Origin of the sequence: Nannocystis punicea (genome assembly GCF_026965555.1) — a bacterium.
GTDB classification, from domain to species: Bacteria; Myxococcota_A; Polyangia; order Nannocystales; family Nannocystaceae; genus Nannocystis; species Nannocystis punicea.
Window position 1 is genome coordinate 3,737,626 of the sequence record NZ_CP114040.1, and the last position, 115,343, is coordinate 3,852,968.

At 72.1% G+C, this 115,343-nt stretch carries 84 protein-coding genes (2 of these 84 only partly in view); 45 read left to right on the forward strand and 39 right to left on the reverse strand.

Annotated elements, in window-relative coordinates; translation table 11 throughout:
• The 3 genes from O0S08_RS14385 to O0S08_RS14395 form a co-directional block, all read left to right on the forward strand.
• Positions 1 to 710, forward strand: the 3' portion of a protein-coding gene (locus O0S08_RS14385; RefSeq protein WP_269039696.1) for a sigma-70 family RNA polymerase sigma factor. The gene continues 577 nt to the left of window position 1, outside the view; only the last 710 of its 1,287 coding nucleotides appear in the window; its start codon lies off the left edge, out of view; it ends in the stop codon at positions 708 to 710.
• A 166-nt stretch (positions 711 to 876) separates the two neighbouring features.
• Positions 877 to 2,988: a protein kinase domain-containing protein gene (locus tag O0S08_RS14390; protein WP_269039697.1), complete on the forward strand. Its 2,112-nt coding sequence runs from the start codon at positions 877 to 879 to the stop codon at positions 2,986 to 2,988.
• 453 nt (positions 2,989 to 3,441) lie between these two features.
• On the forward strand, positions 3,442 to 3,918 hold the full coding sequence (locus O0S08_RS14395) for a Spy/CpxP family protein refolding chaperone (RefSeq protein ID WP_269039698.1): 477 nt from the start codon (positions 3,442 to 3,444) through the stop codon (positions 3,916 to 3,918).
• A 749-nt stretch (positions 3,919 to 4,667) separates the two neighbouring features.
• Here the strand turns inward: O0S08_RS14395 and O0S08_RS14400 are convergent.
• From O0S08_RS14400 to O0S08_RS14415, 4 genes are read right to left on the reverse strand one after another with little or no spacing between them, the layout of a single operon-like run.
• Entirely contained in the window at positions 4,668 to 5,213 is a 546-nt protein-coding gene (locus O0S08_RS14400) for a hypothetical protein (RefSeq protein ID WP_269039699.1), read from the reverse strand.
• Positions 5,214 to 5,228: 15 nt separating this feature from the next.
• The gene (pyrE, locus tag O0S08_RS14405; RefSeq protein WP_269039700.1) at positions 5,229 to 5,876 is read right to left on the reverse strand and encodes an orotate phosphoribosyltransferase; all 648 of its coding nucleotides are present in this window, start codon (positions 5,874 to 5,876) and stop codon (positions 5,229 to 5,231) included.
• Between the two features lie 7 nt (positions 5,877 to 5,883).
• A complete protein-coding gene (locus tag O0S08_RS14410) occupies positions 5,884 to 7,314 on the reverse strand; it encodes a sensor histidine kinase (RefSeq protein ID WP_269039701.1) in 1,431 nt (476 codons plus the stop codon).
• Positions 7,311 to 8,042 carry a response regulator transcription factor gene (locus O0S08_RS14415; protein WP_269039702.1) on the reverse strand — a complete coding sequence of 244 codons (732 nt, stop codon included), beginning with the start codon at positions 8,040 to 8,042 and terminating at the stop codon, positions 7,311 to 7,313. The genes O0S08_RS14410 and O0S08_RS14415 overlap by 4 nt, the downstream gene beginning before the upstream one ends.
• Before the next feature lie 145 nt (positions 8,043 to 8,187).
• Between O0S08_RS14415 and O0S08_RS14420 the strand changes: the two genes are divergently transcribed.
• From O0S08_RS14420 to O0S08_RS14435, 4 genes are read left to right on the forward strand one after another with little or no spacing between them, the layout of a single operon-like run.
• A complete protein-coding gene (locus O0S08_RS14420) occupies positions 8,188 to 8,415 on the forward strand; it encodes a hypothetical protein (protein WP_269039703.1) in 228 nt (75 codons plus the stop codon).
• 53 nt (positions 8,416 to 8,468) lie between these two features.
• Complete coding sequence (locus tag O0S08_RS14425) at positions 8,469 to 10,901, forward strand: zinc-ribbon domain-containing protein (protein WP_269039704.1); 2,433 nt, start codon at positions 8,469 to 8,471, stop codon at positions 10,899 to 10,901.
• Between the two features lie 43 nt (positions 10,902 to 10,944).
• Complete coding sequence (locus O0S08_RS14430) at positions 10,945 to 11,244, forward strand: TFIIB-type zinc ribbon-containing protein (protein ID WP_269039705.1); 300 nt, start codon at positions 10,945 to 10,947, stop codon at positions 11,242 to 11,244.
• Between the two features lie 13 nt (positions 11,245 to 11,257).
• Complete coding sequence (locus O0S08_RS14435; RefSeq protein WP_269041961.1) at positions 11,258 to 12,109, forward strand: LysR family transcriptional regulator; 852 nt, start codon at positions 11,258 to 11,260, stop codon at positions 12,107 to 12,109.
• A 127-nt stretch (positions 12,110 to 12,236) separates the two neighbouring features.
• On the opposite strand, the gene O0S08_RS14440 is transcribed toward O0S08_RS14435, so the two are convergent.
• Positions 12,237 to 13,208, reverse strand: a complete 972-nt coding sequence (locus tag O0S08_RS14440; RefSeq protein WP_269039706.1) for an isopenicillin N synthase family dioxygenase — start codon at positions 13,206 to 13,208, stop codon at positions 12,237 to 12,239.
• 46 nt (positions 13,209 to 13,254) lie between these two features.
• Positions 13,255 to 14,481: a NupC/NupG family nucleoside CNT transporter gene (locus O0S08_RS14445; protein ID WP_269039708.1), complete on the reverse strand. Its 1,227-nt coding sequence runs from the start codon at positions 14,479 to 14,481 to the stop codon at positions 13,255 to 13,257.
• Between the two features lie 128 nt (positions 14,482 to 14,609).
• On the opposite strand from O0S08_RS14445, the gene O0S08_RS14450 reads away from it, so the two are divergent.
• From O0S08_RS14450 to O0S08_RS14480, 7 genes are all read left to right on the forward strand, one after another.
• Entirely contained in the window at positions 14,610 to 15,203 is a 594-nt protein-coding gene (locus O0S08_RS14450) for a thymidine kinase (protein WP_269039709.1), read from the forward strand.
• A 682-nt stretch (positions 15,204 to 15,885) separates the two neighbouring features.
• Positions 15,886 to 16,530, forward strand: a complete 645-nt coding sequence (locus O0S08_RS14455; RefSeq protein WP_269039711.1) for a lamin tail domain-containing protein — start codon at positions 15,886 to 15,888, stop codon at positions 16,528 to 16,530.
• Complete coding sequence (locus O0S08_RS14460) at positions 16,521 to 17,777, forward strand: thermonuclease family protein (RefSeq protein ID WP_269039712.1); 1,257 nt, start codon at positions 16,521 to 16,523, stop codon at positions 17,775 to 17,777. The genes O0S08_RS14455 and O0S08_RS14460 overlap by 10 nt, the downstream gene beginning before the upstream one ends.
• Before the next feature lie 30 nt (positions 17,778 to 17,807).
• A complete protein-coding gene (locus O0S08_RS14465; RefSeq protein ID WP_269039713.1) occupies positions 17,808 to 20,684 on the forward strand; it encodes a lamin tail domain-containing protein in 2,877 nt (958 codons plus the stop codon).
• 26 nt (positions 20,685 to 20,710) lie between these two features.
• Positions 20,711 to 21,208 carry a thermonuclease family protein gene (locus O0S08_RS14470; RefSeq protein ID WP_269039714.1) on the forward strand — a complete coding sequence of 166 codons (498 nt, stop codon included), beginning with the start codon at positions 20,711 to 20,713 and terminating at the stop codon, positions 21,206 to 21,208.
• Positions 21,209 to 21,247: 39 nt separating this feature from the next.
• Entirely contained in the window at positions 21,248 to 23,602 is a 2,355-nt protein-coding gene (locus O0S08_RS14475; protein WP_269039715.1) for a helix-hairpin-helix domain-containing protein, read from the forward strand.
• A 333-nt stretch (positions 23,603 to 23,935) separates the two neighbouring features.
• Positions 23,936 to 25,228, forward strand: coding sequence for a Kelch repeat-containing protein (locus tag O0S08_RS14480; protein ID WP_269039716.1), 1,293 nt, complete (start codon positions 23,936 to 23,938; stop codon positions 25,226 to 25,228).
• A gap of 109 nt (positions 25,229 to 25,337) precedes the next feature.
• Here O0S08_RS14480 and O0S08_RS14485 read toward each other — a convergent pair whose 3' ends face one another.
• The gene (locus tag O0S08_RS14485) at positions 25,338 to 26,741 is read right to left on the reverse strand and encodes a hypothetical protein (RefSeq protein ID WP_269039717.1); all 1,404 of its coding nucleotides are present in this window, start codon (positions 26,739 to 26,741) and stop codon (positions 25,338 to 25,340) included.
• A gap of 240 nt (positions 26,742 to 26,981) precedes the next feature.
• Here O0S08_RS14485 and O0S08_RS14490 point away from each other — a divergent pair, with 240 nt between their 5' ends.
• Positions 26,982 to 27,905 carry a peptidoglycan DD-metalloendopeptidase family protein gene (locus O0S08_RS14490; protein WP_269039718.1) on the forward strand — a complete coding sequence of 308 codons (924 nt, stop codon included), beginning with the start codon at positions 26,982 to 26,984 and terminating at the stop codon, positions 27,903 to 27,905.
• 84 nt (positions 27,906 to 27,989) lie between these two features.
• On the opposite strand, the gene O0S08_RS14495 is transcribed toward O0S08_RS14490, so the two are convergent.
• The 5 genes from O0S08_RS14495 to O0S08_RS14515 form a co-directional block, all read right to left on the reverse strand.
• Entirely contained in the window at positions 27,990 to 29,927 is a 1,938-nt protein-coding gene (locus O0S08_RS14495) for a serine hydrolase domain-containing protein (protein ID WP_269039719.1), read from the reverse strand.
• Between the two features lie 175 nt (positions 29,928 to 30,102).
• A complete protein-coding gene (locus O0S08_RS14500) occupies positions 30,103 to 31,272 on the reverse strand; it encodes an AAA family ATPase (protein WP_269039720.1) in 1,170 nt (389 codons plus the stop codon).
• A 129-nt stretch (positions 31,273 to 31,401) separates the two neighbouring features.
• Complete coding sequence (gene gcvP / locus O0S08_RS14505; protein ID WP_269039722.1) at positions 31,402 to 34,308, reverse strand: aminomethyl-transferring glycine dehydrogenase; 2,907 nt, start codon at positions 34,306 to 34,308, stop codon at positions 31,402 to 31,404.
• 65 nt (positions 34,309 to 34,373) lie between these two features.
• Complete coding sequence (murG, locus tag O0S08_RS14510) at positions 34,374 to 35,603, reverse strand: undecaprenyldiphospho-muramoylpentapeptide beta-N-acetylglucosaminyltransferase (RefSeq protein WP_269039723.1); 1,230 nt, start codon at positions 35,601 to 35,603, stop codon at positions 34,374 to 34,376.
• A 20-nt stretch (positions 35,604 to 35,623) separates the two neighbouring features.
• Positions 35,624 to 36,103 (reverse strand): Rrf2 family transcriptional regulator, encoded by a 480-nt coding sequence (locus O0S08_RS14515; RefSeq protein ID WP_269039724.1) that lies wholly within the window; start codon positions 36,101 to 36,103, stop codon positions 35,624 to 35,626.
• Between the two features lie 82 nt (positions 36,104 to 36,185).
• Here O0S08_RS14515 and O0S08_RS14520 point away from each other — a divergent pair, with 82 nt between their 5' ends.
• Together O0S08_RS14520 and O0S08_RS14525 are read left to right on the forward strand one after the other, a co-directional pair.
• Complete coding sequence (locus O0S08_RS14520; RefSeq protein ID WP_269039725.1) at positions 36,186 to 36,563, forward strand: group I truncated hemoglobin; 378 nt, start codon at positions 36,186 to 36,188, stop codon at positions 36,561 to 36,563.
• A 3-nt stretch (positions 36,564 to 36,566) separates the two neighbouring features.
• Positions 36,567 to 37,559 (forward strand): FAD-binding oxidoreductase, encoded by a 993-nt coding sequence (locus tag O0S08_RS14525; RefSeq protein ID WP_269039726.1) that lies wholly within the window; start codon positions 36,567 to 36,569, stop codon positions 37,557 to 37,559.
• A gap of 9 nt (positions 37,560 to 37,568) precedes the next feature.
• Here O0S08_RS14525 and O0S08_RS14530 read toward each other — a convergent pair whose 3' ends face one another.
• Positions 37,569 to 38,279, reverse strand: coding sequence for a DUF4215 domain-containing protein (locus tag O0S08_RS14530; RefSeq protein ID WP_269039727.1), 711 nt, complete (start codon positions 38,277 to 38,279; stop codon positions 37,569 to 37,571).
• Here O0S08_RS14530 and O0S08_RS14535 point away from each other — a divergent pair.
• The 4 genes from O0S08_RS14535 to O0S08_RS14550 all read left to right on the forward strand — a co-directional run bounded on the left by O0S08_RS14535 (position 38,254) and on the right by O0S08_RS14550 (position 42,028).
• Positions 38,254 to 38,610 (forward strand): hypothetical protein, encoded by a 357-nt coding sequence (locus O0S08_RS14535; RefSeq protein ID WP_269039728.1) that lies wholly within the window; start codon positions 38,254 to 38,256, stop codon positions 38,608 to 38,610. The two genes, O0S08_RS14530 and O0S08_RS14535, sit on opposite strands and share 26 nt — an antisense overlap.
• Positions 38,611 to 38,824: 214 nt before the next feature.
• On the forward strand, positions 38,825 to 39,823 hold the full coding sequence (locus O0S08_RS14540) for a DUF2169 family type VI secretion system accessory protein (RefSeq protein WP_269039729.1): 999 nt from the start codon (positions 38,825 to 38,827) through the stop codon (positions 39,821 to 39,823).
• Entirely contained in the window at positions 39,820 to 40,854 is a 1,035-nt protein-coding gene (locus O0S08_RS14545) for a 3-oxoacyl-ACP synthase (protein ID WP_269039730.1), read from the forward strand. The genes O0S08_RS14540 and O0S08_RS14545 overlap by 4 nt, the downstream gene beginning before the upstream one ends.
• Entirely contained in the window at positions 40,847 to 42,028 is a 1,182-nt protein-coding gene (locus tag O0S08_RS14550; protein WP_269039731.1) for a DUF4150 domain-containing protein, read from the forward strand. Before O0S08_RS14545 ends, O0S08_RS14550 begins: the two co-directional genes overlap by 8 nt.
• On the opposite strand, the gene O0S08_RS14555 is transcribed toward O0S08_RS14550, so the two are convergent.
• A complete protein-coding gene (locus O0S08_RS14555) occupies positions 42,003 to 42,761 on the reverse strand; it encodes a hypothetical protein (protein WP_269039732.1) in 759 nt (252 codons plus the stop codon). The genes O0S08_RS14550 and O0S08_RS14555 overlap by 26 nt on opposite strands.
• A 150-nt stretch (positions 42,762 to 42,911) precedes the next feature.
• A complete protein-coding gene (locus tag O0S08_RS14560) occupies positions 42,912 to 44,165 on the reverse strand; it encodes a hypothetical protein (RefSeq protein ID WP_269039733.1) in 1,254 nt (417 codons plus the stop codon).
• A 610-nt stretch (positions 44,166 to 44,775) separates the two neighbouring features.
• Here O0S08_RS14560 and O0S08_RS14565 point away from each other — a divergent pair.
• The 3 genes from O0S08_RS14565 to O0S08_RS14575 all read left to right on the forward strand — a co-directional run bounded on the left by O0S08_RS14565 (position 44,776) and on the right by O0S08_RS14575 (position 50,612).
• Entirely contained in the window at positions 44,776 to 46,212 is a 1,437-nt protein-coding gene (locus tag O0S08_RS14565) for a DUF4215 domain-containing protein (protein ID WP_269039734.1), read from the forward strand.
• Positions 46,213 to 46,644: 432 nt separating this feature from the next.
• The gene (locus tag O0S08_RS14570) at positions 46,645 to 49,515 is read left to right on the forward strand and encodes a LodA/GoxA family CTQ-dependent oxidase (RefSeq protein ID WP_269039735.1); all 2,871 of its coding nucleotides are present in this window, start codon (positions 46,645 to 46,647) and stop codon (positions 49,513 to 49,515) included.
• Positions 49,512 to 50,612, forward strand: a complete 1,101-nt coding sequence (locus O0S08_RS14575) for a tryptophan 7-halogenase (protein WP_269039736.1) — start codon at positions 49,512 to 49,514, stop codon at positions 50,610 to 50,612. Before O0S08_RS14570 ends, O0S08_RS14575 begins: the two co-directional genes overlap by 4 nt.
• Positions 50,613 to 50,764: 152 nt before the next feature.
• Here O0S08_RS14575 and O0S08_RS14580 read toward each other — a convergent pair whose 3' ends face one another.
• The gene (locus O0S08_RS14580) at positions 50,765 to 51,508 is read right to left on the reverse strand and encodes a hypothetical protein (RefSeq protein WP_269039737.1); all 744 of its coding nucleotides are present in this window, start codon (positions 51,506 to 51,508) and stop codon (positions 50,765 to 50,767) included.
• A gap of 154 nt (positions 51,509 to 51,662) precedes the next feature.
• The gene (locus O0S08_RS14585) at positions 51,663 to 52,214 is read right to left on the reverse strand and encodes an NADPH-dependent FMN reductase (RefSeq protein ID WP_269039738.1); all 552 of its coding nucleotides are present in this window, start codon (positions 52,212 to 52,214) and stop codon (positions 51,663 to 51,665) included.
• Between the two features lie 352 nt (positions 52,215 to 52,566).
• Here O0S08_RS14585 and O0S08_RS14590 point away from each other — a divergent pair, with 352 nt between their 5' ends.
• On the forward strand, positions 52,567 to 53,712 hold the full coding sequence (locus tag O0S08_RS14590; protein WP_269039739.1) for an STAS domain-containing protein: 1,146 nt from the start codon (positions 52,567 to 52,569) through the stop codon (positions 53,710 to 53,712).
• Here the strand turns inward: O0S08_RS14590 and O0S08_RS14595 are convergent.
• Complete coding sequence (locus O0S08_RS14595) at positions 53,684 to 54,256, reverse strand: class I SAM-dependent methyltransferase (protein ID WP_269039740.1); 573 nt, start codon at positions 54,254 to 54,256, stop codon at positions 53,684 to 53,686. The genes O0S08_RS14590 and O0S08_RS14595 overlap by 29 nt on opposite strands.
• A gap of 54 nt (positions 54,257 to 54,310) precedes the next feature.
• Between O0S08_RS14595 and O0S08_RS14600 the strand changes: the two genes are divergently transcribed.
• The 4 genes from O0S08_RS14600 (at position 54,311) to O0S08_RS14615 (ending at position 58,115) form a co-directional block, all read left to right on the forward strand.
• Positions 54,311 to 55,078, forward strand: a complete 768-nt coding sequence (locus O0S08_RS14600) for an AraC family transcriptional regulator (protein ID WP_269039741.1) — start codon at positions 54,311 to 54,313, stop codon at positions 55,076 to 55,078.
• A gap of 411 nt (positions 55,079 to 55,489) precedes the next feature.
• Complete coding sequence (locus tag O0S08_RS14605; protein WP_269039742.1) at positions 55,490 to 56,806, forward strand: hypothetical protein; 1,317 nt, start codon at positions 55,490 to 55,492, stop codon at positions 56,804 to 56,806.
• Between the two features lie 285 nt (positions 56,807 to 57,091).
• Complete coding sequence (locus O0S08_RS14610; protein ID WP_269039743.1) at positions 57,092 to 57,568, forward strand: hemerythrin domain-containing protein; 477 nt, start codon at positions 57,092 to 57,094, stop codon at positions 57,566 to 57,568.
• Between the two features lie 58 nt (positions 57,569 to 57,626).
• Positions 57,627 to 58,115 (forward strand): low affinity iron permease family protein, encoded by a 489-nt coding sequence (locus O0S08_RS14615; protein WP_269039744.1) that lies wholly within the window; start codon positions 57,627 to 57,629, stop codon positions 58,113 to 58,115.
• A 34-nt stretch (positions 58,116 to 58,149) separates the two neighbouring features.
• Here O0S08_RS14615 and O0S08_RS14620 read toward each other — a convergent pair whose 3' ends face one another.
• Positions 58,150 to 59,652: an ATP-binding cassette domain-containing protein gene (locus O0S08_RS14620; RefSeq protein ID WP_269039745.1), complete on the reverse strand. Its 1,503-nt coding sequence runs from the start codon at positions 59,650 to 59,652 to the stop codon at positions 58,150 to 58,152.
• Positions 59,653 to 60,069: 417 nt separating this feature from the next.
• Between O0S08_RS14620 and O0S08_RS14625 the strand changes: the two genes are divergently transcribed.
• Positions 60,070 to 60,690 (forward strand): hypothetical protein, encoded by a 621-nt coding sequence (locus tag O0S08_RS14625; protein WP_269039746.1) that lies wholly within the window; start codon positions 60,070 to 60,072, stop codon positions 60,688 to 60,690.
• A gap of 49 nt (positions 60,691 to 60,739) precedes the next feature.
• On the opposite strand, the gene O0S08_RS14630 is transcribed toward O0S08_RS14625, so the two are convergent.
• The gene (locus O0S08_RS14630; protein ID WP_269039747.1) at positions 60,740 to 61,300 is read right to left on the reverse strand and encodes a GNAT family N-acetyltransferase; all 561 of its coding nucleotides are present in this window, start codon (positions 61,298 to 61,300) and stop codon (positions 60,740 to 60,742) included.
• A 370-nt stretch (positions 61,301 to 61,670) separates the two neighbouring features.
• On the opposite strand from O0S08_RS14630, the gene O0S08_RS14635 reads away from it, so the two are divergent.
• The 3 genes from O0S08_RS14635 (at position 61,671) to O0S08_RS14645 (ending at position 64,999) form a co-directional block, all read left to right on the forward strand.
• The gene (locus O0S08_RS14635; RefSeq protein WP_269039748.1) at positions 61,671 to 63,389 is read left to right on the forward strand and encodes a DUF4215 domain-containing protein; all 1,719 of its coding nucleotides are present in this window, start codon (positions 61,671 to 61,673) and stop codon (positions 63,387 to 63,389) included.
• 182 nt (positions 63,390 to 63,571) lie between these two features.
• The gene (locus O0S08_RS14640) at positions 63,572 to 64,684 is read left to right on the forward strand and encodes a TPR end-of-group domain-containing protein (protein WP_269039749.1); all 1,113 of its coding nucleotides are present in this window, start codon (positions 63,572 to 63,574) and stop codon (positions 64,682 to 64,684) included.
• Between the two features lie 9 nt (positions 64,685 to 64,693).
• Positions 64,694 to 64,999 carry a hypothetical protein gene (locus O0S08_RS14645; RefSeq protein ID WP_269039750.1) on the forward strand — a complete coding sequence of 102 codons (306 nt, stop codon included), beginning with the start codon at positions 64,694 to 64,696 and terminating at the stop codon, positions 64,997 to 64,999.
• A gap of 9 nt (positions 65,000 to 65,008) precedes the next feature.
• Here O0S08_RS14645 and O0S08_RS14650 read toward each other — a convergent pair whose 3' ends face one another.
• Positions 65,009 to 66,943 (reverse strand): acetyl-CoA hydrolase/transferase C-terminal domain-containing protein, encoded by a 1,935-nt coding sequence (locus O0S08_RS14650; RefSeq protein WP_269039751.1) that lies wholly within the window; start codon positions 66,941 to 66,943, stop codon positions 65,009 to 65,011.
• A 117-nt stretch (positions 66,944 to 67,060) separates the two neighbouring features.
• On the opposite strand from O0S08_RS14650, the gene O0S08_RS14655 reads away from it, so the two are divergent.
• From O0S08_RS14655 to O0S08_RS14675, 5 genes are all read left to right on the forward strand, one after another.
• Positions 67,061 to 67,645 carry a hypothetical protein gene (locus tag O0S08_RS14655; RefSeq protein ID WP_269039752.1) on the forward strand — a complete coding sequence of 195 codons (585 nt, stop codon included), beginning with the start codon at positions 67,061 to 67,063 and terminating at the stop codon, positions 67,643 to 67,645.
• A gap of 337 nt (positions 67,646 to 67,982) precedes the next feature.
• Positions 67,983 to 68,486, forward strand: a complete 504-nt coding sequence (locus O0S08_RS14660) for a VOC family protein (protein WP_269039753.1) — start codon at positions 67,983 to 67,985, stop codon at positions 68,484 to 68,486.
• 126 nt (positions 68,487 to 68,612) lie between these two features.
• Positions 68,613 to 70,595 (forward strand): HEAT repeat domain-containing protein, encoded by a 1,983-nt coding sequence (locus tag O0S08_RS14665; protein ID WP_269039754.1) that lies wholly within the window; start codon positions 68,613 to 68,615, stop codon positions 70,593 to 70,595.
• A gap of 542 nt (positions 70,596 to 71,137) precedes the next feature.
• Positions 71,138 to 73,996 (forward strand): esterase, encoded by a 2,859-nt coding sequence (locus O0S08_RS14670; RefSeq protein ID WP_269039755.1) that lies wholly within the window; start codon positions 71,138 to 71,140, stop codon positions 73,994 to 73,996.
• A 590-nt stretch (positions 73,997 to 74,586) separates the two neighbouring features.
• Complete coding sequence (locus tag O0S08_RS14675; RefSeq protein WP_269039756.1) at positions 74,587 to 77,502, forward strand: serine/threonine-protein kinase; 2,916 nt, start codon at positions 74,587 to 74,589, stop codon at positions 77,500 to 77,502.
• On the opposite strand, the gene O0S08_RS14680 is transcribed toward O0S08_RS14675, so the two are convergent.
• Positions 77,489 to 77,914 carry a hypothetical protein gene (locus tag O0S08_RS14680; protein WP_269039757.1) on the reverse strand — a complete coding sequence of 142 codons (426 nt, stop codon included), beginning with the start codon at positions 77,912 to 77,914 and terminating at the stop codon, positions 77,489 to 77,491. The genes O0S08_RS14675 and O0S08_RS14680 overlap by 14 nt on opposite strands.
• 718 nt (positions 77,915 to 78,632) lie before the next feature.
• On the opposite strand from O0S08_RS14680, the gene O0S08_RS14685 reads away from it, so the two are divergent.
• The 4 genes from O0S08_RS14685 (at position 78,633) to O0S08_RS14700 (ending at position 86,642) form a co-directional block, all read left to right on the forward strand.
• Positions 78,633 to 80,585 carry a TIGR02996 domain-containing protein gene (locus tag O0S08_RS14685; RefSeq protein WP_269039758.1) on the forward strand — a complete coding sequence of 651 codons (1,953 nt, stop codon included), beginning with the start codon at positions 78,633 to 78,635 and terminating at the stop codon, positions 80,583 to 80,585.
• A gap of 131 nt (positions 80,586 to 80,716) precedes the next feature.
• Entirely contained in the window at positions 80,717 to 82,624 is a 1,908-nt protein-coding gene (locus tag O0S08_RS14690; protein WP_269039759.1) for a TIGR02996 domain-containing protein, read from the forward strand.
• A 134-nt stretch (positions 82,625 to 82,758) separates the two neighbouring features.
• Positions 82,759 to 84,663: a hypothetical protein gene (locus O0S08_RS14695; RefSeq protein WP_269039760.1), complete on the forward strand. Its 1,905-nt coding sequence runs from the start codon at positions 82,759 to 82,761 to the stop codon at positions 84,661 to 84,663.
• Between the two features lie 338 nt (positions 84,664 to 85,001).
• A complete protein-coding gene (locus tag O0S08_RS14700) occupies positions 85,002 to 86,642 on the forward strand; it encodes an NAD(P)/FAD-dependent oxidoreductase (RefSeq protein ID WP_269039762.1) in 1,641 nt (546 codons plus the stop codon).
• Positions 86,643 to 86,723: 81 nt separating this feature from the next.
• On the opposite strand, the gene O0S08_RS14705 is transcribed toward O0S08_RS14700, so the two are convergent.
• From O0S08_RS14705 to O0S08_RS14735, 7 genes are all read right to left on the reverse strand, one after another.
• Complete coding sequence (locus O0S08_RS14705; protein ID WP_269039763.1) at positions 86,724 to 88,097, reverse strand: sigma-54-dependent transcriptional regulator; 1,374 nt, start codon at positions 88,095 to 88,097, stop codon at positions 86,724 to 86,726.
• Complete coding sequence (locus O0S08_RS14710; protein ID WP_269039764.1) at positions 88,098 to 89,909, reverse strand: sensor histidine kinase; 1,812 nt, start codon at positions 89,907 to 89,909, stop codon at positions 88,098 to 88,100. It lies immediately after the preceding gene.
• Positions 89,910 to 91,064: 1,155 nt separating this feature from the next.
• Complete coding sequence (locus O0S08_RS14715; RefSeq protein WP_269039765.1) at positions 91,065 to 93,821, reverse strand: serine/threonine-protein kinase; 2,757 nt, start codon at positions 93,819 to 93,821, stop codon at positions 91,065 to 91,067.
• A gap of 15 nt (positions 93,822 to 93,836) precedes the next feature.
• Positions 93,837 to 94,775 (reverse strand): ADYC domain-containing protein, encoded by a 939-nt coding sequence (locus O0S08_RS14720; RefSeq protein ID WP_269039766.1) that lies wholly within the window; start codon positions 94,773 to 94,775, stop codon positions 93,837 to 93,839.
• A gap of 524 nt (positions 94,776 to 95,299) precedes the next feature.
• Complete coding sequence (locus tag O0S08_RS14725; RefSeq protein WP_269039767.1) at positions 95,300 to 96,094, reverse strand: hypothetical protein; 795 nt, start codon at positions 96,092 to 96,094, stop codon at positions 95,300 to 95,302.
• Positions 96,095 to 96,142: 48 nt separating this feature from the next.
• The gene (locus O0S08_RS14730; protein WP_269039768.1) at positions 96,143 to 97,312 is read right to left on the reverse strand and encodes a hypothetical protein; all 1,170 of its coding nucleotides are present in this window, start codon (positions 97,310 to 97,312) and stop codon (positions 96,143 to 96,145) included.
• Positions 97,313 to 97,780: 468 nt separating this feature from the next.
• Positions 97,781 to 98,134, reverse strand: coding sequence for a hypothetical protein (locus tag O0S08_RS14735; protein WP_269039770.1), 354 nt, complete (start codon positions 98,132 to 98,134; stop codon positions 97,781 to 97,783).
• 985 nt (positions 98,135 to 99,119) lie between these two features.
• Here O0S08_RS14735 and O0S08_RS14740 point away from each other — a divergent pair.
• The gene (locus O0S08_RS14740; protein WP_269039771.1) at positions 99,120 to 99,791 is read left to right on the forward strand and encodes a PAS domain-containing protein; all 672 of its coding nucleotides are present in this window, start codon (positions 99,120 to 99,122) and stop codon (positions 99,789 to 99,791) included.
• Here the strand turns inward: O0S08_RS14740 and O0S08_RS14745 are convergent.
• The 3 genes from O0S08_RS14745 to O0S08_RS14755 form a co-directional block, all read right to left on the reverse strand.
• Entirely contained in the window at positions 99,715 to 102,984 is a 3,270-nt protein-coding gene (locus O0S08_RS14745) for a hypothetical protein (protein WP_269039772.1), read from the reverse strand. The two genes, O0S08_RS14740 and O0S08_RS14745, sit on opposite strands and share 77 nt — an antisense overlap.
• A 10-nt stretch (positions 102,985 to 102,994) precedes the next feature.
• Entirely contained in the window at positions 102,995 to 103,624 is a 630-nt protein-coding gene (locus O0S08_RS14750) for a peptidoglycan-binding domain-containing protein (protein ID WP_269039773.1), read from the reverse strand.
• Between the two features lie 150 nt (positions 103,625 to 103,774).
• Positions 103,775 to 105,439 carry a glycoside hydrolase 5 family protein gene (locus O0S08_RS14755; protein WP_269039774.1) on the reverse strand — a complete coding sequence of 555 codons (1,665 nt, stop codon included), beginning with the start codon at positions 105,437 to 105,439 and terminating at the stop codon, positions 103,775 to 103,777.
• Between the two features lie 343 nt (positions 105,440 to 105,782).
• Between O0S08_RS14755 and O0S08_RS14760 the strand changes: the two genes are divergently transcribed.
• Complete coding sequence (locus tag O0S08_RS14760; RefSeq protein WP_269039775.1) at positions 105,783 to 106,184, forward strand: hypothetical protein; 402 nt, start codon at positions 105,783 to 105,785, stop codon at positions 106,182 to 106,184.
• Between the two features lie 233 nt (positions 106,185 to 106,417).
• Here O0S08_RS14760 and O0S08_RS14765 read toward each other — a convergent pair whose 3' ends face one another.
• The 5 genes from O0S08_RS14765 to O0S08_RS14785 all read right to left on the reverse strand — a co-directional run bounded on the left by O0S08_RS14765 (position 106,418) and on the right by O0S08_RS14785 (position 111,982).
• On the reverse strand, positions 106,418 to 106,729 hold the full coding sequence (locus tag O0S08_RS14765; RefSeq protein WP_269039776.1) for a hypothetical protein: 312 nt from the start codon (positions 106,727 to 106,729) through the stop codon (positions 106,418 to 106,420).
• Positions 106,730 to 106,983: 254 nt separating this feature from the next.
• Complete coding sequence (locus tag O0S08_RS14770; protein WP_269039777.1) at positions 106,984 to 107,811, reverse strand: hypothetical protein; 828 nt, start codon at positions 107,809 to 107,811, stop codon at positions 106,984 to 106,986.
• Between the two features lie 65 nt (positions 107,812 to 107,876).
• Positions 107,877 to 108,935 (reverse strand): NusA N-terminal domain-containing protein, encoded by a 1,059-nt coding sequence (locus tag O0S08_RS14775; protein WP_269039778.1) that lies wholly within the window; start codon positions 108,933 to 108,935, stop codon positions 107,877 to 107,879.
• 204 nt (positions 108,936 to 109,139) lie between these two features.
• On the reverse strand, positions 109,140 to 110,549 hold the full coding sequence (locus tag O0S08_RS14780) for an STAS domain-containing protein (RefSeq protein WP_269039779.1): 1,410 nt from the start codon (positions 110,547 to 110,549) through the stop codon (positions 109,140 to 109,142).
• A gap of 86 nt (positions 110,550 to 110,635) precedes the next feature.
• Positions 110,636 to 111,982, reverse strand: coding sequence for an STAS domain-containing protein (locus O0S08_RS14785; RefSeq protein ID WP_269039780.1), 1,347 nt, complete (start codon positions 111,980 to 111,982; stop codon positions 110,636 to 110,638).
• A gap of 124 nt (positions 111,983 to 112,106) precedes the next feature.
• Between O0S08_RS14785 and O0S08_RS14790 the strand changes: the two genes are divergently transcribed.
• Positions 112,107 to 113,294, forward strand: coding sequence for a trans-sulfuration enzyme family protein (locus O0S08_RS14790; protein ID WP_269039781.1), 1,188 nt, complete (start codon positions 112,107 to 112,109; stop codon positions 113,292 to 113,294).
• A 76-nt stretch (positions 113,295 to 113,370) separates the two neighbouring features.
• Here O0S08_RS14790 and O0S08_RS14795 read toward each other — a convergent pair whose 3' ends face one another.
• A complete protein-coding gene (locus O0S08_RS14795) occupies positions 113,371 to 114,915 on the reverse strand; it encodes a response regulator (protein WP_269039782.1) in 1,545 nt (514 codons plus the stop codon).
• Positions 114,912 to 115,343: the 3' end of a response regulator gene (locus tag O0S08_RS14800; protein ID WP_269039783.1), read on the reverse strand. 1,563 nt of this gene lie beyond the right edge of the window; the window shows 432 of its 1,995 coding nt (coding positions 1,564–1,995); its start codon lies off the right edge, out of view; its stop codon occupies positions 114,912 to 114,914. The genes O0S08_RS14795 and O0S08_RS14800 overlap by 4 nt, the downstream gene beginning before the upstream one ends.

Sequence of the window (115,343 nt, forward strand, 5' to 3'; positions counted from 1 at the left end):
TGGCCAAGAACGCGTTCGTGCGCGCCAACCTGCGCCTCGTGGTGACGATCGCGCGCCGCTACAACCACGGCAAGATGCCGCTGCAGGACCTCATCCAGGAGGGCAACATCGGTCTGATGAAGGCGGTCGACCGCTTCGACCACCGCAAGGGCTTCCGCTTCTCGACCTACGGGTCGTGGTGGATCCGCCACGCCATCAGCCGCTCGATCGCAGACAAGGCGCGCAGCGTGCGGCTGCCGGTCCACATGATCGACGCCTACAACAAGGTCAGCCGCGCGCGGCGCGAGTTCGAGGCGCTGCACGCCCGCCGCCCGACCGACAGCGAGCTGGCCGCGCTCACCGGCGTCAGCACGGAGCGGATCGCGCGCATGCGCTGGTCGCTCGTGGAAGCGCCCATCAGCCTCGACCAGCCGCTGTCGGATGACTCCGGCCTGTCGCTGCTCGACGCGGTCGAGGACCCGAGCCACGTCGCCCCGGCCGAGCAGATCGACGCCGCGCTGCTGCTGTCGCAGCTGCAAGAGGTGTTCGGCCAGCTCAGCCCGATCGAGGCCGACATCCTGCGCAAGCGGATGGGTATCGGCGAGGAGCCGGAGCTGACGCTGAAGGAGATCGGCGAGCGCTACTCGCTCTCGCGTGAACGGATCCGTCAGCTCCAAGAGCAGGCGCTCACCAAGCTGCGCGGGGAGTTCCGCCGGCGAAACCTGTTGTAGCCGGGGCGGCGGGCGGCCTGTCGGGCGCGGCGGACGGCCCCGGCCCGCGGGCAGGGCGTTGACCGCGGGCGCCAACCGTTGCACGCTTTCGCCACCCCCGCTCATGGTTGTACCGGCAAGTCCCTCCGACACCAGGCCCAAGCCGCGTCGGCCACGCAGCTGGACAATGCACTCGATCCCGCTCGACGAGGATCCGCTGCCGGAGACCCTCGGCGGGCCGATCGGCCCCGGCGGCAAGCCGTCCGAGGTCGAGGTGCTCGGCGACCTGCGCGGTCACGTGCTGGCCGGTCGCTACGTGCTGACCGAGCTGCTCGGATCCGGCGACCTCGGTTGCGTCTACTCCGGCCGCGACCAGGCGAGCAACCAGCAGGTCGTGGTCAAGGTGCTCGCCGCGCCCGAGCAGCGCGAGGTGGTGGCGCGGATCGCCGAGCGGGCCCGCCGTCGCCTGGGAGTGCGTCACCCGTGCGTCGCCGCGGTGCTCGCCGAGGGCACCATGGGCGGCCTGTGGTACGCGGTGATGGAGCACGCGGAGGGCAAGAACCTCTACCACGCCGAGGGCGACCCGCGCTTCGAGGGCGCCGGCCTGCTCAAGCTGGCGGCCGAGCTGGCCGAGGGCCTGGCCACGCTGCACGCGCTCGGGGCCCCGCACGGGGCGATTTCGCCGGGCAACCTGGTGTGGAGCCAGGCCGGGGTGAAGCTGGTCGACCTCGACGTGCAGGCGCCGGGGCACCTGTCCGGAGGGGCAGAGCCGGCCGCGTCGACCGATGTGTCGATGCTGGCGTCGGTGCTGCTCGAGGTGGCCGGCGTGCGCGAGGCCGAGGCGCCGTGGATCGCCCCGATCGCGCGGGTGGTCCGCGGCGAGGCGCGGCCGAGCGCGGCCGAGTGGGCGCAGCAGCTGCGCAACGCCGAGATCGACGCGTTGAAGCCGGGGGTCGCCGACGCGGCCCGCCACGCCGAGGGCGCCATCGACTCGGCCTGGGACCAGGTGTTCGAGAGCGCGGACCTGCCGTTCCGGCCGTCGAAGGGGAAGGTCACCATCGACACCGGCCTGCACCGCATCGAGCCGCCGCCGAGCCTGGCGGTGCTGTCCTTCGAGGTCGAGGCCGAGACCTTCGTGCTGCCCGACCCGGGGGAAGACGAGCCCGAGTCGGAGGGGCTGTCGGCGACGTCGCTCACTTCGCTGACGGCGCTGGTCGAGGAGCTCGAGCCCGAGGTCGCCGCCAGGTCGCTCAAGCCGAGCAAGTCGGCGAGCGACGAGCAAGAGAGCAAGCCGGCGAGCAAGCCCGAGAGCAAGGCGGAGGCCAAGGCCGCGAGCAAGGAGAGCAAGGCGGAGGCCAAGGCCGCGAGCAAGGAGAGCAAGCCGGCCAAGGACCCGAACCGGCCGGCGACCAGGCCGCCCACGCGGCCGCCGACGTCGCCGCCGCTGGCCGCGTCGCCGCTGGCCACGCCGCCGCTGGCCGCGTCGCCGCTGGCCGCGTCGCCGCCCCAGCCGGTGGCCGCGAGCGAGCCGCAGGCGGCGGCGAGCGACCCGCGAGCGTTCGTCGTCCCCGCGAGCGAGGTGCCGTCGCAGTCGCTGTCCGCGTCGACGACCGCTGCGTCGGCCCCGGTCACCGCGTCGATCACCACCCCGGCCGCGCGGGTCGAGCGCCCGTGGCCAGGTCTGACGACGCCGGCCAACCGCCACACCACCCAAATGGCCCTCGGGCTGCTGGTGATCGCGGGCCTGTGCGCGCTGATCGCCTGGCGCCTGCAATCCTGGGCCACCTCCGACAAGCAGCCGACCGCGCCCGTGGTCAACCAGCCGGCGTCGCCCGAGCCGTCGACGCCGGCGCCGACGGCTGGCCGTTCAGACATGTCCCAAGAGACATCTACATTGGCCCGCGTGGCCCAGGCCGAGACGCCGCCGGGCCAGGCCGAAGCGGCGCCGACGCCGGCGCCCGACGAGGACATGGTGGTGATCGAGACGGCCGGCGAGGCGATCGACGACGTGGCGCCCGGCAACGGCGGCGCCGACCAGCTGAGCGCGGGCGACTTCCGCAAGCTCCTGCTGCGCACCAACCGCTCGCAGCGGGTCCGCCAGTGCTACGAGGAGCACGGGCCCGGCGACGTCGAGCTGGTCGCGCTGGTCGGCCGCGGCGGCAAGGTGCTCAAGCTGCGCATGGACCCGGGCCCGCTGTCCGACTGCCTGCGCAAGGTGGTGCTTCGGCTCGAGTTCCCCCGCGCGGCCCGCCAGGCCCAGCACAACTACGTGTTCCACCCGCCGGACGACGCGAAGTGAGGCGGCGCGCCTGTTCGAAGGGACAGGTGTGCGCGGCTGTCTGTTCCACCCGCCGAACGACGCGAGTTGAGGCGGCGCGGAGCGCCTGGTCGAAGGGACAGGTGCGCTCGACGCCTGTTCCAGCCGCCTGACGACGCGGAGTGAGCGGTGCGCGCCTGCTCGAAAGGGCAGGTGCGGTCGGCGTGCGGATGAACAACCCGACCGTGTGGAGCGACGGGTGGAGGCCGTCGCGGAGCTCGCGCTGGCGACGGGCACCAGCTGCCGGGGCCGGCGGCGTCCGTGGTCGCGTGCGCCCGAGCCCGCCGGCAGCGGAAGGCGACGCTTTGCGCGTCGGACGAGCGCCGGCGCGCGGTGGTTACGGACGCTTTACGTCCCGTCGACCGTCGCTTTGCGCGGCGGGGCGCATAGGCCTCGCCGGGCGGCGTCGAAAGGGCCGTGACGAAAGGAACCACGATGCTGACCACGATTTCGAAGCTGATGATGACGACTGTGTTCGGGCTGACCATGTTCGCGGCGGGCGACGCCGAGGCGGGCAAGCACCACGGCGATCGCGGCGCGAAGATGTGCGAGCGCCTCGAATGCTCCGACGCGCAGAAGACCCAGCTGGCGCAGATCCGCGACAGCCACAAGCCGACGATCAAGGCCGAGCGCGCCGCCTCCCGCGACCTCGAGCAGCAGATCGCCGCCGAGTACGCCAAGCCCTCGTTCGACGCCGCCAAGGTCAAGACCCTGCGCGAGCAGCTAGCGACCCACGAGGCGAAGGCCGACAGCGAGCGCGAGGCGATGAAGGCCAAGATCGACGCGATCCTGACCCCGGCGCAGCGGGCCAAGATGGCCGAGTTCAAGGCCAAGCACAAGGATGGCAAGGGCAAGGGCCAGCACCGCGGGGGCGGCCGCGGCGATCGCAAGGGCCGCGCGATGGGCGTGTGAAGCACGGCGGTGGCGGCCTCTCGATCGGAGAGCCTGCGCCATGAAGCACCGCGCAGCGCGAGACGGGGGAGCGAGACGGGCGCGACTGCGGCGCGCGCCCGTCACAGCGAGCCGCTTCGGCGTGCACGTGGCACCGGTGCGTGAGCGAGACGGGCGAGACGGGGACACGCGCCGGCTCTCGCTCCGCGCACTGCCGCACGAGGGACGCGAGCGCGACTGCGGCGTAGTGGCTGCGATGCTGGCGCACGACGCGAGCGCGACTGCGGCGCGCGAGCGTCGAAACTCTTCGGAGCGCAGGTATCGTTGCGAGCGCGAAGGCGATGCGTGGGCGATGCCTGTCGGAACGCAGGTGTCGTTGCGCGCGCGACTACGGCGCGCGAGCGTCCGAAGCTCTTCGGAGCGCAGGTGTCGTTGCGAGCGCGAAGGCAGGTGTCATTGCGCGCGCGACTGCGGCGCGCGAGCGTCGAAGCTCTTCGGGGCGCAGGTGTCGTTGCGAGCGCGAAGGCGATGCATGGGCGATGCCTGCCGGAACGCAGGTGTCGTTGCGCGCGCGACTGCGGCGCGCGAGCGTCTCGTCGGAGCGCAGGTGTCGTTGCGAGCGCGACTGCGGCGCGCGAGCGTCTCGTCGGAGCGCAGGTGTCGTTGCGAGCGCGACTGCGGCGCGTGAGCGGCGTACGTCTGGCGCGCGACCTGTCGATGCGAGCGCGACTGCGGCGCGCGTCGTGGCTCTCCGAACGCGACCGCGGCGCTCAGGTGTCCGGAGCCAGGACGCCGGTCACGGCGTAGGTGGTCCGGCAGTCGACGGGGCCGTCGGGGAGCTCGCCGAGGAGGCGATGGGCGAGCTCCCCGTGCAGGCCGTCGACCGTGAATTCGCCGTCGAAGCGGGCGTACAGGCCGACGGTGAACAGGCCGACGGCCAGCCCCGAGATGCCGCCGAGGGCGAAGCTGCGGTCGCGGTTCACCGCGCCGGACAGCGCCCACGGCAGCGCGGCGACCTCGGGCTCGTAGGTCAGCCAGCCGTCGACTTGCACGAGCCGGGCCGGTCCGTTGATGCCGATCAGCTGGGCCGCGCCGACGGGGCCGCACAGGTCGACGCCCATGCGCGGCGGGCAGTCGCACTCGAGCACGTCGGCGGCGGTGACGTAGCGGCCGCCGAGCGCCTCCCCGCGGCCGTCGCCGCCGGCCTCGGACAGCTCGATCAGCAGGGCCGGGTCGAGCGGGTCCTGTGCCTGGTCGTCAGGACATGCGCCGAGGGACAGGGCGCAAAAGACAGCCAGGAGCCCGCGGCGACGCACGTGGTCACCGTAGCACTACGCGCCGTGCTCGGCGAGGTAGCCCTCGATCGCGCGCAGGCGCGCGTCGTCGATCACCCGCGGGTGGAGGTAGGCGGCGATCTCGCGGATGGTGACGATCGCCCGCACCGGCGCGCCCAGCTCGGTCTGCAGCTCCTGCAGGGTGCTGACGGACCCGCGGCCGCGCTCCATGCGATCGACGGCGACCACGACCCCGGCGACGGTCACGGCCGCGGCCTTGCGCAGCAGCTCGGCGGCCTCGTGGATCGACTTGCCGGAGGTGATCACGTCGTCGACGATGACCACGCGGGCGCCGTCCCAGGGGGCGGTGCCGACGAACACGCCGCCCTCGCCGTGGTCCTTGGCCTCCTTGCGGTCGAAGCAGAACGCGACGTCGCCGCCCGCCCGCGCCTGCGCGATCGCGGTCGACACCGCCAGCGGCACGCCCTTGTACGACGGCCCGAACAGCAGGTCGCAGGCGAGGCCCTCGCGCTGCAGGCACTCGGCGTACGCCTCGCCGAGGCCGGCGATCGCCGCCCCGGTGCGCAGCTGGCCGGCGTTGATGAAGTAGGGCGAGCGGCGCCCCGACTTCAGCGTGAAGTCGCCGAAGCGGAGCACCTCGTGGCGCACCAGGAGGTCGATGAAGCGCTGCTTGTAGCTGTCCACGCGGCGCCTATAGCACGGCCGCGGGCGGGCCAGCGAGCGGCAAGCGGACGACCAGCCGCGCCCCGGGGCGGGCCTCGCCGGCCTGCTCGCGGCCCTCGGCGGCGATCGTGCCGCCGTGAGCGCGTGCGATCTGCGCGCACAAGTAGAGCCCGAGGCCGGCGCCGCCGTGGTCGCGCGCGCGGGCGTCGTCGAGGCGGTAGAACGCCTCGAACACGCGGGCCCGCTCGGCCGGCGGGATCCCGGGGCCCTCGTCCTCGACCGCGATCGTGACGTCCGTCGCGCCGCCGCTGGCCGTGATCCACACATGTCCTTGAGGACAGGCGCGGCGGGCGTTGCTCAACAGGTTGGTGATCAGGCGGTCGAGCAGCAGCGGGTCGCCGACCAGCCCCAGCTCCGGCGGCGTCACCTCGATCTCGGCGGCGACCGGCGCGCCCAGGCGGGCGAGGAACGGCGCCAGGTCGATCGGCGCGCGCTGCACCGGCGAGGCGTGCGGGCCCGACAGCTCGAGCCGGCCGGAGGTCAGCAGGTCCTGCACGAGCGTGGCGAGCTCGCCGAGGTCCTGCTCGAGCTCGACCGCGCCCAGGCGGATCCGCGCGCTCGCCGGGTGCTCGGGCAGCGTCTCGGCGCGCTCGGCCAGCAGCTCGGCGAGCACGCGCAGGCGGGCGATCGGGGTCTTGAGCTCGTGCGAGACGTTGGCGAGCAGCGAGCGCTGGCCGCGGAGAAGCTCGCCGAGCTGGTAGGCCATGTCGTTCATCTCCTGGCCGAGGCGATCGATCTCGTCGCCGCGCGGGTCGACCTGGACGCGGTGACTGAGCTCGCCGCGGGCGATCCGGGCGGCGCCGTCCTCGAGCACCGCGAGCCGCCGCGTCAACGAGCGCGCCAGCAGCCAGGCCGACGCGCCGAGCAGGCCGACCAGGCCGATCACGCCGAGCGCCAACGTGCGGGCGCGACGGCTGGATTGGTCGCCGGTGTCGGCGATCAGCACCGCCCGGTCGCCGATCGCGAACGCGAGCTGCGGCTCGCCGGACCGCTCGCGCAGCATCACCGGCGCGCCGCGCTCGAGCCGGCTGCGCTGGCGCGGCCGCAGCGGCCGCAGCGGCGGGGTGGTCGGGTCGCCGGCCAGGTGCGCGCCGTCGGGGCCGCGCAGGGCGATGCGCAGCTCGAGCGCGCCGGCCAGCGCCGCGACCGCGCGCTCGAGGTCGCCGTCGCCGGCCAGCGCCGCCAGCAGCGCCGGCTTGTGCGCCTCGACTACGGCGTCGGCGGCCTCGACCCACCCGGCGTCGTGGCGCTCGCGGGTGGCGAACTGGACGATCGAGGCCATCGTCACGAACGCCAGCACGGCGGCGAAGAAGGTGAAGAACACGCGGCCGAACAGGCCGCGGCGCCAGCGGGACAGGGCGGCGCGGCGTGTTCGCGGGGCCGGCGACGGATCGCTCACGCAGCGCCCTCGGGCGCGTCGTCGAGGACGTAGCCGACGCCGCGGACCGTGCGGATGAGGCCTGCGGCGCGCGGGTCGGCGGCGGCGAGGGTGCCGCGGATCTTGCTGAGCTGGACGTCGATGCTGCGGTCGACCGAGGGGTCGTAGGTGCCGGGCGGCTGGCCCCTCAGCGCGCGCAGACGTTGGTACAGCTGCTCGCGCGAGAGCACCTGGCCGCGGGCCTCGAGCAGCAGCCAGAGGAGGTCGAATTGGTGGGCGGTCAGGTCGCAGGCGGCGCCCGCGACTTCGACCCGGCGGCGGGCGCGGTCGACGACCAGCGGGCCGCAGCGCAGCGTGCTGGCCGGGCCCTCCGGCGACGGCACCGCCCGCCGCAGCACCGCCCGGATCCGGGCCACCAGCTCGCGCGGACTGTACGGCTTGGGCAGGTAGTCGTCGGCGCCGAGCTCGAGCCCGAGGATGCGGTCGATCTCCTCGCTGCGCGCCGACAGCATGATGACCGGCAGCGCCGAGCGCTGTCGCAGGCGCCGGCAGACCTCGAGGCCGTCGAGGCGGGGGAGCATGAGATCGAGCAGAATCACGTCGAATTCGCCGCTGAGGGCGCGAGCGAGCCCGGCTTCGCCGTCACCGGCGACCTCGACGGCGAGCTCGTGGCCCTGGAGGTATTCCGCGGTGCGTTCGGCCAGGCGGACATCGTCTTCGATCAGGAGCACCTTCGCCGGGGTTTGCATGGTTCCCGTTCGTGGGTGGGTGGTGGGAGCGGTGGAGCGCGAGCCGGGCCGGCAGCGGCGTGGCGCCGACGGCTCGGGGGTGAACGCGGGGCCGGGGCGCGTGCCGTGGTTGACACGACAGCGGGCCCAGAGTACCCCATGAGCCATGCAGTACCACTGCTCCCGCTGCCACTACGTGCTCACGGCGCCCGCCGGGACTGACGGCGACGGCGGCGAGCTCCAGTGTCCGCGTTGCAAGGCCGAGGCCGGGCTCGAGCCGCAGCTCGCCACGCCGCTGCCGATGAAGCTGTTCGCCGCGTTCCTGGGGCTGTCCCTCGTGGCGGTCGTCGCCTCGCTGGTGATGTCGGCCGGGCCGGCTTCGGGCGCCGGCTGACAGGTGTCCGCCCCCTTCTGCTTTGTGCTATGGTGCCGCCAGCGAGCTAGCCCTTGATTATCCGTTGCACGAAATGCAGCACCGAGTTCGACCTGGACCCGAGCCAGGTCGGTCCCGAGGGCGTGACGCTGCGTTGCTCGGTCTGCAGTCACATGTTCCACGCCGAGCCGGAGCCGGAGCCCGACCTCGGCGGCGGCCCGTGGCGCATGGCGACGGTCGAGAAGCACCTGTTCGAGCTGCCCACGCTGCGCGAGATCGTCGAGCAGGTCGAAGACGGTCGGCTGCGCCCTGACGACCAGATCTCTCACACCGGTCAGCACTGGATCAAGCTCGGCGAGATCCCGGAGTTCTCGCCGCTGTTCATCGGCAAAGAGGGCCTGTCGCGGATGTTCCGCGCCATCGAGTCGACGTCGGCGATCGAGCTCGGCCCGCCGCCCACGTTCGGCACCGGCGTCGACGAGCCCGCGCCGATCCGCCGCGAAGAGACGCACCGCTTCGATTTGGGAGAGCTGCGCGAGCTGCCCGAGCCGGCGCTGTCGCTGCTCGACGACGACGGCCCGCTGCCGGCGCCGCCGCAGTTCGACACGCCCTCGCCGCCGCCGCGGACGACCCGCTCGCAGCGGCGCACCGGCAACGTGTCGTCGATGCTCGACGCGGTCACCAAGGCGGTCAGCAGCGACAGCCTGCCGCGCGTCGAGGACGAGGACGACAGCCCGCGCGCCGACACGCGCGAGCGCAGCCAGCCGATCCTCGTGTCCGACCTGGCCCGGCGCGCGGCCCAGAGCGTGGCCGCGGCGGTCCAGCGCGTCGAGGGCCAGCGGGCCACCGAACGCGCCGCCCGCGAGAAGTCGCGCTCGAGCTCCGAGTCGTCGCGGCCCGGACCTGAACTTTCGGCCAGGCTCGGCGAGCGCTCGTCGGAGCTCGACGCCTCGGAGCGCCGCCCGGTCCGCGACAGCGAGCGCTCGGCCACCTCGGCGGCGGTCAGCGCCGCGGTCGCCGGCGCCGCGATCTCGGTGCCGCCGTCGCCGTCGCTGACGTCGAACCCCGGGCTCGAGCCGTCGCATCCGGCCGGCGCCTCGCTCACCGCGCCCGAGGGCCCGCGCGCGCCCGACGTCGTCATCGTCAAGGTCGAGAGCCCGAACAAGGGCCAGGCCGGCGTCTACGCGCTCGCCGGGGTGCTGGTCGCGCTCGGCATCGTGTTCGGCATCCCCGGCATCCGCGAGCGCCTGCTCAACCTCGGCGGCGACCCGGCGGTGGCCGTCAAGGGCGCCGAGGTCAAGCCGCCGGCGCAGGAGCCGAGCGAGTTCGCCGCGGCCCGCAACGCCATGCGGACCCTCGGCCTCGCCAAGACCAAGCAGGCCATCACCGATCTCGAGCGCGTCGTCGACGACCCCGAGCGCGACCCGGCGGTGGTCGCCGCGGCCAAGTTGACGCAGGCCGAGGTCATGCTCCTGCGCGTGTTGTCGGCCCAGATCGCGATCATGCTCGAGCCGGCCGACCGCGCCCTGCCGCAGGCGGTCGACGCCGACCTGGCCGACGCCGGCGCGCTGGTCGAGGCGGCGAGCGCCGGCGCCGATCCCAACCAGGCCGCGCGCGTGCAGGCGCTGCTGGCCCTCGCGCAGGGCAAGCTCGACGCGCCGCCCGAGGGCGCCGCGCCGGAGCTGCGGGTGCTGGTCCTCGGCGCGCCGCTGTGGCGCGACCCCACGGCGCCGATCCCCAACGGCCTCATCACCTCGCTGCAAGGCGTGCCCAACCCGAGCGCGCTCCACCAGTCGCTGCTCGCGCTGGCGCTGTGGCGCAGCGGCGACGACGAGGGCGCGCGCAAGGTGCTCGACGGCGTGCTCGGTCGCGTCGGCGACATGCAGGCCGCGGTCGCCCTGCGGGCCGCGCTCGACCGCAGCGCCGCCGAGAAGGGCGAGACCTTGCCGCCGCCGCCCGAGCCGCCGCCGGAGCCGACGCCCGCCGATCCGACCGGCGCCGGGGCGCCGCCCGAAGACCCGATCCAGCCGCACACCGACCCGGGCTCGCGGCCGCCGGTGCGCACCAATCCGACGCCCGAGAACGAGGCGACCGGTACGCTCATCACCACCGGCTGCGAGAAGGTCCGCGGCGGCGACCCCGACGGCGGCATCAAGCTGCTGCTGCAGGCCCACGACAAGCTCGGCGGCTCGCGCAACCTCGATCTGTGCCTGTGCCTCGGGGCCGGCTTCCTGGCCAAGAACACCCACGACTCCGCGCTCTCGTGGTTCAAGCGCGCGGTCAGCCAGGCGCCGGCCAACCGCGAGGCGATCGCCGGGGCCGCGCGCGCGGCCGAGCTGGCCGGCAAGCACGGCGTCGCGGTCGATTACTACCGCAAGCTCGTCGAGATCGAGCCGGGCAACCAGACCGCCCGCAACTACCTGGCCAAGCACGACAACGCCGGCAAGAGCACCCCGCCGCCCGAGGATCCGGGGGACCTCTTGCCGGTCGGGAAGAAGTCGCCCTGAGCGGTCGCCCACGGCTGCTCAGCTCAAACCTGGGGAGGGCGTGATGAGCAGCGGAACTCTGAGCGAACAAGAACAGCAGTTGCGCGAGGACCTGGCCCGCCGGCGCGAGGCCGTCCAGGTCCGTCAGTCCCAGATCTCGGTCGACGAGCGCGAGGAGCAGCGCCGGCTGCACTGGATGCGCTGCCCCAAGTGCGGCAGCGAGCTCGCCGAGGTCCAGTTCCGGGCCGTCAAGGTCGACAAGTGCTTCTCGTGCAACGGCGTGTTCCTCGACGACGGCGAGCTCGAGCAGCTGACCGGAAAGCCAGGTTGGTTCGAGGGCATGCTGCGCTTCTTCAAGAGCTGAGCCGCCGCCGGTGATGCTGGCCTCGCTCGACGACCTGCGTTACCTCGAGGCGTTCGAGCGGCTCGGCTCGGCCACCGCCGCCGGCCGCGACCTCGGCGTCGCAGCGTCGACCGTGTACCGCCGGATCGCCGCCCTCGAGCAGGCCGTCGGCTTCGTCTGCCTCGAGCGCTCGCGCGGGATCACGACCGCCGGCCGCGAGCTCGCCGCGCTCGCGCGCAGCACCGGCGCCACCCTCGCCGGCATCGCCCGCCGCGCCCGCGAGCGCCGCGAGGAGGTGCGCGGCACGATCACCGTCACCACCATCGACGGCTTCGGCCCGCTGCTGGTCGCGCCGATCGCTGCGCTCGCGGCCGCCTTCCCGCTCCTGCGGGTCGACGTGCACATCTCCGACGCCGGCCTCAGCCTGCGCAAGGGGCAGGCCGAGATCGGCCTCGGCCTGCTGTCGAACCCGCCGAACACTCTCGTCGGGCGCAAGCTGTTCCCGGTCCACTTCGGCGTGTACGGCACGCGGGCCCTCGCCGCCGAGCCGGAGCACGCGCGCTGGCTGGTGCTCGGCGCGCCGCTCCACACCAGCTGGCTCGGCCAGTGGGAGCGCGAGCACGTGCCGACCGACCGCGTCGCCTTCGCCACCCCGTCGCGGCGCCTGCTCGTCGACCTGACCGCCGCCGGCGTCGGCCTCAACCTCATGCCCGCGCGCCTCGCCGCCGAGCACCCCGAGTTGGTCGAGCTCAAGCAGTTCCGGGCCGCTACCGCCGCGCTGACCCGCCCCGCGTGGATCTTGACCCACCCCGACCTGCGCAAGGACGCTCGCGTCTCGGTGGTGATGAAGGTGCTGGCGAAGCACCTCGCGCAGGCCGACGGCTAGGCGGGGTCGGAGACAAAGAAGCGCGGCGGGAAGCGTCCGGGCCGGGGACCCTCGAATGGGAGAGTCGAGCGGAGGATGCCCGGACTGAGCCGCCGCGCGAAATTCGAGCGGCATGCGGCCGCGCCGCTCACATCTGCGGCTTGAGCAGCCCGATCTCGATCAGCCGCTGCGTCAGGTACTGATCGGCCGTGATCGGCTCGGGGTAGTGGTTCGGGTTGTCGGGGGTGATGCACGACGGCAGCGACTCGATCGAGAACTCCGAGTTGGGGTGGAGGAAGAACGGGATCGAGTAGCGGGGCACCTCGGCGTAGGGCGAGGGCGGGTTGACCACGCGGTGGGTGGTCGAGCGCAGCACGTCGTTGGTGAGGCGCTGCAGCATGTCGCCGACGTTGACCACGATCGCCTCGGGGATGGTGGTGACCGGGACCCACTGGCCGGCGCGGCTCAGCACCTCGAGGCCGGGCTCGCCGGAGCCGATGAGCAGGGTGATGAGGTTGATGTCCTCGTGCTGGCCGGAGCGGACGCTGCCGGGGTCGCCGCGGCCGGGCGCGAGCGGCGGGTAGTGGATCGGGCGCAGGATCGAGTTGCCGTGGTCGGTCTTGTCGGCGAAGTAGTGCTCGTCGAGGTCGAGGCCGAGGGCGACCGCGCGGAGGACCCGGTCGCCGAGCGACTCGAGCTGTTGGTAGAGCGCCCACGTCGCCTCGCGGAAGCCCGGGATCTCGGTCGGCCAGATGTTGGGCGGGTAGTGGGTCGTCCACGCCGCGCCGGCCACGTGCTCGCGGCCGACGTGCCAGAACTCCTTGAGGTCGACCGCCGGGCTGTCCTTGGCGTGCTCGACGCCGAACGGCGTGTAGCCGCGGGCGCCGCCCTTGCCGACCCTGTAGGCCGTCTTGGTCGCCAGCGGCAGGTCGAAGAACGCCCTGATCACGCGGTACGCGTCGGCGATGACCGCGTCGGGGATGCCGTGGTGCGACACCGCGACGAAGCCGATCTCGCGGTAGGCGTGGTTGAGCTCGCGGACGAACCCGGCCCGCTCGCGCGGGTCGTCCGAGCGGTCGAAGCGGCGGATGTCGAGGATCGGTACCAGTTCGGTGGACATGTCTTTTGGTTCCTGGTCGAAAAACCAGATCAAAGCGCAGGGACGATCAGAGGAGCGCGCCCGCGACGCAGGCGGTGGAGAAGTTGGCGAGCGTGGCGGTGACGAGGGCCAGCGCGCCGAGGCGGGCGATGTCGGGCTTGCGCTCGGGCACCAGCGCCCCGAGGCCGCCGATCTGGATGCCGATGCTCGACAGGTTGGCGAACCCGCACACCGCGAAGGTGGCGATCGCCACGGTGCGCGGGTCGAGCCCGCCGGCGGCCGCGTGGAGCTGCTGGAACGCCACGATCTCGTTGACCGCCATGCGCGTGCCGAGCACCCCGCCGACGGTGGTCGCCTCGGACCAGGGGATGCCCATCAGCGCGGCGATCGGCGCGAAGCCCCAGCCGAGCACGCGCTCGATCGACAGCGGCGCCCCGAACGCGGGGATGAGGCCGACGATCGCGTTGAGCAGCGACACCAGGGCGACGAACGAGATCAGCATCGCGCCGACGTTGGCGGCCAGGCGCAGGCCGTCGCTGGTGCCGCTGGCGGCCGCCTCGAGGATGTTGCGGTTGTTCTCGACCGGCGCGTCGCGGACCATCCCGGCCGTCTCGGGGGTGCCGGTCTCGGGCACCACCAGCTTGGCGAACACCAGCGAGATCGGCGCGGTCATCGCCATCGCCGTGAGGAGGTGCTCGATCCTCACCCCACCGAACAGCACGTAGGCGCCGAGGATCGCGCCCGACACCGAGGCCATGCCGGCGACGATCACCGTGAACAGCTCCGACTCGGTCAGCTTGGACAGGAACGGCCGGATCGTCAGCGGCGCCTCGGTCTGGCCCATGAAGATGCTGGCGGCGATGCACAGCGACTCGGCCCCGCTGGCGCCGAACACGTGGACCATCGCCCGCGCCAGCACGCGGACGATGAGCTGCATCACCCCGAGGTAGTAGAGCACCGCGAACAGCGCCGCGACGAACACGATCGTCGGCAGCACCTGGAACGCGAAGATCATGCCGATGCCGCTGGCGCCGCCCTTCGGCAGCCCGAGCTCGCCGAACAGGAAGCCCGAGCCGACGAACGCGTGGTCGAGCACCGCCTGCACCGCCTGGGCCGCGTGGGCCAGGCCGACGCCCCCTTGCGGCAGCTTGAGCAGCAGCAGGCCGATGATCCACTGCAGCACCACGCCCCACAGCACCACCCGCAGCGAAACCGCCTTGCGGTCGCGGCTGAGGGCGTAGCCGACGCCGAGCAGGACGACGAAGCCGACGACGCTGACGAGCTGGAGGGGCATCCGTCGCGGACTTTAGCAGTCCGTCCGAGGCGCGTGGAGGGAGGGTGTCCACATTTCACGGCGCCGCGATCGCCGGCGGGCGCGGCTTTACAGCGCCTCTCTCCGCGGGGCACCATCCGTGCGCCCGCATGGCCAAGCTCTACTTCCGTCACGGCACCATGGACAGCGCCAAGACCCTGAACTTGCTGGCGGTGGCCCATAACTACCGCAGCCAGGGCAAGCGGGTGCTCCTGCTGAAGCCGCGGATCGACGACCGCTTCGGGGCAGGCGCGATCGCCTCCCGCGCCGGCCTGCACGCCGAGGCCGACCTCCTGCTCGACCGCGACAGCGTCCTCGACCCCGCCCAATTCGCCGGCGTCGACTGCGTCCTCGTCGACGAGGCCCAGTTCCTGTCGGCGCGGCTCATCGAGCAGCTGCGCGTGCTGACCCAGGGCGGCCCGCCGGTCATCTGCTACGGCCTGCGCACCGACTTCCGCACCGAGCTGTTCGAGGGCTCGCGGCGGCTGCTCGAGCTGGCCGACAGCATCGAGGAGGTGAAGGTCACCTGCCAGTTCTGCAACCGCAAGGCGATCTTCAACCTCCGCCACGGGGGCGGCGAGGCGGTCACGGAGGGCGAGCAGATCCAGCTCGGCGGCGCCGAGAGCTACGCGCCGGCCTGCTTCACCTGTTATCAGGCCCGCACCTCCCTGTTCCCGCCGCTGCCCCCGCGCAGCGACGCGTAGGCCCTCGCGGGGGCGACGTCCCGGGGGCCGCTCGCGGCCCTCGCCGCGGGGTTCCTGCCGCAGAAGGACGCGGCCCGATTCGTCGGTCCCCAGGGCCCGCAGCTCGCTGTTCCAGCCGCAGCCCGGCATTCCACTTCGCCTGTCCGCAGCTCCGCCGCCTGCTGTGATTGCCGCGGAGGCCGTCGGAACGACGCGTAGCCCGGCATTTCGCGGTTCCCGTCGCAGCCGCCGCAGCGCGCTGCGAGCGGCCGCGGGCCTCTGCATAGAGACCGGCGCGTCGGCGCGGGACCCGGACTCGCCGCATTCGCAGAGCCCCGCGTAACAGCGATCACACGCCGACCCGGTCGCCTGGGGTCTTCAGGGACCACCTGGTCCTCGGGACAGCCCCCAACAATCGCAGCACATTGACGCGGATCGCGGAAATTGGCTTCCCGGGCCGATCTCCGGGCCCCCGGGGCCCTCGGGGGTGCACTGAACGAACGTTCAAATCGCGGTCGGCGCAGCTCCGGCACTCACAAGTTTGTATGTGAAATTTCAACGGGCTCCCCAGTTGGTTACGCCGGCGACATGGACACCGACGTCGCCCGCGGCGCGAGGGAATGTCGCCGAGACGTCTCTGATTTTCTCCTGGAGCCTCGGCCCCGCCGCCGGCCTCGTCGCGTACCATGACTTCCCGAGAGCCGTGTTCTCGGGCCGTACGGATAGAGTGCTACGCCTGGCGACGCCGCCGGTGCTGGCGGCGTTGCTGGCATGCGTGCGCCCGCCGCTGGGGACGACCTGTCCCAAGATACAGCCCGGCGCCCTGGTCCTGACCGAGTTCCGCGAGGACCAGCCGGGCTCGTACCGCCAGTGGATCGAGCTGTACAACGCCTCCGACGAGCCGATCGAGCTGGCCGGGCTGCGGCTGCAGTTCACCCGCAACGACGGCAAGCCCGACGGCAGCTTCCTCGTCCGCGACGAGGCCCTGGTGGTCGAGCCCGGGGACTACGTGGTGCTCGGCAGCGACGACCCGGAGCGCGCGCCGTACCTCGACTACAGCTACCTGGTCGACTGGTACAGCCCGTCGAACCCGGACAACCCGCGCGACCTGCCGAAGGGCGGCCTCGTCGAGGTGCGCGCCTGCGGCGTCCTGATCGACCGCGTCGTCCTGCGCAACCTGACGCAGGTCGACCCGAGCGCGCCGCCGAAGGGCACCACCTTCTGGCCCGGCGACCCGAGCGCCGCCGACAACGACGAGGGCGCGAACTGGTGCGTCGACGACTTCACCACGTCGACCGGCATCGGCGTGTTCGGCACCCCGGGGGAGGCCAATCCGCCATGTCCCTGACGACATGGTCCAAGGTACAGGCTCGCCGGGTCGCGCTCGCCGCCCTGGCGGGCTTGACTCTGGGGAGCTCGGCCTGCAACCCGGTGGTCCACCGGTTCGACCGCACCACCGTCGTCTCCAGCCTGGCCAAGGGCAACGACGCGGCGCTCATCATCGGCGAGTTCCCGCTGATGAAGGTCACCGACGGCGACACCATCCGCGTCGCCGGCCTCGACGCCAGCATGCGCCTGCTCGGCCTCGACACCGAGGAGACCTTCAAGCGCAAGTCCGAGTACATGGAGTTCGACAAGGGCTGGGAGCGCTACCTCGCCGACGCCCAGGCCAAGACCAAGAGCCCGGTCAAGATCCCGACGCCGATGGGCGAGGAGGCCAAGAAGTTCGCCGAGGCCTTCTTCAAGGGCGTGCGCAACGTCCGGCTCGAGCGCGATCACCCCAAGGAGATCCGCGACTTCTACAACCGCTACCTCGCGTACGTGTTCGTCGAGAAGGACGGCAAGACCTACAACTACAACGTCGAGTGCGTGCGCGCCGGGATGAGCCCGTACTTCAGCAAGTACGGCTACTCGCGCCGGTTCCACAAGGAGTTCGTGGCCGCCCAGGAGGAGGCCCGCGCCGCCAAGCGCGGGATCTGGGACCCGGCCAAGCAGCACTACACCGACTACGACCGCCGCCTCGAGTGGTGGAACCGCCGCGGCGACTTCATCCAGGCGTTCGAGCTGGAGGCCGCCGACCACCCCAACTGGATCGTCCTGACCCACTGGGACGCGATCGACCGCCTGCAGAGCAGGGTCGGCCGCGAGGTCGTGATCCTCGGCGCCATCGGCGACATCCGCGAGACGGCCGGCCCGACCAAGGTCCTGCTCAGCCGCCGCCGCACCGGCAGCCTGCCGCTGATCTTCTTCGACAAGGACGTCCTGGCCCGCTCCGGCGCGCTCGAGGCCCGCGGCGAGTTCGTGGTCGCCCGCGGCGTCCTCACCAAGTACTTCAACAAGTACAAGAAGCAGGACGAGCTGCAGATCGTCGTCACCGTGCCCGGGCAGATCCAGCACGAGGTGCTCGCGCCGGCCGACCCGGAGCAGGCCGTCGCCGCGGATGTCCCCGAGGACACGTCCCAAGAGACAGAAACCAAGGAGCCTGTCCCCCAGGACACGGCCAAGCCCGACGCCGGCGACGCGCCGGCCGACCCCCGCGAGAACGACGCCGCCGAGCGCGAGGACAGCCTCGCGCCGCCGGGCGCCGCCGACTGACGCCCGTCCGGGCGAGACCGAGATCCGACCATGAACCGCCGCACGCTCGCCCGCCTCGCCCTCGTCGTCTCCGTCGCCCCGTCGTGGGGCTGCGGCGACAGCAACGCCACCAGCGACACCGACGCCGGCAGCTGCGTGGCCGCGCTGCGCGGCGGCGAGCTGGTGATCACCGAGTACATGCCCGACCCCAAGGGCAGCGACGCCGACGGCATCGAGTGGATCGAGGTCCACAACCCCGGCAGCGCGGCGGTCAGCCTGAGCGGCGTCGGCCTCGTCTACAGCAAGGCCGACGGCACCGACTCCAAGGGCCACCTGATCCAGGGCGCCGTCGAGATCCCGCCCGGCGCCTACATGACCTTCGGCGCGGTCACCGACGAGACCCGCCCGGAGTACATCGACTACGGCTACGGCACCGACCTCGGCTCGATGTCCAACACCTCGGGCCTCCTGACCGTGCGCTGCGGCAACGTCGTCGTCGACGAGGTCCTCTACGACGCGACGCGGATCAAGGACGGCGTCAGCACCACCCTCGACGGCCAGGTCACGCCCGACGCGACCGCCAACGACGACCTGGCCCTGTGGTGCACCGCGCCGACCGACGGCGAGCCCTACTTCACGACCGAGTTCGGCTCGCCGCGCCAGCCCAACGCCGCCTGTCCGCTGGCGGCCCCCGAGTCGTGCGGCCAGTGCTACGACGGCGGCGCCCTGCGCGACGCGCTCGCGCCGGCCGCGGGCCAGCTGGTGATCACCGAGGTCATGGCCAACGCCGGCCTCACCACCATGACCGTCGGCGAGTGGTTCGAGCTGCAGGTGACCGGCGGCGAGTTCGACCTCAACTGCCTGCAGTACGGCAGCAACACCACCAAGTTCGCCTCCGACCCCGAGAGCGCGCAGGTGCTGCAGCAGCCCGAGTGCTTCAAGGTCGGCGCCGGCGACACCGTGCTGTTCTCGCAGAAGCAGTGGGAACAGACCGACGTCGTCATGAAGCTGACGCTCAACGACAGCGCCAGCGACTCGAACCCGAGCCCCGGCGTGTACATCGCCTACGGCGGCCAGATCCTCGACGAGATCCACTACCCGAACCCCAAGGACGGCATCGCCTGGAGCCTCGACCCCGGCTCGACGACCGTCGCCGGCAACGACGACCCGGCCAACTTCTGCCTGGCCTACAACGCGTTCGCCGAGGGCGACTTCGGCACGCCGGGCGCCCCCAACCCGGTCTGCCTCAAGAACCCGTGCGACGACGGCGGCACCGTCCGCGAGGCGGTCGCACCTGTCCCCGGGGACATCCTCATCACCGAGGTCCACGCCAACGTGTCGACCGGCATCGGCGAGCCGGCCGGCGAGTGGGTCGAGTTCTTCACCCCCGTCAGCTTCGACCTCAACGGCCTGCAGCTCGGCAAGTCGGCCGACTCGATCAGCTTCACGTTCCCCAACGATCAGTGCCTGCCGGTCGGCCCCGGCTTCGTCCTGCTGGCCCGCAGCGGCGCCACCGGCGACATGCTCGCGCCCGCCGGCAGCTACGGCAGCCTGCAGCTCGGCAACACCTCCGGCACCCTGTGGATCGGCGTCGGCGGCGTCGAGCTCGACCAGATGCCGTACGACTCGCCGAAGGACGGCGTGGCGCGCCAGGTCGACGCGGCGGTGATCGACGCGTTCGAGCAGTCGCTCGATCCGACCCTCAACGATCCGGCCGAGGCGCGCTGCGACGCGACCGTCCCGTACGCGCCGTTCAACACCGACCTCGGCACGCCCGGCGCCGAGAACGCTGTGTGCGGCGGGGCGCCGCCGACCGGGCAGTGCACCGACCCCGACACCCAGGCGCCGCGCGACATCGATCCGCCGCAGGCCGGCGAGCTCCTGATCACCGAGTGGATGGCCAACCCCTCGCAGGTCGGCGACACCGAGGGCGAGTGGTTCGAGCTGTTCGCCGACGCCGACTTCGACCTCAACGGCCTCGAGCTCGGCAAGGTGTGGGACCCGTACACCGTCGGCGACACGGTGCCGGCCGCCGGCGACTGCCTCGAGGTCAAGGCCGGCAATTCGGTGCTCATCGCCCGCTCGGCCGACGCCGCGGTCAACGGCGGCCTGCCGGCGCCGCAGTTCGTCACCAAGCTCAGCCTCGGCAACTCGAACGGTGGCCTGTTCGTCGGCCACGGGGGGATCGAGCTCGACCACGTCGCCTACGCGTCGAGCAGCGACGGCGACTCGACCCAGCTGTCGCTCGAGTTCATCACCCCGGGCGCGCTCGACGTCGCGGTCAACGACGACCCCGCCAACCTCTGCTTCGCCGAGGCGCTCTACAACGCGACCGACAAGGGCAGCCCGGGCGCGCAGAACGTCGCCTGCGGCGGCGGCTTCGTCGACCCGTGCTTCGACGCCCAGCTGAACGCCATGCGCGAGAAGCACTCGCCCGGCGTCGGCGACCTGGTGATCACCGAGTTCGTCGCCAACCCCTCGGGCACCGAGACCGACCGCGAGTGGTTCGAGGTGCTGGCCAACGCCGACGTCGACCTCAACAACGTCAAGGCGCTGTCGAAGTTCGCGCCCACGCCGGCCGAGCTCGCGGCCGCCAAGACCTTCGGCGGCACCAACTGCATCGCGGTGGCCGCCGGCTCGCGCGCCCTCGTGGCCCGCAAGACCGACCCCGCGGTCAACGGCGGCCTGCCGGCGGTCGACGCCGTGTTCGGCTTCTCGCTCGCCAACTCGGCCGGCGTCATCTCGCTGTCGGTCGGCGAGCTCGTGCTCGACGCGGTGCAGTGGGCCACCAGCCAGGGCGAGGACATCGCCACCCAGCTCGACCCCGGCGTCTCGAACCCCGGCCTCAACGACAACACCGACGCCGCACCCTGGTGCGACGCCGTCGGCCCCGGCACCCCCAAGCAGGAGAACCCGGCATGCCCCTGACCCGGCTCGCGCCCCTTCTCGCGTCCATGCACCTCCTGGCCTTCGGGACAGCCGGGTGCGATCGGCCCGGAGCGTCCGACCCGGACGGCGGCGACGCCCCCGAGGAGTCGGTCTGCGGGCCGACCGTCGGCACGGTCGCCAAGGTCATCGACGGCGACACCATCGTGCTCGAGAGCGGCGAGAAGGTCCGCTACCTGCTGGTCGACACGCCGGAGATCACCAACGGCAAGCGCGAGTGCTTCGGCCTCGAGGCCCGCGACTTCAACGCGGAGTACGTGCTCGGCCAGGAGATCCGGCTGACCTACGACGTCGAGTGCGCCGACGCGTACGGCCGCCTGCTGGCCTACGTCGACGCCCCCGACGGCGAGATCAACTCGCTGCTGATCGCCCGCGGCTACGCCTGCGTGCTCGACATCCCGCCCAACGGCGAGGACCGGGCCAGCGAGTTCATGGCCATGCAGCGCACCGCCAAGGACCAGAAGGCCGGGCTGTGGGGCATGTGCGGCGACGTCTGCGGCCCCTGACCGACCCTTGTTAGGATCGAGCTCCCGAACCTCCGGTAGATGACCTCTCACATGTCCTTGCGGCCAGCTTCACCTCGCCGCGCCCGTCGGCGCGGCGCGATCGCCCTCGCGCTCGGGCTCTGCGCCGCGCTCGCGCCCGCCGGGGCCGCCGCGGCCCCGTACGAGACCTTCGTCGACGTCGACGACGAGGACGACCTGCTCGAGCTCAACACCGCCGGCGACATCTCCGGCGAGACCTTCGACACCCTGGTCGAGCTGCTGCGCCGCGGCGTCAACCTCAACAGCGCCTCGCGCGAGGAGCTGTTCACGCTGCCGAACCTGACCTACAAGCAGGTCGACGGCATCATCCGCTACCGCCAGGAGGCCGGCTTCATCTACGACCCGGCCGCGCTGGTGCTCGCCGGCGTGCTGGACCGCGACCAGCTCGAGGCGATCGCGGCGTTCATCTACATCGTCGAGCCCAACCGCCGCTACTCCGCGACCTCCGGCAAGGTCCGCCTGCGCACCGCCTGGTCGCCGCCCGACCGCCGCCTGCCGGCGATGGTCCTCGACGGCCAGGTCCAGACCCTGCGCCACCTCCGGCTCGGCTTCGCCGGCGTGCTCACCCGCAGCCGCGTCGACGACGTCCGCTACGATCCCAACCGCGACGCCCTGTCGGCCGAGCAGCCGCGCCCGCGCGGCTACCTGCCCAAGGTGTACATCCAGTGGGAGGACGACAATTACAACGTCCTCCTCGGCACCTACCGCATCGGCTTCGGCCAGCGCCTCACCTTCGACAACACCCGCAATTACACGCCGAACGGCATCTACCGCGACAACACGATCTACCCGCGGCCGGTCCGCCTGACCCGCCTTTGCAAGGAGTCGGCCGGCGAGCTGGCCGACACGCCGTGCGAGGGCGACCTCGGCGACACCTACGTGACGCCCGACTTCCGCTGGCAGGAGACGCTGCAGGGCATCGCCGCCGGCATCAAGAAGCTCAAGCTGGGCCACGGCTGGATGCAGGCCTACGCGTGGACCAGCGTGCAGGCGCGCAGCATCTATCAATACAAGCTGTACGACCCGGACAAGTGCGACGACCCGCGCAGCGACGACCCGCGCTGCGACGCCCCGCCGATCTACAAGCGCCAGCCCGACCCGTTCGCGCCGACGTCCGAGTTCGGCTACCAGACCCTGCCGCGGATGTTCCGCGAGGTCACGAGCGGCGGCAACGTCAGCTACTTCTTCAACCGCCGCTCGTGGGTCGGCGCCACCGGCTACGGCACCGCGATCAAGTGGCTCACCGGCGGCAAGGACTACGACTTCCAGGAGTGGTCCCGCACCCCGTTCGGCGGCCCGTTCGGGGCCGTGGGCATCAACGGCGCGTGGGGCTACCGCTGGAGCGACCTCGGCATCGAGGTGACGCGCAGCTTCGACTCGATGGCCAAGGCCACCGGCGTCAACCCCGGCGACAGCAAGGGCGGCGGCGGCTGGGCGGCGATCGTCCGCCACACCGCGACCTTCGGCAAGCACGAGATCGAGACGATCGTCCGCTACTACGATACGGAGTTCGCCAACCCGTACGCGCGCCCGCTGGCGTCGCCCGACGTGTACGAGGGCCAGCGCGCCCGCGACGAGGCCGGCGCCCGCATCCGCTACACCGGCAAGCCGAACAAGGCCTCGAACATCCGCACCTACGTCAACGCCTGGGTGTCGCCGTCGACCAAGGCGCCGGGGATCCAGGCCTACCTGCGCGGCGATTATCTGGTGACCCGGTGGTTCCTGCCGGCCTTGTGGGTCGAGTACCGCGACAAGGACATGCGCAAGACCGGCTATCAATACTGCTACGGCGGCGACGTCGGCGTGTCCGACCTGGTCTCCGGTGACGACCTCGACGGCGAGGTCTACAGCGACGAGGCGCTGGTCTACACCAACGTCAACGGCGAGCCGGTCCGCTGCGCCGGCGAGCAGCTCAAGTTCAACCTGCAGATGGCGTTCATGCCGCACAAGCGGGTCAAGATCGTGCCCCGCTACCAGCAGCGCTTCGTCGGCGACCCGCTCAAGGTCGACCCCGACGTCCCGGGCTTCCTCCCCGACGTCTACGAGAACGTCGAGCCCGCCCAGCGCACCAAGTACCGCCGCGACTCGCAGGCGTGGCTGACGATCAGCACCCGCCCGCTCGACCCGCTGCGGATCCGCGCCCGCGTCCGCTGGCTGTCGATGGACACCTCGAGCAACACGCTGCTCGAGCAGTCGCTGTGGAACTACCTGGACGTCGCCTACCTGATCAAGAAGACGTTCATGATCCAGGCCCGCTACGACCTCTACTTCTGGCTCGACAAGCGCCAGAGCACGCTCGATCGCATCCCGTCGCCCGAGCACCGCTTCCTCGTCTCGCTCGAAGGCCGCTTCTGAGCGGCCGGCGAGCAGGGCGGCACGGAGGTGGCGCCGGCTCGCCGGCGAGCGGCGCCGAGACGACTTCGGCTGTGTGAGTCGATATGTCTTTCAAGACATATGATGATGTTTTGTGGTGTGTGCATTCACCCGCGGTAGCGCCTCAAACTGCGCAGCTTGCGCAATGGCGTCTGGGGCCGATTGGGGCGTGGCGTGGCGCACAATCGATGGAGCACGTGCGCCGCGTCGTGGTCGGTGAGAGAGGTCGTTGACGGACGATGTAGGTGTTCCAATTACACCGGCGAGACCGCCATGGAACGCCGCCGTCCCGTCGCCGCACTGTTATCAATGTTCGTGTGCACGCTGCCTGCCGCGGCCTGGGCCTCGCCCGTGCCGCAGGCGCCGATGAGCCTGGGGCGGGCGCAGCACGTGGCCGAATACTTCCCCGGGGTCGGGCTCCTCGTCACCGGCGGTCACGTCGCGGACGGCGCGGGCGAATCCGTCGAGTGCTTCGACGCGGCCGCGGGGGCCTGGAGCCCGCTCGCCGCCGCGCCCGGGGGCCTGTGGGACGCCATCGGCGTGCGCCTGGCCGACGGCCGCTGGCTCGCGCTCGACGCGGTCGTGGGCGTCGTCTACGACCCGACCGCCGACATCTGGCTCGACGTGCCCGCGCTGGCCGGCACGTCCCGCGAGCAGGCGGCGATCAGCCTGCTCGCCGACGGCGACGCGCTGATCGTCGGCGGCCTCGAGACGCCGAGGACCTCATTGCGCTACGACCCGGGCACCGGCGTCCTCGCGGCTCCGCGCCCGCTCGCGCAGGGGCGCAGCAGCCTGACCGCGACGACCCTGCCCGACGGCCGCGTCCTGGCCGCGGGCGGCTGGCGGTGGGGCTACCTGGCCGCGTGGGACGGGGAGATCCAGGAGCCGCTGGCGAGCGCTGAGCGCTACGATCCGGCCGCCGACGCGTGGACCGCGGCGGCCGCGATGGCGACCGCGCGCGAGCGCCACGCGGCGACCCTGCTGGCCACCGGCGAGGTGCTGGTCACCGGCGGTCACAGCTTCGACGTCGCCCTCGGGTCCGATCCGTTCTTCGTCACCGCCTCCGCCGAGCGCTACGATCCGGTCCACGACAGCTGGGCGCCGGCCGCGGCGATGAGCGAGGCGCGGTTCGAGCACACCGCCACGCGCTTGCCCTCGGGCAAGGTGCTGGTGGCCGGCGGTCGCGGCCCTGGCGGGGCGCTGGCGAGCGTCGAGGTCTACGATCCTGCGAGCGACACGTGGACGTCGCTGGCGCCGATGTCGACGCCGCGGTGGTTGCACTCGGCGACCTACGTGCCGGGTCACGGGGTCGTGATCGTCGGCGGCACCTCCGGCTCGATCACAAGCCCGCTGGCGAGCGTCGAGCTCTATCCTTTCGGACAGGTCGCGGCCGGCTCGGCGTGCACCATCGACGACGAGTGCGCCAGTGATTCGTGCTTCGCGGGCGTGTGCGAGTCCGAGGATCCGGGCGGCGACGACTGGGGCGGTCCGTTCGATTGCGCGGCCGATCCCGCGGGCGCGCCGGCCGACGGGATCGGCGTCCTGGGGCTCGTCGGGCTCGGCCTGTGCGGCACGCGTCGCCGGCGGGCCCCGGCGTCCCGGCGCTGAGCTGCCGTGAGTCCGCGTCGGTCTGCGACGGTGAGGCGACCACGGCGTGCCACGGCGCCTGCACGCCCCCGCCCGCGGTGGGTGCGGTCGCGTGAGCACGGGTCGCCGGTCACAGCGACCAGGCGCTGAGCTGCAGGCGCTCGCCGGACACGGGGTCCTCGTCGTGGCTGCGCGGCATGACGATCAGCTCGCCGCACTCGCCGAGGGTGGTAAACAGGAAGCGCCCGCCGGCGATCGTGGCGGCGCCCGGCAGCGGCGTGACGTCCAGCGTGGCGCCCTGGAGCGACACGCGATGGACCTCGACGGTGCGGTCGGCCAGGAACGGGTTGTCGGGGGCCGGCTTGCGCACGACCGGGATCGTCAGGTGATCGCCCGACAGGTACATCTCGCGCGTCCGCGGCAGCCCCAGGTCGTCCGCGACCGCGAACTCGGCCTCCCACAGCGGGCCGCCGTCGCCGGCGGTGCGGGCCAGGAGGCGCAGCGTCCCGGTGTTCAGATCGCCCGCCATCACCGCCCAGCCGTCGGGGATGGCGACTGCACCGATCACGTGCGGCAAGTCGGGTCGGTCGAGCTCGACCAGCCACTCGAGATCGCCGGCGCTGTCGAGGCCGCGCAGGATCACGCGGGACGTGTCTCCCGACTCGGAGGCGTAAGCGACCAGCGCCGCGCCGTCCTCGCGCGAGGCCAGCGCGCCCAGCTTGCCCGCGGCCACCGACACGACCTCGATCGACTCGGTCGCGACGTCGCCCGGCGCGAGCCTGGCCATCTGGACCGGCGCCTCGCCGTCGAGGCCGAGCAACACCGGGACGTCGAGCTGTCCCATCAACCACCACGCGGCCTTCCAGTCGACCAGCTCGGCGCTGGCTTTCGGCGTCCCGTCGCTGGCGAAGCGCGCGACCCATTTCACCTCCGGCGTCTCGTCGCCCATGACCCAGCTCTGCCGGCCCGTGAGCAGCAAGGAGTCGTCGACGTCGCGCTGGATGGCGAACACTGTCCCGCTCCCCGGCAGCAGGTCGCCCTGGTGGAACCCGAGCGGCTCGCCGGTCGCCGAGGTGAGCAGGACGCCGGGGCCGAACTTGTTGGTGAAGCCGTCGCGCGCCATGAACGGCACCGCGAGCCGCCCGTCGGCCATGGTCGTGATGCCGAACTGGTACTCGATCACTTCCAGGCCGGCGTCGCCCGGCGGCTCGATCACTGTCGACCACAACGGCGTGAATGGAGGCTGTCCTTCGGGACATGTCACTGGTTCACCGGTGGTGTCGCCGGTGTCGCTCGTGCTCGTGCTCGTGCTCGTGGTCGGGTCGCCCTCGGTGGTCTCGGTGCCGGTCGTCGAGGGCAGGGGCGCGCCGGTGGTCGGGTCCGGCGGCTCCGCGCTCGTGCTCGTGGTGGTGGTCGGGGTGCTCGAGTCGGTCTCGTCGGTGGCGGTATCGCCCGGCTCGGCGGGCACGTTCGGCCCGCAGGCGGCGGACAGGAGGAGGCCGAGGAGGGGCAGGCGGGGGTTCCGTAGGCGCATGCGAGGGATTGCCGCGCAGCCTCGCGGCGCTGACGGACGTCGATCGGAATCGGCCGCGGCGCGCACATGCGGAGGTGCGCGCGAGGCGGGTTCGCGGGGTTCGCGGCGCGGTCGATCCAGTGATCGAAAACCGGGGCGGCGTTACTCGACAGTACGACGTTCGGAGCCGCTGGACCGGCGGCTCCGCGTGTGGAGACCCGACTCCAAATCGCTCCTGTTTCGCCGCGAAGGACTCCGACCATGACCCGACTTTCCTCCGTGTTCGCCCATCGCATTCTCGTCTCGCTGGTACTCACCGGCGGCCTGGCCGTCAGCGGCTGTATCGAGGACATGACCGCCGAGGAGGCGGAGGCCGATCCGGCCGCGTTCCTCGGCGACGAGGAGTGGTGGGACGCGGGCCCGCCCGCCGGCGAGGAGGCGATCGAGCCCCTCGACGACCTCCGCGCGGAGACCGAGATCGCGGCCGCGCCGGCGTTCCAGCTGCCGTTCCCGTGCGGCCAGGTGTGGGCCGGCCAGACCCGCTCCAATCACAGCCCGGTCAATTCGGTCGACTTCAACCGCGCGGACGACATCGGCGACACGGTCGTCGCGGCGGCGGCCGGCAAGGTCACGCGCGTCGCCAACGAGGGCAACGTCAGCTACGGCCGCTGGGTCGAGATCGATCACGGCGGCGGCTACCGCACCCGCTACGCGCACCTCAACTCGCAGAGCGTGTCGGTCGGGCAGAGCGTCAGCCAGGGCCAGAAGATCGGCACCGTCGGCAGCACCGGCGGCTCGACGGGCCCGCACCTGCACTACGAGCAGCGCCTGAACGGCACCGCGCAGAAGCCGGTGTTCAACGGCGCGACCGCGCTGTTCTTCGGCACCAAGAACTACACCAGCAAGAACAAGTGCGGCGGCGGCGGCGGCGGCAGCAGCGTCACCGGCACCGTGAACACCAGCGGCCTGCCGCTGACCGTGCGCTCGTCCCCGAGCACCGGCGCGACCGCGGTCGGCTCGGTCGCCGACGGCGCGAAGGTGACGATCACCTGCCAGAAGCACGGCACCTCGGTCACCGGCACCTACGGCACGACGACGCTGTGGGACTACATCGGCAACGGCTACGTCTCCGACGCCTACGTCAGCACCGGCTCCGACGGCCAGGTCGCCCCGACCTGCAACTGAGCCCGCGCGAATCTACGGAGCGCCGGATTGCGAGCACCCCGTGCTCGCGCCGGCGCTCGGTTCGTTTGTGCATCGTCCGCGGTGTCAGCGGCAGGTCGGCAGCGCGCCGGTCGAGGTCACCTGGAACGTGACGAGCCGCGCCGGCTGCCCGCGGTCGATCGCGACCGACAGCTTGGCGGTGCCCTTGTCGCACTCGAGGCCGTAGACGACCTCGCGCGGGCCGCGGACCTCGAGCGGCTCGCCGAGGTGGCAGGCGCCGTGCTCGAACTTCGCGTCGGCGAGCGTGCGCGTCAGCGTCGAGCGGCGGTAGCCGGGCGAGAAGTGGTCGAGGAAGGTGGCCTCGTCGAATTGCGCGAGCAGCGGCGCGGCGGCCTCGGCGAGCGCCTGCACCTCGGGGGCAGGTTTTCCGGCCAGCCAGGAGAGGGTGAAGCCGGAGATCTTCGGCGTCTGCGCGCTGGTGAGGTTGACCGTCAGCTCGGCGTCGCCGTGCTCGCACTTGGCCTTGTACACGCCGGACCACGGGCTCGTGGCTCGCTTGATCTTCCCGAGAGTGCAGGCGCCGAGGCCGTCGTGCAGCCACTGCATCTCGGCGGTCAGGAGCTTGGCGTTGCCGGCGGCCTTCCAGTCGTGCGTGCTCCACTCGCCGAACTTCGCCGGATCCCAGGCCGGGTACAGGCCGACGATCCGCTCCGCCGCCTGCGTCAGCTCCGGCAGCGGCTGCGCGGCGCGGCCCGCCAGCGCCCCGCCGTCGGCCAGCACGCGCTGGATCTGGACCGCGATCCCGTCGGTGTCGGTCCAGCCCGCGTTGCCGAGCACGATGATGCCGACACCCGCGTTCGGGAACATCCGGATCGTGGCGAAGTAGCCCTCGAGCGCGCCGTTGTGGCCGACGACGTAGGAGGCCTCGCAGTTGTGGCCGACGCTCCACGGGAAGCCCACGCCCGACGCGCCGCCGTCGACGCCGCCGGCGATCGCCTCGTCGGCGGTGGTGCGCGCGCGGAAGCTGCGGAGCGCGCGGAGCCGCTGGGCCTCGCGCAGGGTCGAGCGAGCGATCGGGCCGTCGTCGGCGCCGCCGCGCGGCGGCCAGGCGTCGAGCTGGAAGGTGACGAAGCGGGCGAGGTCGGCGACGGTCGACCACAAGCCGCCGGCGGCGCTGAGCGCACTGTGACGGCCCGAGGTGGTGGCGACGATCTTGCCGTCGACGGCCACGTGCCCGCGGGTGCGGCGATCTTCCGGCAGCTCGGTCTGCTCCCACACGGTCTCGTTCATGGCGAGCGGCTGCAGGACGGCGTCGCGGATCGCCTCGCCGAACGGCTTGCCGCTGGCGGCGGCGATGACGTGACCGAGCAGGACGAAGCCGAGGTTCGAGTACTCCGAGCTGATCCCCGGCGGGCGCAGCAGCGACAGGCCGTCGATCGCCTGCATCACCTCCTCGCGGGTGTGCGGGTTGCCGCCGACGCTGAGCGGCAGGTCGGGGTCGCGCGGCAGGCCTGCGGTGTGGGTGAGGATGTCGCGCACGGTCAGCGGCCGCGCGTCGGCGTTGGGGTAGACGAGCTTGTTGAGCTCGGGGAGGAGGTTGGCGGCGGGGGCGTCGAGGTCGAGCGCGCCCTCGTCGGCCATGCGCAGGGCGGTCATGCCCGAGAAGACCTTGGTGATCGAGCCGATCCGGAACGCGGTGTGGACGTCGACCGCGCCGCCGCCCTCGACCTGGCGCACGCCGAAGCCCTCGCCGAACGCGAGCTGGCCGTCGACGACGACGCCGACGGCGAGGCCGATCAGGCGATCGTCGGCGACGATCTTGGCGACCGTGTCGTGGAGCTTCGGCTGCAGGGCCGCGACCTTCTCCGCCCGCTTGGCGTCGGTGAACACGGTCGGCGGCACCTCACGCACCGCCATCACCGGCCCGCTGCGCGCCTCGAGCGGGACGAGCGCGGACCCGGGCGCGGTGTCGGGCCTTGGCGCGTGGGCACATGCGAGCCCGAGAGCGGCGATGAACGACGGCTGAGCGATGCAACGACGCATCCCGGCGAGTATGGTCCGGGCCGCGCGGCCGGAGGTTGAGGCGGTCGACAGCGACGCCGGCGTGCGTTGCCGCTGTGCAGCGCGCCACCCTCGAGAGGCGCGAGCGCCCGCCGTCGATGCGCACGCGCGGTGGCGGCCGCGCCGCTCGCTGTCGGGCGTCATCGCCGAGGCCCGCTCACGAGCCCTGCGACGGCCCCTCGAGGAGCACGCGGCGGAACACCTCCGAGAGCTCGCTCTGTCGCTCTTCGCCGGGCAGCGGAGCGGCCAGGACCCGCTCCGCCCGGGTGTGCCCCTTGCCGTCGCGGTGGACCGTGTAGAGGCGCTGGTCGGGGTCGTGGAGATCGAGGCCGGCGAGGATCGCCGGGTTGTGGGTGGTGATCAGGATCTGCTTGCCGTACCGGGCCGCGAGCGCGACGAGCCGGCGCATCAGCTCCGTGCACAGCCTGGGGTCGAGCGAGGCGTCGAGGTTGTCGATGGCGAACAGCCTCGGGGTGTCGGGGCTGATGACGAGGGCGAAGTAGAACAGGAGGAACAGGAAGCCCTCGTTGGCGCTGCGCTGGTCGAAGGTCTCCAGCGGGCTGCCCTCGGGCGCGGCCAGCCAGCGGTCGCGGATCCGCAGGGTGCGCTCGTACGGGGCCAGGTCGGTGCTGATCTGGAGGTCCTCGAACCAGTCGACGAGGCGCAGGTTGTCGCGCAGCTCGGCCAGGCGCGCCGGGTCGGCGGCGAGCTGCTTCAGCAGCTGGAACAGGCCCTCGCCGCGGATGCCGAGCGGGAGGATCTGGCCCTCCTGGGCGAAGCTCCGCAGGGCGTCGTTCTCGGGCGAGTAGATCAGGAAGGACTTCAGCGGGTCGAAGTTGTCGCGGAGGAAGATCTGGGCGAGGCGGGCGTCGACGAACTCCGCCAGCTCCTCCTCGCTGACGCGCTCGTCGTCGCCCTGGATCACCGAGCGGAAGGCGGTGCGGAAGCTGTCGAGGAGCAGCGTCTCCTTGGGCGAGCGGATGCCTCGCTCGCCGAGGACCGTCTTCCAGAAGCCGCGGCGCGTCGGCGCCGTCTCGACGTGGAAGCCGACGCGCTCCGGGCCCTGGGCGAGGCGGATGTCGATCTTCGTGTCGTCGTCGACCGCGAAGGCCGAGCGCATGAAGCGGGGCTCGGTGGTGCGGATCCCCCGGCTGGCGAGGAACTCGTGGTCGAGCTTGTCGCCGAGCGCCGCCCCGGCGAACGCGAACGCCTCGAGGATGTTGGTCTTGCCCGCCCCGTTGTCGCCGGTCAGCACGGTCACGCGGCCCGGCTCGAGGCGGAGGTCGCGGAGGGACTTGTAGTTCTTGACCTGGAACTCGGTGAGCACGGGGCGCCAGGCTTACCGCCCCGCTGCGGGACGGTCAACGCGCCGCGCGCGACGCGGGGGCTCTGTCATCACTTCTGCATCCGAGCGCGCGGGCTCGGATGCTGCGCGCTCGCGCGGCGAGCTCGACCGTCAGTCGGCGGCGTAGGCGTCCATCGGCGGGCAGGTGCACACGAGGTTGCGGTCGCCGAAGGCGTTGTCGATACGAGCGACGTGCGGCCAGAACTTGCCGGCGGCGACCCACGGCGCGGGGAAGGCCGCGACCTCGCGCGGGTACGGGCGCGCCCACTCGGTCGCGGTGACGACGTCGGCGGTGTGGGGGGCGTGCTTGAGCGGGTTGTTGTCGCGCGGCCACTGGCCCTGCTCGACCTTCCGCACCTCCTCGCGGATGGCGATCATCGCGTCGCAGAAGCGGTCGAGCTCGGCCTTCGGCTCGCTCTCGGTCGGCTCGATCATCAGGGTGCCGGCGACCGGGAACGACATCGTCGGCGCGTGGAAGCCGTAGTCCATCAGCCGCTTGGCGAAGTCCTCGGCCTCCATGCCGGCGCTGGCCTTGAGCGGGCGCAGGTCGAGGATGAACTCGTGGGCCACGCGGCCGTGCTCGCCGCGGTACAGCACCGGGTAGTGGCCCTCGAGCCGCTTCGCCATGTAGTTGGCGTTGAGGATCGCGACCTTGGTGGCGCGCGTGAGGCCGGCCGCACCCATCATCAGGATGTACATGAAGCTGATCGACAGGATGCTGGCGCTGCCCCACGGCGCGGCCGAGACCGGGCCGATCGCCTGGTCGCCGCCGCAGGGGACCACGGGGTGCCCGGGCAAGAACGGGGCGAGGTGCGAGGCGACCGCGATCGGGCCCATGCCGGGGCCGCCGCCGCCGTGCGGGATGCAGAAGGTCTTGTGCAGGTTGAGGTGACAGACGTCGGCGCCGTAGTCGCCCGGGCGGCACAGGCCGACCTGCGCGTTCATGTTGGCGCCGTCGAGGTAGACCTGGCCGCCGTGCTCGTGGATGACGCCGCAGATCTCGCGGATCTGGGCCTCGAACACGCCGTGCGTCGACGGGTAGGTGATCATCAGCGCGGCCAGCTTGCCTTCGTGCTGGGCGGCCTTCTTGCGCAGGTCGCCGACCTCGACGTTGCCGCGCTCGTCGCAGGCGACGGCCACGACCTTGAAGCCGGCGAGCACCGCGGAGGCCGGGTTGGTGCCGTGCGCGGAGGTCGGGATCAGGCACACGTCGCGGTGGCCCTGGCCGCGGCTCTGGTGATAGGCGCGGATGACGAGGAGGCCGGCGTACTCGCCCTGCGAGCCGGCGTTCGGCTGCAGCGAGACGGCGGCGAAGCCGGTGATGGCGCTCAGCGAGCGCTCGAGCGCGTCGAACATCGCGGTGTAGCCGGCCGCCTGGTCGCGCGGGACGAACGGGTGCAGGTCGGCGAGCTCGGGCCACGACAGCGGGATCATCTCCGAGGTGGCGTTGAGCTTCATCGTGCACGAGCCGAGCGAGATCATCGAGCTCGTGAGCGAGAGGTCGCGGCTCTCGAGCTTGTGGATGTAGCGCAGGAGGTCGTGCTCGCTGTGGTAGCTGTTGAACACCGGGTGGGTGAGGAACTCGCTGGCGCGCGTCAGCTCGCCGAAGCCGAGGTCTGTCCCTCGGGCCAGGTCGGTGACGTCGAGCGACGTCGGGCCGCCGGCGAACACCTCGAGCAGGGCCGCGACCTCTTCCACGGTGCTGCGCTCGTCGAGGGCGATGCCGACCCGGCCGGCGTCGATCGGCCGCAGGTTGTAGCCCTTCGCCAGCGCGCGCGCGTGCACCGCGTCGGCGTTGACGCCCTGCAGCGCGACGGTCACGGTGTCGAAGAACGGGGCGTCGCCGGTGTCGTGGCCGAGCTTGCGCAGGCCGGCCGCCAGCGCGGCCGTCAGCGCGTGCACGCGGGCGCCGATCCGCGAGAGGCCCTGCGGGCCGTGGTAGACGGCGTACATGCCGGCCATGATGGCGAGCAGCACCTGCGCGGTGCAGATGTTGCTGGTCGCCTTGTCGCGCCGGATGTGCTGCTCGCGGGTCTGCATCGCCATGCGGTAGGCCCGCTTGCCGCGGGCGTCGCGGGACACGCCGATGACGCGGCCGGGCAGGAGGCGCTTGTGCTCCTCGCGGCAGGACAGGAAGGCCGCGTGCGGGCCGCCGTAGCCGAGCGGGACGCCGAAGCGCTGGGCCGAGCCGATGGCGATGTCGGCCCCCATCTCGCCCGGCGGGCGCAGCACGGTCAGCGCGAGCAGGTCGGTGGCGACCACCGCGAGCGCGCCGGCGGCCCGGGCCCTGGCGATGACGGCGCTGGGGTCGCCGATCCGGCCGTAGGTGTCGGGCACCTGCAGCAGGACGCCGCAGACGTCGCCTGTCCCGAAGTCCATGTCCGCAGGGGCAGCCACACGGACGGTCACGCCGATCGCCTCGGCGCGGGTCTTGACGACGGCGATGGTCTGCGGGTGGCAATCGTCGGCGACCACGAAGGCGCGCTTCTTGCCGCTGGCGACGTGCAGGCACATCGCCATCGCCTCGGCCGCGGCGGTGCCCTCGTCGAGCAGCGAGGCGTTGCTGAGCGGCAGGCCGGTGAGGTCGCTGATCATCGTCTGGAAGTTGATCAGCGCCTCCAGGCGGCCTTGCGAGATCTCCGCCTGGTACGGCGTGTACTGCGTGTACCAGCCCGGGTTCTCGAGGATGTTGCGGAGGATGACGCCGGGGGTGTGCGCGGCCGAGTAGCCCATGCCGATGAGCGAGCGCAGGACCTTGTTCTGCTGCATCAGCTTGCGGAAGCGGGCCAGCGTCTCGGCCTCGCCGGGCTCGCGGTCGGCGGCGACGTCGCGGCCGAGGTCGAGGCCCGCGGTGATGCGGATCGAGCCGGGTACGGCCTCCTCGACCAGGGCGTCGAGCGACGACAGACCGAGGGTCTGCAGCATCGCGGCGATGTCGTCGGGGCGGGGCCCGATGTGGCGGTGGACGAAGGTGTCGGTGGGCGCGAGAAGGGCGGCGATCGGGTCGACGGCGGACATCGGCGGAGCGCATAGTAGCCGCGCGCTCTCGGGCCCCCAGGCCCCTCAGGCGAGAGTTTGGGCACTCACCGCCACGCGCTCATGGCGTCGACGATCGTGCGCGCCGCCTCGGGCCGGGCCGCGGTGCGCATGGCGTTGCTCATGGTCTGGAGCCGCTCCGGCGACTGGAGCAGACCGGCGAGCGCGGCCGTCAGCGCCTCTGGCGTCCACTCCGACTCGCGCAGGAGCACCGCGCCGCCGGCGTCGACCAGCGCGCGGGCGTTCCACTCCTGGTGATTGTCGGTCGCGTGCGGGAAGGGCACCAGCACCGCGGGCTTGCCGACCGCGGTGAGCTCCGACAGCGAGGTGGCGCCGGCGCGGCACAGCACCAGGTCGCACCAGGCGTACGGCGTGGCCATGTCCTTGAGGAAGGCGGCCACGCGCGCGCGCGGCTCGCCGAGGCCGAGGGCGGCGTAGCGGTCACGAACCCGCTCATCGTCGCCCTTGCCGGTCTGGTGCCAGATCTCGAGGCCCGGCAGGCGCGCGAGCAAGGCGGGCAGGGCGGCCAGGACCGCGTCGTTGATCGCGCGGGCGCCCTGCGAGCCGCCGAACACGAACAGGCGCGGGCCGTGCGGCGCCGCGACCGCGGCGGTGGTCTCGCCGGCGGCGACCAGCTGACCGAGGATCTGGCGGCGGATCGGGTTGCCGGCGAGGACGACCTTGCGCGCGGGGAACCGACTGCGGACGTCAGGGAAGGTGCAGAAGACCTTGCGCACCAGGCGAGACAGGATGCGGTTGGTGATCCCGGGGATGCTGTTCTGCTCGAGGATGGCGGTCGGAATCCGCAGCATCGACGCGGTCGCTACCACCGGCCCCGAGGCGTAGCCGCCGACGCCGACGACCACGTCGGGCCGCAGCCGCCGCAGCAGGCGGAGGCTCTGCCACCACGCCCGCGGCAGGCGCAGGAGGCCGCGCACGAGGCCCGTCAGGCCGCGGCCCTTGATGCCGGCGACGTCGATCAGCTCGAGCGGATAACCATTCTCGGGCACCGCGCGGGCCTCGATGCCGCGGGACGTGCCGACGAAGTGGACCTCGCCGCCGCGGGCCCGGATCTCCTCGGCCAGGGCGATGCCGGGGAACAGGTGCCCACCGGTGCCGCCGCCGGCGATCACCACCCGCAGGCCGGCGGTGGTCGCCGCCGCCGCGCCGGGGCGCACCGCCGGGGCCGGGCTCGCGGCCGTCACAGCCTCGCCGTCGCGCAGCAGGATCCGCGGCAGAACGGGGGTTTCGGCGGTGGTGGCGAGGGCGCGGGTCATGACGCCGGGATATAGACCCTTCATTCCGAAGAGGCCAATTGGCGGCGTGTGGCGTCGCCGGTGCGGGTCCAGATCTTGACCAGCTTGTCGACGCGGGTGCGGTCCTGCACGAGGTCGGCCAGCCGCTGGCCGTCGAGGACCTCGAGGAAGCGCTCGCGTGCCTGCGCCAGCGCGCGCACGAGGCCGCACGCCGGCACGATCGGGCAGGTGTTGTGCGCGTGGTCGAAGCACTCGACCACGTGGAAGTGCGGCTCGGTGGCGCGGACGACCTCGCCGACGCTGACGTCGGCCGGGTCGCGCGCGAGCCGCAGGCCGCCGCCGCGCCCGCGCGCCGACTCGACGTAGCCGAGCCGCGCCAGCTGGTGCGCGACTTTGACCAGGTGGTGGTTCGAGATCCCGTAGGCGGCGCTGACCTCGGCGACCGGCACCAACCGGTCCGGGTGCACCGCCAGATAGAGGAGGGTGCGCAGGGCGTAGTCGGTGAACTGTGTGAGCTGCATGTTCGAGCTGGCCTCGCGGACAGAAAATATGTATTAAGGATACAACTTTTCCGGCGCGAGTCCGGAGGGAGCAGGAGACGAGATGACGAGCCTCTACGACGAACTGGGCGGCGCCGTGGCCATCGACGCCGCGGTCGACATCTTCTACCGCAAGGTCATGGCCGACGCGAAGCTGGCGCCCTACTTCGACGACGTCGACATGGAGCGGCAGGCGGCCAAGCAGAAGGCGTTCTTGACGATGGTGACCGGCGGCCCGGCGAACTACAGCGGCCGCGACATGCGCCGCGCGCACGCTCACCTGGTGGCGGAGGGCATCGACGACAGCCACTTCGACGCGGTCGTCGGCCACCTCGCCGGCACGCTCAAGGAGCTCGGGGTCGACGATGCCAAGATCGCCCGCGTCGGCGCGGTCGCCGAGTCGGTCCGCAACGACGTCCTGGGCCGCAGCCCGGCGGTGTGAGCCATGACGGGACGGATCCGCCGCGGCAGCCTGGACCTGGTCTTGGAGCCAGGTGAGACGGCGCTCGAGGGCCTGCTCCGCGGCGGCGCTGCGGTCCCGTCGTCGTGCCGCGCCGGCGCCTGCCAGGCCTGCATGCTGCGCGCGGTGTCCGGCGACCCGGGCCCCGCGGCGCAGCAGGGCCTCGCCCCGGCGCTGCGCGAGCAGGGCTGGTTCTTGCCGTGCATGTCCCGGCCGACCGGCGAGCTGGTGATCCAGGAGGGCCCGCCGCCGGCGATCGGCGCCTCGATCGCCGACGTCACCGAGGTCGGCCCGGCGATCGTGCGGGTCCGCCTCGAGCCGGACGAAGATCTGTCCTATCGGCCAGGTCAGTACGTGCAGCTGATCCAGGGCGAGCACGTCCGCGCCTACTCGCTGGCCAGCTCGCCGGCCGAGGGCCGCGCGCTCGAGCTGCACGTCCGCGTCCACAGGCTCGGCCGCATGAGCCGCTGGCTGGCCGCGGCCGCGCCGGGCACCCGCGTCGGCCTGCGCGGCCCGGCCGGCGCCTGCTTCTACACCGAGGGCCGGCCCGACCAGCCGCTCCTCCTGGTCGGCACCGGCACCGGCCTGGCCCCGCTGCGGGCCATCGTCCGCGACGCCCGCCGCCGCGGCCACACCGGCCCGATCGCGCTGGTCCACGGCGCCCGCGACACCGCCGGGTTCTACCTCGTGGATGAACTCCAGGGCATGGTCGATGGTACAGGAAACTTCCGCTATGTCCGATGCGCCATGTCTGGAGAGACATCCGAGGACGTCGAGATCGGCGACCTGGGCGCGGTGACGCAGCGGCTGTTCCCCAGCCTCAAGGGCTGGCGGGTGTTCCTGTGCGGCAGCCCCGACCGGGTCAACGCGTTGAAGAAGCAGTGCTTCCTCCGCGGCGCGGGGCTCAAGGACATCAGCGCCGACGCGTTCCTGACCGCCGAGATGCCGCCGCCCGTGCGCTCGGCTCGCGGGCCGTGATTCGCGGCGTCACTGGCTCTGCTCGAAGCAGTAGAGGTGCGCCATGTCGGTGCACTTCCGGGCGCCGCAACCCTGCGTCCAGCGGGCGTCCTTGGCGGTGCATTCGCCCCCGTACACGTCGATGAGCAGCGCCGAGTTCCAGTTGTTGCAGTTGGCGGGGAGGCCCGCGCCCAGCGGGCTGGTCGCGGTCCACACCGGGCAGGTGTTGCACTCTTCGCCGACGCCTTCCTTGTCGCCGTACTCGTCGATGTCGAGCGCGTTGAGGTGCGGTAGCATGTCGACGAGGTCGTTCCAGCTGTTGGCGACCAGCGCGCCGTCGACCCGCTTGTACGGCAGCGTCGAGTGCTCGAGGCGCGCCGCGGCCGATACGCCGTCGGCGCTGAGCCAGGCGATGAACCGGCCCTCGAGGCCGGCGTCGTTCGCCAGCTGCTGACATTTCTCGTCGGCCCCCGCGAGCCCCTTGAGGTCGGCCTTGACCGCGACGCTCGACACGAACACCCGCATGTACGTGCGGACGCAATTCTCGCAGTTGTCGCCGCCGTCGTCGCACTGCTCGACGCCGGCGTGGACGAAGCCGTCGCCGCACTCTGCCGGCTGACAGTCGACGCAGTCGTCGGTGTCGTCGTCGTTGCCGTCGTCGCAGGGCTCCGAGGGGGCGACGATGCCGTCGCCGCAGACGGCCGGCTCCGGCGTCGTGGTCGACGACGATGTCATCATCATCGTGGTGCCGGGACCGGTGGTGCCCTCGGTGGTCCACTCGCTGGTGGTCGACTCGGCGGTGGTCGAATCGCCGGTGGTCGGGCCGAGGTCGGTGGTGGCGCTGGTCGTCGGGCTCGTGGTCGGTTCGAGCGTCGTCGTCGTCGTCGAGGTCGTCGACGAACTCGACGTCGTGCTCGTGTGGGTGCCGTTCGTGGTCGTCGCCGCCGAATCGGTCGCCGCCTCGCTGCCGGCTGTGGTCTCCGACCCCGACGGGGAGAAACAAGCCGGACTCAGCAGTGCGAAGAAGGCCCAGAACCCGCGCGACGCGATCATCCTGACCATTGTTCAGTAGACGGCCCACGCCGTCAAAAGCGGCGCGGGCGCGCCGAAGTCCTCATGGCGCGCCGAGGATTCGCGGGTTGGATTCGTGCGCTCGCAGGGAGAGATCCAGGTAGCGCGCTCCTGATCCAGCGGAACGCGCGAGGTCAGCAGGAACGGCTCTGGCGCGAGTCGGGCGGCTGCGAGGGCGGCCGTGCTACCATGTAAATCCGATCGGGCGCGAGTTCATGCCTGCTCTGATCAACACGACCAACTACGACGCGTTCGCGGAATTCGGGGTAGATGGTGAGGGGGCCTCATGCATAGTGCTCGTCGTCGCGGGGAGCTTCACCATGCCGCGTCCGGGGCGGGTAGCGACCGGGCCCTTGCGCCGTTGCGAATATCAGGTGCCGGGGGCCCGCCAAGACTCGTACTTCGGCCGGCCGGGCGCGTCGAGCCTGCGGCGTGAGGGCCAATCATCGTACACGCGACCTGGGACCGACGTCTACCTGCTGGGCCGAGCGTGGGCTCCGGGAGGCCGGCCGTGCAAGGAGGGGAGGGTGACACTGTCAGTCGGGTCGCGCGTTCGGACGGCGCGGATCGTTGGACCGCGTCTGTGGACGCAGGGGATCGGGACATTGAGCCCGGAGGCGCCGGCTCCGTACGAATCGGTCGAGCTCCGCTATGAACATTGCGCTGGAGGTCCGCTCGTACCAGGCAACCCTGTCGGTTGCGGGATCCATGGCAGCGCTCGCGAGGCAGTGGGTCAGCCGCTGCCGCAGATCGAGGACGGCGCGCACCCGATGCGCGATTGGTCCGAGCGCCCGCCGCCGCTCGGCTTCGGACCGATAGCCCGTCACTGGCATCCGCGGTGCACCTATGCGGGTACTTACGACCGAGCTTGGCTTGAGGAGCGCGCGCCGCTGTGGCCGAGGGATCTCGACCTCCGGTTCTTTCATGCAGCGGCGCCAGGGCTGTGCTTCGACCCGTACTTGCAGGGAGGAGAATCTGTCTGCATTGCCGGGTGCCACCCGGACGGCGATTATCAATTCGAGCTGCCGCGCGTTCGTCTATGGGCTCGGACCTATTACCGGCGGGCGACCATGGACATACGGACGATGCGGCTGGACGCGGTCGAGCTCGACGCGGACGCGGGGATTGTGCAAGTGGTGTGGCGAGCTGTGGCGCCACTCGCCGGTGGGGTGTTCGAGCACGAGACCTCGGTGGTCGCGGAGGACGTGGCGTGAACGTGATGGGGCTGACTCTGGCGACGCCGCTCGGCTTGACCGCGGCTGCGACCCAACGAGCGTGCGCGGCGGGGATTTCGCGCGCGGCGTTGCTCGAGGACCATCCGCACCGGCCGACTGCGGTGCGACTGACGTCCTTGCCGGATCTGTTCAACCGCGAGGACCGGATGCGGGCGCTGCTGTGGCGCAACCTGGCGCCGCTAGCGGCGCTGTTGCCCGCTCTCGGGGACGCACGAGTGCCCTGTTTGCTGGCGCTTCCCGAGGCTGACTCGACGTTTGTCCTGCGCCGCTGGTTAACAGGCGTGCGTGGTGGCCCGAAGCTGGCAGGGCTCGAGATCAGCTGCTTCGAGGCGGGGCGTATCGGCTTCTTCCGCTGCCTGGCTGCGGCGCGTGAGGTGCTGGCGGAGACGCGGGTGCCGAAATGGGTGGTCGTCGGGGCGGTCGACAGTCTGGTAGATCCCGCCACGCTCGAGGCTCTGGCGGCGGATGGACGGCTGCTCGGGGACCGCAACCCCGACGGCATCATTCCAGGAGAGGCCGCAGGGTTCGTAGTGCTCGCCAACACGGCAGCGGTCGCCCGCGCGCGTACTTTGGTGCTGGCCCGCATCGCCGCGTTGGCCGAGGCGCGCGAGCCATTGCCTGCGTGGGAGCGCGGGCCGTACACGGGGCAGGCGCTGACCGAGGTGTTCCGCGCGCTGCGGCACCATGCTGCTCTCCGCGGACGGCGGGCCGACCGCGTGCTGACGTGCCAGCCAGGCGAGACCTTCTGGGCGCACGAGTTTGCGGCCGCATACTTGCGCAACGCAGAAATGATGCCCGAGCCGCTCGATCACTGCGGCCTGGACGGGAGTCTCGGGGAGGTCGGCAGCGCCGCGGGGATTTGTCAACTCGCGCTAGCGCTGCACGCGTTCGCGCCTTCGCCGTGGTTGCGGCGCGCGCCGCTGAGGAGGGTCGTGCTCCACGGAGCGTCGGAGGCGGGCGCCTACGCGGGTTGCCTGCTCGTGCACCCAGAGGTCGATATTCATGAATGATGTCACTGCGAATAATCGCACGATCGTCCACCGCGGCGATGGCCTGACGAACGTGGCAGCGCTGCCCGACGTGTGCAAGACGCCGACGCCGGCCGGCCCGACGCCGGTGCCCTACCCGAACGTCGCCCGCGACGCGGACCTCGCCAAGGGTAGCAAGCACGTGAAGATCGCGGGGACGCCGGTAGGCCACGCGAAATCCGAGCTGTCGCGCAGTAGCGGCGACGAGGCAGGGACGCTCGGCGGCATCGTCTCGGGCAAGAACCGTGGGAAGATGACGTGGGGCTCATCGAGCCCGAACGTACTGGTCGAGGGGCATGGGGTGGTCCGCTTCGGCGACCCGGCGCACCACAACTGCAACACGTTCAACGTGGTCCATGTGCAAGGCGGCGCGGTAGTGGTTGTGCTCTACGGCGACGACGCCCCGTGTGCGCTGTGCGAGAAGAAACACGAACCGATGCAGATGAAGAACGAGGCGGCCAACGCGAGTGCGCTGGTCGACGCGCTGATCGCTAAGTTGTCCGCGCTGCCGGACCAAGGCGTCCGCACGACGAAAGATCGGAGGACAGAGGAGATCGTCACTAGCGGCTTCATGGTCGGGGTCGTCGTGACGCAGTGCAACCAAAAATACGCCGCCTGTTCGGCTCTCCCGAGTAGCGGTCCGCACGAGGGATTCGTGCAAGCGGCCCAGGACGCAGGTATGATCCCGTGCGTGCTCCCGGGGTTGCAAGTGGTTCGGCAGGCGATGTTGCCAAGCGCCCGACGTAATCTCGACAAGATGGCGCAGGCGCGGGGGCAGACGATTCGCGAATGGAGCGCGAGCGCCGTCGAAGCGGAGGCCAACAGGCTGAACAAAAAGGCACATCGACTCGACGGTAACCCCATCGGAAACTGCGCGGCGCAGCGGGCGATCGCCGCGGCGCTGCTCGACGAGCACGTTCCGACGATGCTGTGCGAAAAATGGTACGGGCCCAGCGGGACGCGATCGACGACGGTCAACGTGAAGGGCGCTCAAGTCCGGCGATTCGCCGGCAGCAGCACCGCGCCGCCAGTGCTGTTGTCAAGCGGCGCGGAGAACGTTCCGCGCGGACACGGTCGCGCTGTGCCGTCGTGCACGACTTGTCAGCACTTGATCCCGCAGCTCTTATGCTTCACCCGCGACCAGAAGTGCCATTGAGCTTTACCGCGCCTCGGACAGGGGCCGCGGAGATCGTGAGAGGGGCGGGGAAGCCCGCGCGGAGCTCGTCGAGCGCGGCGAGGTCGGATGCGCCGATGAACACGACGAAGGTCATGCTGGCCGGGAGCCGGTGATAGATGATGTCGGTGTCGCCGCGTTGCATGATGAAGAAGTCCCGATTCGGCGGGCGCGCGACGTACCCGAGCGCGCTCAGGGCCTCGCGGACGAAGGCGTCGACGTCGTCACCCGTATCGAGCGCGCCGAGGTCGGCGTGGACGCTCGGCTCGGCCCGGAGATGATAGGGGCGGCGGGCGAGGACCTCCCGGTCGAACAGCTCGAATGCGACGTGCTCCGAGAAGCGACGCGCGAGCAGCGAGTATTCCTCGTCCGGGAGTTCGTGGACCTCGGCCAAGAAGATCGGTGGATCGTCGCCGTCGAGAGCGAGGAAGAGGTCGAGACGATCCACGGAGTCCGCGTGGCCGATCCGCACGCATTCGGGCCGGCTGACGAAGCGCGTCTTTTCGTACCCTGCGAGCACTGCCGGCACCGACAGGTCATGGTTGCCTAGCGCGAGAAAGGGAAACGGAGTGTCGCCCGCCCAGCGCGCAAATTGAAGGTAGGTGAGGGGCAGGGGGCGACCCAGGGTGTCTTCGAGCTGCCGCAGCGCGGGTTCGGAGGTGCCCCGCACAGGGAGGTCGCGCGGGAGAAGGCGGATGAGCTCGTCGAGCCACATGAGAGATCGGGAGTATAGGGCAGGTCGCGCCGAGCGTCATTCGTGCCACTTGCGGCGCGGGCCGGCAGGATCGTGTAGGCAGCTTGCGCGTTCTGCGCGGTGATGCGCGGGAGGGGCCGAGACCGGGCCCACCGGGCGGCCCCGGCGCGCTCAGCGATTGAAGGGGCGCTCCTGAATCCAGCGGAACCCGCGGGAGGTCAGCAGGAACGGCTCGTCGATCCGGCGCAATCGCGCCACCGTGGCTGCCCCGTCGAACGCGCCCTCGATCACCAGCTCGCCGGCGGTCGGCTCGCTGTATGTCAACACCTGCGATTCGTCGGCGCCGATCCGCTGCCAGGACAGCGTCTTCTGCTCGGCGTCGATGTTCAGGCGGTAGCGCTGGCCGGAGCCGTCGGCCAGCTGGATCGCGCCGATCCCCATGGTGTTGATGCCGACCCGGGCCCAGCGCGCCTCGTCGGGGACGACGACCTCGGATCCGCGCTGGAACGAGACCACGCGATAGACGCCGTGGAGCGGCCCGGGCTCGCGGTTCATCGACAAGACCCACAGCCCCTGGGCGGCGGTGACGACTACGACGCAGGCGATGAGGCCGACCCGCGTGGCCGTGAGGGCGCGGCGCAGGCCGCGGCGGGCGATCGGGTACGGCGCGAGCGGGCGCGGCTGGACCGGGCGGTGGAACCACAGCACGTCCAAAAGCCGCGAGACGTCCGGCGCGAGCACGTACAGGCCGACGAGCACCAGGTGGGCCGAGAATTGCTTGACCGCGACGTCGTAGCAGAGGTTGAGCAGCAGCACCTGGCTCATCGCCATCAATGCCAGCAGCGCGCCGAGGGTGGCGGTACGCCGCCACAGCAGCAGCGCCCCGGCGATGGTCTCGACGATCCCGGTGCACATCACATACGCCGGGCTCGCGCCCATGAATGTCCACAGTAGACCCATCGGCGACGAATCACCGTAGGGGACCACCAGGCGATCGGGGCCGGGCGGCGGGAATTGCGTCGGGATCGCCTTGCACAGGCCGTAGACCAACAGATAGCAGCCGAGGTACAGGCGCAGATAGGCGCGAGCGCGATCGAGGAGGCGGTCCCAGTCGACGCCCGCACGCAGCGACCGCGGCCATAGCAGCGCCGCGGGGACGGCTACTGCCGCGAGGCAGAACAATTGCACATAGTCGAACATGGTGTCCCCGCTGCCGGTCCTGCGGGGGATCGCCTCGACGTCGAACACGACGGCGCCGACCCAGGTCACCACGGCCTGCCAGGCCGCGCCGGGGATCGCCAGCACCATGTCGAGGCCGGGGACGAAATTGAGCGGGAACGGGGCGGCGTAGAGGAGCAGGTAGGCCAGCAGCCAGCGCTGCAGGAGGGTCGCCGAGGGAAATGGAGCGCTCGCGGACTCGGTCATCGCCGGGGCGACGCCTGCACGCGCCGTTGGTTCCCGCGACCGGGCGACCAAGCCGTGGACGGCGCGTGACGTCCGGAGCGCCCGGGGAGGCACGGAGCGCCTCCATCGTGGCCACCGGATGCGGCGCGAATTTTTCCGGACCGTCGAAGCCGGTGTCATCCGTCGATGGGGCGGTCGACAGGATCCGCGCCGTCCGCTCGCGTCACCCGTCGATGAGACAGGCAGTCGAACCGTCCGCTCGCGTCACCCGTCGACGAGTCCGTCGACGAGATCGGAGTGGTCGACAGTCGCAGACTCTGAGGAGCTCCTGCGCACGGGATTCCGGTCGCGGTTCGACGGAGGCGGTCGACAGCCGCAGACTCTGCGGAGCTCCTGCGAAGGGGACACCCGTCGCGGGTCGACGGAGGCGCTCGCAGACCGTGGCGACCTTCTGCGGAGGGGATGCCGGTCGCAGCGGCGGTCGGGGTCCGCGGAGACGTCCCCCTGAACGCCAGATCTGCCGTTCGTCGGAGCGACAACGATCGTTGTTCGCGTCGACCGGCATCCGGATAATGAGGCGATGGAGAGGCGTATGGATTCGAGGACGAGATGGGCGGCGATAGGGTTGTGGATGGGACTCGCGGGCTGTAGCGACGATGGCACGGCGAGCGCGACGGCGCAGCCGACCGGTAGCACCACCGAGGAAGAGACCGGCACCACCGGGCCGAGCTCCGGGGAGCCGACCACGGGCGTGCCGACGACGACCGCGACGACCGAGACGGGCACGGACTCGACGACGACGACGAGCACGAGCGAGCCGACCACCGAGACGAGCGAGCCGGGCACGACGACGACGACGACGACGACCGAGCCGGAGACCTCGACGGGCCCGGCGCCGGTGTGCGGAGACGGTCAGCAGGACGCCGGCGAGGAGTGCGACGACGGCAACGACGACGACACCGACGCGTGCACGAACGCGTGCACGAACGCGAGCTGCGGCGACGCGATCGTGCAGGCCGGGGTCGAGGAGTGCGACGACGGCAACCCGGAGGACGCGGACACGTGCACGAACGCGTGCAAGAACGCGGCCTGCGGCGACGGCATCGTCGGGCCCGGCGAGATGTGCGACGACGGCAACCAGGTCGACGACGACGAGTGCTCGAACACCTGCGCGGCGGCCGGCTGCGGCGACGGCGTCGTCCAGGCGCCCGAGGAGTGCGACGACGGCAACGACGACGACACCGACGCGTGCCTCGCCACGTGCCTGGCGGCCGAGTGCGGCGACGGGGCGGTGCAGGCCGACGTCGAGGCGTGCGACGACGGCAACGACGACGACACCGACGCGTGCCTCGGCACCTGCGCGGCGGCCGAGTGCGGCGATTCGGTGGTACAGGCGGGCGTCGAGGAGTGCGACGACGGCAACATGAGCGACACCGACGCGTGCCTCGCCACCTGCAAGGCGGCCACGTGCGGCGACGGCAAGGTGCAGGCGGGCGTCGAGGAGTGCGACGACGGCAACATGGTCGACGACGACGCGTGCAACAACAACTGCAAGTCGGGCCAGCGGATCGTGTTCGTCACCAGCACGACCTACAGCGGCAACCTCGGCGGCCTCGCCGGCGCCGACGCGCAGTGCAACCTCCGCGCGGCCGCGGGTGGCCTGCCTGGCACGTACATGGCCTGGCTCAGCGACGACACGGGCTCGCCGTCGACGCGCATGAACAAGTCGACGGTGCCCTACGTGCTGCCCAACGGGGTCAAGGTCGCCAACAACTGGGCCGACCTGACCGACGGCAACCTCCTCGGGGCGATCACGGTCACCGAGATCGGCGGCCCGGTGCCCACCACCAACTTCTGCGGCCCCAACGAGGCGACGGTCTGGACCAACACGACGCCCGCCGGGACTCAGATCAATTCACAGGGCAACTGCGCCAACTGGACCGGCGGCGCCGGCGGATCGAACTGGGGCTTCGCCACCCGCGTCGACAACGGCTGGACGCAGTGGTGCAACGGCGGCGCCTGCATCCACCCGGCCTTCCTCGCGCCGATCTATTGCTTTCAGCAGTAGGCGGTCGGCGTATTCGCCGAGAATCCCGGGCGCGGCGACGTGCCCGCAATTGCGTAGGTCCGGGCCGCTCACGCGTGCGCGCGTGGGCGCGACGTGGAGTCGCCGCAGAGCTCGCCGCAATCGCGGCGCAGAGCCCGGTGGGCCCGCCGCACCGAACGGCGTTGAACTCACCCCAAAAATCGCCGCGAGGTCGACCGCCCCCGAATCCATCACCGGACTCGACAGCGCATTCGCGACTCGCTGCATTGGCTGGGAGGCGCCGACGGATCGTGTTCCGGGCCCCAATGCTCGGTTGCGTGACCTGCGGACGGCCCCCCGTTGAAGGTTTGCACGCGGAAGAGTATGGTGCCTCGCCAACTCGCGCCATAGGCCCCGGCGCTCCTGCCGGGGCCGTGGGCGGGCTTTGTCCGGCGACCGCCCCGAGGTGCTCCGATGAAAGATAAGTCCCGCGACCTTCCCTCCTGCTACGATTGCGCCGCCGATCCGGGCGGGCGTCTCGAGCAGATGTTCGTCGAGATCGTGCAGAAGCGGCGCATCGCGCTCGGCCAGTCGCCCGCGCTGCGGCCGGTGTTCCGCAAGCTGCACGGGGTCGTGGGCGCCAAGTTCGTCGTCCGGCCCGGCCTGCCGCCCGGGCTCGCCGTCGGCGTATTCGCCGGCACCTCCTACGACGCGTGGGTCCGCTTCTCGAGCGACACCGCCCCGACCAGCGCGGACCTCACGTCGACTCTCGGCGTCGGCATCAAGCTGTTCGGCGTGCCCGGGCCCAAGCTGCTCGGCGACGGCGACACCCACGACTTCCTGCTGCAGAACCACGACGTGTTCTTCGTCGACACCGCGAAGGACATGTGCGAGTTCACCTACGCCGGCGTGGTCGCCGGCGATTATCAGCCGTACCTCGACGCCCATCCGGTCACCGCCCGGATCCTCAACGAGATGGCCAAGGTCGAGGGCAGCGTGCTGACCACGCCGTATTGGAGCGTGCTGCCGTTCCGCCTGGGCGGTGATTACGTCAAGTACTTCCTGCGCCCGACCGTGCCGGCGGCCAACGTGCCCGACGACGCGACCGATTATCTGGCGACCGACCTGCGCACGCGCCTGCGCGACGGCGCCTACACCTTCGAGTTCTGCGTCCTGCCGCGGACCGACCCGAAGAACATGCCGCTCGACGCGGCGACCGTGGCGTGGAACAGCGAGCCGATCGTCGTGGCCACGCTCGAGATCCCCAAGCAGGATGTCGACGCCGCCGGGCAGAGCAGCTACGGCGAGAACCTCGCCTTCAACATCTGGCACGCCCTCGCCGAGCACGAGCCGGTCGGCAGCATCGCCGAGGTGCGCAAGCGGGTCTACGCCGCCAGCGCCACCACGCGCCATACCGCCAACGGCATCGCCGACGAGGAGCCGCGGGCGCCGCGGCCGTTTCCTCCGGCCGCACCCGCGCCCGCCGACTCGTGCATCGTCGCGGCGGTGATTCACCCGTCGATCGGCGTCGCCCGGGTCGGCAACAGCCCCGACAAGTGGTTCATCGGGCCCGAGGTGCCCGATCCGCCCGCGCCCGCGCCCGGCAGTCGGCGCGACGACCAGGGCCGGCTCGCGCGCCAGGCCGCGAGGTTCCGCGTCTACGGCGTCGACGCCACCGGCAAGATCGTGCGCGAGCTGACCGACGCGCGGGTGAAGTGGACAGTCCACCTCGCCAACAAGAAGGCGGCCTGGTATCAGTTCCAGCTCGCCCTCGACGTGCCCGAGGTGGCCTCCGCTCCGCCGACGCTGCTGCGCAACGCCGCCGTCGCCGATCGCACGAAGCTCGTCATCGATCCGGGGCCGCGGTCGATCAGCGGCGCGAATCGACCGGGCGTGCAGTTCGACACCGGCGCCTTCATGGGCACGCACGTCTACCTCGGCGAGCTGCGCACCGACGACGCCGGCCGCCTGCTCGTGCTCGGCGGGCGCGGTCACTCGGCCTCGTTCGACGGCAGCCGCGCGGTCACCTTCGCCAACAACGACGGCTGGCACGACGACACCGCCGACGGTCCGGTCACCGCCGAGGTCGTGCTCGACGGGCGCGCGCTGGCGGTCAAGCCGGCGTGGGTGATCGTCGCGCCGCCCGACTACGCGCCGATGCGCAAGAGCGTGCGGACGATGTGGGATCTGATGCGCGACGTGGCGATCCAGGGCGGCCTCCTCGGCCGGCCCGCGCGGCCCTCCTTCAACGGCGACATCCGCCCGATCTTCGAGCGCCTGTCCGGCCTGCAGTGGGTCAACGCCGGCTTCGCCGCGGCGTTCGGCTACAAGGGCCAGTTCGACCTGACCGAGCCGGCCACCCTGCGGCGGCTCGCGGTCGCCGACCCGGCCCAGCGCGAGCAACGGCGCGTCCTCGCCAATCAGTTCCGCGTCCTCGACCGCGACGGCTGGGCCGCGCAGCAGTGGCCGTGGCTGTACGGCGACGCGATGAACATCCCGCCGGCCGAGACCCCGCGGCAGAACGCGGTCCTCACCGACACTCAATTGGCGATGCTGCAGCAGTGGGCCGCCGGCGACTTCGACGAGGACTACGACACCGCCCCGCCGCCGGCGCGCATCGAGGACGTCCCGGTCGCGCAGCAGGGCGCGATGCTCGACCGCGCGGCCCTCGACCACTGCCTCGCCGACGCGTTCCACCCCGGCTGCGAGATGACCTGGCCGGTGCGACATGTCCAGATGTACATGGCGCCGTTCCGCTTCAAGCACGCCACCCAGGCGGTCGAGCCCAGCTACGGCGCGGCCCTGATCGGCGACACGTTGACCCTGCCCGACGGGCCGATCGCCGGGCAGTTCCCCGGCGGCATCACCCGCTGGATGGCGGTGCCGTGGCAGACCGACACCGCGAGCTGCCGCTCGGGCTACATCAAATCGTACGACCCGTACCTGCCGACCTTCTGGCCGGCGCGGGTGCCCAATCAGGTGCTCACGCGCGAGAACTACGACATCGTCGTCGATCCGCAGCGGCCGCTCGCCGAGCGCCTGACCGCGTTCGCCCACCGGGCCTCGTGGACGCGCACCTTCGACGCCGCCTCGTACACCGAGACGATCAACAACTTCGTCGCCCACATCGACTGGCCCGGCGTGGTCGAGCCGCGGCCGGGGCCGACCGACGGGGCGCCGTTCCCCGCGGTGCTCGAGGTCGAGGAGCTGCCGCAGCCGCTGGTCGCCGCGCCGCAGGGCCTCCCCGCGGGGACGGTCGCCACGCCGGCGGAGACCGAGGCGCTCGAGAAAGAGCTGCTGGCGATCGAGAAGGTGCATCGCTTCCCGACCGGGCTGCATCGATGAGGCCGGATGTCGACGTCGTGGTCGTCGGCGGCGGCCCGGCCGGGGCCGTCGCCGCGCTGAACCTCGCGCCCGGGCGCTCGCTCCTGCTGGTCGAGCGGCGCGAGCGAGCCGTCCGGGTCGGCGAGTCGCTGCTGCCGGCCGCGCGCCGGCTGCTGGCCGACATGGGGCTTCTCGACGCGTTCGCGGCCGAGGGTCACGCGCCGTGGTACGGCAACACGTCCAGCTGGGGCGGCGACGCGATCGAGGAGCTCGACTTCCTGCGCGGGCCCGACGGCCACGGCTGGCACCTCGACCGCGCCCGCTTCGAGACGTGGTTGCAGCGCGAGGCGGTGGCCCGCGGCGCGCGGCTGGTCCACGCGGTCGCCAGCGACGTGCAGCCCGCGGCGCCCGGCTGGCGCCTGCTGTTGCGCGGCCCCGGCGGCGCGGTCCGGGTGCACACGCGCGCGCTGCTCGACGCCGGCGGCCGCTGCTCGCCGCTGTCGCGGCGCCTGGGCGGCGTGCGTACGCGCGACGATCGCCTCGTCTGCGGCTGGCTGCACGGCGAGGGCGACGGCCCCGGGTTGACCAGCATCGTCGCCGAGCCCGACGGCTGGTGGTACACCGCGCCGCTGCCGGGCGCGCGCCGGATCCTCGCGTTCCACACCGACGCCGATCTGCCGGCCGCCCGCGAAGCCCGCGATCCCGCGCTTCTGCTCGCCCGCGCCGCCGCGGTCCCGCAGCTGGCCCCCTGGCTCGCCGGGGCCCGCTTCGCCGCGCCCGCGGCCGCCGGCCTCGCCCTCGCGCACGGGGCCGTCCTCGCGCCCGCGGCCGGCCCCGGGTGGGCCGCCGTCGGCGACGCCGCCCTCGGCTTCGACCCGCTCGCCTCGCAGGGTCTGTTCAATGCGCTCTACACCGGCCTCGCCGCGGCGGAGGCGATGGCTCGCCACCTGGACGGCGAGCCCGACGCGGTCGCCGACTACACCCGCCAGCTCGCCCGCGTGCGCGAGGCCTACGTCCGCCACCGCGACGAGACCTACCGCCGCGAGCAGCGCTGGTCCTCGCGCCCGTTCTGGGCCCGCCGGCATGTCCTCGCCGCGCCGTGGGCCGAGGTGTCTTGAAGGGCATGCTCTCGAGGACATGCCCGTTCGTAAATGTCCTCGAGAGCATGTTCACATGGACATGTTTTTATGGGCGCATGCGCTGCCCGGCGCGTCGCCGAGGAGCGAGCAGGCCGGATCCTCGTGACCGACCGTCTCCGCGCCCCGGCCGCTCAGCCGACCTCGACGGCGACGTCCGCGGCCACCAGCGGATCCTCCTCCGGGATCCACGGCGCGCCCGGCTCGAACGAGCCGGTGACGTCGATGTCGAGGCTCATCGGCTTGCCCTGGATGTCGACGCCGCTGAACGTCACCACGCCGACGCCGCTCTCGGCGTACGCCGGCTCGTTCATCCACCAGTCGTACGGGTCGAAGCAAGCGTCGACGGTGTCGTGGACGAACACGTAGCGGACGGCCCACTCGGCCGGCTGCTCGATCGGCTCGAGGCCCGGCCCATCGACTGCGCCGGTCATCAGCGACTCGAGGATGAGCCCGCGACAGAGGCCCGCCTCGTCGTCCTGCTGGATCACGCGGAGCTGCAGGCTGACGCCGTCGACCCACCACGCCCTCGTCACGGGCGAGACGGGCGCGCCGGTGGTCCCGGTCGAGGTGCCGTCGTCGCTCGTCTCGCTCGTGGTCGCGGCGCCGGTGGTGCTCTCGCCGCCGGTGGTGGTCGTCGTCTCGCCCGTGCTCGACGTCGGCTCGACGCTGGTGGTGGGCGTGCCGCTCGCGCTGCCGCTGCTCGTCGTCTCGCCGCTGCTCGTGCTCGTGGCGCCGCCCGGGCTCGACGTCTCGCCCGTGCTCGTGGTCAGGTCCGGGCTCGTGTCGCCGCCGGTCTCGGTCGAGGCGCCCGACGCGTCGCCGCAGGCGGGCGCGAGCGCGAATGCAAGCAGGACGGGACGGACGAGTCGTCGCATCGGGCGGTGATAACCCGCTGCCGCGCGGCTCACCAGAGGTCGTGGGAGGGACGGCGGAGCTGTCTTCTGGGGGCGCAGGCGACAAGGCGGATCCGCCACGCCACGCCTTGGCGCGTCCCCGAGCCGACGGCGCGCTCGTCCGCGGCGCGCGTCCTCAGGCCGCGTGCTTCTGCACCCACGCGACGTACTTGTCGATCCAGCCCTGCAGGAATTTGCGGCTGACCGCGCCGATGTTCCCGTCGGCGTCGAACAGGTTGTCGGTGACGTGGATGAACGCCTCGGGCTGGCCGAGCGTGGGCATGTCGAGGTAGGCGAGGATGTCGCGCAGGTGTTGTTGCGCGCAGGCGGTGCCGATGGAGCCGATGGAGGCGCCGATCACCCCGGCGGGCTTGCCGGCGAAGGCGTTGTGGCCGTACGGCCGCGAGGCGTGATCGATGGCGTTCTTCAACACGCCGGGGATCGAGCGATTGTACTCGGGGGTGACGAACAGGACCCCGTGCGACCGCTTGATCTCGGCCTTCAGCCGCTTCGCCGGCGCCGGCTGATCGGCGTCGTCGTCCTGGTTGTAGAGCGGCAGGTCGCCGATCTCGAGCAGGTTGCACTCGAACTCCTTCGGCGCGAGGCGGGTGAGGGCGATCGCCAATTTGCCATTGAAGGACTCGCGGCGCAGGCTGCCGACCAGGACGGCGATTTCGTAGCGACTCATGGGATGAACCTCCGGCTCCTGCGCCCGCTCGCCCGGACGCCCCAGGCTCTTATCATCCTTCGCCGATCACGCAATCGTGCGACCGCGCCGGCGGGCGGACCGCCGTGTATTCGGCGGCGCGGCCGCCGGCGCCGGGTGCGTCCGCTCGTCGGCGCCGGACGCGACCTGCGACCGGCCCGGACCTGTGCCGACAGCCTCGCAAGCGCCTCAAGGGGCAGGTACGCGCTCTGTCGTTCCACTACATGTCTCTCCGGACAGCTGCTGCAGGCGCCGCACGCACACCGACGCCGATGTGCATCTCCCGCGTTCGGGGATGTGTGCCATTCCCCCCAGGTCTCGATATTCTGGAGCCGTGGACGATCGCACGAACACCGCTCCCTTCGTCGTCATCGAGTTGGACGACGTTCTTCGAATTACGGCCTGGAACCGCCGCGCCGAGCGAGTGTTCGGGGTCGGTGCGAACGAGGCGATCGGCGGCCTCGTCCGCGAGGTCTTGCCGCTGTCCGACGACCCCGATTCGTGGGGACGCGCCCTGGTGGAAGACAGCGAGGATCCCCGGATTCGAATCATCGCTCGCCCCGATGGTGCGCTCCACTTCGAGGCGTGGTCGCAGCTGACCCGCGACCAGGAAGGGCGGGTCATCGGCGCCACTGTCTACGGCCACGACGTGACGGCCCGCGAGCGCGAGGTCCGTCGCCTCGGGATCGAGGCGCGAATGCTCGGGGTGATGCTCGACAACCTCGACCTCGCGGTGTGGGCGCTCGACAAGCAGTCCAACTTCGTGTTTCAGCGGGGCAAGGCGCTGCACACCTGCGGGCTGCAGCAGGGTCAAATGCTCGGCGCGAATTACTTCGAGCTCTACGGCGACCTGCCGAACGCCGACGACATCCGGCGGGCGATCGCGGGCGAGGCCTCGCTGGGCCTGCCGAGCGAGGCGTACGACATCCACTGGCTCGGCTGGAGCTTGCCGACGCTCGACGACCCGGAGCTGGCGCTGATCTCGGTGTCGCTCGACGTCACCGATTCGAAGCGCACAGAGCTCGAGCTGCGGGCCAAGCTCGACCTGATCGAGCGCCAGCAGGAGGTCATCCGCCAGCTGTCGACGCCGATCATCGAGGTGTGGGACGGCGTGATCACGCTGCCGATCGTCGGCCTCGTCGACACCGTGCGCACCGCGGAGATCATGGACAACCTGCTGCAGGCGGTGACGCGCACGCGGGCCAAGTACGCGATCCTCGACCTCACCGGCGTCGAGGTGGTGGACACCGGCACCGCGAGCCACCTCATTCGCATGATCCAGGCGATCCGCCTGCTCGGCGCCGACGGCATCCTCACCGGCATTCACCCGACGATCGCCCAGACGATCGTGTCGCTCGGCGTCGACCTGACGCGCGTGGCAGTGTTCGCCAAGCTGCGCGACGCCCTGATGTTCTGCCTCGGCAAGCTGCGCCAGCGCGCTCCGGAGCGCGTCAGTCCGGCCGTCGCGCCCGGAACCTGAACGCGCGCCCGGGCTCGGCCTCGACGGCGATGTCGACGAAGCCGGCGGCGCCGAGGCGCCGCGGCAGGTCGGCGGGGTCGACGAGGACCATGGTGTCGAACACGTGCAGCAGGCGGAAGCCGAGGCTGGTCATGCTGTCGGCGCCGGCGAAGGTCCCGCCCGGCCGGAGCACGCGCCGCGCCTCGGCGAACAGGCGGTCCTGCAGCATCGCCGAGGGCACGTGGTGCAGCATGGTGAAGCAGGCGACTGCGCTGAAGCCGGCGTCGGCGAACGGCATCGCCGTGCCGTCACCGTGGACGACGCGCACGCGATCGCCGAGACGTCGCGTCAATCGCTCGGCCAGGGCGGGGTCGATCTCGAGGGCGGTGAGCGAGGGCGTGCGCCCCGCGAGCACGCGGGTGGTCGCGCCGTAGCCGGGGCCGATCTCGAGCGCGGCGTCGCCGAGGTCGACCCCGGACAGGGCCCAGGGCAAGAATTTGTGCTCGACTGCGGCGGCCCAGCGGTCCGAGGCGCACAGCCACTGATGGAGCCGATTCATCGGCATGCGCGAACGCTAGGCCGATCGGCGCCTGTCCGCCATGCGCTATGCTGACAATGAATGTCGCAGACGAGACAAGCTTCGTACGGCCTGCCGGCGGGGGTCGGGGCCATCGCGGTCGGCAGCTTCGAGATGACGTCGGCGACGCGGTTCGACTGGCACCGGCACCCGATGCACCAGCTGGCGTGGGCGGCGAGCGGGGTGCTGGCGGTCAGCGTGGGCGCGTCGACGTGGGTGCTGCCGCCGCCGCGCGCGCTGTGGATCCCGGCGGGGATCGTGCACGCGGTCGAGGCGTCGCGGCCGGCGACGATGCGCAGCGTGTACGTGCGCAAGCGGGGCTGCGAGATCGGCTGGACCGAGCCCACGGTGGTCGCCGCCACCCCGCTGGTGCGCGAGCTGCTCGGCCTGCTCGCCGGCGCGGGCGCGAGCAAGCGCGCGCGCGGGCACGCCGAGCGCCTGCTGCTCGAGCTGCTGCAGCCGCTGGCGACCACGCCGGTGGCGCTCGACATGCCCGGCGACCCGCGGGCGCGGCGGGTCGCCGAGGCGCTGCTGGCCGACCCCGCCGACGCGCGCACTCTGGCCCAGCTCGGGCGGATCGCCGGCGCCAGCGGACGCACCCTGGCGCGGCTGTTCCTGGCGGAGACGGGCGCGCCCTTCGGGCAGTGGCGGACCCACCTGCGGATGCGCGCGGCGCTCGAGCACCTGGCCGCGGGCACGCCCGTGGCCGTGGTCGCCGAGCGGGTCGGCTACGCCGGCGCGAGCGCGTTCGTGGCCGCGTTCCGCCGCCAGCTCGGAGTGGCGCCGGGGGCCTACTTCGCGGGCTGCTGAGCTCGCGGGGGGCCAAGCGGGTCCACGCTGGCGGGGCGGGGTTGCGGTCCGCGGCTTGGCTGACCCGAAGGACATGTCCTGCTCGGTCTGCCTGGAGAGCTCGAGCGCGAGCGGCATGCGCCGCGGAAGCCCGCGCTTCATGGTAAGATGGCCTCGAGGACATGTACATCGAATGCCTTGGGGCATTGTCATGATGTGTCCTTTCGGACATGCAGATTCCCGGGGCGCTCGGGGTCCGGAGCCGTCGCGCGTCGGGGTCTTTCGTTGCGGCTCACGGCCCCCCGCGGCGCTGGGATGTCCGCGCGGTGCTCCGGGGGCCACCGAGACGGATCCGCGCCGGCCTCTTGCGAGTGAGCGCCGCCACGAGCTCGACGTCGCAGGGGCGCGGCGAGGGCGAGGTACGATGCAGCGATGCGCGCCCTGTTCGTCGTCCCGCTCGTGCTCGTCGCCTGCAACTCCGGAGGCATGACCTCGGCGAGCGACGGCACCGGGACGACCACGACCGAGACGGGCGCGGCGACCGAGGCGGGGCCGTCCACCGGCGCGACGATGTCGACCGGCGACGGCACGACCACGAGCGCGGCGACGAGCGAGACCGGGACTCCGACCGTCACCGGAGCGCCGACCGACACCGGGGCGCCGACCGACAGCGAGGGCCCGGAGAGCGGGATCCCGGTGGGTCACTGCGGCGCGCGGACGGGCACGTACTTCGCCGCCGACAGCTGGATCTACCAGGACGTGTCGAACGCGCCGGTGCGCCCGGACTCCGACGCGATGACGGGGTGGCTCGAGGCGAACGGCGGGTGGGGCAACGACGACACGTTCCAGATCGACACCAGCTTCGTGATCCTCGAGGCCGACGCGAACACGCCGCGGGTGACGCGGACGCCGAACGACCCGGTGCCTTACGGCAGCGACTGCGACCCGGGGGTGCAGGTGCCGGTGCCCGACGGCGGGCGGATCGAGGGCCAGGCCGATTACGTGTGCCCGGGGCGGGTGGAGGGCGACTACGAGGGCGATTGCCACCTGGTCGCGGTCGACTTCGACGCCGGGTTCCTCTACGAGTCGTTCCGCGCGACCTACGTCGACGGCGAGTATTATACGGAGTGCGACGTGGCGTGGGACCTGTCGCTCGACGTGTGGGGCCAGCCGCCGGCGCCGGGCTCGACGTTGCCGCCGGTCGAGGCGCGGCAGTGGGGCATCGGCCGCGACTGCACCGGCCCCGACGCGGCCGGCTTCCCGATCGCGCCGCTGCTGTTCACGATCGGCGACGTGATGTCGGGCAAGGTGCAGCACGCGATCCGCTTCGCCCTGCCGAACGACCGCATGCAGCGCGCGCCGACCGAGGGCGACGAGGGGCCGGTCTACGTGTGGCCGGCGACGCACGCCGGCGGGCCGCAGGCGTACGACCCGGCCGCGCCGATCTACGGCTCGCGCTGGCGCCTGCGCGCCGACTTCGACCCGGCCTCGCGCGGCCTCGACCCGGACAACCCGATCGTGCAGGCGGTCGTGTGGGGCCTGAAGCACCACGGGATGCTGCTCGCCGACGGCGGCAATATCACCCTGATGGCCGAGAACAGCGACGGCTGCGGGACCGCGTGGGAGGACCTGTGGGGCCGCCAGGGCTCGCGCGTGCTGAACGGCATCCAGCCGACCGACTTCGAGGTCATCGACGTCGGCGGCAGCGAGCACGGCTACGACTGCGTGCGCAACCCGGCCCGCCAGTGAGGCGAGGTCGCGGTTCCCGTCGGCGCTTCGGGGCATGTCCTTTTGGACATGTCTCGGGCGGCGGCGGGCGGGCGAGCTGAGCCGGACGGCCGCGCGTCTGCTCGGCAGACTGCGAGTGGAGGCGCGGCGTACGCCGGCCCGCCGGGCTGCGATCGGGCGGTGCGTGCATCGCCGCGACGCGGACGCGAAAGCGCGGGCCGATTTGCCTGTCCGCGTTTTCGCGCCACAGCTACCCCGGTCGCTCCCCGCGCCGGCGGAGAGGGCGACAAGGAAAGGATTTTCGTCATGGCAAAGCCCCAGATCTACGACGTCTTGCACCGCGAACACGAGGAGGTCAGCGAGCTGTTCCACCAGCTCGAGGAGGCCAGGGGCGCGAAGGCGCTGGAGCTGTTCGCCCGGCTCAAGCAGAAGCTGATCCCGCACTCGCGCGCGGAGGAGGCGGTGGTCTATCCGCGGCTGCTCGAGGAGTCGCGCACGGCCGACAACACCCGCGAGGGCATCGAGGAGCACAAGCAGGTCGACAAGCTGCTCGCCGAGCTCGACGCGATGACCCCCGACGCCGAGGTTTGGCCGGCCAAGATCAAGGTGCTGGCCGACATGGTCGGTCACCACGTCGACGAGGAGGAGGGCGAGCTGTTCCCGCTGGCGCGCCAGGTCGTGAGCGACCGCGAGTCCGAGCAGCTGGCCGAGGAGTTCGCGCGCGAGCGCGACGCCTTCGTCGAGGACCTGCGGCGGGCCGACCAGCGCGACGCGGCCGAGTGAGGCCCGCGGGAGCGGCGAGCCGATCGCGCAGGTCGGCGGCCGCCGCGGAGAGGCGAAGTTGCGCGCGGAAGAGCCGGATCCGTCGTCGTCGGGCGTGCGGGCGAGCTGGGGCGAACGGGCCGCCCAGCTCGCCACGCGCTTCGTCGTCAACTCGCGCGTGCACTGGCTCGCAGTGTGCGTGGTGGTGGCGTGGATCTCGACCGGCCCGCAGTTCGCCGACTGGCCGGTGGCCTTCGAGCTGATCGAGCAAGTGGTGGCCGCCCTGTCGTTCCTGATGCTGTTCCTGCTGCAGCGCTCGCAGAACAAGGACACCCTGGCGCTGCAGCTCAAGCTCGACGAGCTGATCGCCAGCGACCCGCGCGCGTCGAACCGGGTGCTGGTCGCCGAGGACATCACGGAGGAGGAGCTGGCGCGGATGCGGTGGCACTTCCGACTGCTCGACCGCCTGGCCCGCGAGGCCGGCGAGGGCCCGCTGTCCGAGGAGAACGCCCTGCGCCGCCACGAGGAGGAGCAGCGCGAGCTGTCGAACGAGAGGCGCGAGCCGTGAGCGGATCGACCCGGTCGCCTGTCTCCCGGGCAGCTCAGTCACCTGTCTCTTCGTGCAGCTCGCCCTGGTCGATGCGCCAGGTCACGCGGGTGCACGCACGGGCGAACGCGTCGTCGTGGCTGACCACCAGCAGCGCGCCCGGGAACTCGGCGAGGGCCGTCTCGAGGCGTTCGACGGCCGGCAGGTCGAGGTGGTTGGTCGGCTCGTCGAGGACGAGGCCCCACACGGGTCGACCGAGCCCGAACGCGAGCAGCAGCTTGCGCGCCTCGCCGGGGGAAGGCCGGCGTGAGCGCAGCAACGCCCCGGGATCGACGCCGAGGGCGGCGACCACCTGAAGCACCCGGCCGCGCTCGTCCGGCGCGAGCGAGCGCACGGCGTCGAGGTGGGCGACGGCTTCCTGTTCGGACATGTCCTGGGGGACATAGAGGACGCGGCTCGGCGGGCAGCGCAGGCGGGCCAGGAGGGCCCGGATCAGGGTGGTCTTGCCGGCCCCGTTGGGCCCGGCGAGGCGGACGTGGGCGTCGCGGGCCAGGGCCACCTGCACCGGGCCGAGCACCCGGCGGTCGCCGGCGCGCAGCTCGGGTACGTCGAGGGCGGCGAGGTAGGCCGACGGAGCCCGCTCGCCGGCGACGGCGATCGGCCCCCCGAGCTCGCCCTCGTAGGCGTGGTCGGCCAGGGCGGAGGCGCTGCGATCGACGGCGCGCCGCAGGACGCTGGCGCCGCGGCCGAGCGACTTCTCCGACCACTCGGCGAGGGTGGCGGCGCCGAGGGTGCGCGAGTCGCTGTCGTGCTTGCCCTTGCTGCGCACGCGCCGGCTGCGGTTCGCGGTCGCGCCGACGAGGGCGCGCCGCTGGTCGTCGAGGCGGCCCTCGAGCCGGCGGTGCTGGCTCTGGAGGGCCGCGTGGGTGGCGTTGTGCTCGGCGCGCTCGGCCTCCCAGGCCCGCCGGGCCCGGCTGTAGGGCAGCGCCCAGTCCTGCACGCCGCCGCCGGTGACCCGCAGGGTGCGCTCGGTGAGGCCGTCGAGCAGCGCGCGGTCGTGGCTGACGACCACGCCGAGGCCGCGGAAGCCCCGCAACGCGCCGATCAGCAGGCGCCGGCCGGCGTGATCGAGGTGGTTGGTCGGCTCGTCGAGCAGGAGCACGTCGGGGTCGTCGACCAGCGCCGCGCCGATCTGCCAGCGCTTGCGCTCCCCGGGCGAGAGGCTGTCCCAGCGCGCGAGGTCGGCCGGCTCGAGGCCGAGCTCGCCGTGCAGGCGCCGGGCGTCGCCGTCGTCGCGGGCGGCGAAGCGGGCGATCTCCGGCGTGCAGGCCTCCACGCTCTGGGGACATGTCCGCAGGGACAGATCGGGCGGATCGCGCCGGATCGACCCCTCGGTCGGCTTCAGCTCGCCCGTGAGGAGCCGCAGCAGGGTGGTCTTGCCCGCGCCGTTGGCCCCGACGAGGCCGGTCCAGCCGGGCACGAGGTGCAGCTCGACGCCGGAGAGCAGGGCGAGGTCGCCGAACGAGAACGCGAGGTCGCGACAGAAGATGGTGGCCATGAAGATGCTCCTGAATCTCGCCCGCGGCCAAATTGGCGGGTTGCGGGCGGCTGGGGGTCAGCGGGGATTCAGGCGTGCAGCTTCAAGGGCGGGCCAGCTCCGTGGGGGTTCGACGACCCGACCATAGCCGCAGGACCGGGGGCGGCGCAAGTCGGCGCGCTCCGCGTGCCCGGCCGGCCGCGTCGCAGGCCGCGGGCGACGACCGCGGCTGCGATCGCGGAGGTCGTGGTTCGAGTGACTCCGCGTGCATGCGCTCGCGGGGATTCACCTGCACCGCCCATTCGCAGTCGCAGCGTCGACGCAGCGGGCTCGACTGCGTACATCCCCGGGTCCGCCGCGAGCGAGGCGTCATGACTCGGCGCGTCTCGCCGGCTTTCGTGCCGTCGCGGGCGGCATCTGATAGGTTCCCGCGCCACCATGACCAAGCATTCGCTTCTTTTTATCGCGCTGACGATCGCCGGCTGCGGCGACTCGAAGTCGGGCGCCACCGACACGGATACGGGCACGGACACGGGCACCGCCACGGGCACGGAGACGGGAGCCCCCACGGGCACGGAGACCCAGACCGGCACGGAGACCGGCGCGGACACGGAGACGGGCACGGAGACGGGCACGGGCACGGACACCGACACCGGGGCGCCCACCGGCACCGGCGGCGATCAGCCGGTCCAGCTCGATCCGTCGGGCTGCCTGTCGCAATGCGTGGAGGACGTCGATCCCGAGAATGCGACCGTCGAGACCGACTGCGAGGTCTGCGATTACGATCCCGTGCAACACGTCTGCGCCCAGATCGTCCCGTGCGAGGTCGTCATGGACGCGTGGACGATCCCTGCCGGGCAGGAGGCGTGCTTCGCGGTCCTCGCCGACGATGGCACGAACACGCCGTCGTCGCTCGACAACATGAGCCAGGCTTGCATCGACGGCGGGAGCAACGCCGAGATCTCGGTGATCCGCGGCGGCGAGGCGCCGGCCGGGACGTTCGTGGCCGTCACCTGCACGTGGGCGAAGGACCCCGCGACGAATTGCCCCAATCTGTGACGCGCCGGTGAATCGACTGCCGCGATTCGTCGGACCACGCGGCGCGCCTTCACGAGGCGCGCCATTCGAACGTCTGCTCGCCGTAGTCGCTGCCGCAGAACGGCGGGTCGTCCTGCGCGATCAGACGGAAGCCGTGCTCCTCGTACAGGCGGCGCGCGGTGTCGAGGCCCGGCAAGGTCGTCAGGTACACGCGTGAATAGCCGCGCTCGCGGCAGAAGGCCATCGCCGCGGCGACCATGCGGCGGCCGAGGCCGAGGCCGCGGGTCGCCTCGTCGAGGATGAAGAAGCGCAGGCGCGCGGCCTCGCAGCCGCTCTCGGGGCGCGGCCCGTCGATCGTCAAGGCGCCGCACAGGACGCCGCCCTGCCGCGCAAACCACACGCGGTCGCGCTCGGGGTCGAAGCGGCGGAAGAACTCGCACTGCCCCTCGGCGATCATGACGTCGACGCGCCAGTCGGTGCCGTGGCTGGCGGTCATGCAGCGGCCGAACAGCCCGGCGATCGCGCCGACGAGCCCGGGCGGGTAATCGGCCATGGTGCGGATCTCCGTCAGCGTGACGCGATCGTCCGCGGGTTCCCTTTTTTTGAGAAAATCACTGGGGGCTTCCGGCATGGCCGACGATCGACCGCGGGGGGGCGCGGGTCAAGCCGAGGCGCGACGGGCAGGCGACTTGCGTGAGGTTGGCGCGGGGCTGGGCTGCAGGGCAGGAACGTGTCGACTGAAACAGAACTGGCTGTCGGCAATGACGGCGAGCACCTTCGCGGGCAAGGGTCGGAGCGCGTCGGTGCGGCTGAAGTCGCGCTGGTTGTCGGCGGTGACGGCGAGCGACGGCGGGGATGTCGGGTCGCGTCGTTCGGGTGTCCAGGGGCTTCGGGCGGACTCGCTCGCGCGTGGCGCTTGATCGGGCGGCACGGATGGGAAATCGTGGCGCATGACTTACGCTTCGCTTGCTCGCGCTGGAATTTCGCTCACGTGTGTCGCGGTGCTCACCGGTTGCGGCGACGCCGGCGGCACTTCGGCCTCCGACGGCAGCTCTCTCGCGAGCACGGGCGAGACTGCAGCGGAGACGGCGAGCGAGCCGACCGGCACCACGCCTGGCGGCGGCAGCGACAGCGACAGCGAAAGCGACGGCCCGACCGGCAGCGGCACCGAGGGCTCGGCGGGGACCGTCAGCGCGGGCAGCGACACCGCGCCGGACACGGGCTCGACCGGCGCGACGATGGGCGTCACCGAGGGCTCGGGCGAGTGCGGCAACGGCGTGCTGGAGCCCGGCGAGCAGTGCGACGACGGCAACCTGGCCGACGGCGACGGCTGCGAGTCGAGCTGCCTTTTGCCGCACACCTGCGGCGACGGCAAGCACGAGGTCGGCGAGGCGTGCGACGACGGCAACACCGAAGACGGCGACGCGTGCAGCGCCGACTGTCAGGTCGAGACGCCGCCGCAGGTGTGCGGCAACGGTTCGGTCGAGAAGCCGGAGCTGTGCGACGACGGCAACCGCAGCGACGGCGACGGCTGCGAGGCCGACTGCACGTTCACGCCGGCGGACTGCGGTAACGGCGAGATCGAGGCCGGCGAGGCGTGCGACGACGGCAACCAGGTCGACGGCGGCGAGTTCGACTACTGCAAGAACGACTGCACCAAGCACCACCCGGTCGCCTGCGGCGCGCCGGTGAGCTACGCGGTGTGCGACGACGCGATCGACCTGGGCGACAAGACCGATCCGCGCGACGCCCTGCGCGCGCTCGGGGTGTGCGATCTGCAGGCCGAGGACTCGATCGTCGTCACCGCGTTCGAGTTCGACCCGGAGGCCCAGCCGGACACCTGGCAGGTGGCGCGCGGCTTCGGCAACTACGCGGCCGACCTCGACGGCGACCCGAACACGCCGCCGCAGCGGCTGTACGCGCCGCGCGAGGGGTCGGCGTTCCTGATGCTGTCGACGGGGACGATCGCGGCGCCGGACGTCGACGGGGTGGTGATCGAGGCCACCAACTCGCAGGTGAAGCACGGGGCCAACGGCAACTCCGGCGACGACGCGCTGCCGAGCCCGTTCAAGGCGGTCGACGGCAGCAACGACGGCGCTGGGGGCACGCCGTTCGTCGGCTGCGACAACGGGGTCCCGGGCGGCGACGGCGACTGCTCCGACACGCTGCAGGCGCAGTGGGAGAAGACCAACGGCAAGGTGAACGACCGCATCTACTTCAGCTTCGAGACGGTGGTGCCGGCGGCGACCCACGGCTTCACGTTCGACTTCGTGTTCTGCTCGTCCGAGTGGCCGGGCTACGTCGGCACGGTCTTCAACGACATGTTCTTCGTCTACCAGGTCGACCCGACGCCCGACGACCCGAACGCCAACCCGCCCGTCGACGCGTACAGCGGCAACGTCGCCTTCATCCCCGATCCCGACGACGCGACGAAGGGGCTGCCGTTGACGATCACCGCGCTCGACACGTACTTCGACGGCCCCGGCTACACCAAGGCCGAGCCCCAGCTGTGGGGCACCGGCTTCGAGGGGCACGCCTGCTCGGACTGGTTCACCGCCCGCGGCGGGGTCCAGCCCGGCGCCGAGATCACCGTCGGCTTCTTCCTCGCCGACATGTCCGACGCCAACTGGGCCACTGTCGCGCTGCTCGACGCGTTCCGCTGGGACTGCGAGGGCTGCGTGCCGAGCGAGGCCGACGACTGCGGGATCAAGCCGCAGTGAGGCGGAAGTTCACTGGCTCGAATGGACATGTTGTAAGAGACATGTTTGAAGGGACATCGCGGCGCGGAGGCGCGCGGGGCCGGCGGTCGGCCGACGCGGGCGGCGGCGCTCGTGGCGAGCGTGGCGCGTGAACGGAGTTCGGCGCCGCAGCGGAGCGAGCGGGCGCCTGTTAGCATCGAGGAGTGATTCGTCGGCGAGTCCTCGGGGCGGTGGTGATGGTGTTGCTCGGGTGTCGGCCGCAGGCGAGCGCGACCGCGGCGCCCGAGGCGGTGCAGACCGCTGCGTCGACGTCGACGGCGGCCGGCGAGGCCGCGCCGCCCGCGGCCGTACCGGAGGCGGAGGCGCCGGCGTCCGTCGGCGAGCCGGCGTTGCCGGACGCGCCGGCGTTCGCGGCGGGCCCGTTCGAGGTGCAGCTCGGCAAGAAGCGGCCGGTGCCGGCGAGCCAGGCGGTGCGCAAGCACCGGGGCCAGGAGATGCAGGACCACGCGTGGGCGGCGGGCTGGACCGCCGACGGGGCAGCGTTCGCCTATTGCACGATCGTCAGCGGCGAAGATTGCAAGCTGTGCACGTTCGTCGGCATGGACGGCGCGAAGGAGGAGCTGGTGAGCGGCGCGCAGTGCTGGGCCGGCAAGACGGCGACGAAGCTCAAGGAGAGCGCGCTGCGGGCTCGCCTGGCCGAGCGCGGGGTGGCGGTGCGCGACGGGACGTGGGCGCACGGCGGCGAGCTGGTGGTCACTGCGCGCGAGCTGCTCGGGGCGCCGGACGCGGGCGGGCAGGCGCGAGGGATCCTCAAGGTCGGCGCTGCGCGGCGCGACGGCACTGCCGCCGGCGAGGCCCATGAGGTCGTGTCGTGCGACAGCACCAAGGAGGGCCTGTACTGCCAGCTCGAGGCTCACGCGGAGGTCCTGGCGCAGTCGCCCGACGGGCAGACTGTGGCGATCCTCTCGCACACGTGGGCGGGCGAGTGGAGCGACACGTTCCAGCTGGCGCTGATGCCGGCAGGGCGCCTGGCGGCCGCGGCGTACCAGCAACAGGGGCTCGACGCGCTGGGTCGGCAGGACTTCGCCGCCGCGGCGACCGCGTTCGTCGCGGCGACGCACGCGGACCCCTCCGCGTGGAAGGGCCCGTACAACCTCGCCTGCGCGTACGCCCGCGCCGGAGACGAGCGCGCCCGGCCGGCCCTGCGCTTGGCAGTGGAGCGCGGCGGCGAGGCGGTGCGCAAGAAGGCGGCGACCGACAAGGACCTCGACGGCGTGCGCGCGCAGGCGTGGTTCGCGGCGACGCTCGAGCCATGAACGACGGCGGTGTTCCTGGCGCTCGCGTGGCCCGGGCGCTTCGTCATCGCGGAATTCTTCGATGTGCTGGATCCGGACTTCGTCGCGCGGCTGGAGGAGGCGGGCAGCGAGCAGTTCACCGTGTTCCACGACGTCCTCGGCGACTTCGCGGCGTTCGACGCCCGCCTGCGCGACGCGAGCGGCGAGCCGCGAGTGGTCGAGGGCTTCGACGACCGCACCTGGATCGAGCTCGTGTTGCGGCCGCAGGCGTCGACGAAGCGCTTCGAGGCGTGGCTCGAGCAGCGGATCGCGCGGATCAAGCTCGAGCTCGGGTGAGCTGCGGCCTCACGCGGTCACGCGCAGCGCCAGGGACAGCAGCCGCGACTCCAGCCACTCCTGCGGGCCTTGCGGGCGCTCCAGCTGCATGCGCTGCAGCGCCTCGGCGTCGTCCGTCGAGCGGCCGGTCATCGCGCGCACGGCGATCTGCAGCTTGTGATCGGTGTGGGCCTTGAGCCACGCGAGCGCCTTCGCCAGCCGCTGCTCGACGGGCGTGAAGTCGCTGCCGAGCGGATAGTCGGGCAGGGTGCCGGCGGCCCGGTGCGGGGCCAGGCGCTCGCGCAGCGCCTCGGGCGTGTTCTCGGCCCAGCGGGGCGGCGCCGCGAAGTCGCGCCGCAGCTTGCCGTTCGCCTGGGCCGTGGCGACGAGCCCGGCCTGAAAGCGGGCGTCGGTGATCGCCGCCATGGCGATCGCGCAGTCCTCGTCGGCGCGGCCGCGCACGTCGGCGACGCCGTACTCGCTGACGTAGACGTCGCGCAGGTGGCGAGGGATGGTCGTGTGGCCGTAGCTCCACACCACGTTCGAGGTGGTGCGGCCGCCGCTGTCGCGGGTGGCCCGCAGCAGCAAGACCGAGCGCGCGTCGGGCAGCGCGTGGGCCATGGCGACGAAGTTGTACTGCCCACCGACGCCGGAGACGACGCGGCCGCTCTCGAGCGCGTCGGAGGTCGCGGCGCCGAGGGCCGTCGCCATCATGCAGGTGTTGAAGAAGCGGGCCTCGCGGCGCTGCAATCGCTTGAGCGGCTCGTCCGGGCCGTCGAGGTCGTTGATCGCGCTGACGCGGCGCATGCCGATCGCGCGCCGCTCGTCGTCGGGCAGCTCGCGCAGCCAGGCGTAGAGCTCCGGCGAGCCGAGGTAGAAGGCCCCGTGGAGGAACTCGCCGTCGCGCGCGAGCCGGGCGCGATCGTCGGCGTCGGCCGAGCCGTCGGCCAGGCGCTGCATCAACGCGAGGTCGTCGACGACCTTGCGCTTGAGGACGCCGACCTGCACGAGGCGGCGGAAGCCCTCGTTGATCATCTCGCTGCAGCCGTACAGACCGGACGCGAATGGGGTGAGCGCGGGGTCGTCGGCGTGCGGCGAGCCGAGCGCGCGCAAGATCTGGCGATACGAAGGGTTGTCGGTGTGACGCAACACCAGCGCGTGGGACAGGGCGTCGGCCAGCGCGCCGATGCCGATCTGCAGGGTGCCGCCGTCGCGCACGAGGGTGCTGGCGTGGAAGCCGATCGCGTAGTCGGCGTCGCCGACGGGCTGGCGCGGCAGGCCGAACAGTCGCGGGTGCGGGCCCGGCGGCGCGACCACGACGTCGAACAGCTCGACCGGCACCGCGGCGCTGCCACCGAGCCACGGGAGGGCCGGATCGATCTCGGCGATCAGCAGCGGGCGCGGTCCGCCGCGCGCGGCCACTGCGTCGAGGGCGTCGAGGGTCACGTCGGTGTTGCACGACAGGGACAGCCGCGCCGGTGCGGCCTCGCCGGGCTCGCGCGCGACCTTCTGCACGATGCAGTTGAGCCCGCGCTCGGCCAGAGTGCGGGCGACGTGGGTGTAGTTGAGGCTGGTGTAGCGCCGCTGCGCCGCCGACGAGCCGAGCAGCGCGCCGGATTGCAGGTAGAACTCCTCGACCTCGATATGAGGCGGCAACGCGTCGCGCCGCAGCGCCTCGACGTAGGCGAGGCGCGGGAAGTCGTCACCGAAGTGATTGCGCACGAAGGGCCCGAGGAAGCGCGCCTGCAGGCCGTCGCCGGGGTCGGGGGGGTCGAGCGAGAGCGCCGTGTAGAGGTGCAGCGGGCGCGATGGGTCGGCGGCGACGCGGCGAACCAAGGCGTTGAGCAGGCGATGCGGCTTGCCGAGGCCGAGCGGGGCGCCGACGTGCAGCGGGCCGGGCACGCGCGCGAGCAGGGCGTCGACGGTGTCGTCGAGCGAGGCGAGGAACGTCGGCGCGGGGCGCATGCCGGTAGCCTAGCGCCTTCGTCATCGCGGCGCCGATGGAGGACCGTTCATCGCCGACGGCGGTCCTCGCGGCCGACGCGGTGACGAGGCCGCGCGTGTCCGTTACTCTGCAGGCCCATGGACCCCGTCGTCTATCCTGTCCGCACCCCGCTCGCGTACTGGCTCGTCGTCGGCGCGCTGTTCGGGCTCGCTGCGGGGGCCGGCTATCTCTGCCTGCTCGCGCTGGGCCAGGGCGTGGTTTCGTGGAAGATCGTCGGCCTCGGAGGCCTCGTCGTCGCGGCGCCGGTGATCTATTTCCTCGCCACCGCGGAGTACCGGGCGCGCGGCGAGATCCGCGTCGGCACCGCGCAGGTCGAGGTCCCGGACGCGCGCGGCGAGGTGGTGCGCTTCGCCAGCGCCGCGTTGGAGCTGAAGATCACGCGGGTGATCGTCCGCTTCATGTTCACGGTCGTGCCGGTCGGAGAGGTGCCGCGCGGGATGGTGATCGAGCTGCGCGAGGGCGGCAGGCGGCGCCGGATCTCCAGCTTGACCCTCGTCGATCCGCAGCACGGCGAGGCGCTCGTCGCCGATCTCGAGCGCGTGCGCCAGGGCCTGCCGCCGCAGGGCCCGCGCGCGCCGCAGGGCCCGACGACGCGCCGGCCGCAGCGCCCGCGGGACGAGTTCGAGGCGCAGCTCGAGCGCGAGCTGGCGGCGATGGACTGACGGGCCGGGCGAATCGCTGGACTCGCGAGGCGCGAGTCGTTCGCTCCTCGCGGCGTTGCGGCGAGCTCATGCGCGTCGACCCCGATCCTCGTCGGCTGCGAAGTTCAGTTCGTCCGGGGCCACGGCCGGGGCCGGTAAGGGCGGGCCGCGCATTGTGCGCTGCTGCGGCTCTCCTGGCGAACCGGGCCGCGAAATTTTTTTTTCGTGTCGCCGGGTCGGCCGTGTCGAAAACGGCTCGGCGGAAACGACTCATCTCGTGAGCACGGCCGCAGGTGCCGCCCAGGCAGGGCCGGGGTTCATCCCAACGTCAACACGGCACATCACCAAGGAAAACACCATGGCAGCCAAGATCAAGCAGCGGATCTCCACCTTCCTCTGGTTCGACCATCAGGCCGAGGAGGCGGCGAGCTTCTACACCTCGATCTTCCCCAACTCGAGCATCGGCAAGATCACGCGCTACAGCGAGGAGAGCAGCGTCCCCGGCGCGCCGAAGCCGGGCACGGTCATGACCGTGGGCTTCACCCTCGACGGCATCGAGTTCGGCGCGATCAACGGCGGGCCGCACTTCAAGTTCACCGAGGCCATCTCGCTGGTCGTGCACTGCGAGACCCAGGCCGAGGTCGATCACTATTGGGACCGCCTGGGCGAGGGCGGCGACCCGAAGGCGCAGCAGTGCGGGTGGCTCAAGGACAAGTTCGGTGTGTCGTGGCAGGTCGTGCCGGACGCGCTGTTCGAGGTGCTCGAAGATCCCGACCCGGCGCGGGGCAAGCGGGCCACCGCGGCGTTGATGCAGATGAAGAAGCTCGACATCGACGCCCTGCGCAAGGCCGCGGCCGGGTGACTCTCGGCGGTCCGTGACCGGTCGGCGGGATCCGCCGGAGCGCCGGCGGAACTCGCAGCGCGGGGGTCTCGGCGACCGAAAAGGCCAGTGGTTTCGCTGGCACATCGGTTGCTTATGAGGTCGGCGATGCCGCTTCACGACGACAGACCTCCCCGGCGCCTGGCGCTGCGAACCGTCACCACCCTCGCGCTCGTCGCCGGCGCCGCGTGGGCCGTGCAAGGCGTGACGCGGACCCTCGCGCCGAGCAGCGACGACGCGCGCGCGCTCCCGGGGCCGCAGTTCGGCGCGGCGCTGCTGGGCCGGCTCGCCGACGAGCCGCGCCCGCCGTGTCGCTTCGCCGCGGGCACGCGCATGGCCTACGACGTGGTCGGCGAGACGCGGGTCGAGATCGACTTCGCCCGCGTGAGCGACGGCGTCGACGCCGGCGCGAACGCCCAGGTCGAGGCCTCCCCGCCCGAGGCCCACCACGTCGAGCGCCGCTGGCACCTCGACCTTCTGGCGCTGGCCGAGGAGGACGGCGCCGGCGTGCTCGCGGCGCGGATCGCCGATCGCGGCGCGCGGGTGATCGGCGGCGAGGCCCCGGCGGCCGGATCGTCACCTGCACTTTCGGACATCTTCCTGATCCGCGTCGACGAGCGCTGTGCGATCCGCGAGTTCGGCTGGCGCAGCGCGGGTGACCTCGACGCCGCGCGCGAGCAGCAGCTCCTGGCCGGCGGGCTCGGCTTCTGGGCCCCGGCCGACCCCACCCGCGCGGCCAGCTACGTCGGCACCAATTTCGACGCCACCGGGCGCTACGCCGCCAGGTACCACTACGAGGACGGCCGGCTCGCCGGCGAGGCGGTGTCGTTCAGCCTCGGCCAGGCGGTCGCACGCGGAGCGACGGTCGGCGTCGAGATCCTCGGCTCGGAGATCGCGGTCGAGCTCGCCGACGACGTCTGGTTCGCGTCGCTGAGCTCGCAGCGCGAGCTGTCCTTCACCCTCGCGGGTCGCAGCTTCGGCACGCACTTCCGCGCGACGCGGGCGCAGCGGGCCGAGCCGGTCCCGTTCGCGCCGCAGATCGACCTGGCCGACGGCGGCTGGAGCTGGGGCGTCCTGCCCGCGCGCCCGCGCGACGCCAGCGCGGACTTCGCCGAGGAGCTGCGCGACCTGCCGCTGGCCGACGCGCTCGCCCGCTACCGCGAGCGCGTCGCCGGCGGCAAGCTGGGCGAGTACGGCGGCCTCCTGCGCGACTGGTTGCGGGCCAACCCCGGGCGCACCGGCGACGTCCTGGCGCTGCTGCGCAACGGTGAGTTCGCGGGCGAGCAGGTCGCGCGCGCCGGCCTGTTCTGGGCCCTGGGCGCGGCCAACACCGCCGAGGCCAGGGCCGCCCTGGTCGGCGTGCTGCGCGAGTGGCCCGACACGGCGCATCAGATCGCCGCAGCGCAGGCGCTGGCGATGGTCGAGCGGCCGACCGCCGAGATGATCGAGGTCGTGGCGCAGAGCGCCGGGCGCGACGATCTGCACGCGGTCGAGCGCGGCGCGATGGCGCTGGCCCTCGGCGCGCTCGCCCAGCGCAGCGAGGCCCACAGCCCCGAGATCGCCGCCCAGGCGCGGGCCGAGATCCGCGGCTGGCTGCGCGGCACCGCCGACGAGGCGCAGCTCGGCCACGCGCTGCTGGCCGCCGGCAACGCCGGGCACGAGGAGCTGGCCGCCGACATCCGCCCGTACCTCGATCACGACAGCGCGACGCTCCGCCGCCACGCCACGCACGCCCTGCGGAACATGTCCCCAGAGACAGCTTATCCGCGGCTCGAGGAGCGGCTCGGCGACGCCGATCGCACGGTCCGCACCAGCGCGCTCGAGACCGCGGCGACCCTCGCCCGGCGCACCGACCAGGCCCCGAGCGCGGCGATGATCGACCTCGCCGGCGCTCGCCTGACCCATTCCCACCAGGCCGAGGAGCGGGCCGCGGTGTCGCTGCTCGGCGAGGCGGCCCGCCGCGGCGACGCCCGGGCCGACGCCCTGCTGCGCGGCCACCTCGAGGCCCAGCTCGCCGATCCCGTGCGCGACCCGCAGCGCCTGGCCACCCTGGCTCGCAACACTCCGGCGCGCTGGCAGGCCGAGCGCTGACGCGAGAGCGGCGCCCCGCCGCGTGGCCGCAGCGCCGGGCCCGCAAGACACCGGCGCGCTGGCAGGCCGAGCGCCGACGCGAGCGCGACGCTCCGGCGAGTGACATTCCTTAGTCCGCGTCGCCGATTCTCGGAGCTGAAAATCCCAAGCCTCCAGCTTCCCGTTCTTGAAAAAGGCATTCCCGGCCGGTTCTGCGGGCCGGATGCTCCGATGATTCGTGGTCCGCTCTGAAATCAGCGGTCCAGCTCTCGCGCCGGCCGGCCGAGCGGACGATTCGATGCTGAAAGTCCGCAGCGTCCGGCCTTCACGCCAGCACCAGCATTCCCGGTCGGCCTCGCAGGCCGGCCTCCGACGATTCGAGTCCCCGCCCTGAAAATCCGCGGCGTCCAGCTCTTCACGCCGACAAGACCAGCATTCCCGGGCCGGCCGCGAGGGCCGATCCGCCGATTCGTAGCACCGCCGCTCGCTCGCGAGCGGTCCACCCGTCGCGCCGCAGCGCGGCGCCCACTGCCCCCATTTCACCCCCATTCACGAGGTTCACCATGTCGAAGCCAATCATTCATCGTACTCTCGGCGTCTTCACCCTCCCGCTCGTCCTGGCCGCCGGCTGCGACGACGTGGGTCCGTCGGCGGCAGCCGGGGCGCGCAACGAGCACATGACCGTCACCTCGCTGAAGATCACCGGCGGCGGGGACAACTATCTGCTCCACCCGGTGAGCGTCGCCGTCGCCGGCGAGCTGACGGGCGCGGCGTTCGAGACCGACCTGGTGGTCGGCATGTGGGCCGAGGAAGGCAGCGTCGGCTGCACTCTCGGCGCCATGCCGGTGAAGCACGCCGCGGACGGCCGCGAGGCGTACGCGCGCGAGGCGGTGTTCGTGGTGCCGGCGACCTGTCACGAATTGGCGGGCCGCGAGGACATCGCCCTGTTCGTCGCCTTCGATCCGTGGAACCGGATCGGCGACCGCGAGATCGACCTCGACGAGGTCGGCGGCTACGAGAGCGAGTACGAGATGATCGCGGGTGCGGCGCTCGGCGACGTCGAGTGCGACGATTGCACCGCCCGCCACGCGCTGCACGACAGCCCCGGGATGGACGCGCAGCTGCGCGAGCTCAACCTGTCGTCGGCGGTGGTGGTGATGCCGGTCGATCCCGAGGGCCACGAGCTCGAGCCCGGCGCCGACCGGCCCGACCTCAACCTCACCGCGCTGTCGCGGGTCGTCGGCCTGCCGGCGGGCAAGGGCCTGGAGCGCGGCAGCGTGCAGATCGGCAGCCGGATCCGCCCGCGGGGCGCGAGCGAGCCGGGCAGGGCGCTGATCCAGCGCAAGGGCGGCGAGTCGGGCGAGCGCGCGCCGGTCAAGGTGCCCGGCTACGGCGACGTGACCACCAGCCTCGCGCTCTACCTCGACGACGCCACCCGCCAGGCGATCGCCGCCGGCGAGTGGGCGGGCGTGCAGGAGTTCGAGCTCGTCACGTGTCTGGCGACCGACTTCACGCAGGCGGTCTACCGCGGCGAGACCGAGCCGCGCGCCGACGACTGCGGCACCCTGCCGCTGACCGTGGTGCGCCAGGTCGTCGATCCCGAGGGCCCGCCGGTGCAGGCGCGCACGGCCGGCAAGGTGCGCAGCGCCGAGACGTGGGGCGACAGCTGGGGGGCGAACAGCAGCTACGGGTTCGGCTACTCGGGCCTGACCTTCATGACGTGGCTCGACGTCAACGGCTCGGACACCCCGACCGAGACGTACAAGGGTATCGACGTGCACAGCGCGGGCAGCTGGTTCGAGGCGGGCGTCGACTCGTACGCGACGGTGTTCGGCAACAGCGTCAACCTGGTCGACATCTACGCGACCTTCATCGGCTACGACTTCGGCGGCGGCGGGGTGGCGATGGGCGCCTCGGTGTTCTTGACGGACTTCATCCCCGAGTTCGAGATCCAGCTGGCCGACGGGGTGTCGGTGTCGCTGCAGTCGATGTTCGACGCCGCCGGCCTCGACATCGACCCGACGCTGACGCAGAGCTTCACCCTGGTCGGCGTCAACTTCGACGACGGCTGCGGCTCGGTCAGCGCCGGCCTGTGGATCGACGCGACGATCGGCATCGACACCGAGGAGACCACGATCACGGCCGGCACCACCGAGGAGGGCGTCGAGGTCTCGGGCACAGTCACGCCGTTCTTCAACCTCGCCGCCAAGGCCGGGACCTCGGTCCATTACAGCGAGTACCTCAGCGGCGGCATCACGGCCACGCTCGACCTGCTCGACCTCCACGTGCCGTTCACGGTCTCGGTCGAGTACGTCGACTTCGCCCCGCTCGACGCCGTCAAGCTGGTGTTCAGCGAGTACGCCGAGGCCGTCCTGACCACCCTGTCCGGCGACATCACCTTCGACATCAAGTACAAGATCCCCTGGCCGTTCTGCTGGGCCGACTGCACCAAGCACCATGCGCACACGATCGCCTCGTGGGACGGCCTCAGCACCAGCATCGAGTTCTTCGACCTGACCCAGACGCTGCGCGCCGGCACCCAGCAGGCCAACCAGTACTGGTGCACGCACGCCGGCGCCAAGCTGCACTCCGGCGACTTCGACGGCGACGGCGCGGCCGACTACCTGTGCCACGACACCGTCGACGGCCGGCTGTGGATCGACTACGACGGCACGTTCGGCGGCACCGACTGGTCGCGCTCGGCCGGCTGGTGCATCGGCGGCAAGCTGCTGATCGGCGACTTCAACGGCGACGGCCGCGACGACCTGATGTGCCACAACTACGCCAACAAGGTGATCGACTACGCCGACAGCAACGCGCAGTTCATGGGCGCCGACTGGTCGTACACGCTCTCGTGGTGCGTCCACTCGGGGGCGGAGATCGAGGCCGGCGACTACAACGAGGACGGCCGCGACGACCTCCACTGCCACGACAGCACCGGCAAGAAGTGGCTCGACTACGCCGACACGAACGGCCGCTTCGGCGGCACCGACTGGGTCGGCTTCGTGATGCCGAACGGCTTCTGCGGCCAGTACGACGGCGACACGATCGCCCTCAAGACGTACCACAACCGCTACGTCGGCGCGAGCGGCTCGGGCAACGACTATTTGATGGACCAGGTCGAGGCGATCGGCGGCTGGCAGAAGTTCGTCGTCGTGTGCGACGGCGAGGAGGTGGCGTTCCGCACCGTCCACAACCGCTACATCCAGGCCAACGACGCGGCCAGCGACTGGCTGGCCAAGCAGCAGACCTTCATCGGTCCGTGGGAGACGTTCACCGCGATCGAGCAGGAGGACGGCACCTGGGCGTTCCTCACCGACCACAGCCGCTACCTGCAGGCGCTGGACGCCTCGGGCGGCTGGAAGCTCAAGCAGCAGACGTTCGTCGGCCCGTGGGAGAAGTTCACCGTCGTGCCGCAGTGACGCTCCCGGCGGCGCGCGCCCCGAGGTCCTCGGCGGCGCGTCGTTCGTGGGCGGACAGTGTTGTCAGAGCATGTGGAGCGGGACGCACTCCTGCTGTCCGTCGCCGGTCTCAGCTTGTGCCGTCGTGCCGCCGCCAGATATTCCGAGGATGCGATCGTTCGCGGTGTCGCAAACCACCACCGCCTTCGCCCTCGCATCATTTCTGCGTCCATCGTCCCGGCGTGCGAGCAGCAGTTCGCGCTCGACGACTGCCGGGGCGCACAGATCGCCGGGATCGAGTCGTCGCGATGTCGGGCGCGCTGGGTTCCCCTCGCTCATGCGGAGCTGCCGGCCCAGCACTTCGTCGGCCTGGGCCGCCCCGAGCCGTCGGCGTCCGCGTCTTCGGCAACCAACGTAAAAAACTCTCGGCGCGCAGCCAGCAGCTCGTTGTTCGCCGGCAGCGGGACGGCTGCCAGCGATGGTTTACCTGTTCGATCCGCCAGGTGACGTGAGCGTCGGGCCGCGCCGGCGCCGCGGCGGCATCGCGGTTGCACGAGCGCGCCGACGTTCGGGATCGCCCACTCGGCTGCTTGCACGCTTCGCCGGCATCCGTGAACCTCGAACAGGCGCCGATGCCCGTCGACCCCACGCACTCGAGCCAGCTCGCCACCCGCGTCGACGCGCTCGCGCCCGCGCCCGAGCGCGGCAGGCGGGCCGAGTCGGACGGCGACGCCGGCCCGGCGAAGATCGGCCGGTTCGTCGTGCTGCGCAAGCTCGGCGAGGGCGGCATGGGCGTCGTGTACTCGGCGTACGACGAGCAGCTCGAGCGCAGGGTCGCGCTCAAGCTGTTGCGCGGCGAATTCCGCGGCCAGCAGCAGAGCGTCGGCCAGGCTCGGCTTTTGCGCGAGGCGCAGGCGATGGCCAAGCTGTCGCACCCGAACGTCGCGCAGGTCTACGACGTGGGGCCGTTCGGCGACGCAGTGTTCATCGCCATGGAGTTCGTCAGCGGCGGCAGCCTCAAGGACTGGTTGCTGCGCGAGGACCGGCCGTGGCGAGCGATCCTCGGCGTGTACCTGCAAGCCGGTCACGGCCTCGCCGCGGCCCACGGCGCCGGCCTCGTGCACCGCGACTTCAAGCCCGACAACGTGCTCGTCGGCGACGACGGCCGCGTGCGCGTCGTCGACTTCGGCCTCGCCCGCCACGACGAGAACGCCATGACCCATCCGGGCGGCCCGCCGCCGAGCGCGAGCGGCGTCGACCTCACCCAGGTCGGCACGTTCATCGGCACCCCCGCGTACATGGCCCCCGAGCAGCTGCTGCGCGAGCCGGCCGACGCGCTCAGCGACCAGTTCAGCTTCTGCGTCGCGCTGTTCGAGGGCCTGTACGGCTACCGCCCGTTCAAGGGCACGACGACGGTGGAGATCTCGAAGGCTGTCCTCGAGGACAGGCGCCTCGAGCCGTCGCGCGACACCGAGGTCCCGGGCTGGGTCCACGCCGCGCTGGTCCGCGGCCTCAGCATCGATCCGGCGCTGCGCTTCCCGACGATGGACGCGCTCCTGCAGGTGCTGTCGGCCGACCCCGACCGCGCCCGACGCCGCCGCCTCGGCATCGCCGCGGCCGCTGCCGGCGTGATGTTGTTCGCCAGCGCCGGCGGCTACGCGGCCTACGCGATCCTGGCCCGCGACGCCGCGACCTGCGTCGGCGCCGACGAGCAGCTCGCCGGCGTCTGGGATCCCTCCGTCGCCCACGCCGTCCGCGAGGCCCTGACCGCGACCGGGGCCGCCTACGCCGACGAGGTCGCGACCCGCGTCGGCCAGCGCCTCGGCGAATACGCCGGGGCGTGGGTCGACATGCGCCGCGGCGCCTGCGAGTCGCACCGCCGCGGCGAGCAGTCCGACTCGCTGTACGACCTGCGCGTCGCCTGCCTCGACGACCGCAAGACCGCCCTGCACGCGCTCGTCGGCGTGCTGACGACCGCCGACGCCGCGGTGCTCGAGAAGGCCGTGCAGGCCGCCGACCAGCTGCCGACGCTCGCGCGCTGCGCCGACACCCGCGCCCTGCTCGCCCGCAGCCCCGCGCCCGACGACCCCGCGGTCGCGCGCGCCGTCGACGACCTGCGCGCCCGCCTCGCCGGCGTGCAGGCGAAGTTCGACGTCGGTCAGTACAAGGCCGCGCGCGCCGAGCTGGGGCCGCTGCGCGCCGAGGCCGAGGCGCTGGCGCACGCGCCGACGCTCGCCGCGACGCTGCACCTCGCCGGCAAGATCGACGACCAGCTCGGCGACTATCCGACCGCCGAGGCGGCGCTGCTGCGCACCGCGGCGACGGCCGATCGCGCCGGCGACGACGACACCCGCGCCGCCGCGACGATCGACCTCGTCCGCACGATCGGCGTGCGACAGGCCCGCTTCGACGAGGGCCTGCACCTCGCCGAGCTCGCGCGCGGCGCCACCGGCCGCCTGTCCGACGGCGGCACCGCCGAGGCGCTGCTCGAGGGCCGCCTGGGCGACCTCCTGCTGAGCCGCGGCGACCTCGATCGCGCCGCCCCGCACATCGACCGCGCCGTCGATCTGCGCGCCCAGCTCCACGGCGAGACCTCGATCGCCCACGGCCAGGCCCTGATCTCCCGCGGCACGCTCAAATTCCTGCGCGGCGACTACCCGGCCGCGATCGCCGAGTACCGCCGCGTCCTGGCGATCTTCGAGCAGACCTACGGCGCCCATCACCCCGTGCTCGGCGACGTGCTCAACAACATCGGCGCCGCCGAGCTGAGCCTGTTCGACCTCGACGACGCCGAGGCGACCTTCACCCGCACTCTGGCGATCGTCCGCGGCGCCTACGGTGACAGCCACCCCGCGCTCGCGACCGTCCACTTCAACCTCGGCATGATCGCCCAGTTCGAGGCCCGCTACCCCGATTCACTGGCCGCGCTCCGGCAGGCGCTGGCGATCTACGACGCCCACCTGCCGCCCGCCCATCCGAGCCGCGGCGACTGCCTGATCGAGCTCGGCAACACCCACCTGTTCGCCGGCGACTTCACCGCGTCGGAGCAGTCGTTCGCCGACGCGCTGGCGATCTTCCAGCTGGCCTTCGGGACAGGCCACCCGCGGACCACGCAGGCGCTGGCCGGCATGGCGACCGCGCAGCTGCGCGCCGGTCGGCTCGGCGACGCCGAGCGCACCTTCCAGCGCGCCCTCGCCGAGCTCGAGCCTGCCCCCGCCGACCCGACCCGCGGCGTGCCGCTCGCCGGCCTCGGCCGCGTCCACCTCGCAGCCGGCCGCCACGCCGCCGCCGCCGAGGCGCTCGAGCAGGCGCTCCCGCTGCTGCCGCAGAACGCCTTCGTCGCCCCGTACGACATCGCCGAGGCCCAGTTCGCGCTCGCCCGCGCATTGGTCCGGCTCGACCCGGCCAACGCCGCGCGCAGCCGCGACCTCGCGTCGCAGGCGAAGGCCGGCTTCCTCGGCGTCGGCGCGGCGTTTCAGCCGGCCGCCGCCGAGGTCGACGCCTGGCTGTCCGCTAGGGCAGGTTGACGTACGCGGTCCCGTCGGACTTGCCGGCGCAGACCAGCCCGCCGAGCGTCATCGTCTTGTCCCAGACCACGACCTGCCCCTCCTGCTCGATCTCGTCGAACTTGGTCTTCGGCGTCAGGCACTGCAGGTCGACGCCGCTCTTGAGGCACGCCTCCAACACCGGCACCCCGGTGAAGCACTCGCAGGCGATCGGCTTGACCGTACATGGCTCGCCGCCGCCCATCTTGCTCGCGTCCTGCCCGATCGTACTGCCCGTCGTGCCGTCCGTCGTACCGCCCGTCGTGGTCCCGCCGCCACCGGTGATGCCGGTGCCGATGATCACCTTGCCCGGGTAGAAGTAGTTGGCCACCGCGGTCTCGACGACCCCGAGCCCACACGCCGCGAATACACCGATCACGATCAACTTGCGCATGTCCAAACCTCCGCTTCCGAACCCAGCCAACCATTAGGCCGACACCTCCGCGGCGCGTCAATCGGTCCCGCATCCGCGTAGCGACCTGCGCATGACGGACGCTTGCCATGTAGGCGAAAGGTTCCCGGGGGCCGCCGGACCGGGCCGTGCCCGTGACCCCCGACAACACTCGGCCGCCGCAGACCTGCCGTGGCGGAGACGGTGCCGAGCTCGCGTCGCGGCCGCGACGAGCCGCCTGTTCGAGCCATTTGGCGGACGACGTTGTTCGCCACACACGCTCTGGACTTCGGATGAACGCGGCCGGTGAGGCGCCTGGATGACGACGTCGCGATGTGTGGGGTTCGTCGGCCCGGGGCGGGCATTGCTGGCCCCGGCCGACGCGATCTTCGAGGGTCGACCTGACCACCGCGACGCCGCCGCGCCGGTGGCCGAGTGCGTGGCTGGCTCTCATGACATGTCTCGATGAGCATGTCCTTTGATGCCGGTGGTCGGGCGGTGGACCGGGGTGGGGCCGCTCTGTTCGTTCGCCCCGGTGGGGGGGCTCGAGGTCGACGCGCCGCGTCGGCCGAGTCCGAGTCTCGCGGTCGTGGTGGCTCGGGCCTCCGATGAACCCGGGCGCGGACCTCGGGGACGCGCCGCTCGTGCGACGCGCGAGGGGCTGCGAGGCGCGGGAACGGTCTCTCGTGCAGGTCGTCGAGGCGCCTCCGCGACGTCGGCCTTGACGATTCGCGGCGCCGCGGCGCTAGACTGCGCGACGACGATGCAATCCTCCGACGATCGACTGGCGGCCATCCGCGCTCGCCCCGAAGATGATGGGCCGCGGCTGGCGCTGGCGCAGCAGCTGCGCGAGCGCGGCGACCCGCGCGGCGAGTTCATCGAGCTGCAGTGTGCGGTCGCGCGATGCGACGACGAGGACGATGCCCGCGGAGAACTCGAGGCGCGCGCCGAGGCGCTGCTCGCCGCGCACGCCGAGGAGTGGCACCACGAGCTCGGCCTGCGCCCCGGCGAGGCGACCTGGGTGCGTGGCTTCGTCGACACGGTGTCGCTCACGCCGGGGCGCATCGCCGCGGCCCGCGAGCGGCTCGTCCGCGGCGCACCGGTCCGCGGGCTGCACCTGCGCGGGCTCGCCGACGACGTGGAGGCGCTCGAGTCGACGCTGCGCGACCCGCTGCTCTCCGTGATCACCGCGCTCGACCTGTGCGCCGAGGGCAACGACATCGGCCCCGACGGCGCGATCGCTCTGGCCGAGGCGACCCACCTGACGCAGCTCCGCGAGCTGCGGCTGCGCGACAACCGGATCGAAGAGGAAGGCGGGATCGCCCTGGCCGGCGCGACGCACTTCGCCGGGCTGACGAAGCTCGACCTGCGGAGCTGCCAGGTCGGCACCGAGGGCGTGAAGGCGCTGGCAGCAGCGACCCAGCTGGCGAACCTGCGCGAGCTGTGGCTCGGGTGCACGTTCTTCGACAGCGGCAGGACCCCCTGCCGCGACGAGGGGGTGTTCGCGCTGGCCGCGGCGAGCCACCTGAATCAGCTCGTCACCCTCGACCTGCAGTGGAACGAGGTCCGGCTCGCAGGGGCGCGGGCGCTGGCAGCGGCGCCGCAGTTCGCCGGCCTGCGCGAGCTGTGGCTCGGCGCCAGCCACCTCGGCGCCGAGGGTGCGACGGCGGTGGCGACCGGCCTGCCGAACCTGACCTTGCTCGACCTCTACGACAACGACATCGGGCCGAAGGGCGTGCGCTCGATCGCCCGGCGGCTGAAGCACCTGCGGACGCTCGACGTGAGCCACAACCACATCGGCATCGAGGGCGTGCAGGCGATCGCCGGCGCCGAGTCCCTCGCCGGCCTGCGCGAGCTCCGGCTGCCGTACAACAAGCTGGACGACGAGGGGGCCGCGGCGCTGGCGAAGGCGGACCGGCTCACCCGGCTGAAGCTCCTCGACCTCCGCGACAACGACATCGGGCCGTCGGGCATCAAGGTGCTGCTCGCGAAGAAGTGGTTGTCCCGACTCGAGACGCTGCTGCTCGACAACAATCCGCTGGGCACCAGCGCGTCGCAGGCGCTGGCGAAGGCGACGCACCTGACCCGGCTGAGGGCGCTGAGGCTGACGCGCACGGGCTTCGGGCCGGAGGGAGCGGCCGCGCTCGCGTCCGCGACGCACCTCGCCGACTTGCGCGAGCTGTTCGTGCACCGGAACCCGATCCGGGACGACGGCGTCGCGGCGCTGATGTCGGGGCCCTGGCCGCGGCTGCGGGTGCTCATCCTCGCGTCGACCGGGATCGGCGACGAGGGAGTGCGCACTCTGGCCGGGGCGCCGGTGCTCTCCAGGCTCACCGGTCTCGATCTCAGCGACAACCAGATCGGGGACGAGGGCCTCCGCGCGCTCGCGGCAGGGCGCCTGGATGCCCTGGTCGAGCTGTGGTTCGAAAGCAACCCCATCAGCGTGGCCGGGGTCGCCGCGCTCGCGGCGGCGCCACACCTCCGTCGTCTGCTTCGCCTCCACCTGAAGAACAACCGGGAGCACTGGCCGGAGGGGTTCCGTCCGCTGATCGGTGCGCCGTGGCTTGGCTCCCTTCATCAGCTCGACATCGGAGCGAGGTTCGCGTTCGACGAGCGATCCGAGCTGTTTTTGAGCGAATTCCAGGCGGTCGCGCCGGATCTGGTCGTCACATGATTCGCCGCCTGCGAGTTCGTGGGCGACGATTCGTGGGTGTCGCAATCGCTCGCGCGGTGACGTGCACGCCGACAGCACGCGTTCGGCCTTGACGAATCGCGGGGGCCGGCGCCTAGACTCTTCCGAAACCGATGCAGCTCTCCGAAGATCAATTGGCGGCGATCCGTGCCCGGCCCGAGGACGAGGCTCCGCGGCTGGCCCTGGCGCAGCGACTGCGCGAGCGCGGCGATCCGCGCGGCGAGTTCATCGAGCTGCAGTGCGCGGCGGCCCGCAGCGGCGACGACCACGACGCCCGCGACGAGCTCACCGCGCGGGCCGACGCGCTGTTCGCCGCGCACGAGGACGAGTGGCACCACGAGCTCGGCTTGCGGCCCGGCGAGGCGACCTGGGCGCGCGGGTTCGTCGACACGGTGTCGCTGGTGCCGGGTCGGGTCGCAGCGGTCGGCGAGCGACTCGCCCGCGGCGCTCCGGTCCGTGGGCTGCACCTGCGCGGGGCCGCGGACGACGATGTGTTGGAGTCGGTGCTGCGCGAGCCGCTGCTCTCCGTGATCACTGCGCTCGACCTGGTCGCCGAAGGCAACGACATCGGCCCCGACGGCGCGATCGCTCTGGCCGAGGCGACCCACCTGACGCAGCTCCGCGAGCTGCGGCTGCGCGACAACCGGATCGAAGAGGAAGGCGGAATCGCCCTGGCCGGCGCGACGCACTTCGCCGGGCTGACGAAGCTCGACCTGCGGAGCTGCCAGGTCGGCACCGCGGGCGTGAAGGCGCTGGCAGCGGCGACCCAGCTGGCGAACCTGCGCGAGCTGTGGCTCGGGTGCACGTTCTACGACTTCGAAAGGGAACCCTGCCGCGACGAGGGGGTGTTCGCGCTGGCCGCGGCGAGCCACCTGAATCAGCTCGTCACCCTCGACCTGCAGTGGAACGAGGTCCGGCTCGCAGGTGCGCGGGCGCTGGCAGCGGCGCCGCAATTCGCCGGCCTGCGCGAGCTGTGGCTCGGCGCCAGCCACCTCGGCGCCGAGGGTGCGAAGGCGGTGGCGACCGGCCTGCCGAACCTGACCTTGCTCGACCTCTACGACAACGACATCGGGCCGAAGGGCGTGCGGTCGATCGCCCGGCGGCTGAAGCACCTGCGGACGCTCGACCTGAGCCACAACGGCATCGGCATCGAGGGCGTGCAGGCGATCGCCGGCGCCGAGTCCCTCGCCGGCCTGCGCGAGCTCTGGCTGCCGTACAACGAGCTGGACGACGAGGGGGCCGCGGCGCTGGCGAAGGCGGACCGGCTGACGCGGCTCGAGCTCCTCGACCTACGCGACAACGGCATCGGGCCGTCGGGCATCGAGGAGCTGCTCGCGAAGAAGTGGTTGTCCCGGCTCGAGACGCTGCTGCTCGACGACAATCCGCTGGGCGATGAAGCGGCGCAGGCGCTGGCGAAGGCGACGCACCTGACCCGGCTGCGGGCGCTGAGGATGACGCACACGGGCTTCGGGCCGGAGGGAGCGGCCGCGCTCGCGTCCGCGACGCACCTGGCCGGCTTGCGTGAGCTGTTCGTGCACCGGAACCCGATCTTTGGCGACGGCGTCGTGGCCCTCCTGTCGGGCTCCTGGCCGCGGCTGCGGATGCTCGTCCTCGCGTGGACCGGGATCGGCGACGAGGGGGTGCGCGCGCTGGCCGGCGCGCCGGTGCTCTCCAGGCTCACCGGGCTCGATCTCAGCCACAGCAAGGTCGGCGACGAGGGCCTCCGCGCGCTCGCGGCGGGGCGCCTGGACGCCCTGACCGAGCTGTGGTTCGACGGCAACCCCATCAGCGCGGCCGGGGTCGCCGCGCTCGCGGCGGCGCCCCACCTCCGTCGTCTGCTTCGCCTCCACCTGAGAAACAACCGGGAGCAGTGGCCGGAGGGGTTCCGCCCGCTGATCGGTGCGCCGTGGCTGGGCTCCCTTCATCAGCTCGACATCGGAGCGAGGTTCGCCCTCGACGAGCGATACGAGCCGTTGGTGAGCGAATCGCGGGCGGTCGCGCCGGATCTGGTCGTCACATGATTCGCCGCCTGCACGCTCGTGTGCGACGATTCGCCGGCTTCGCATTCGCTCGCGCGGTGGCGTGCACGCCGACGACGCTCGTTCGGCCTTGACGAATCGCGGGGGCCGGCGCCTAGACTTTTTAAAAACGACTGATGCAGCTCTCCGAAGATCAATTGGCGGCGATCCGCGTCCGGCTCGAGGACGACGGCCCGCGGCTGGACCTGGCCCAGCGGCTGCGCGAGCGCGGCGACCCGCGCGGCGAGTTCATCGAGCTGCAGTGCGCGGCGGCCCGCAGCGACGACGATCACGACGCCCGCGACGAGCTCACCGCGCGGGCCGACGCGCTGTTCGCCGCGCACGAGGACGAGTGGCACCACGAGCTCGGCCTGCGGCTCGGCGAGGCGACCTGGGCGCGCGGGTTCGTCGACGCAGTGTCGCTGGCGCCGGGTCGGGTCGCGGCGATCGGCGAGCGGCTCGCCCGCGGCGCTCCGGTCCGCGCGCTGCACCTGCGCGGGCTCGAGAAGGACGCCGAGGCGCTCGCGTCGGTGCTGCGCGACCCGCTGCTCTCGGTCGTCACGGCGCTCGACCTGTGCGCCGACAGGAACGACGTCGGCCCCGCCGGCGCGCGCGCGCTGGCGAGGGCGACCCACCTGACGCAGCTCCGCGAGCTGCGGCTGCGCGACAACGAGATCTTCGAGGCGGGTGGGCACGACCTCGCCCGGGCGACGCACTTCTCCGGCCTGACGAAGCTCGATCTGCGGAGTTGTCAGGTCGGCACCGACGGCGTGCGCGCCCTGGCAGCGGCGACGCACCTGGCCGGACTGCGCGAGCTGTGGCTCGGGGGCTCGTTCTTCGACAACAACAGCAACCCCTGCCGCGACGCGGGGGTGTTCGCGCTGGCCGCGGCGAGCCACTTGAAGGGCCTCGTCACCCTCGACCTGCAGTGGAGCGAGGTCCGGCTCCCGGGTGCGCGCGCGCTGGCAGCGGCGCCGCAGTTCGCCGACCTGCGCGAGCTGTGGCTCGGCGCCAGCCACCTCGGCCCGCTCGGCGCCAAGGCGGTGGCGATCGGCCTGCCGAACTTGACCCTGCTCGATCTGTACGACAACGGGATCGGGGCCAAGGGCTTGCGGGCGCTCGTCCGGCGGCTGAAGCACCTGCGCACCCTCGATCTGAGCCACAACGACATCGGCATCGACGGCGTGAAGGCGATCGCCGACGCCGAGTCTCTGGCCGGCTTGCGCCAGCTCTGGCTGGCCTACAACAACTTGGGCGACGAGGGGGCCACGGAGCTGTCCCTGGCGGACCAACTGACGCAGCTCCGGCTCCTCGACCTCCGCAACACCGGCATCGGGCCGTCGGGCGTCGAGGATCTGCTCGAGGAGGCGTGGCTGTCCCGGCTCGAGTGCCTGCTCCTCGACGCCAACCGGCTGGGCAACACGGCCGCGAAGGCGCTGGCGAAGGCGACCCACATGACCCGATTGAAAGAGCTGCGCCTGCGGGGCACGGGCTTCGGGCCGGAAGGGGCGAGGCACCTCGCGTCCGCGCCGCACCTCGCCGGCCTGCGCGAGCTGCTCGTCGACAGCAACCCGATCGGGGACGAGGGCGTCGCGGCGCTGCTGTCGGCGCCCTGGCCCCGGCTCCGGCTGCTCGTCCTCGGGGCCGGCGGAATTACCGACGAGGGGGTGCGGTTGCTGGCCGGCGCGCCGCTGCTCGCCGGGCTCGCCGGGCTCGATATCAACCGCAACAAGATCGGTGACGCGGGCATGCGTGCGCTCGCAGCGGGGCGCCTCGACGCCCTGACGGAGCTGTGGTGCGCCGGCCATGCGCTCAGCGCGGCCGGCGTCGCCGCGCTCGCGGCCGCGCCGCACCTCCGTCGGCTGGCGCGGCTGCACCTGGACAGTCCGCGGCTGTCGTCGGAGGAGCTCCGCCCCCTGGTCCGTGCGCCGTGGCTGAGCTCGCTCCACCAGCTCCGCTGCGGCGCACGCTGCTATCCCGAGGATTTCGAGCCGGCGTTGAGCGAATTGCACGCGGTCGCGCCGGACCTCCAGATCATTTGATCCACCGGTCGCGCGCCGTCGCGAATGCGTCGATTCGGCGACCGCGCAATGAAGGATTCGCGGACCGGTCGTGGTGCGCGTGTGGTCGGGTGGGTGTGGCGGCGATACGTCCTTGCCCGGCAAATGGGTCCGCGGTGCGCCTGTTGCGGCGACGAATCCGTCGGGTGATCGATCGCGCGCGGGCGACTCTATCCTTCACGTCGGGGTCGCGTGACCTCGACGTCGGCGCCACCTCCGTGCGACCTTCGGGGTCTACATGAATCGATGCGCAGCACCGTGGCGCGCGGACGAACCACGGTCATGATTCGCCGATTCGCCACACCTCGGGGGAGACTCTCGTGAACCACGAAACATATGACGTCGCCATCCTCGGCTCCGGGATCGCGGGCGCCGTGCTCGCCGCGATCCTGGGCCGCCAGGGCTTCCGCGTGCTGCTGCTCGAGAAGGGCACGCACCCGCGCTTCGCCGTCGGCGAGGCGATGCAGCCGCAGAGCTCGATGCTGCTGTGGATCCTCGGCGAGCGCTTCGACGTGCCCGAACTGCAGCACCTGTCCTGCACGCAGAAGATCTTGCGCCACGTGACCCGCAACGTCGGGGTGAAGAAGACCTTCGGGTTCCTCTACCACGAGGAGGGGAAGCTGCAGGACCCGCAGCAGGGGCACCTGCTGATCCCGCCGCCCACGCCGCTGGCGTCCGAGAGCCACCTGTTCCGCGCCGACATCGACCACTACGTGGTGAAGGCGGCGGTCCGCTACGGGGCGACGTACCGCGACCGCACGGACGTGGTCGACTTCACTCTGGCGGACGACGGCGTGGTCCTGCGCACCGCGAGCGACGAGGTGTTCCGCGCCCGCTTCCTGGTCGACGCCACCGGCCACAAGTCGCTGGTCGCCGACAAGCTCGGGCTGCGCCCGCAGGACCCGCCGCTGCGCACCCAGTCGCGGACGATCTTCACCCACATGCGCGGCTTCCGGCGCTGGGACGATCTGATGGCGCCGGGCGATCGACCCGGGCTGTCGCGCGGCTACTACGAGGGCACGCTGCACCACGTGATCGACGGCGGGTGGTTCTGGGTGATCCGCTTCGACAACGTGCCGGGCTCGGAGAGCGACCTGACCAGCATCGGCCTCACCCTCGACATGCGGAAGTACCCGCAGCGCGGGATCCCGCCGGAGCAGGAGTTCTGGGAGGTCGTGAACCGCTACCCGAGCATCGTCCGCCACCTCGAGGGCGGCGTGGCCACGCGGCCATGGGTCGGCACCGGTCGGCTGCAGTTCAGCGCGACCGACAGCGTGGGGCAGCGGTTCTTCCTCATGTCGCACGCGCACGGCTTCATCGACGCGCTGTACTCGCGCGGCATGATCAACACGTTCGAGACGATCCACGCGTTCGCGCCGCGGCTGATCCAGGCGCTGCGCGACGACGACTTCACCGTGTCCCGCTTCGACTACCCGCGGCGGCTGCAGGACGCGATGCTGCTCGACAACGATCGCATGGTCCACAACTCGTTCCGCTCGTTCGCCAACTTCGACACCTGGAACGCGTTCCTGCGGGTGTGGCTGGCCAACATCATCTTCGGCGACCTGCGCATGTTCCGGGTCTGCCTGCGGTACCTCGAGAGCGGCGACAAGGCCGAGTTCGAGGCCCTCGACGTCGACCCGGTGCCGCTGAGCCAGGCGCCCGGCGCCGCGCCGCTGGAGGACCTGAGCCGCTTCACCGACGCGACCTTCGACCGCTGGGACGCCGGCGAGCTGACGGCCGAGCAGGCCGCGGCCGAGGTGTTCGCCCAGCTCGGCCGCACCCCGCTGCCGCCGATCCACCCGTGGGACGACCCGGCCGCGCATCACATCGACCTGCTGCCGGAGAAGCTCGAGCGGATGGTCGAGTGGGGCAAGACCGCGGCGCCGACCACGATGAACCAGTGGTTCGACTTCGACCTGAAGATGCTCGACCGTTTGCGGACCGAGGCGGCGGCGTGACGCCCGGCGGTCGATCGAGGGTGATGGTCTAATGTCCTCGGGGACATGTCCGAAAGTTTCGGGCATGTCCCCTAAGACATGTCACTCGCCGAGGCCGTAGCGCTTGATCTTGTCGTAGAGGGTGCGCACGCCGATCCCGAGCGCCTCGGCGGTGCGGATCCGGTTGCCCTCGAAGTGGCGCAGCGCGGCCTCGATCGCGTCGCGCTCGAGGTCCTGCAGCGGACGCGGCGGGCCGTCGTAAGCGGGCTCGGCGACGACGGGCAGGGCCGGCACGGGCGCGGGCGCGGGCGCGAAGCCGAGGCCGGGGATCGCCAGCTCGCTCTCGTGCAGGGAGTCGCCGTCGGCCAGGATCGCGGCGCGCTCGAGCGTGTTGGCGAGCTCGCGGACGTTGCCCGACCAGCGGGCGCGGCGGAGCAGGGCCCGCGCCGAGGGGTCGAGCTTGAGCGGCTTGCGCCCGAGGTTGGCGCAGGCCTGGGCGAGCAGGCGCTCGGCGAGCGGCTCGATGTCCTCGCGGCGGTCGCGGAGCGGCGGCAGGACCACCGGGAACACCGCGAGGCGGTGGAACAGGTCCTCGCGGAAGCGGCCGTCGGCGATCATCGCCGGCAGGTCGCGGTTGGTGGCGGCGACCCACCGCACGTCGGCGCGCAGGGTCGGCCCGCCGCCGATCCGCTCGAAGGTCCGCTCCTGCAGCAGGCGCAGCAGCTTGGCCTGCAGCGGCAGCGCCAGCTCGCCGACCTCGTCGAGGAAGAAGGTGCCGCCCTGGGCGACCTCGATGCGGCCGCGGCGACGCGCGTGCGCGCCGGTGAAGGCGCCCTTCTCGTGGCCGAACAGCTCGCTCTCCAGCAGCTGCTCGGCCAGGGCGGCGCAGTTGACGGCCATGAACGGGCCGTTCTTGCGCCGGCTCCACCCGTGGACCGCGCGCGCGGCGATCTCCTTGCCGGTGCCGCTCTCGCCGATCAAGAGGACGGTGGCGTCCGTGACCGCGACCTTGCGCAGCGCCGCGACCACCGGCTGCATCGCCGGCGCGCCGAAGGTCAGCTCGGGCGCGGCGTCGCTGCTGCTCTGGTGGGCCTCCTGGAAGTTGCGCAGGGCCCGGCGCTCGGCCGCGCGGCGGATCAACAGCCGCAGCTCGGCGAGCGAGCCGAGCGGCTTCTGCAGGTAGTCGAAGGCGCCGAGGCGCATGGCCTCGACCGCGGTGTCGACGTCGCCGTGGGCGGTGAGGATGATGACCTCGACGTCCGGCTGGCGCTCGCGCACGCGCCGGAGCAGCGCCATGCCGTCCATGCCGGGCATGCGCAGGTCCGACAGCACGACGTCGAAGCCCTCACGCTCGAGCAGCGCCCACGCGGCCTCGCCGGAGGCCGCCTGCGCGACCTCGTGGTCGTCGTCGGCCAGCGCCTCGGCCACGAACTCGCGGATCCCCGGCTCGTCGTCGACGACCAGCACGTGCGCCATTCAGTCACCCTCTCTTTCGGCCGGCGGCAGCCACACGCGGAACACGGAGCCGCCGCCGGGGCGCTCCTCGACGCTGGCCTTGCCGCCGTGGCGCTCGCACACCCGCGAGACCACGGCGAGCCCCAGGCCGGTGCCCTGGGTGCGGCCGGTGACGAACGGATCGAAGATCCGCGCGCGCAGCTCGGCCGGCACGCCGGGGCCGCGGTCGGCGACGCGGAAGGCGAGGCCGCCGTCCTCGCGGCGGATCGCCAGCTCGACGGTGGCGCCCGGCGGGCTGGCCTGCAGGGCGTTGCGCACGAGGTTGACCAGCGCCTGCTCGACCCGCTGCGCGTCGAGGTACCAGCCCTCGGGCGCGCCGGCGTCGTCGAGCACGACCCGCGCCGGATCGGTGAGCTCGACGGCCCGCCGCGCGATCGCCCGCGGATCGCCGGTCGCGGCCTTGAGCTTGCCGGCGCGCACGAAGTCGAGGAGGCTGGTGGTCAGCGCCTCGAGGCGCACCGCCTCCTCGACGATCCGGCTGGCCTTGGCGCGCCGGCGCTCGTTGTCGGCGAGCTGCTCCTCGAGCAGCTGCGCGTGGCCCTTGAGGCTGGCGAGCGGGTTGCGGATCTCGTGGGCCAGGACCGCCGACATCTCGCCGAGCGCGGCGAGGTGACGCCGCTCGGCGTGGCCGGCCTCGGCGGCCCGGGCCCGCTGCCGCTGCCGGTGCGACAGCCAGGCGGTGACGACCAGCGCGACCGCGACTGCGAGGCCGACCACGAGGTCGCGCAGGGCCTGGCGGAAGAACGCGGTCGCCAGCCGCGGCTCGAACTCGATCACGATCCGCGGCGGCGGGGGGCGACCTGCGGCGTCGGGCGGCGGGGCCTTGCCTTCCATCCCGGGAGGTGGAGGGCGGCCAGCCGCGCCGGGCGGGGGTGCCTTGGCGTCGAACCCCGGCGGCGGGGCCTTGCCGTCCATCCCGGGACGCGGTGCCCTGGGGTCGACACCCGGGGGCCCGTCGCCGTGCCGCGGCGGGGGGCCGATCATCCGCTCGAAGCGGGCGACTGTGCCGTCGCCGGCGAGGTTGTCCTCGATCCACGCCAGCACGCCGCGGTGATCGCCGGGACGCAGCGGGCGCTCGGCGCTCACGCCCGCCTCGACCACCACGCCGTCGTCGGGCCCGAGGATCGCCAGGTAGCGCAGGCCCTCGTCGCGGTCGTCGGCGAGGATCGCCTCGAGGTCGGCGGCGGTGGTCCAGCGCCCGCGCGGGAAGTCGCGCTCGACCAGGCGGTGCAGCACCTCGCTCTCGCCGCGGACCACTGCCTCGCCGATCCGGTAGGCGTTGACGAACGAGGACACCGACGACAGCGCGAGCAAGCCCGCGAGCGCCACGGCGACAGCGAGGAGACCCCACCCGCCTGCCTTGCCGAGATCGGGCATCCGCGGCCGGAGGGTAGCGGATCCGCCGTCCCCGGGCGGCGCGGCGGCTGCTGCGGCAGGATGTTCAATTGCGCGCGCGGCGGCGAGGGCGACCGATTGCGGCCCGGCGGACGCGGTTCGCGTGGCGCCGCTCCACCCGGCGCGGCTGCGGGCGGCGAGATCGGCGAGGGGACGGGCGGAGGAAGAGGCTGCCGGATCGGTCAGGTCGCCCGCCGGGGCGGCGGCCCGCACCGACGCGGCCGCCGGGACGAACTGCAGCGGGGCCGCGGGGGCGCGGCGCGGCGGGGGCGTCCTCGGGGCTGTCTCGGAGGACATGTCGCCGGGGACCTGCGGGCCGCGCGGCGACGAGCGCTGGGCCGGGTCCGTCGCGAGGGCGAGATATGTCTCCGAGGACATTCCCTGAGATTCATGTTCCGCGGGCGGCAGCTGTTTCGCGGTTTCGGAGCGCGGGTTCTGAGCGAGGAGGAGCGCCGAGCTCGCCTCGAGCGCGATGCATGTCTCCAAGGACATGTCCTGAGATCCACGTTCCGCGGGCGGCGGTTGTTTCGCGGCCTCGGAGTGCGGGCCGTGGGCCAGGAGGAGCGCCGAGTCCGTCTCGGGCGCTCGCTCTGTCCCCGAGGACAGGCCCCGAGATTCATGCGTCGCCGGCTCTGCGGCCGCGGAACGCGTGCTGCGGGTGAGGAGGAGCGTCGAGTCCGTCTCGACGGTTCGCTCTGTTCCCGAGGACGGGCCCTGAGATTCGTGCGTCGCCGGCTCTGCGGCGGCGGAACGCGTGCTGCGGGCGAGGAGGAGCGTCGAGTCCATCTCGACCGCTATCTCTGTCTCCGAGGACATGCCCTGAGATTCATGTGTGGCGAGCGGCGAGGGAGGTGCCGCGGCCTCGGAGCGCAGACTGTGGGTGAGGAGGAGCGCCGAGTCGATCGCGGCCGCCCAACGGCCTGTCTCCGAGGGCATGGCCTGCAGGTCGCTTCCGGAGGGCGCCGCGTCGCTCGCGGTCGTCGGATCGGTTCGGCCCTGCGCCGGCGCCGAGCTCCTCGCCACGGTCGCATGGGCGGTCTCGAAGGACAGGCCGGGCCGCTCGCTCGCCGCTGGGGGCGGTGTCGTATCGCTCGCGGTCGTCGATACGGAGGTCTCGAGGCCCTTGTCCGGTCGTTCTTGCGCGCTCCTCGCGGTGGGCACCGGGCCTGACTTGAAGGACAGGCCGGGCCGATCGCCCGGCGCTGGGTCGCTCGCGGCCGCCGGAACGGATGTCTCGATGGACATGTCCTGTCGTTCTTGCGCCGCGCTCCTCGCGGCGGACTCCGGGACTGGCTCGAAGGACAGGAGCGGACGCTCCCACGGCGCTGGGAGCGGTGCCGGGTCGCGGACGGTCTCGGATGTCTCGAAGGGCATGTCCTTTCGTTCATGCGCCGCCGAGCTCCCCGTCCCGGACGTCGGGCATGTCTCGAAGGACATATTACTCGGCCTGAAGGACAGGTCGTACCGCTCGCTCGATCCTGGGGGCGTCGCCGCTCCGGCTGTCGTCATCGCGAAGGACATGGCTCGCTGCCCTCAGGGCCGCGCCCCCGCGAGCGCGGCGAGGCGGGCCGCGCCGCCGGCTCCGGCGCGGCGGTACAGCTCACGGGCCGCGGCGCGCAGTTCCTCGACGCGGCCGGCGGAGGCGTCGGGCGTGCGCTCCAGGGCGTCGGCGAGGGTCGTGCGGGCGCGCGCGAGCAGGAGGTGGGGCGCGCTGGCGAAGTCGTCGGCGGCGCGGGCGGACAGGGTGGCGATCGCGGGCTCGAGCGCGGCGATCGCCTCGGCCGGGCGGTCGAGGGCCAGGAGGGCGCGACCCAGGCCGACCTGCGTGTCGGCGATCCGCACGGCGATCCACGGGCGCTCGCGCAGCGGCGAGGCGCCGGCGATCGCGGCCTGCAGGGGGTCGAGGGCGGCCTCGGGGCGGCCGCGGAGCAGGGCCGCGTAACCGCCGGCGAGGTTCGCCAGCGCGGTCGTCGGCGCCTCGTCCTCGCCGGTGCGCGGGCCCGCCAAGCAGGTCGCCGCCTGCTCCATCGCGGTCGCGGCGGCCTCGGGGCGCTCGAGGTCGTCCTCGGCGTGGCCGAGGGCCAGCCAGCACACCGCGCACACCTCGTACGGCTCGCCGGGGCCGACGAACTGCGGGCACAGCTCGGCGAACACCGCTTGCGCCGCGGCCGGGTCGAGCGTGTGGTCGGCGGCCATGCGCCGCAGCTGGCGCACGTACGGGTGGCGCTCGCCGAGCAGGCCGCCGAGCCCGGCCAGCGCGGTGGCGAAGCCCTCGGCGCGGGCGCCCGGGTCGGCGGTCACGAGCGCGAGGTTGGCGTGGTAGCTCCAGCGCTCGACCGGGTCGGCGTAGTCCGCCGCGTCGCCGGCCGCGACCGCGGCCCGGTAGCTGGCGAGCGCCAGCGCCGGCTCGCCGCGGGCGCCGTGCACCGCCCCGAGGTTGTTGGCCAGCAGGGCCGCGAGGTCGGGGCGATGACCTGTCCTTTCGACCATGGCCTCGGCGACACGTCGCTGCGCGAGCGCGACGTCGGGCTGGCCGAGGCCGACGCCGTCGACCCACATGCGCCGCGCCAGGGCCTCGGCCGCGACCGCGTCGACCCGCGCGGCGAGGCCGATCACGTAGGCGTCGTCGAGGGTGGCGCGCGCGGTGGTGAGGTCGTAGGCCAGCAGCGCGGTGCGACCGGCGGCGAGGGCGGCCTCGGCGACCAGCGGGGCGTAGGCGAGGCGCTCGGCCTCGGCGCGCACGGCCGCGAGCTCGCCGGCGGCCGGCCCGAGCTCGCCCGCGTCGGCCAGCACGCGCGCGCGCGCGAGGCGGGCTCGCTGCTCGTCGACCGCGGCCGCGATGGCCGGATCTCCGGGCGGCGCGACCTCGGCCGCCATCGCCACCGGATCGCCGCACAGCGCCGGCGGCGGCAGCTTGGCGACCACCGCGGTGGCCTCGCGGGCGACCCCCGGCGCGCCGGTGGCGAGGACCTCGGCGGCGCCGGCGAGCGCGGCCCGGCGCTCGGCGAGGCAGCGCATGCCGGCGTCGAGGAGCCGGCTCGACCGCTCGCCGCGCTGGTGCCCGAGGCACACGTCGCGGTGCACCGCGGCCCAGCGCGCGCCGTAGTCGTCGAGCGCGGCGACCACCTTCGGCGCGACGTCGGCCGGCAGCGCGGCGGCGACCGCCTCGCGCTGCGCGGCGCTCCACACCTCGGCGACCCGCGCCTCGCCGGCGTCGCACACCGAGACCGCCGCCGCCGGGCCGAGCAGCCAGCCGAGAGTCATCGCCAGACCGCCGAGCGCCGCGGCGCCGAACCACTTGCGCCGCTGCGCCGCCGGATCGCGGCCGAGCGCGCGCAGCAGCGCGTCCATGTCGGGGTAGCGATCGGCGGGGTCGGTCTTCAGGCCGCGACGCAGCCGCGCCAGCAGCCACGCCGGCACGCGCAGGCCCGGCGGCGGCTCGCTCACGCGGCCGGCGAGGATGTTGTCGGTGAGGCCGAGCAGCGTCTCGCCGGCGAACGGCCGCTGGCCGCACAGCGCCTCGTGCAGCGCCACGCAGAAGCTGAACTGATCGCTGGCGGGCCCGGCCGGCTTGCCGAGGTGCTGCTCGGGGGACATGTACGCCGGCGTGCCCATCACCGCCCCGTGCGCGGTGAGCCGCGCGCCGACCAGGCCGTCGGTGCGCGGGCCGGGCCGCTCGCCGTCGCCGTCGTCGCCGCGCGCGAGGCCGAAGTCGGCCACCCGCGCCCGGCCGTCGCTGCCGATCAGGACGTTGTCCGGCTTGAAGTCGCGGTGCACCACGCCGGCGGCGTGGGCCGCCGCCAGGCCGCGGCCCGCTTGCAGGTACACGTCGAGGAGCTCCCGCCACTTGCGCGGCCGCTCGGCGGCCCACTCGCCGGCGGTGCGGCCCTCGACGTACTCCATGGCGATGAAGAACTGGCCGTCGACCACCCCGACGTCGTGGACCTGGACCACGTTGGGGTGCGACAGGCGGGCCATCGCCTGGGCCTCGCGGAGGAACCGGGTCTCCTTGTAGTCGGGCCCGAGGTCGCGGCGCAGCAGCTTGACCGCGATCCGTCGATCGAGCTCCGGGTCGAACGCGGCGTGCACGACCCCCATGCCGCCGGCGCCCAGCTCTCGCAGCAGGACGAAGCGGCCGATCCGCCCGCGCACCGTCGGATCGGTGGTCGGATTGAGGACCTCGCGCGCGCCGGGGACGATCGCTCGTTCGCCGCTGACCGCGGTCTCGGCGAGGTCGAGCCCGGGGGCGAGGGTCCGGGCGGACAACGAGGTGGTGCGATCGAGGGTCACGCGCGCCTCCGCAGATCAGGGCAGCATGGTCCGCCATTCGATGCCCGGGCCGAACGAGCCGTCGCCGCTGCACGCGGGCACCGAGCAATGAATGCTGGCAGGATCGGCGTAGCGCGGATCGTCGAGGCAGAGCGCGCCGGTCGGGCCCCACTTGGCCTCGAGCGAGTTCTCGGCGACGCCCGGGGTGACGCTGCCGCTGGCGTTGCGCCACGCGACCGGGGTGCCGTCGACGGTGTAGGGGGTGCCGTCGCCGCAGTAATCGGCGGTGACCATGCGCAGGGTCGCCTTGCGCTGGTCGAGGTCGGCGTGGCGGGCGCCGCTCGGCGCGTAGTCCATCATCTTCATCTTGTAGGCGCCCTCGGCGACGCAGGCGATCGTGAACCACCGGCCCTGCCCCGGGTTGATCGCGTTGGTCACGCGATCGTAGGTCTCGCCGTAGATCAGCGTCACCATGTCCTTCTTGTCGTCGCTGGTGTTGGGACAGACGGGCTGGGTGACGTTGTCCTGGTCGTTGTACTGCATGCGATAGACGCTGACCATGGCGCCGCCGGCGGACCACGACGGGACCTGAGAATCGAAGCCGACGATCCGCAGCTGGACCGGGCCGGTCGGGGTCATGAGGCTCAAGACCTTGCCGACCAGCTGCGGGCCGGTGTACGTGATCTGCCCGTTGTTCATGTTGCGGGCGATCAGCTCGTCGCGGCCCAGGTTCATGTCGGGCTTGTAGTGGTTGCCGTTGGCCGGGTTGAAGATGTCGACGAAGGTGACGCCGCTGGCGTTGGCGACGCCGTCGAGGTTCAGCTCGGTGATCAGGGCGTCGTTCACGGTCGGCGAGTTGAGCGAGCAGCCGATGCAGCCGCCGCCGCCGCCCGGACGCAGCGACACCAGCTCCTCTCCCGCGAAGTCGACGGGGTCGTCGCAGCCGGCGAGGCCGGCGAGGGCGAGCGCGAACACGGGAAGCCACGAGCGCAGACGGGACGAGACGGGGACCATCGACGAGTTCTCCATGGTGACGCGGGCCCCCTCGCAAGCGCCGGGCTCGGCCGGGGCGGTCGGGAAAAGTCGTGCGTCGGCGAGGACATGGCCGGCGGCGCGGCGGCGAGCGCCGGGCCCCGGCAGAGCCCGCCGGCAGCCCTGGCGGCGGTTTCTGCCGGCCACCGGCAGAACCCGCCGCCTGGCCGCGAGGTCGCGAATGTGGACACCGGGCGGGGGCAGCGGCCGCGGACGTCCGCGAAAGTGGTGAGAGGGTGACCGCGCACGAACCTCGACCGCAATGGACGATCTCTGGCCGGTCGTGGGCAGCACCTCGGCATGGTCGCAGGCCGGCCGTGTGCATTCAAGCCGCCGCGCCGGGCGCCGGCGGGGCAGAAAAAATGCGCTCATGGTCGCGGGACCAGTCGCGCGAATGTTCGCTCGAGAGAATGATCGGCGAGCGCGTCGCGCGATTGCTGCCATTCGCCGATTGCCGAGCGGATCCTTCAATCCGCGGGTGGGCGCAGCCAGGTGTCCTCGTTGGGGAAGCGGCCGAACATCGACAGGCGGTGCACCGGTCGATCGGCGGCGACGGCCCCGGACGCGATGGCGGCCGGCGACACGAACCTCTTCGCCGACACGCCGCTGGTCTCGCCCGTGCAGCCGCCTCCGTTCGCGCCCCCGCTCACGGGCGGCAGGCCGTCGCCGAACACCGTGTCGCGGTAGGTGACGCGCGCCAGGCCCTGGAAGTACAGCCGATGGTCGAACTGCGCCGTCGAGTACAGCCGCCCGTCGTGCACGTGCACGGTCGGGAAGTACAGCCATTCGGGGTAGCGCGACGGGAACTCGAACGCCATCGGGTGGACGTCCTGCGCGCCCGGCTGGAACTGAAACACGACGAAGCCCCAGTCGGCGTACTGGGGCAGCTTGTGCCACAGGCTGTCGGACAGGCGGAAGCGCGGATCGAGGCGGACGAAGTCGGCGCGCGTCGGCACGAACGAGGCCTCGAAGGAGCCGACGCGGTGCACCTGCAAGCGCTCGGCGGACAGCGTGAAGAGCACGGCGGGCCGGGGCTGGGGCTCCGGGAAGCCGCGCATCAGCTCGTCGAACAGCGCGGGCACCGTGGACAGGTCGCGGAAGACGACCCCGTCCTCCAGCGAGCCGGGCACGAGCGGGATCGGCAAGATCATCGCCGAGCGCTCCTCCGCGTGGAGGCGCATCGCGTAGACGAGGAGCTGCCTGCCGCCCACGTGTCGCGCGAACAGCCGGGTCCGTTGCAGCTCGACCTGCCGGGGACTCACGATGATACACATCATTTCACCCGTAACACGGCGCCGATGCGGGGGCAATCACCAGAACTTCCACCACGGCTTTCGCGGCGGCGCTTCCGTCTCGAGCTCGCGCAGCGAGCCCACCAGAGCGTCGATGTCGGCGCGCAGCTCGTCGACGGGGACGTGGTCCTCGCTGGCGCAGGCGATCATCAGCGCCGTGCCGTCCGCCAGCGTCCGCCAGCGGTACACGGTGTGGCGCGGAGTATCGGTGGTGTAGCGCAGCAGCGTCTCCACCCGGTCGCCCGGGTACAGGATCGTCTCGAGCTGCACCGCGGTCGCGCCGGGGGGCGTGGTCTGGCGGACGGCCGCGTCGCCGAGCTGCATCAGCTCCGCAGTCGTCGCGACCCGCATGCCCCGCATGCGCACCAGCGACAGCAAGCGCAGGCCGTCGGTGCCCGAGAACGAGAGGCGGCTGAGCTGCAGCCCGTACTCCGAGGCGCCGACGACCGGGGCGTAGCGCGCGGGTGGGGTCAACGCGAGGCCGAGCGCGTCGATCTCGAGGGAGCGCGGTCGCGCCGGCGGCTCGGACATGACGACCACGGCGCCCGTGTCGAGGAGCTCGCGCAGGGCCGCGCGCGCCCGGGTGACCGGGTGCCCGGGGAAGTCGGCGTCGTGCGCCGGGTCGTCGATGTGGCGCTGATCGAGCCGGCGCATCATCGCCTGGAGGTCCTCGTCGCCGCGAGCGGCCAGCGCCTTGTTCGTCAGCACCGACTCGCGCAGGCCGGTTCCACGGGCCGTCTCGACGACGATCAGCTCGAGCATGCGGCCGTCGAGCGGGACGAGCAGGTGACCCATCACGGTCTCGTGGCCCGGCTCGTAGCAGAGCCGGTGGAGCACGGTGACGCCGTGGCCGGCGCCCAGGCGCACGCGGCCGGTCTCGATCACCGGCGACCAGCTCGCGTCGGCGGTCCGCGGCTCCTTCGGCGCGGGCGCGCCGTCCCGTGGCATCATGGCAAAGAAGCGCTCGAACAGGGCGCGCGCGTCCCGTTCGACGTCCTGCCGCCACGCGTCCTCGTGCGCGGGATCGAGGTCGAGCGCCAGATCGTGGAGCACGACCCGCATGCCGAACCCGCCCTCGGGATCGACGAGCGTCGCGTCCCGCTCGCCGTTCTGCGGGACGTGATACCGGTCCGGGTAGTCGAAGTGCACGCCGAGGGAGCCGCTGTGGAGCGCTTCCAGAATGGTCATTGTCGAAAAACGTACCACGGGCGTCGTCGTCCGGGAGCGCGGAGCAGGCGATGAGCGGCGGAACATTGCTGCTGCGGGCGCTCACGTCGTTCGTCCGCGGGCTCGTCGTTCATCGCCGGGTCGCGGCGCGAGAGGTCCGGTTCCGCTGATTCCGGGGTCGGTCGGCCGCCCGGGCGACCTCGGCGATCCGCACGTCGAGGCTCGGTGCCTTGCTCGTTTGCGCTGCGACAGTTCGAGCTGGAAACAGAGGACGCAAGGACGGTTCGAGTCGAGCTCACCGACAATATTGTCGCCTCGAAACCTTGGCGCTTCATCGGCGGCGACAATACGATACGCTCGTCACCGTCACCGACCCGTTCGTCGACGTGAACGTCGGTGGTATCGGGAATGGAGCGCTCATCCCGCCGGGAGTGAAAAGCTGGACGTCGAGCTCCAAGTGAGCCCCGAGTGTCGCAGTGCGCCGCAGAGTCATCGTGGCGTCGGCGGGTTCGCGGGACGTGCCGACCCGCGTCGCGACCAGCGACCGAGCGCGAGGCCGGCCAGTAGCCCGACGACCAGCAGGCCGTCGCCTGGCTCGCGGGCCGCAGAACAGCCGCGCTCCTGCGAGCACACGTACGGGGCCAGGTCGGCGGCCGAGATCTGGGTCATCTCGCCGACGTCGGCGACGTCGTAGACGCAGGTCTCGCCGCCGGGGAGGGCGCAGAACGACTCGGCGGGGCAGGTCGTCAAGATCTTCTGCGGCGCTCCCTCGCCGCACTTCGCGCCAGCGCTCTCGAGGACTTGGATGACGGTGTTGGGGTGTCGGGTCAGGATCTCGGGCATGGCCGTCGAACCATGGCCCGGGCGCCCCCCGCCGCAAGCGAACGACCGCGGCGGCGACGGCGAGGCTTCCTCTTCGAACATGTCATCATGGATATGTTTTTAAAGACATGTCCATGAGGACATGTTCACGAACTACGCGCAGCGATGCCCGGCCTGGGCGAGGGCCCCGCCGCGTCGCGGGTGAATCATGCGACGCGCCCGGTCCGTGGATCGCGCTCTCGAGGGGCCCGCGAGGGCGCGCTCGCCTGCGGTGAGCACGACAGTCGCACGGGACGCCTGCGTGACGTCGGGGTCGCGTCGCGGTGTGCGCACGCAGGAAGTCCGAGGCTGTGGGCCCGCATCGCTGTCCCGGGGCACGCCGCTGTGCGTGCGAGACGTCGGGCAGCACGCCGCGGCCGGCCGCTGCGAGCATTGAGGTCGGCCGCTGCAGGAACCACGGGGACGTGCGAATCGAGCAGATCGAGCGGGTCTTGCGCGTCATCGCCGAGGCGCGTGAATGCGAGCCGTCGGCGCGCCGGAAGCCCTCGTCCGTGGGCTGTTGTGGAGGGTCGGTGGCCGCTTCGCCGCCGTCCTGATGTCAGCGACTTCGGCGCCGGCGGCCTCGCCGGCCGGGTGACATCATCCGCGACGGGCACGACGATTCGCTCGCGCGGCGGTTCTCGGTCTCTCGATCGCAGCGCGTCGGCATCAACCCGGTGCTGACCCGGAAGATGGAGACTCACCCGTCAGCGCCGGCGCGCGTGCGAGTGGCGGCGCGCCGGTCCGCGCCGACGACCCCGTCGGCGTCCGCGAACTGCCATGGCGACGACGCCGGCAATCATTGCAGTTGACGGCCACGCGCGGCGGTTCGTAGGACCCGCGTACTCGTAGTCCTAAGATTCGCCCCGAAGCTCGTCTCCTATCAACACTGCCATGACAAATCACGTCCCAAAATCGACACCTCGCCGCGGGCGCCGACGGGGTCGGTGGCGTACCCTGAGTCCCCATGGCGAACCGTTCGGCGGAAGAGCTTGAGCGCGCGCTCGCGGTCTTGCAGGCGGCGGCGGACGCCTTGCCGTACAGCATGTTCTGGAAGGACGCGTCGCTGCGCTACTACGGCTGCAACGCGCTGTTCGCCGCCATGGCCGAGCTGTCCTCGCCGGCGGAGATCCGCGGGCGCGACGACTTCGACATGCCGTGGCCGCGGGCGCAGTCGGAGAAGTTCCGCGCCGACGACCTCGAGGTGCTCGCCACCGGGGTCGCCAAGCTCGGCATCCTCGAGGTGCTGCGCGTCGACGGCGAGGACCGGTGGGTCGAGACGGGCAAGGCGCCGCTGCGCGACCGCTCGGGCGCGCTGCTCGGGGTGGTCGGGTGGTTCCACGACGTCACCGCCCGCAAGCTGGCCGACGAGGAGACCGCCCGCGTCCATCAGGAGGCCCTGCAAGAGCTCGCCACGCCGCTCCTGCCGGTGGCCGACGGGGTCGTGGTGATGCCGCTCGTCGGCGTCATCGACGCCCATCGCGGCACCCAGGCGACGGAGACCCTGCTGGCCGGAGTCGCCGAGCACCGCGCCCACACGGCCATCCTCGACGTCACCGGGGTCAGCTCCAGGCCTCGTCGTGCTGCATGTCCCACAGCTCCACGGCCGCCTTGCATCCGTCGCAGATCTTGCCGGTGATGCTCGAGGCGCACCGGACACACAGCTTCGCGTGGTGGTACTTGCAGCTCGACGAGCACGAGTAGCGCGCGCGGACCGGCGAGTGCCCGCACATGCGGCAGGAGTCCCTGGACCACTCGTCGACGTCGGGGTCCGAGAGCGAGTGCAGGCCGGACGGTAGCTGGACCGACTTTTGCGGCGGTTCGTCGTCGCTCTTCTCGACCTTCTCACCCTCCTTCTCGGGCTTGTCCTCCGACTCCGGGGGCGGAAGGAGTGGGCCGGGTCTCCAGTCGTAGTGGCGCTCCGCGCTCCCGTGGGCGACCTCCAGGTCGCCCTTGGCCCCGAGGGCGAAGCACGGCGAGTCCAGGAGCGTGAAGCAGGTCGGCCCCTGCGAGAGCGCGCCGAACAGGCGCGGTCCCAGGCCGCTCAGGCGGCAGACCTTCCGCTGCCTGGCCATGTGGGCCTTCACCTCCGAGATCTCGTCGGACGAGAGCCGCGACAGGTGGGCCTTGAGCGACGAGGTGTCCTCGATCGCCTTCCCCTTGTACCGATAATCACCGTAGATGTTCGCGCTGAAATCGCACAGGCCGATGGACAGGCCGACCTCGCTGCGGCTGTCCACGCCCCTCTCGATGGGCGTGCGCTTGTCCATGTCGTGGGTCAGCACCAGCCGGACGTCGTCGGGGTCGCTCACGTCGACGCCGAAGCAATCGCTGCCGCAGACGACGGCGCTGAGCACGTCGTACAGGTGCGAGCCGCGGGCGAGGAACAGGGTCTCGCAGCGGCCCTGGATCGACTTCGGGTAGAGGTTGTCCTTCCGGTACTTGTTCATCTCCCACACGCTCGGGTGGATCGACACGATCGAGCGCAGCGGGGGGCATGTCTGCAGATCGGGGAACAGCTCGGCGATCACGTCCTTGACCGGGACGGTCGGCGGCGCGTCCACGTGCCAGAACAGGATGACGTCGGGGCTGCCCTCGTCGAGGGTGAACGTCACGCCGCCGGCGCAGCTGCTGATCCCGGAGGTGATCGCGTGCGTGAGCGGGAGCTCGTCCTCCTCGAACAGGATCTGGTACCAGCCGGGGGTCGGCGTGGCATCGTAGTCGAAGTCGCCCACGCCATCGAGGGAGGCCACGGGGTCGCGCCGGATCGACCACTCCCGCAGCACGACGCCCCCCTCGGCGATCTTTCGCTTGCGCTCCTCCTGCTCCTCTCGCAGCGGCGCGATCGACTCCTCGATCTCCTGGATCTTCTCCTCGTACCGCTGCCGCGCCTCGTGGCAGTCCAGGAGGGCCTGCTCGAGCCGCTGCGAGGCCCGCTCGAGCTTCGCTCGCTGACCCTCGATCGTGATTGCGTAGGCGTCCGCGGTCTTCGTGTCTCCCGCAGTGCGCAGCTGCATCTCCAGGGTCTCCAGCTCGTGCAGGTAGGTGGCCTCTTTTTCGACGGACTTCTGGCGCTCGCGGATGGCGTTCTCACATTTGCCGACGGTGGTGCTCTCGCTGCTGGCGGCGGCCCGCGCCTCGGCGATCTGCTTGCCGAGGGCCTCCAGGCGCTCCGTGTCCTCGCGGAGCTGTTCGGCGAGGTCCATCGCGCCTTTGCGCAACACGTAGAGCGCGCGCCCCTGTGAATGATAGTAGAGCGAGTGCGCGTAGTAGCCGCCCGTCTTGCACGAGCGCTTGAGCACGATCATGCTGGCCCAGGACGTCATGGCGAAGAAGCGGCCGTCCTCGCGCTCCACGATCGCGTTCGTCGCGTGGTTGCTGTAGGCGGTCTGGTTCTCGCCGAGGCCCCGCATCGCCAGGGAGAGGAGGGTCTGCTCCTCCTTCGACATCGTCATGCTCGCGTCGGTCTCCTCCGTGCGCGGCTCGACCGTCGCGCCCTCGACCTGGACGAGGCTCTTGAGGCGGTCGCCCATGAGGATGAGCCGCTCGCTCGCGTAGGCCTCCACGATGTCGACGTCCCAGGCGCAGGGGATCTGGAAGTACGTCCAGCTCGCAGACAGGAGATCGGGCTGGTCGCTCTCGCCGCAGGGCGCCACGACGAGCTGGTAGGGGGAGTGTTCCCACGAGAGCTCGGCCCACTGCTCGACCGACAGCACGTCCGTCGCGGCGAGGAGCGGCGGGTCGCCGTCCGTGTAGGTGTCCGGCGGGGCGAAGTCGCGGGCCTTGCGGAGCTCTTCGATCTGCGCGAGCGAGAGCCGCGCCTGGACCCGCGGGACCGAGTCCTTGCGCCCGTAGACCTGAAAGCACACGTGGGACCGCTTCGAGCCCTTGACGCTGAACAGCACCTGCATGGCCGCGAGATCGAGGCGCTGGACGACGCGCCCCGACTCGCGCGCGAGCGGGCACAGGAACTCCGGACGGAAGGCCTCCTCGGCGCCGAGGGCCGGGCACGCGCTGGAGAGGATCGCGGCCTTCTCCTTGCGATTCACCAGATGGATCTGCCCGGCGATCCGGGCGACGTCGATGTGGACTGCGCTGGAGAAGGCGGACCAGAAGCTCTTCTTCGGCCGCTCCCGGGCCAGTTGCTTGGTGACGTGGAACTGCGCGTGACAGATCGGCGGGCCGTAGAGCTCCAGCGCGTCGTGGTGCAGCCAGTAGGGCCAGGGCGTCCGCACGAGCTCCGCGCCGGGGTCGTGCGTGACCGACGGGGCGAGGGTGCCGCGAGCAGCGACGGGCACCAGCGGATCGTAGTGGTTGTGGCATTTCCGGCCGGACACCAGTTCGACGGCCGGCTGGAACGCGGCGGGGCAGACGAGCTTCAGCGCGTGATTCGGCCCCACGACGGACGACGTGTGCAGATTCGTCTTGCCCGGCAGGCCGTAGACCTCGATCGCCACGCCGTACAGGTGCTCGAGGGCGTGGACACACAGGGTGTCCGCCCACGTCTTGTCGGCGGCCATGACCTCGAGGTACCGGTCGATCAGCTTGGTGCGCTCGATCTCGCTGTCGGGCGCGTCGACGTCGCTCACGCCGAGGATGTGGACCACGATGAGATCGTGATCGTCCATCGCCTCGAGCTTCCGCTTGATCCACTTGACGACCTTGGCGCGGAGCTTGGCGGCGTCGTCGTCGTCGCCCGTGAGCAGCCCGAGCCGCTCGAGCAGGAAGCCCACCGCGTGAAACAGACAGTTTCCGTCGTGCTCGGCGCGGAGGTGCAGATACTCCTGATCGAGCGAGACGCGGCCGATGATGCCTTGGACGAGGAAGGGCACGGCGCTCCGATCAGCACCCGTGGAGGGCGCGCAGCTGGTCCCGGGTCTCCGGATCGGCCTGTCCCGTCGGCGGGAGGCCGTGATGCGCCTGGAACGCGAGCAGGGCCTCGCGCAGGGCCGACGCGCTGTCGCCGGCCGCTTCCGCCAGGTAGTCGAGGTTGACGAGGCGAGCGCGCACGCCGCTCGGCGTGTCCGGCGGATCGAGCCGCCGCAGGAGGAGCCGGTGCTGCTCGGGGCGGCCGTCCGGATCCAGCACCAGGGTGGCCTCCTTCGCGGTGGGCGACAGGTAGTGCACGATCCACCCGTCGGCGTCCGTCTCGCCGGTGAGCTCGGTGCCGTCGACGCTCAGCCGGTACGCGAGCCCCGCGCGCGGCTCGCCGTCGTCCAGGAGGCGGAGCCGCAGCAGCTCGGGGACGCCGCGCCGGCGGAACCGGTGGCGCGCGTCCGTGGCCACGCTCACCTCCTTGGGCCGAGGATCGGGGACGTGCACCACGTCCCCCGCGAGGAGGATGTGCGGGCTCGTCCGCTTGCTCCGGAGCGGAGCGTTGCGCTCGTGCTGCCAGAGCGTCTGATAGAAGAAGCCGTGCTCGTGAGCGATGCTGGCGAGGCACTCTCCGGGTGCTACGACGCGGTCCTTCATCGGAGACCTCCGACGCTCACACAAACCCGCACCCTTCGCAAGCGCCATGCAGGCGCGCTCTCGGGCAGAGGGAGCGCGCGGGCGGGCGTGACGCTCGCCCGTGCGCGCGAATCGATGGACATGTCCTTTGGGACATGGCCCATGGTGTCCTCACTGCTCGACGAGGATCACGGGCGAGGCGGTGAGGTCGAGGCCGAGGAGGCCGCCTTCGGGGGCGACCGGGGTCGAGGTGCCGGTCTGGCTGGAGTCCCACGCGTGCAGGGCGAAGCTCCGGTCGGTCGGCAGGTCGAAGTGGGCCTGCGCCGATTCGTCGGTGCCGAGAGCGTAGGCCCACGCGACGATCGCCTGGCGGTCATCGGGCAGGCGGAACGCGTAGGCGCGCACGTCGGTGGGGGCGCCGAGCGCCGCGGTCGCGGGCGGGTCGGCGCGCGAGTCGGCCAGCAAGGAGTTGAGCGTCCTGGCGGCGACGCCGGTGACCGAGGGCTTCGCGTCCTCCTTGGCCCCGAGGTCCTTGATGTCCTGATAGAGGCCCATCTCGCCGAACGGCTCGCCGGGGTCGCCGTCGCTGAGGATGAACCAGTCGGCGCCGACGAACTTCTCGGCCTGGGCGCGCGCGAACACCTTGATGTAGAAGTTGCGGGCGTACTCGACGCCGCCGGGCTGGCCGTTGAGGGCGGCCTTCGGCGCGCCGACCTCGGTGACGTTGTAGGGCCGCTCGGGCACGCCGTAGGCCGCCATCTTGGCGGCGAAGGCGTCGCGCGAGGCGAAGAAGCCGTCGGCGCCGGCGTCGGAATTGCCGGGGGTCCACAGCGGGTAATAATGGTAGTTGAGGATGTCGAAGTAGGCGGCGCCGGTCTCGGGGAAGTCGGCCGTCGCTGCGCCGCCGTCGGGGTTGTCGGTGTAGCGCAGCAGGGCGTCGAGGAAGTTGGGGTAGCCGATCCCGCCGAGGGCGATCTTGGCGTCGGGGTCGGCCAGGAGCGCCGCCTCCTTGCTGACCCGCAGCATCCGCACGTAGTCGAAGATCGAGCCGCCGAAGCGCACGAGCTGCTCCTTGGTCGGCGGATCGGTGTCCCACGTCTCGGTGTAATTCCAGTCGGCGACCCAGTCGGGCTCGTTCCAGATCTCCCACATATCGACGTGGTCCTTGTACGTGCTGACGGTCTTGTACACGTACTCGGCCCAGTAGTTGTCGGGGTTGATCGCGCCGTTCACGACCGCCGGCTCGTACAGGTTCTTCGGGATCCAGTGGGGCAGCTCCCAGTCCGGAGTGCCGTTCGGCGCGGTCGAGTGCTCGGGGATCGGCGAGGTCAGGAAGGCGATGTGATGATCGAGGCCCATGTCGGCGTAGGCGGCGATGTCCGCGACCTCGATCTCGTAGCCCCAGGTGACGAGGTGCCGCTCGGGCAGCGACACGCGGATGCTGTTGCAGCCGACCTGTCCCGCGAGCCAGGCGCCGTCCGGGTCGTTGAATTTCGGGTTGCGCACGCCGATGTTGATGCCGCGGCGAAACGGACCGCCGAGCTCGTTCGGGTCGGGCGGGTCGCCGGTGGTGCCGTCGGTGGTGGTGACCGGCGGGGTGGTGTCGCTCGACTCGCTGGTGCCGTCGGTCCCGGTCGGCGTCGTCGGCGTCGTCGGCCCACCCGTGGTCGGCGGATCGTCGGTGGTGGTGCCCGGCGTGTTGCCGGTCGACGGCGCGCTGCTCATCGTCCCCGCCGAGCCGGTGCCGTCGGTCGCCTCGGTGTCGTCGCCGCCCCCGCCGTTGCACGCAAGAATGCAAGCCACCGGCGCCCCCCAAAGCCATGCTGTACGTCGCATGCGGCCGATCCAAACACAAAACGCCGGCGCTGTCGCCCGTGGTCGCCCGCGTGGCGATCGTCGATCTACCCGCGCCAGGGGCCGGAGAGAGCGTCGCTCGGCAATTCCCTCAGCGCGCCGGCGCAAGCCCGAGCGGATGCCGACGCTGCGGGTGCGGACCGCGAGGTCATGAGGCCACAGCGATTTCGCGCGGGCGGTGATCGTGGGATCGTGGGGCGGGCGAATGTCGGGAGTCGGCGCAATCGCGGGTGGCGTGAATCGTCGCTGCGAATGCGCATGGAGGACGGCGGGCAAGAATCAGAGGTTCGCGCTCCGGGCCGGCCGTGGTATCGTTCGCAGGGCCATGATCTTCGAGGACAGGCATAAGCTGTTGGCGCGGCTCTACCACCGCTCTTTCGTGCTCTACCGGGCCAGCGGGCGCGATCGCGGGCGATTGCACCAGCGCCAGTGGGCGCGGGGCTTCGTCGCCGACGACGACGACGATCCGCTGGGGACCATGGAGCTCCTCGCCGTCGACGTCGGCGGCTATGTCTCGACGCTCGCCGAAGGAGGTATGGTGAGGGCGCCGGCCGAGGCGCTGCGGCACCTGCGGCGGTTGCCGGTCGTCGAAGATCCGGAGCTCCAGCGCTTCGCCCGGGACCACGGGGCGGAGTACCCGAACATGATGCGTTACTTGCGAATGCTGGAGCGGTGCCGCCGCGAGGCGATGGCCCTGCTCGCAGCGGTGCTGCGCCCGTCGACGTGACGGCAGGATTCATTCGCGGGTGCCGCCCGGCGTAGTTCGCCGGAATTTTCGAGACCGGCCGGTATAGGCGCGGTCGCTGGCTCATCCTTGCCTCCGCCGCTCCATTGCCGGCCTTGCCATCATCGAAGCCTCGCTGGCCGGAAGAGCGGGCGAGTTCGCGGTCGATATCGGCGAACTCGACCGGTGGCGCGCGCAGGCGCGGCCTGGCGGTCGCCCGTCGTTCGCGCGCAGGCTCAATCGAGCATGTGGCAGATCAGCCCGAGCGCGACGAGTCCCAGCCCCAAGGAAGGCAGAATGAGCAGGAGACGGGCCACCTCGCTCTCGATGAAGGCCGCGATGGCACCGAGGAGCGCCAGCGCGGTGAGCAGGATGAACAGGCCGGTGATGAACACGCCGACCGCCGCCAGACCGCCATCTCCACCGCCGCTGCCGAGCACGGCCGACAGCGCGATCGAGCCATGGACGAACACGAGCAGAGCGGCCAGCGGAAACACGTTCTTGGGGTACGGCGGCGGGGGGTCCGACAGGCCGGAGGGGTTCATCATGGCGACCGAACCATAACACCCCTCGCTCGCGAGCGGACCGCAGGGGCCGACCGGCCGCGCTCTGCAGCCACGTGCCGTCGTTGCACCATCGCTCGTACCAGCAGCACTGGAGTCGTGCGGACGCCGCGGTGCTCGAACCATCCGGCGGTCTGGACCTGGGGCCGGGCCGTCCTTCCCCATGGCGACGTGGATTCGCGGCGAGGGGGGATGGTGATCGCCGTCGGGCCGCCGGTGCGCGCAGCCGCGGCGGGACGTCAGTGCGTCGGCGCGGATGGACGGGGCGGCTGCTGCAGGCCGTCGTGGCTGGCGAGGAAGCGGAAGTAGGTCCGCTGCACGCGCCACCAGCTCCACAGCGAGGTCCAGCCGAGCGCGAGGCCGACGGCGAGGGCGCCGGAGTGCTTGCCGTGGCCGTCGATGCAGGCCCAGAACACGAGGGTGAAGACCGACACCGCGGCGACCGGGGTGAAGGCGTGGAGGCGCGCGCGGAGCGGCTGCCGGGGCCGGGCGGGGTCGACCCACTGCCAGGTCCGCGGGAGCGGCGGCAGGAAGGCGGCGAAGGCCCAGGCGAGCGCGAGGACGAGGCCGGGCCAGACTGCGAGGACCCAGGTCGACAGCGAGTGGGGCACGCGGATGACGCCGGCAGGGCCGCCGGTCCAGTGAGCGCTCACCGTGGCGTCCCACACGACCAGGCTGACCGCGATCAGCGGGGCCAGGACGGCGAGCGTGCGGGTCAGGCGGATCCGCGAGCGCAGCGAATTCATCCACGCGAGCGCGCCCTCGTCGCCGCGCAGGCGGGCCTCGATGCGGTCCTGCGCGAACGGGTCGTCGGCGCGGGGACCGTCGGCCCGGGCGGCGTCGACGTGACTCAGGCGCGCCCACTGCTCGGCGCCGCCGAGGATGGCGTCGTAGATCTTGTCGAACACTGCGCCCAGCAGATAGGCGGCGCCGACCATCGCGGCCAATACGTGGATCCGGCTCAGGACGTCGGGGTCGGCCCACGGATCGACGAATGGCAGGAACAGGACCACGAGTGTCAACATTCCCGCGAGCAATTGCTCGAGCGCCATCTCGGCGGTGTTCATGGCTGTCGCTCCGCGCGCGAGGTCGCCTCGGGCCGACCGGCGCAGAGTCGAGACCAGCGCATGAATCAGACCTCGGGCCGCTGCGGAAAACCGGGGAGGGCGAGGCTCAGCAGGGCGTAGAACCACTGATCCGCCCTGGGGTCGAGCTCGAAGTCGAAGTGCAGGCCCATGCCCCTCGGCTCCCACGCCAGGAGGCCGCTCCGCGCCGCGATGGCGATCACGCCGAGCCACGCTTCGAGCGAAGGCGCCTCGACGGTCGGCCCGGCCGCGTCCTTGGCCCACTTGACGACGGCGCCGGTGGAGAGGTCGAGGCAGTACGCGGCGCCGTCGAGCCCGAACACGGGCAACCAGCTCGCGTTCCACCACGCCTCGTCGACCTCGCCGCCTTCGCGCAGGACCTTCATGACGTGGTTCATCATGTCGCGGTGCGCGAGCGCGTCTGCCAGCGACAACAGCTCGCAGCCCCTCCAGGTGAGCGGCTCGGCGTCGCCTGCCTCGCTCGGTCCGAATCGCTCGTGGAGCGCGACGAGGCCGCTCGTCGTCGGCCCCAACTTGCGCGCCAGTTCGAGCTGCTCGGGCGAGGCTCCTGCGCGCTGGACCTCGGCGCCCCTCTCGGCGAGGAAGCGGGAAATCATGTCCAGAGCTTCGGGGAGCGACGGGAGGTTGACGGGGCGTCCGAACCGCCAGGGCATTCGCCGGTGCGGCCACAGCGGGCGCATCCACTCCGGCCGTCCGGCGAAGGGGAGCCCCGCGGCGAGGACGTCGAGCGGCGGGAGCAGCTGCGCGTAGGGCTGCTGCGAAGTGAGGACTGCCTGGTCGGCGTCCTCGTCGCGGTAGAACACCTGCAGCAACAGCTCGTCGCCCGGCTCGCCGCCGAGCGCGGCTGCAGTCTCGAGATCCATCTCCGTGGTCGCCCGCGACGGTTCGACGCGCTCGACGACGCGGACGACCTGGTAGACGTCGATTGCGTTCGTGTCGGGGTTGAATCGTGCCTCGAGCTCGCGTTCGCGGCCCCACGCCTCGGCGGCGGCGTCCACGACGGCGCGCTCGAGCTCGAGAGTCACCGCGTCGGACTCGCGCGCTTGTTCGCGGGCGATACGCCCGATCTCGGAGCCGAGCCTCATGCGAACCGAGTACCGCAGGAGCAGATGAGCGCGCAAGGGGTCGCTCGCCCGCGTCGGCGGGCGCGCGTCGAGTTGCGGGCGACGTGGGCGATGCCCTCCTGCAAGGTCGGCAGGGTGACGACGCCGCGGAGGTCGACGTCGAGGCCGACGAGGGTGCGGGCGACGGCAGGAGCCGATGAGCGCGCGAGGGGTCGCTCGCCCGCGTCAGCGGGCGCGCGTCGAGTTGCGGGCGACGTGGGCGATGCCCTCCTGCAAGGTCGGCAGGGTGACGACGCCGCGGAGGTCGACGTCGAGGCCGACGAGGGTGCGGGCGACGTCGGGGCGGATGCCGGTGAGGATCGGCTCGACGCCGAGGAGGCGCACGGCCGCGGCGGCGCGCAGGAGGGCGCCGGCGACGGCGGTGTCGGCGTGCGGGACGCCGGTGATGTCGAGGATCGCCCAGCGGGCCTTGCGGGCGGCGCAGCCGGTCAGCAGGACGTCGAGGATCTGGTCGGCGCGGACGCGGTCGAGGGCGCCGACGATCGGCATGGCGACGAGGTCGTCGCCCAGCGGGATCAGCGGGGTCGAGCGCTCGGCCAGCGCCTGGGCCTGGGTCCGGATCAGCTCGTCGCGGATGTGCATGCGCTCGGCCTCGGCCCGGTTGCGCTCGGTGACGTCGAGGTAGACGACCACTGCGGCGAACATCTCCCCGTTGTCGTCGCGCACCGGGGCGGCCGCGAGCTCGAGCGTGAGGATGCCGCCACCCTCGACGTGGCTCATCACGTCGACGACGCCGGTGTGCGGCCTGCCGGTGGTGAGCGTGCGGTAGAGCGGCAGCTCGACGTGGGGGAGCGGCTCGGTCGTGCCCCGGCGATAGACGTCGAAGGCCTCGTAGTAGGTCCGGCCGTCGTCTTCGATCCGGGTCTTGCCCAGAGTCTCGACGCCGATCTGGTTGGCGAGCAGCGGCTTGTGCGTGCCGGCCTCGGCCATGTAGACGCCGACGGGCAGGTTCTCGAGCACCGCGGTCAACATCCGCCGCTGGCGCTCGGCCTGCCGCAGCGACTCCTCGCGCTCGGCCAGCAGGCGGCGGCCGGCGAGGAACGAGGCTAGCCCGAGGGACAGGATCTTCAGGACATAGCGCTCCTCGCCGGTGAACGACCGCGGGGCGCGGAAGTGGAGCACGACGACGCCGATGACGCGGCCGGCGGCCTCGCTGTGCAGCGGCAACATGGCCTGGGCGGCGATGCCGAGGCCGGCCATGAGGTCGCGGTAGGCGGCGTCGCAGCGCGGGTCGCCGGCGATGTCCTCGAGCAGGACCGGCGCGGTCTGGTCGTACCAGAGCCGGGAGATCGAGAGGTGCGAGCGGAGGTCGATGTCGACGGCGGAGGGGTTCGGGTCGACGACCGCGGCGTCCGCGAGCCAGCGGCCGACGGGGCGGGCGTGGGTCGGGACGCCGTCCGCGAACACGGTGGTGCGGTGGAGGTCGACGGCGAACGGGCCGAGCGGGCGGAGATAGACGAGCGCCGCCTCCAGCAGCCCGATCTCGCTGCGCGCCTCCGCGAGCCCGGTGAACACTGTGGCGAGGATATTCGCGGTCGCGGAGGACAGCTCGATCGGGGCGGCGGCGTCGGTCATACGGAAGGGGCGCCCACGGTAGCCCGGGTCCGCGCGGCGTTCACAGGTCCGCGCACGTGCCCGCGGCGCGCGCCCGCGCGGACGGCTCAGTGCCGGCGGTCGCGGGCGGCGTGGAAGATGCCGTCTTGCAAGGTCGAGAGGGTGACGAGGCCCTTGAGATCGACGTCGAGGCCGACGAGGGCGCGGGCGACTTCGGGGCGGATGCCGGTGAGGATCGGCTCGACGCCGAGGAGACGCACGGCCGCGGCGGCGCGCAGGAGGGCCCCGGCGACGGCGGTGTCGGCGTGCGGCACGCCGGTGACGTCGAGGATCGCTACCCGGGCCTTGCGCGCGGCGCAGCCGTCCAACAAGGTCTGGACGATCTGGTCGGCGCGCTCGCGGTCGAGGGTGCCGACGATCGGCATGGCGACCACGCCGTCGCCGAGCGGGACCAGCGGGGTGGAGCGCTCGGCCAGCGCCTGCGCCTGGGCCCGGATCAGCTCGTCGCGGTAGGCGCTCCGCTCGGTCTCGAGGCGGTTGCGCTCGGTGACGTCGCTGAAGGCGACGACGGCCGCGAACATGGCGCCCTCACCGTCGTGGATCGGCGCCGCGTTGACCTCGATGGTGATCCGATCGCCGCCGGGGCGCACGATGTCCATGCCGCCCTGGGCCGGTTGACCGGTGGTGAGGGTCTGGACCAGCGGCAGGTCCTCGGCCGGCATGATCTCGTCCTTGCCGACGCGCATGCACTGATAGACGTCCTGGTAGTTGTCGGCGCGCGCCTTGGGGTCGACGCCGCGGCCGAGCATCTGGGCGCCGAGGTTGTTGACGAGCAGGACCTTGCCGGTGCCGGCCTCGGCGAGGAAGACGCCGACCGGCAAGTGATCGAGGATGGTGTGGAGGGTGCTGCGCTCGCGCTCGAGGGCGCGGAGGGCCTCGCGCTGACGGACCAGGTGGCGGTGCGCGACGAGGAAGGTGGCGAGGCCGCGGGCGAGCACCTCGAGGCCGTCGCGGTCGCCGGCGTCGAGCTCGCGCGGCTGGGCGAAGTCGAGGCGCAAGGCGCCGATGACGTCGAGGGCGTCGCTCCGCAGCGGGGCGATCGCGGTGGCGGCGACACCGGCGGCCTGCAGCGCGGTCCGGGCGGCGCTGAAGCGCGGGTCGGTCGCCACGTCGGCGACGAACACGGGGCCCTGGCGCCAGCGCAAGTCCTGCGTGTCCGGCAGCGGCCCCGCATCCAGGGGGACGGATCCCTCGGGCGCCCAGCGAGCCAGACGCCCGCCGCCGTCGTCGAGCAGCTCGACGCCCCGCGTGCCGACGGCGGCGAAGAACGGGCCGCAGGCGGCCAGTAACTCGGTTTCGTTGGCGGCCCGCGTGAGCCCGGTGAACACGTGGGCCAGCGCGGTCTCCAGGGACGCGGAGGTTGGAGAGAGGCGGTCGAAGGTGCTGGGGGCCATGGATCCTCGGGAACTTCCCGGTGCAAAGTTCCCATAGATCCACCGTGTCCGGATCGGTTAAGTTCGCGCGGACAGCGCGATTCCGCGCGTTGCGCCCGACGACCCGATGCGCGACGGTGCGCCCGTGACCGGGCCGTCTCGCCTCTCCACGCTCGCCGTTCACGCCGGCGAGCGCCATCCGAACCCCGACAACGCGATCGTGCCGCCGATCGCGTGCACAGCGACCTACACGTTCCGCGACACGGCGGAGCTCCGGGATCACTTCGAGGGACGGCTCCAGCGCGAGGAGTACGGCCGCTACGGCAACCCGTCGGTGGCGGCGGTCGAGCGCAAGCTGGCGGCGCTCGAGGACGCGGAGGAGTGCGCCCTGTTCGCCAGCGGGATGGCGGCGATCTCGACGACGCTGTTCGCCCTGCTCCGCAGCGGGCAGCACGTGGTGCTGACGGCCGACGGCTACCGGCGCACGCGCCAGTTCGTGACCGAGCTGCTGCGCAAGTTCGGGGTCGAGGCGACGCTGGTCGAGCCGGGCGACCACGAGGCGCTGGCGGCGGCGATCGTGCCGGGCAAGACGCGGGTGGTGCTGGGCGAGTCCCCGACGAACCCGTACCTGCGCGTGGCGGACCTCGACCGCCTGGCGGCGATCAAGGCCCAGCACCGCGGGTCGGGCCTGAAGGTCGTGATCGACGCGACCTTCGCCACGCCGGTCAACTTGCAGGCGCTGCGCCGCGGGGCCGACCTGGTGGTGCACTCGGGCACCAAGTACCTCGGCGGCCACAACGACCTGCTGGCCGGGGCAGTGTGCGGCTCCGCGGGCCTGGTGGCGGCGATCCGCGACCTCCGCGGGATGCTCGGCGGGGTGCTCGACGGCCACAGCGCGTACCTGCTGCACCGCGGGCTCAAGACCCTGGCGCTCCGCGTCGAGCGCCAGAACGCCAGCGCGCTGCGGATCGCCGGCTTCCTCGAGGGGCACCCGGAGGTCGAGCGCGTGTTCTACCCCGGCCTGCCGTCGCACCCCGACCACGCGGTCGCCCGCGAGCAGATGCGCGGCTTCGGCGGGGTCGTCAGCTTCCTCGTCCGCGGCGACCTCGACCGCACGTCGCGCTTCATCGACGCCTGCCAGGTCCCGCGGATCGGTCCGTCGCTCGGCGGGGTCGAGAGCCTGATCGAGCAGCCGGCGCTGATGTCGTTCTTCGAGCTGTCGACGGCCGAGCGCGAGGCGATCGGGATCCGCGACAACCTGATCCGCCTGGCCGTCGGCGTCGAAGACGTCGAGGACCTGATCGCCGACCTCGATCGCGCGCTGCGGACCTGAAGGTCCGAAGGGGCAGGTCCGAAGGGGCAGGTCCATCGGGGCATGTCCTCGCGGACATGCCCCGAAGGACAGCGGCTCACGCCTTGGGCTGGGCGGCGGCGACGATCCGGCGCAGGTTGGCGAGCTTGATCGGCTTGACGACGTGCTCGTCGAAGCCGGCCTCGTGGGCGCGATCGCGGTGCTCGGGCGAGCCGTAGCCCGACAGGGCGATCAGCAGCGGCGAGTGGCCGTCGAGCTGGGCGCGGACGCGGCGGGCGACCTCGTAGCCGTCGATGCCGGGCAGGCCGATGTCGACGAAGGCGACGTCGGGGCGCTCGGCGAGGGCGGCGCGGACCGCCGCGAGGCCGTCGGCGGCCTCGGAGACCTCGTGGCCCTGCAGCTCGCACAGCTTGCGCAGCATCTTGCGACCGTCCTCGTTGTCGTCGACGACGAGGATCTTCCGCCGGGCCAGGGCCGGGGCCGGCTCGCTCGCGGGGGGGGCGACGAGCTCGCGCGCGGCCTGCAGCGGCAGCCGGATCGTGAGCTCGGTGCCGAGGCCGAGCCCGGGCGAGGCGGCGGCGATCGTGCCGCCGTGGAGGTCGATCAGCCCCTTCGCCAGGGTCAGCCCGATCCCGAGCCCGCCGTGCGAGCGGTCGAGCGAGCGGGTGGCCTGGGCGAACAGGTCGAAGATCGTCGGCAAGGTGGCGGCGTCGATGCCGATGCCGTGGTCGCGCACGACCAACTCGGCGTGGCCGTCGACGCGGGCGAGGCGGACCTCGATCGCGGTGCCGGGGTCGGAGTACTTGCTGGCGTTGTCGAGCAGGTTGGTCAGCACCTGCTCGACGCGCCCGCTGTCGGCCGAGACCGGCACCGGCCCCGGCGGCAGCTCGACGCGCACCGTCTGCTGGCGCGGCTCGGCGACCCGCTGGCGCATGACGTCGGCCACGCGCGCGACCAGCGGGGCGAGGTCCATCGGCTCGCGGTGCAGCTCGATGCGGCCGCGAGTGACGCGCGAGACGTCGAGCAGGTCGTCGACCAGGCGGGCGAGGAGGGTCAGCTGGCGGCGCATGATCTCGCGCGTCTGCCCCTCGAGCTCGTCGTGCGGCGGGAAGCGGTCGAGCACCGGCAGGCCCATGTGCAGGGCGGCCAGCGGGTTGCGCAGCTCGTGCGCCAGCATGGCCAGGAACTCGTCCTTGCGCCGGTCGGCCTCGACCAGCAGGCCGTTGCGCGCGACCAGGTTGGCCTCGGCCTCGTGCAGGCGGAGCAGCGCGCGCACGGTGGCGATCAGGTCCTGCGGCTCGAACGGCTGGGTGAGGTAGCCGTCGGCGCCGGCCTCGACGCCCTCGACGCGGTTGTCGGAGGTGACGAAGGTCGCCGAGGTGTGGAGGATCTTGATGTCCTTCGTCCGCGGGTCGGCCTTGAGCCGGCGGCACACCTCGAAGCCGCCGATGTCCGGCAGGCGGACGTCGAGGACGACGAGGTCCGGCTTGCTCCGCGGGTCCTGGGCGAGCGCGATCGCCTCGTGGCCGGTCGAGGCCTCGGTGACCTGCATGCCCGCGTTCTTGAGCATCTTGGAGACCATGTAGCGGTTGGCCACGTGGTCGTTGACGTTGAGGATCTGTGCTTTACGGGTGTCCCTCACGCTCCACCTCGTTCGCCGGGCGAACGCTCGCGGATGCCCGCGTGCCGGAGCGCGTCGCGAATGCGGTTGATGGCCAGCTCGCGCGACAGGTGCTCCTTGGAGAGGATCGCCTCGGTGCTCTCCGCCAGCCGCTGCCGCTCCTCCACCGGGAGAGCGTGCGAGGTGACGATGATGACGGGGATCGGGCGAGTGCGCGGGTCGGCCTTGAGCTGATCGATGACGTCGAACGCGGTCATGTTCTCGAGCAGGAAGTCGAGCAAGATGACGTCGGGGCGCTCGCTGCGGGCCAGCTGGACGCCGGTGGAGCCGTCGGCGGCCTCCAGCAATTGATACGGCGTCGACTCGAGGAACTTCTTGATCAGGTAGCGCGCGGCCGGCTCGTCGTCGACGACGAGGACCTTGGCGCCGCGGCCGGCGGCCAGGGTCTG

What these genes read in the sequence shown, in the direction of transcription:
- O0S08_RS14390 (WP_269039697.1), top strand. Translation starts at nt 877, where the DNA reads ATGCACTCGATCCCGCTCGACGAGGATCCGCTGCCGGAGACCCTCGGC.
- O0S08_RS14395 (WP_269039698.1), top strand. Translation starts at nt 3,442, where the DNA reads ATGCTGACCACGATTTCGAAGCTGATGATGACGACTGTGTTCGGGCTG.
- O0S08_RS14415 (WP_269039702.1), bottom strand. Translation starts at nt 8,042, where the DNA reads ATGCAAACCCCGGCGAAGGTGCTCCTGATCGAAGACGATGTCCGCCTG.
- O0S08_RS14420 (WP_269039703.1), top strand. Translation starts at nt 8,188, where the DNA reads ATGCAGTACCACTGCTCCCGCTGCCACTACGTGCTCACGGCGCCCGCC.
- O0S08_RS14430 (WP_269039705.1), top strand. Translation starts at nt 10,945, where the DNA reads ATGAGCAGCGGAACTCTGAGCGAACAAGAACAGCAGTTGCGCGAGGAC.
- O0S08_RS14435 (WP_269041961.1), top strand. Translation starts at nt 11,258, where the DNA reads ATGCTGGCCTCGCTCGACGACCTGCGTTACCTCGAGGCGTTCGAGCGG.
- O0S08_RS14440 (WP_269039706.1), bottom strand. Translation starts at nt 13,208, where the DNA reads ATGTCCACCGAACTGGTACCGATCCTCGACATCCGCCGCTTCGACCGC.
- O0S08_RS14445 (WP_269039708.1), bottom strand. Translation starts at nt 14,481, where the DNA reads ATGCCCCTCCAGCTCGTCAGCGTCGTCGGCTTCGTCGTCCTGCTCGGC.
- O0S08_RS14450 (WP_269039709.1), top strand. Translation starts at nt 14,610, where the DNA reads ATGGCCAAGCTCTACTTCCGTCACGGCACCATGGACAGCGCCAAGACC.
- O0S08_RS14460 (WP_269039712.1), top strand. Translation starts at nt 16,521, where the DNA reads ATGTCCCTGACGACATGGTCCAAGGTACAGGCTCGCCGGGTCGCGCTC.
- O0S08_RS14465 (WP_269039713.1), top strand. Translation starts at nt 17,808, where the DNA reads ATGAACCGCCGCACGCTCGCCCGCCTCGCCCTCGTCGTCTCCGTCGCC.
- O0S08_RS14470 (WP_269039714.1), top strand. Translation starts at nt 20,711, where the DNA reads ATGCACCTCCTGGCCTTCGGGACAGCCGGGTGCGATCGGCCCGGAGCG.
- O0S08_RS14475 (WP_269039715.1), top strand. Translation starts at nt 21,248, where the DNA reads ATGACCTCTCACATGTCCTTGCGGCCAGCTTCACCTCGCCGCGCCCGT.
- O0S08_RS14485 (WP_269039717.1), bottom strand. Translation starts at nt 26,741, where the DNA reads ATGCGCCTACGGAACCCCCGCCTGCCCCTCCTCGGCCTCCTCCTGTCC.
- O0S08_RS14490 (WP_269039718.1), top strand. Translation starts at nt 26,982, where the DNA reads ATGACCCGACTTTCCTCCGTGTTCGCCCATCGCATTCTCGTCTCGCTG.
- O0S08_RS14495 (WP_269039719.1), bottom strand. Translation starts at nt 29,927, where the DNA reads ATGCGTCGTTGCATCGCTCAGCCGTCGTTCATCGCCGCTCTCGGGCTC.
- gcvP (WP_269039722.1), bottom strand. Translation starts at nt 34,308, where the DNA reads ATGTCCGCCGTCGACCCGATCGCCGCCCTTCTCGCGCCCACCGACACC.
- murG (WP_269039723.1), bottom strand. Translation starts at nt 35,603, where the DNA reads ATGACCCGCGCCCTCGCCACCACCGCCGAAACCCCCGTTCTGCCGCGG.
- O0S08_RS14515 (WP_269039724.1), bottom strand. Translation starts at nt 36,103, where the DNA reads ATGCAGCTCACACAGTTCACCGACTACGCCCTGCGCACCCTCCTCTAT.
- O0S08_RS14520 (WP_269039725.1), top strand. Translation starts at nt 36,186, where the DNA reads ATGACGAGCCTCTACGACGAACTGGGCGGCGCCGTGGCCATCGACGCC.
- O0S08_RS14525 (WP_269039726.1), top strand. Translation starts at nt 36,567, where the DNA reads ATGACGGGACGGATCCGCCGCGGCAGCCTGGACCTGGTCTTGGAGCCA.
- O0S08_RS14530 (WP_269039727.1), bottom strand. Translation starts at nt 38,279, where the DNA reads ATGATGATGACATCGTCGTCGACCACGACGCCGGAGCCGGCCGTCTGC.
- O0S08_RS14540 (WP_269039729.1), top strand. Translation starts at nt 38,825, where the DNA reads ATGCCTGCTCTGATCAACACGACCAACTACGACGCGTTCGCGGAATTC.
- O0S08_RS14550 (WP_269039731.1), top strand. Translation starts at nt 40,847, where the DNA reads ATGAATGATGTCACTGCGAATAATCGCACGATCGTCCACCGCGGCGAT.
- O0S08_RS14555 (WP_269039732.1), bottom strand. Translation starts at nt 42,761, where the DNA reads ATGTGGCTCGACGAGCTCATCCGCCTTCTCCCGCGCGACCTCCCTGTG.
- O0S08_RS14560 (WP_269039733.1), bottom strand. Translation starts at nt 44,165, where the DNA reads ATGACCGAGTCCGCGAGCGCTCCATTTCCCTCGGCGACCCTCCTGCAG.
- O0S08_RS14565 (WP_269039734.1), top strand. Translation starts at nt 44,776, where the DNA reads ATGGGACTCGCGGGCTGTAGCGACGATGGCACGGCGAGCGCGACGGCG.
- O0S08_RS14570 (WP_269039735.1), top strand. Translation starts at nt 46,645, where the DNA reads ATGAAAGATAAGTCCCGCGACCTTCCCTCCTGCTACGATTGCGCCGCC.
- O0S08_RS14575 (WP_269039736.1), top strand. Translation starts at nt 49,512, where the DNA reads ATGAGGCCGGATGTCGACGTCGTGGTCGTCGGCGGCGGCCCGGCCGGG.
- O0S08_RS14580 (WP_269039737.1), bottom strand. Translation starts at nt 51,508, where the DNA reads ATGCGACGACTCGTCCGTCCCGTCCTGCTTGCATTCGCGCTCGCGCCC.
- O0S08_RS14585 (WP_269039738.1), bottom strand. Translation starts at nt 52,214, where the DNA reads ATGAGTCGCTACGAAATCGCCGTCCTGGTCGGCAGCCTGCGCCGCGAG.
- O0S08_RS14595 (WP_269039740.1), bottom strand. Translation starts at nt 54,256, where the DNA reads ATGCCGATGAATCGGCTCCATCAGTGGCTGTGCGCCTCGGACCGCTGG.
- O0S08_RS14600 (WP_269039741.1), top strand. Translation starts at nt 54,311, where the DNA reads ATGTCGCAGACGAGACAAGCTTCGTACGGCCTGCCGGCGGGGGTCGGG.
- O0S08_RS14605 (WP_269039742.1), top strand. Translation starts at nt 55,490, where the DNA reads ATGCGCGCCCTGTTCGTCGTCCCGCTCGTGCTCGTCGCCTGCAACTCC.
- O0S08_RS14610 (WP_269039743.1), top strand. Translation starts at nt 57,092, where the DNA reads ATGGCAAAGCCCCAGATCTACGACGTCTTGCACCGCGAACACGAGGAG.
- O0S08_RS14620 (WP_269039745.1), bottom strand. Translation starts at nt 59,652, where the DNA reads ATGGCCACCATCTTCTGTCGCGACCTCGCGTTCTCGTTCGGCGACCTC.
- O0S08_RS14625 (WP_269039746.1), top strand. Translation starts at nt 60,070, where the DNA reads ATGACCAAGCATTCGCTTCTTTTTATCGCGCTGACGATCGCCGGCTGC.
- O0S08_RS14630 (WP_269039747.1), bottom strand. Translation starts at nt 61,300, where the DNA reads ATGCCGGAAGCCCCCAGTGATTTTCTCAAAAAAAGGGAACCCGCGGAC.
- O0S08_RS14650 (WP_269039751.1), bottom strand. Translation starts at nt 66,943, where the DNA reads ATGCGCCCCGCGCCGACGTTCCTCGCCTCGCTCGACGACACCGTCGAC.
- O0S08_RS14655 (WP_269039752.1), top strand. Translation starts at nt 67,061, where the DNA reads ATGGACCCCGTCGTCTATCCTGTCCGCACCCCGCTCGCGTACTGGCTC.
- O0S08_RS14660 (WP_269039753.1), top strand. Translation starts at nt 67,983, where the DNA reads ATGGCAGCCAAGATCAAGCAGCGGATCTCCACCTTCCTCTGGTTCGAC.
- O0S08_RS14665 (WP_269039754.1), top strand. Translation starts at nt 68,613, where the DNA reads ATGCCGCTTCACGACGACAGACCTCCCCGGCGCCTGGCGCTGCGAACC.
- O0S08_RS14670 (WP_269039755.1), top strand. Translation starts at nt 71,138, where the DNA reads ATGTCGAAGCCAATCATTCATCGTACTCTCGGCGTCTTCACCCTCCCG.
- O0S08_RS14680 (WP_269039757.1), bottom strand. Translation starts at nt 77,914, where the DNA reads ATGCGCAAGTTGATCGTGATCGGTGTATTCGCGGCGTGTGGGCTCGGG.
- O0S08_RS14690 (WP_269039759.1), top strand. Translation starts at nt 80,717, where the DNA reads ATGCAGCTCTCCGAAGATCAATTGGCGGCGATCCGTGCCCGGCCCGAG.
- O0S08_RS14695 (WP_269039760.1), top strand. Translation starts at nt 82,759, where the DNA reads ATGCAGCTCTCCGAAGATCAATTGGCGGCGATCCGCGTCCGGCTCGAG.
- O0S08_RS14705 (WP_269039763.1), bottom strand. Translation starts at nt 88,097, where the DNA reads ATGGCGCACGTGCTGGTCGTCGACGACGAGCCGGGGATCCGCGAGTTC.
- O0S08_RS14710 (WP_269039764.1), bottom strand. Translation starts at nt 89,909, where the DNA reads ATGTCCTCGGAGACATATCTCGCCCTCGCGACGGACCCGGCCCAGCGC.
- O0S08_RS14730 (WP_269039768.1), bottom strand. Translation starts at nt 97,312, where the DNA reads ATGACCATTCTGGAAGCGCTCCACAGCGGCTCCCTCGGCGTGCACTTC.
- O0S08_RS14735 (WP_269039770.1), bottom strand. Translation starts at nt 98,134, where the DNA reads ATGCCCGAGATCCTGACCCGACACCCCAACACCGTCATCCAAGTCCTC.
- O0S08_RS14740 (WP_269039771.1), top strand. Translation starts at nt 99,120, where the DNA reads ATGGCGAACCGTTCGGCGGAAGAGCTTGAGCGCGCGCTCGCGGTCTTG.
- O0S08_RS14750 (WP_269039773.1), bottom strand. Translation starts at nt 103,624, where the DNA reads ATGAAGGACCGCGTCGTAGCACCCGGAGAGTGCCTCGCCAGCATCGCT.
- O0S08_RS14755 (WP_269039774.1), bottom strand. Translation starts at nt 105,439, where the DNA reads ATGCGACGTACAGCATGGCTTTGGGGGGCGCCGGTGGCTTGCATTCTT.
- O0S08_RS14760 (WP_269039775.1), top strand. Translation starts at nt 105,783, where the DNA reads ATGATCTTCGAGGACAGGCATAAGCTGTTGGCGCGGCTCTACCACCGC.
- O0S08_RS14765 (WP_269039776.1), bottom strand. Translation starts at nt 106,729, where the DNA reads ATGATGAACCCCTCCGGCCTGTCGGACCCCCCGCCGCCGTACCCCAAG.
- O0S08_RS14770 (WP_269039777.1), bottom strand. Translation starts at nt 107,811, where the DNA reads ATGAACACCGCCGAGATGGCGCTCGAGCAATTGCTCGCGGGAATGTTG.
- O0S08_RS14775 (WP_269039778.1), bottom strand. Translation starts at nt 108,935, where the DNA reads ATGAGGCTCGGCTCCGAGATCGGGCGTATCGCCCGCGAACAAGCGCGC.
- O0S08_RS14780 (WP_269039779.1), bottom strand. Translation starts at nt 110,549, where the DNA reads ATGACCGACGCCGCCGCCCCGATCGAGCTGTCCTCCGCGACCGCGAAT.
- O0S08_RS14785 (WP_269039780.1), bottom strand. Translation starts at nt 111,982, where the DNA reads ATGGCCCCCAGCACCTTCGACCGCCTCTCTCCAACCTCCGCGTCCCTG.